General features: G+C 69.8%; 100 protein-coding genes, 1 tRNA gene and 4 pseudogenes (2 of these 105 cut by a window edge). 56 read left to right on the top strand and 49 right to left on the bottom strand.

The genetic code is table 11. From position 1 onward, the window contains the following. The 8 genes from OG811_RS00735 to OG811_RS00700 form a co-directional block, all read right to left on the bottom strand. Positions 1 to 988, bottom strand: the 5' portion of a protein-coding gene (locus OG811_RS00735) for an ABC transporter substrate-binding protein (protein ID WP_406071328.1). It extends 317 nt beyond the left edge of the window; the window shows 988 of its 1,305 coding nt (coding positions 1-988); the start codon lies at positions 986 to 988; the stop codon falls past the left edge of the window. A gap of 84 nt (positions 989 to 1,072) precedes the next feature. After that, the gene (locus OG811_RS00730; protein WP_406075431.1) at positions 1,073 to 2,122 is read right to left on the bottom strand and encodes a LacI family DNA-binding transcriptional regulator; all 1,050 of its coding nucleotides are present in this window, start codon (positions 2,120 to 2,122) and stop codon (positions 1,073 to 1,075) included. A gap of 603 nt (positions 2,123 to 2,725) precedes the next feature. Then, on the bottom strand, positions 2,726 to 3,634 hold the full coding sequence (locus OG811_RS00725) for an amidohydrolase family protein (protein WP_406071326.1): 909 nt from the start codon (positions 3,632 to 3,634) through the stop codon (positions 2,726 to 2,728). Beyond that, positions 3,631 to 4,440, bottom strand: a complete 810-nt coding sequence (locus OG811_RS00720; RefSeq protein ID WP_406071325.1) for a metal-dependent hydrolase — start codon at positions 4,438 to 4,440, stop codon at positions 3,631 to 3,633. Before OG811_RS00720 ends, OG811_RS00725 begins: the two co-directional genes overlap by 4 nt. A gap of 103 nt (positions 4,441 to 4,543) precedes the next feature. Continuing rightward, entirely contained in the window at positions 4,544 to 6,169 is a 1,626-nt protein-coding gene (locus OG811_RS00715) for a serine/threonine-protein kinase (protein WP_406071324.1), read from the bottom strand. Between the two features lie 119 nt (positions 6,170 to 6,288). Next, positions 6,289 to 7,926, bottom strand: a complete 1,638-nt coding sequence (locus OG811_RS00710) for a serine/threonine-protein kinase (RefSeq protein WP_406071322.1) — start codon at positions 7,924 to 7,926, stop codon at positions 6,289 to 6,291. An 83-nt stretch (positions 7,927 to 8,009) separates the two neighbouring features. Next, the gene (locus OG811_RS00705) at positions 8,010 to 9,344 is read right to left on the bottom strand and encodes a glycosyltransferase family 4 protein (protein WP_406071320.1); all 1,335 of its coding nucleotides are present in this window, start codon (positions 9,342 to 9,344) and stop codon (positions 8,010 to 8,012) included. A gap of 137 nt (positions 9,345 to 9,481) precedes the next feature. After that, positions 9,482 to 11,425, bottom strand: coding sequence for an amylo-alpha-1,6-glucosidase (locus OG811_RS00700; RefSeq protein WP_406071319.1), 1,944 nt, complete (start codon positions 11,423 to 11,425; stop codon positions 9,482 to 9,484). 41 nt (positions 11,426 to 11,466) lie between these two features. On the opposite strand from OG811_RS00700, the gene OG811_RS00695 reads away from it, so the two are divergent. The 5 genes from OG811_RS00695 (at position 11,467) to OG811_RS00675 (ending at position 17,418) form a co-directional block, all read left to right on the top strand. After that, complete coding sequence (locus OG811_RS00695) at positions 11,467 to 14,175, top strand: MGH1-like glycoside hydrolase domain-containing protein (protein ID WP_406071318.1); 2,709 nt, start codon at positions 11,467 to 11,469, stop codon at positions 14,173 to 14,175. Between the two features lie 94 nt (positions 14,176 to 14,269). Next, entirely contained in the window at positions 14,270 to 14,395 is a 126-nt protein-coding gene (locus OG811_RS00690) for a hypothetical protein (RefSeq protein WP_406071316.1), read from the top strand. Positions 14,396 to 14,600: 205 nt separating this feature from the next. Next, entirely contained in the window at positions 14,601 to 15,677 is a 1,077-nt protein-coding gene (locus OG811_RS00685) for a hypothetical protein (RefSeq protein ID WP_406071315.1), read from the top strand. Next, a complete protein-coding gene (locus tag OG811_RS00680) occupies positions 15,674 to 16,729 on the top strand; it encodes a PQQ-binding-like beta-propeller repeat protein (RefSeq protein ID WP_406071314.1) in 1,056 nt (351 codons plus the stop codon). Before OG811_RS00685 ends, OG811_RS00680 begins: the two co-directional genes overlap by 4 nt. A 110-nt stretch (positions 16,730 to 16,839) precedes the next feature. After that, positions 16,840 to 17,418: a TetR/AcrR family transcriptional regulator gene (locus OG811_RS00675; protein ID WP_406071312.1), complete on the top strand. Its 579-nt coding sequence runs from the start codon at positions 16,840 to 16,842 to the stop codon at positions 17,416 to 17,418. Positions 17,419 to 17,568: 150 nt separating this feature from the next. Here OG811_RS00675 and OG811_RS00670 read toward each other — a convergent pair whose 3' ends face one another. Together OG811_RS00670 and OG811_RS00665 are read right to left on the bottom strand one after the other, a co-directional pair. Next, entirely contained in the window at positions 17,569 to 17,886 is a 318-nt protein-coding gene (locus OG811_RS00670) for a transposase (RefSeq protein WP_406075429.1), read from the bottom strand. Between the two features lie 52 nt (positions 17,887 to 17,938). Then, positions 17,939 to 18,646, bottom strand: coding sequence for a transposase (locus OG811_RS00665; protein ID WP_406071311.1), 708 nt, complete (start codon positions 18,644 to 18,646; stop codon positions 17,939 to 17,941). A 529-nt stretch (positions 18,647 to 19,175) separates the two neighbouring features. Here OG811_RS00665 and OG811_RS00660 point away from each other — a divergent pair. Then, positions 19,176 to 19,874 carry an HAD family hydrolase gene (locus OG811_RS00660; protein ID WP_406071309.1) on the top strand — a complete coding sequence of 233 codons (699 nt, stop codon included), beginning with the start codon at positions 19,176 to 19,178 and terminating at the stop codon, positions 19,872 to 19,874. Positions 19,875 to 19,903: 29 nt separating this feature from the next. After that, complete coding sequence (locus OG811_RS00655) at positions 19,904 to 20,692, top strand: L,D-transpeptidase (protein ID WP_406071307.1); 789 nt, start codon at positions 19,904 to 19,906, stop codon at positions 20,690 to 20,692. A 16-nt stretch (positions 20,693 to 20,708) separates the two neighbouring features. On the opposite strand, the gene OG811_RS00650 is transcribed toward OG811_RS00655, so the two are convergent. From OG811_RS00650 to OG811_RS00630, 5 genes are all read right to left on the bottom strand, one after another. Continuing rightward, positions 20,709 to 20,984: a hypothetical protein gene (locus tag OG811_RS00650; RefSeq protein ID WP_406071305.1), complete on the bottom strand. Its 276-nt coding sequence runs from the start codon at positions 20,982 to 20,984 to the stop codon at positions 20,709 to 20,711. 47 nt (positions 20,985 to 21,031) lie between these two features. Next, on the bottom strand, positions 21,032 to 21,463 hold the full coding sequence (locus OG811_RS00645) for a hypothetical protein (RefSeq protein WP_406071304.1): 432 nt from the start codon (positions 21,461 to 21,463) through the stop codon (positions 21,032 to 21,034). Between the two features lie 184 nt (positions 21,464 to 21,647). Beyond that, entirely contained in the window at positions 21,648 to 22,352 is a 705-nt protein-coding gene (locus tag OG811_RS00640) for a VOC family protein (RefSeq protein WP_406071302.1), read from the bottom strand. A gap of 37 nt (positions 22,353 to 22,389) precedes the next feature. After that, on the bottom strand, positions 22,390 to 22,572 hold the full coding sequence (locus tag OG811_RS00635; RefSeq protein WP_406075427.1) for a DUF397 domain-containing protein: 183 nt from the start codon (positions 22,570 to 22,572) through the stop codon (positions 22,390 to 22,392). Next, positions 22,566 to 23,366, bottom strand: a complete 801-nt coding sequence (locus OG811_RS00630; protein WP_406075426.1) for a helix-turn-helix domain-containing protein — start codon at positions 23,364 to 23,366, stop codon at positions 22,566 to 22,568. Before OG811_RS00630 ends, OG811_RS00635 begins: the two co-directional genes overlap by 7 nt. 277 nt (positions 23,367 to 23,643) lie before the next feature. Between OG811_RS00630 and OG811_RS00625 the strand changes: the two genes are divergently transcribed. Beyond that, complete coding sequence (locus OG811_RS00625) at positions 23,644 to 23,898, top strand: flavin reductase (protein WP_406071301.1); 255 nt, start codon at positions 23,644 to 23,646, stop codon at positions 23,896 to 23,898. Between the two features lie 18 nt (positions 23,899 to 23,916). On the opposite strand, the gene OG811_RS00620 is transcribed toward OG811_RS00625, so the two are convergent. Continuing rightward, on the bottom strand, positions 23,917 to 24,315 hold the full coding sequence (locus tag OG811_RS00620) for a hypothetical protein (RefSeq protein WP_406071300.1): 399 nt from the start codon (positions 24,313 to 24,315) through the stop codon (positions 23,917 to 23,919). Then, complete coding sequence (locus OG811_RS00615) at positions 24,312 to 24,635, bottom strand: hypothetical protein (RefSeq protein WP_406071298.1); 324 nt, start codon at positions 24,633 to 24,635, stop codon at positions 24,312 to 24,314. Before OG811_RS00615 ends, OG811_RS00620 begins: the two co-directional genes overlap by 4 nt. Before the next feature lie 634 nt (positions 24,636 to 25,269). Here OG811_RS00615 and OG811_RS00610 point away from each other — a divergent pair. Genes OG811_RS00610 through OG811_RS00595 form a run of 4 tightly spaced genes read left to right on the top strand, consistent with a single transcriptional unit; the run spans position 25,270 to position 29,587 of the window. Beyond that, positions 25,270 to 26,559 carry an ABC transporter substrate-binding protein gene (locus OG811_RS00610; RefSeq protein WP_406071296.1) on the top strand — a complete coding sequence of 430 codons (1,290 nt, stop codon included), beginning with the start codon at positions 25,270 to 25,272 and terminating at the stop codon, positions 26,557 to 26,559. Then, on the top strand, positions 26,556 to 27,530 hold the full coding sequence (locus OG811_RS00605; protein ID WP_406071295.1) for a carbohydrate ABC transporter permease: 975 nt from the start codon (positions 26,556 to 26,558) through the stop codon (positions 27,528 to 27,530). The genes OG811_RS00610 and OG811_RS00605 overlap by 4 nt, the downstream gene beginning before the upstream one ends. Before the next feature lies 1 nt (position 27,531). Further along, positions 27,532 to 28,368: a carbohydrate ABC transporter permease gene (locus tag OG811_RS00600; protein ID WP_406071293.1), complete on the top strand. Its 837-nt coding sequence runs from the start codon at positions 27,532 to 27,534 to the stop codon at positions 28,366 to 28,368. Between the two features lie 10 nt (positions 28,369 to 28,378). After that, positions 28,379 to 29,587: an ABC transporter ATP-binding protein gene (locus tag OG811_RS00595; RefSeq protein WP_406071291.1), complete on the top strand. Its 1,209-nt coding sequence runs from the start codon at positions 28,379 to 28,381 to the stop codon at positions 29,585 to 29,587. A gap of 189 nt (positions 29,588 to 29,776) precedes the next feature. Here the strand turns inward: OG811_RS00595 and OG811_RS00590 are convergent, their stop codons facing one another. After that, positions 29,777 to 30,886: a winged helix DNA-binding domain-containing protein gene (locus OG811_RS00590; RefSeq protein WP_406071290.1), complete on the bottom strand. Its 1,110-nt coding sequence runs from the start codon at positions 30,884 to 30,886 to the stop codon at positions 29,777 to 29,779. A 95-nt stretch (positions 30,887 to 30,981) separates the two neighbouring features. Between OG811_RS00590 and OG811_RS00585 the strand changes: the two genes are divergently transcribed. From OG811_RS00585 to wrbA, 4 genes are all read left to right on the top strand, one after another. Then, positions 30,982 to 31,422, top strand: coding sequence for a hypothetical protein (locus tag OG811_RS00585; protein ID WP_406075425.1), 441 nt, complete (start codon positions 30,982 to 30,984; stop codon positions 31,420 to 31,422). A 42-nt stretch (positions 31,423 to 31,464) separates the two neighbouring features. Continuing rightward, complete coding sequence (locus OG811_RS00580; protein WP_406071288.1) at positions 31,465 to 32,223, top strand: HipA family kinase; 759 nt, start codon at positions 31,465 to 31,467, stop codon at positions 32,221 to 32,223. Next, the gene (locus OG811_RS00575; RefSeq protein WP_406071286.1) at positions 32,220 to 32,588 is read left to right on the top strand and encodes a DUF3037 domain-containing protein; all 369 of its coding nucleotides are present in this window, start codon (positions 32,220 to 32,222) and stop codon (positions 32,586 to 32,588) included. The genes OG811_RS00580 and OG811_RS00575 overlap by 4 nt, the downstream gene beginning before the upstream one ends. A gap of 295 nt (positions 32,589 to 32,883) precedes the next feature. Continuing rightward, on the top strand, positions 32,884 to 33,501 hold the full coding sequence (gene wrbA / locus OG811_RS00570; RefSeq protein ID WP_406071284.1) for an NAD(P)H:quinone oxidoreductase: 618 nt from the start codon (positions 32,884 to 32,886) through the stop codon (positions 33,499 to 33,501). Between the two features lie 88 nt (positions 33,502 to 33,589). On the opposite strand, the gene OG811_RS00565 is transcribed toward wrbA, so the two are convergent. Then, complete coding sequence (locus OG811_RS00565; RefSeq protein WP_406071282.1) at positions 33,590 to 35,509, bottom strand: anthranilate synthase family protein; 1,920 nt, start codon at positions 35,507 to 35,509, stop codon at positions 33,590 to 33,592. Between the two features lie 205 nt (positions 35,510 to 35,714). On the opposite strand from OG811_RS00565, the gene OG811_RS00560 reads away from it, so the two are divergent. From OG811_RS00560 to OG811_RS00550, 3 genes are all read left to right on the top strand, one after another. After that, positions 35,715 to 37,127 (top strand): FGGY family carbohydrate kinase, encoded by a 1,413-nt coding sequence (locus OG811_RS00560; RefSeq protein WP_406071281.1) that lies wholly within the window; start codon positions 35,715 to 35,717, stop codon positions 37,125 to 37,127. Positions 37,128 to 37,226: 99 nt separating this feature from the next. After that, positions 37,227 to 39,746, top strand: coding sequence for a nitrate- and nitrite sensing domain-containing protein (locus tag OG811_RS00555; RefSeq protein WP_406071279.1), 2,520 nt, complete (start codon positions 37,227 to 37,229; stop codon positions 39,744 to 39,746). Positions 39,747 to 39,751: 5 nt separating this feature from the next. Continuing rightward, a complete protein-coding gene (locus OG811_RS00550; protein WP_355030161.1) occupies positions 39,752 to 40,165 on the top strand; it encodes a roadblock/LC7 domain-containing protein in 414 nt (137 codons plus the stop codon). Between the two features lie 80 nt (positions 40,166 to 40,245). On the opposite strand, the gene OG811_RS00545 is transcribed toward OG811_RS00550, so the two are convergent. Then, a complete protein-coding gene (locus OG811_RS00545; protein WP_406071278.1) occupies positions 40,246 to 41,589 on the bottom strand; it encodes a GH1 family beta-glucosidase in 1,344 nt (447 codons plus the stop codon). A gap of 808 nt (positions 41,590 to 42,397) precedes the next feature. Here OG811_RS00545 and OG811_RS00540 point away from each other — a divergent pair. Further along, positions 42,398 to 45,304 (top strand): glycoside hydrolase family 48 protein, encoded by a 2,907-nt coding sequence (locus OG811_RS00540; RefSeq protein WP_406071277.1) that lies wholly within the window; start codon positions 42,398 to 42,400, stop codon positions 45,302 to 45,304. A 319-nt stretch (positions 45,305 to 45,623) separates the two neighbouring features. Here OG811_RS00540 and OG811_RS00535 read toward each other — a convergent pair whose 3' ends face one another. Then, positions 45,624 to 46,358 (bottom strand): DUF3159 domain-containing protein, encoded by a 735-nt coding sequence (locus tag OG811_RS00535; protein ID WP_406071275.1) that lies wholly within the window; start codon positions 46,356 to 46,358, stop codon positions 45,624 to 45,626. A gap of 83 nt (positions 46,359 to 46,441) precedes the next feature. On the opposite strand from OG811_RS00535, the gene OG811_RS00530 reads away from it, so the two are divergent. Both OG811_RS00530 and OG811_RS00525 read left to right on the top strand, forming a co-directional pair. Next, entirely contained in the window at positions 46,442 to 47,329 is an 888-nt protein-coding gene (locus OG811_RS00530; RefSeq protein WP_406071274.1) for a phosphatase PAP2 family protein, read from the top strand. A gap of 7 nt (positions 47,330 to 47,336) precedes the next feature. Beyond that, positions 47,337 to 48,005, top strand: a complete 669-nt coding sequence (locus OG811_RS00525; protein WP_406071273.1) for a maleylpyruvate isomerase N-terminal domain-containing protein — start codon at positions 47,337 to 47,339, stop codon at positions 48,003 to 48,005. Positions 48,006 to 48,011: 6 nt separating this feature from the next. Here OG811_RS00525 and OG811_RS00520 read toward each other — a convergent pair whose 3' ends face one another. Then, positions 48,012 to 48,875 carry a DUF1028 domain-containing protein gene (locus OG811_RS00520; RefSeq protein WP_406071271.1) on the bottom strand — a complete coding sequence of 288 codons (864 nt, stop codon included), beginning with the start codon at positions 48,873 to 48,875 and terminating at the stop codon, positions 48,012 to 48,014. A gap of 170 nt (positions 48,876 to 49,045) precedes the next feature. Here OG811_RS00520 and OG811_RS00515 point away from each other — a divergent pair, with 170 nt between their 5' ends. Both OG811_RS00515 and OG811_RS00510 read left to right on the top strand, forming a co-directional pair. Further along, the gene (locus OG811_RS00515; RefSeq protein ID WP_406075423.1) at positions 49,046 to 50,029 is read left to right on the top strand and encodes an LLM class F420-dependent oxidoreductase; all 984 of its coding nucleotides are present in this window, start codon (positions 49,046 to 49,048) and stop codon (positions 50,027 to 50,029) included. After that, positions 50,026 to 50,817 (top strand): SDR family oxidoreductase, encoded by a 792-nt coding sequence (locus OG811_RS00510; RefSeq protein ID WP_406071270.1) that lies wholly within the window; start codon positions 50,026 to 50,028, stop codon positions 50,815 to 50,817. Before OG811_RS00515 ends, OG811_RS00510 begins: the two co-directional genes overlap by 4 nt. Before the next feature lie 139 nt (positions 50,818 to 50,956). Here OG811_RS00510 and OG811_RS00505 read toward each other — a convergent pair whose 3' ends face one another. The 8 genes from OG811_RS00505 to OG811_RS00470 form a co-directional block, all read right to left on the bottom strand. Then, positions 50,957 to 51,730, bottom strand: a complete 774-nt coding sequence (locus tag OG811_RS00505) for a MerR family DNA-binding transcriptional regulator (RefSeq protein WP_406071268.1) — start codon at positions 51,728 to 51,730, stop codon at positions 50,957 to 50,959. 44 nt (positions 51,731 to 51,774) lie between these two features. Next, positions 51,775 to 52,536 (bottom strand): ABC transporter permease, encoded by a 762-nt coding sequence (locus tag OG811_RS00500; RefSeq protein ID WP_406071267.1) that lies wholly within the window; start codon positions 52,534 to 52,536, stop codon positions 51,775 to 51,777. Between the two features lie 12 nt (positions 52,537 to 52,548). Next, on the bottom strand, positions 52,549 to 53,394 hold the full coding sequence (locus OG811_RS00495) for an ABC transporter ATP-binding protein (protein WP_406071266.1): 846 nt from the start codon (positions 53,392 to 53,394) through the stop codon (positions 52,549 to 52,551). A 131-nt stretch (positions 53,395 to 53,525) separates the two neighbouring features. Beyond that, positions 53,526 to 55,943 carry a transglutaminaseTgpA domain-containing protein gene (locus OG811_RS00490; RefSeq protein ID WP_406071265.1) on the bottom strand — a complete coding sequence of 806 codons (2,418 nt, stop codon included), beginning with the start codon at positions 55,941 to 55,943 and terminating at the stop codon, positions 53,526 to 53,528. Further along, positions 55,940 to 57,127 carry a DUF58 domain-containing protein gene (locus OG811_RS00485; protein WP_406071264.1) on the bottom strand — a complete coding sequence of 396 codons (1,188 nt, stop codon included), beginning with the start codon at positions 57,125 to 57,127 and terminating at the stop codon, positions 55,940 to 55,942. Before OG811_RS00485 ends, OG811_RS00490 begins: the two co-directional genes overlap by 4 nt. Before the next feature lie 14 nt (positions 57,128 to 57,141). Then, a complete protein-coding gene (locus OG811_RS00480) occupies positions 57,142 to 58,137 on the bottom strand; it encodes an AAA family ATPase (protein WP_406071263.1) in 996 nt (331 codons plus the stop codon). A gap of 27 nt (positions 58,138 to 58,164) precedes the next feature. Then, positions 58,165 to 60,789: a fibronectin type III domain-containing protein gene (locus OG811_RS00475; protein ID WP_406071261.1), complete on the bottom strand. Its 2,625-nt coding sequence runs from the start codon at positions 60,787 to 60,789 to the stop codon at positions 58,165 to 58,167. A 161-nt stretch (positions 60,790 to 60,950) separates the two neighbouring features. Beyond that, positions 60,951 to 63,608, bottom strand: a complete 2,658-nt coding sequence (locus tag OG811_RS00470) for a hypothetical protein (RefSeq protein WP_406071259.1) — start codon at positions 63,606 to 63,608, stop codon at positions 60,951 to 60,953. 232 nt (positions 63,609 to 63,840) lie between these two features. Between OG811_RS00470 and OG811_RS00465 the strand changes: the two genes are divergently transcribed. From OG811_RS00465 to OG811_RS00455, 3 genes are all read left to right on the top strand, one after another. Beyond that, positions 63,841 to 63,927 (top strand) — tRNA-Leu (locus OG811_RS00465). 254 nt (positions 63,928 to 64,181) lie between these two features. After that, positions 64,182 to 64,520, top strand: a complete 339-nt coding sequence (locus tag OG811_RS00460; RefSeq protein WP_406071257.1) for an AbrB/MazE/SpoVT family DNA-binding domain-containing protein — start codon at positions 64,182 to 64,184, stop codon at positions 64,518 to 64,520. Next, positions 64,517 to 65,536 (top strand): tyrosine-type recombinase/integrase, encoded by a 1,020-nt coding sequence (locus tag OG811_RS00455; RefSeq protein WP_406071256.1) that lies wholly within the window; start codon positions 64,517 to 64,519, stop codon positions 65,534 to 65,536. The genes OG811_RS00460 and OG811_RS00455 overlap by 4 nt, the downstream gene beginning before the upstream one ends. Before the next feature lie 908 nt (positions 65,537 to 66,444). Here the strand turns inward: OG811_RS00455 and OG811_RS00450 are convergent. Together OG811_RS00450 and OG811_RS00445 are read right to left on the bottom strand one after the other, a co-directional pair. Then, positions 66,445 to 68,649, bottom strand: coding sequence for a hypothetical protein (locus OG811_RS00450; protein ID WP_406071255.1), 2,205 nt, complete (start codon positions 68,647 to 68,649; stop codon positions 66,445 to 66,447). 8 nt (positions 68,650 to 68,657) lie between these two features. Beyond that, on the bottom strand, positions 68,658 to 68,927 hold the full coding sequence (locus OG811_RS00445; RefSeq protein ID WP_406071254.1) for a hypothetical protein: 270 nt from the start codon (positions 68,925 to 68,927) through the stop codon (positions 68,658 to 68,660). Between the two features lie 407 nt (positions 68,928 to 69,334). Between OG811_RS00445 and OG811_RS00440 the strand changes: the two genes are divergently transcribed. Both OG811_RS00440 and OG811_RS00435 read left to right on the top strand, forming a co-directional pair. Continuing rightward, on the top strand, positions 69,335 to 70,390 hold the full coding sequence (locus tag OG811_RS00440) for a hypothetical protein (protein WP_406071253.1): 1,056 nt from the start codon (positions 69,335 to 69,337) through the stop codon (positions 70,388 to 70,390). Positions 70,391 to 70,430: 40 nt separating this feature from the next. Continuing rightward, positions 70,431 to 70,592 carry a hypothetical protein gene (locus OG811_RS00435; RefSeq protein ID WP_406071252.1) on the top strand — a complete coding sequence of 54 codons (162 nt, stop codon included), beginning with the start codon at positions 70,431 to 70,433 and terminating at the stop codon, positions 70,590 to 70,592. Between the two features lie 392 nt (positions 70,593 to 70,984). On the opposite strand, the gene OG811_RS00430 is transcribed toward OG811_RS00435, so the two are convergent. After that, the gene (locus OG811_RS00430; protein ID WP_406071250.1) at positions 70,985 to 71,461 is read right to left on the bottom strand and encodes a GNAT family N-acetyltransferase; all 477 of its coding nucleotides are present in this window, start codon (positions 71,459 to 71,461) and stop codon (positions 70,985 to 70,987) included. Positions 71,462 to 71,880: 419 nt separating this feature from the next. Between OG811_RS00430 and OG811_RS00425 the strand changes: the two are divergent. The 7 genes and pseudogenes from OG811_RS00425 to OG811_RS00395 all read left to right on the top strand — a co-directional run bounded on the left by OG811_RS00425 (position 71,881) and on the right by OG811_RS00395 (position 80,151). Next, a pseudogene (locus OG811_RS00425) lies at positions 71,881 to 73,312 on the top strand (IS1380 family transposase). Positions 73,313 to 74,059: 747 nt separating this feature from the next. Continuing rightward, on the top strand, positions 74,060 to 74,476 hold the full coding sequence (locus OG811_RS00420) for a hypothetical protein (RefSeq protein ID WP_406071248.1): 417 nt from the start codon (positions 74,060 to 74,062) through the stop codon (positions 74,474 to 74,476). After that, a complete protein-coding gene (locus OG811_RS00415) occupies positions 74,473 to 75,909 on the top strand; it encodes a relaxase (RefSeq protein ID WP_406071247.1) in 1,437 nt (478 codons plus the stop codon). The genes OG811_RS00420 and OG811_RS00415 overlap by 4 nt, the downstream gene beginning before the upstream one ends. A 19-nt stretch (positions 75,910 to 75,928) precedes the next feature. Next, positions 75,929 to 77,074, top strand: a complete 1,146-nt coding sequence (locus OG811_RS00410; RefSeq protein ID WP_406071245.1) for a hypothetical protein — start codon at positions 75,929 to 75,931, stop codon at positions 77,072 to 77,074. Further along, on the top strand, positions 77,071 to 77,577 hold the full coding sequence (locus OG811_RS00405) for a DUF4913 domain-containing protein (protein WP_406071243.1): 507 nt from the start codon (positions 77,071 to 77,073) through the stop codon (positions 77,575 to 77,577). Before OG811_RS00410 ends, OG811_RS00405 begins: the two co-directional genes overlap by 4 nt. A 127-nt stretch (positions 77,578 to 77,704) precedes the next feature. Next, a pseudogene (locus tag OG811_RS00400) lies at positions 77,705 to 78,448 on the top strand (transposase family protein); the annotation flags it as partial. Between the two features lie 812 nt (positions 78,449 to 79,260). After that, complete coding sequence (locus tag OG811_RS00395) at positions 79,261 to 80,151, top strand: hypothetical protein (protein ID WP_406071242.1); 891 nt, start codon at positions 79,261 to 79,263, stop codon at positions 80,149 to 80,151. Positions 80,152 to 80,280: 129 nt separating this feature from the next. On the opposite strand, the gene OG811_RS00390 is transcribed toward OG811_RS00395, so the two are convergent. From OG811_RS00390 to OG811_RS00360, 7 genes are all read right to left on the bottom strand, one after another. Beyond that, a complete protein-coding gene (locus OG811_RS00390; protein WP_406071240.1) occupies positions 80,281 to 81,447 on the bottom strand; it encodes a toprim domain-containing protein in 1,167 nt (388 codons plus the stop codon). Positions 81,448 to 81,474: 27 nt separating this feature from the next. Then, on the bottom strand, positions 81,475 to 83,310 hold the full coding sequence (locus OG811_RS00385; RefSeq protein WP_406071239.1) for a type IV secretory system conjugative DNA transfer family protein: 1,836 nt from the start codon (positions 83,308 to 83,310) through the stop codon (positions 81,475 to 81,477). Then, complete coding sequence (locus OG811_RS00380) at positions 83,307 to 84,749, bottom strand: hypothetical protein (RefSeq protein ID WP_406071238.1); 1,443 nt, start codon at positions 84,747 to 84,749, stop codon at positions 83,307 to 83,309. Before OG811_RS00380 ends, OG811_RS00385 begins: the two co-directional genes overlap by 4 nt. A 22-nt stretch (positions 84,750 to 84,771) precedes the next feature. Continuing rightward, positions 84,772 to 86,262, bottom strand: a complete 1,491-nt coding sequence (locus OG811_RS00375; protein ID WP_406071236.1) for an SCO6880 family protein — start codon at positions 86,260 to 86,262, stop codon at positions 84,772 to 84,774. Next, positions 86,259 to 87,812, bottom strand: coding sequence for a hypothetical protein (locus OG811_RS00370; RefSeq protein ID WP_406071235.1), 1,554 nt, complete (start codon positions 87,810 to 87,812; stop codon positions 86,259 to 86,261). Before OG811_RS00370 ends, OG811_RS00375 begins: the two co-directional genes overlap by 4 nt. A gap of 25 nt (positions 87,813 to 87,837) precedes the next feature. Beyond that, on the bottom strand, positions 87,838 to 88,347 hold the full coding sequence (locus OG811_RS00365) for a hypothetical protein (protein WP_406071233.1): 510 nt from the start codon (positions 88,345 to 88,347) through the stop codon (positions 87,838 to 87,840). Positions 88,348 to 88,587: 240 nt separating this feature from the next. Further along, entirely contained in the window at positions 88,588 to 88,884 is a 297-nt protein-coding gene (locus OG811_RS00360; RefSeq protein WP_406071231.1) for a hypothetical protein, read from the bottom strand. A gap of 349 nt (positions 88,885 to 89,233) precedes the next feature. Between OG811_RS00360 and OG811_RS00355 the strand changes: the two genes are divergently transcribed. The 4 genes from OG811_RS00355 to OG811_RS00340 all read left to right on the top strand — a co-directional run bounded on the left by OG811_RS00355 (position 89,234) and on the right by OG811_RS00340 (position 92,907). Then, the gene (locus tag OG811_RS00355; protein WP_406071230.1) at positions 89,234 to 89,626 is read left to right on the top strand and encodes a hypothetical protein; all 393 of its coding nucleotides are present in this window, start codon (positions 89,234 to 89,236) and stop codon (positions 89,624 to 89,626) included. After that, positions 89,623 to 90,699, top strand: a complete 1,077-nt coding sequence (locus OG811_RS00350) for a C40 family peptidase (RefSeq protein WP_406071228.1) — start codon at positions 89,623 to 89,625, stop codon at positions 90,697 to 90,699. The genes OG811_RS00355 and OG811_RS00350 overlap by 4 nt, the downstream gene beginning before the upstream one ends. 316 nt (positions 90,700 to 91,015) lie before the next feature. After that, entirely contained in the window at positions 91,016 to 91,942 is a 927-nt protein-coding gene (locus OG811_RS00345; protein ID WP_406071227.1) for a hypothetical protein, read from the top strand. A gap of 701 nt (positions 91,943 to 92,643) precedes the next feature. After that, positions 92,644 to 92,907, top strand: coding sequence for a DUF1883 domain-containing protein (locus OG811_RS00340; RefSeq protein ID WP_406071225.1), 264 nt, complete (start codon positions 92,644 to 92,646; stop codon positions 92,905 to 92,907). 25 nt (positions 92,908 to 92,932) lie between these two features. On the opposite strand, the gene OG811_RS00335 is transcribed toward OG811_RS00340, so the two are convergent. The 5 genes from OG811_RS00335 to OG811_RS00315 all read right to left on the bottom strand — a co-directional run bounded on the left by OG811_RS00335 (position 92,933) and on the right by OG811_RS00315 (position 96,899). Continuing rightward, positions 92,933 to 93,424, bottom strand: coding sequence for a prepilin peptidase (locus tag OG811_RS00335; protein WP_406071224.1), 492 nt, complete (start codon positions 93,422 to 93,424; stop codon positions 92,933 to 92,935). Positions 93,425 to 93,704: 280 nt separating this feature from the next. Next, positions 93,705 to 94,565 carry an oxygenase MpaB family protein gene (locus tag OG811_RS00330; RefSeq protein WP_406071222.1) on the bottom strand — a complete coding sequence of 287 codons (861 nt, stop codon included), beginning with the start codon at positions 94,563 to 94,565 and terminating at the stop codon, positions 93,705 to 93,707. Next, entirely contained in the window at positions 94,562 to 95,800 is a 1,239-nt protein-coding gene (locus OG811_RS00325) for an MAB_1171c family putative transporter (RefSeq protein ID WP_406071221.1), read from the bottom strand. The genes OG811_RS00330 and OG811_RS00325 overlap by 4 nt, the downstream gene beginning before the upstream one ends. An 8-nt stretch (positions 95,801 to 95,808) precedes the next feature. Continuing rightward, on the bottom strand, positions 95,809 to 96,333 hold the full coding sequence (locus tag OG811_RS00320; RefSeq protein ID WP_406071219.1) for a hypothetical protein: 525 nt from the start codon (positions 96,331 to 96,333) through the stop codon (positions 95,809 to 95,811). Positions 96,334 to 96,383: 50 nt separating this feature from the next. Beyond that, positions 96,384 to 96,899, bottom strand: a complete 516-nt coding sequence (locus tag OG811_RS00315; protein ID WP_406071218.1) for a hypothetical protein — start codon at positions 96,897 to 96,899, stop codon at positions 96,384 to 96,386. Between the two features lie 428 nt (positions 96,900 to 97,327). Here OG811_RS00315 and OG811_RS00310 point away from each other — a divergent pair, with 428 nt between their 5' ends. From OG811_RS00310 to OG811_RS00240, 15 genes and pseudogenes are all read left to right on the top strand, one after another. Further along, the gene (locus OG811_RS00310) at positions 97,328 to 97,906 is read left to right on the top strand and encodes a hypothetical protein (RefSeq protein ID WP_406071217.1); all 579 of its coding nucleotides are present in this window, start codon (positions 97,328 to 97,330) and stop codon (positions 97,904 to 97,906) included. Then, positions 97,900 to 98,793, top strand: a complete 894-nt coding sequence (locus OG811_RS00305) for a hypothetical protein (protein WP_406071215.1) — start codon at positions 97,900 to 97,902, stop codon at positions 98,791 to 98,793. Before OG811_RS00310 ends, OG811_RS00305 begins: the two co-directional genes overlap by 7 nt. Next, complete coding sequence (locus tag OG811_RS00300) at positions 98,790 to 99,470, top strand: SAF domain-containing protein (protein WP_406071214.1); 681 nt, start codon at positions 98,790 to 98,792, stop codon at positions 99,468 to 99,470. The genes OG811_RS00305 and OG811_RS00300 overlap by 4 nt, the downstream gene beginning before the upstream one ends. Position 99,471: 1 nt before the next feature. Beyond that, positions 99,472 to 100,278 (top strand): ParA family protein, encoded by an 807-nt coding sequence (locus tag OG811_RS00295; protein WP_406071212.1) that lies wholly within the window; start codon positions 99,472 to 99,474, stop codon positions 100,276 to 100,278. Further along, positions 100,278 to 101,800 (top strand): annotated as a pseudogene (locus OG811_RS00290) (CpaF family protein). The gene OG811_RS00295 and the pseudogene OG811_RS00290 overlap by 1 nt, the downstream one beginning before the upstream one ends. After that, positions 101,797 to 102,702, top strand: a complete 906-nt coding sequence (locus tag OG811_RS00285) for a type II secretion system F family protein (RefSeq protein ID WP_406071210.1) — start codon at positions 101,797 to 101,799, stop codon at positions 102,700 to 102,702. The pseudogene OG811_RS00290 and the gene OG811_RS00285 overlap by 4 nt, the downstream one beginning before the upstream one ends. Further along, positions 102,699 to 103,556: a type II secretion system F family protein gene (locus OG811_RS00280; RefSeq protein ID WP_406071209.1), complete on the top strand. Its 858-nt coding sequence runs from the start codon at positions 102,699 to 102,701 to the stop codon at positions 103,554 to 103,556. The genes OG811_RS00285 and OG811_RS00280 overlap by 4 nt, the downstream gene beginning before the upstream one ends. Before the next feature lie 33 nt (positions 103,557 to 103,589). After that, positions 103,590 to 103,790, top strand: coding sequence for a hypothetical protein (locus OG811_RS00275; RefSeq protein ID WP_406071208.1), 201 nt, complete (start codon positions 103,590 to 103,592; stop codon positions 103,788 to 103,790). Positions 103,791 to 103,873: 83 nt separating this feature from the next. Beyond that, positions 103,874 to 104,215 carry a TadE/TadG family type IV pilus assembly protein gene (locus OG811_RS00270; protein WP_406071207.1) on the top strand — a complete coding sequence of 114 codons (342 nt, stop codon included), beginning with the start codon at positions 103,874 to 103,876 and terminating at the stop codon, positions 104,213 to 104,215. Then, positions 104,212 to 104,646, top strand: coding sequence for a TadE family protein (locus tag OG811_RS00265; protein WP_406071206.1), 435 nt, complete (start codon positions 104,212 to 104,214; stop codon positions 104,644 to 104,646). Before OG811_RS00270 ends, OG811_RS00265 begins: the two co-directional genes overlap by 4 nt. Next, positions 104,643 to 105,065 (top strand): TadE/TadG family type IV pilus assembly protein, encoded by a 423-nt coding sequence (locus tag OG811_RS00260; protein ID WP_406071205.1) that lies wholly within the window; start codon positions 104,643 to 104,645, stop codon positions 105,063 to 105,065. The genes OG811_RS00265 and OG811_RS00260 overlap by 4 nt, the downstream gene beginning before the upstream one ends. Before the next feature lie 86 nt (positions 105,066 to 105,151). Beyond that, positions 105,152 to 108,517 (top strand): LysM peptidoglycan-binding domain-containing protein, encoded by a 3,366-nt coding sequence (locus OG811_RS00255; protein WP_406071204.1) that lies wholly within the window; start codon positions 105,152 to 105,154, stop codon positions 108,515 to 108,517. Between the two features lie 96 nt (positions 108,518 to 108,613). Further along, complete coding sequence (locus OG811_RS00250) at positions 108,614 to 108,994, top strand: hypothetical protein (RefSeq protein WP_406071202.1); 381 nt, start codon at positions 108,614 to 108,616, stop codon at positions 108,992 to 108,994. Between the two features lie 74 nt (positions 108,995 to 109,068). Then, complete coding sequence (locus OG811_RS00245; protein ID WP_406071200.1) at positions 109,069 to 110,361, top strand: hypothetical protein; 1,293 nt, start codon at positions 109,069 to 109,071, stop codon at positions 110,359 to 110,361. A gap of 272 nt (positions 110,362 to 110,633) precedes the next feature. Further along, a complete protein-coding gene (locus tag OG811_RS00240) occupies positions 110,634 to 110,897 on the top strand; it encodes a hypothetical protein (protein ID WP_406071199.1) in 264 nt (87 codons plus the stop codon). 109 nt (positions 110,898 to 111,006) lie between these two features. Here OG811_RS00240 and OG811_RS00235 read toward each other — a convergent pair whose 3' ends face one another. Together OG811_RS00235 and OG811_RS00230 are read right to left on the bottom strand one after the other, a co-directional pair. Then, on the bottom strand, positions 111,007 to 111,453 hold the full coding sequence (locus OG811_RS00235; RefSeq protein ID WP_406071198.1) for a single-stranded DNA-binding protein: 447 nt from the start codon (positions 111,451 to 111,453) through the stop codon (positions 111,007 to 111,009). Positions 111,454 to 111,532: 79 nt separating this feature from the next. Then, entirely contained in the window at positions 111,533 to 111,958 is a 426-nt protein-coding gene (locus OG811_RS00230; protein WP_406071197.1) for a single-stranded DNA-binding protein, read from the bottom strand. 636 nt (positions 111,959 to 112,594) lie between these two features. Here OG811_RS00230 and OG811_RS00225 point away from each other — a divergent pair. Next, a complete protein-coding gene (locus OG811_RS00225; protein ID WP_406071195.1) occupies positions 112,595 to 113,728 on the top strand; it encodes a hypothetical protein in 1,134 nt (377 codons plus the stop codon). Between the two features lie 142 nt (positions 113,729 to 113,870). Here the strand turns inward: OG811_RS00225 and OG811_RS00220 are convergent, their stop codons facing one another. After that, positions 113,871 to 114,458 (bottom strand): hypothetical protein, encoded by a 588-nt coding sequence (locus tag OG811_RS00220; protein WP_406071194.1) that lies wholly within the window; start codon positions 114,456 to 114,458, stop codon positions 113,871 to 113,873. 839 nt (positions 114,459 to 115,297) lie between these two features. After that, positions 115,298 to 115,343 (bottom strand): annotated as a pseudogene (locus tag OG811_RS00215) (bifunctional DNA primase/polymerase); its annotated part runs 704 nt beyond the window's last position; the annotation flags it as partial.

Here is a 115,343-nt window from a genome sequence, read left to right as displayed (position 1 = left end):
TCTTGGCCTTGCTGTTCTCCGGGACCACCCAGAGGTTGCCGGAGGAGCCGAGCTGCATGGTGTTGCCGGGGAAGAGGAAGGTGTCCCAGTTGGCCTTCATCTCGGTCTTGAACCGGCCGTACCACCAGCTGCCCGAGACGATCATCGGAACCTTGCCGCCGATGAACGCGGTGCCCATGTCCTCGGCCTTGAGGCTTGCCGAGTCCTTGGCGACGTAGCCCTTCCTCACCCACTCGGCGAAGGTGTCCGCGCCGTACTTCAGCGGGTCGGCCTTGAAGTCCACCGGGCTCTTGTAGAGCTGGTAGTTGTCCACGAACTGCCGGTCTGCCTTGGCCAGTGCCAGCTGGTAGAAGAGCTGGCCAGCCGGGTATTCGGCACCGGCCATGCCCAACGGGGTGACGCCCTTGCCGACGAAGGTGTCCATCGCGGCGGTCATCTCGGCCAGCGTGGTCGGAACCTTGACGCCGTTCTGCTGAAAGAGGTCCTTGTTGTAGTAGACCGTCACGTATTCGCCGTAGTTTGGCACGCCGAACCACTTGCCCGAGCCCATCACGCCCTTGTCACTGTAACGGGCGGTGGTCTGCAGGCTGGGGCTGAGCTTGCCGGCCCAGCCGCGCTTGTCGGCCTCGGTGCTCAGGTCGGCGAGCAGGCCCTGGGAGGAGAGCAGACCGGCGGTCGCGTTGCCCTTGTTGTACTCCATGATGTCCGGGCCCTCGGACGAGTTGATGATCATGCCGGCGTTCTGCTGGATCTGCTCGAACGCCTTGCGCTCGAAGCGCACCTCGACGCCCGGGTGCTCGGCCTTGAAGATCTCGATCGCCCGGTTCCAGCCGACCCCCATGGCACTGTTTTCGCTCTCGTAGTGCCAGAGCTTGAGGGTCTTGGCCCCGCTGTCGTCCCCACTGTCACCACCGCCGCAGGCGGCCATGGTGGTCGTCGCGGTCGCCGCCAGGGCGATCGCGGCGACGAGCCGGCGGAATCGCTGCATTAGAATCCTCCTCGTTGAGTATCTAGCCGGTACTTCACTGGCCCGTCGTCGCGTTGCCGCGCGGCGGCGGGCTGTTTTCGCTGGTCAGCCCCCGTCGGCCGACGGTGGACCGGAGGTGGCCCCTGCCGGCCGCCGGGGCGCGGCGGTTGATCCCCGGATCTCCAGCGCGCACGGCAGCAGTTGCTGGTGGCGGTGGTCGCCGGGGCCATCGAGGTGGCGCACCAGCGCCTCGATCGCGATCCGACCGAGCGCCGAGCCGGGTGACGTCATCGCGGTCAGCGCCGGGGTGGCCAGTTCGGCGACCTGCGGCGAGGTGACCATCGAGACGACGGAGACGTCGTCGGGCACCGACAAACCACGGCCGGTCAGCTCGCCGAGGATGCCGAAGATCGCGGACTCGTTCATGGCCAGCACGGCGGTCAGCTCCGGGGCCTGCACGAACGCGCTGGCCAGAGCGGCGCGCCCGCCAGCGGCGCTGTCCTCGGCCGCGATCATCACCGGGTCCAGGCCGTGCCCGGTCATCGCCGCGGCAAAGGCATCACGGGTACGCAGCGCTGGCCCGTAACCACTGGCCAGCGTGGCGGCCGAGTGGTTGACGTAGACGATCTGCCGGTGCCCGAGGCCGACCAGGTGCGCGACGGCCTCCCGGACGGTCTGGTCGAAGTCGATGTCGACGTAGGAGAGCGTGCTGGCGTCGCCGGTGCGGCCGATCAGCACCAGCGGCACGCCGGCCTCCTGGAGCACGGTGACCCGTTCGTCGGCCAGCTGCACCTCCATCAGCACGACGCCGTCGAGCATTCGCTGGCTGGCCAGCCGGCGCAGGTCGTCGAGGTCGCCGCCGCCGACCGGCGAGAGCACCAGGTGGTAGCCGGCGGCGCTGGCCGCGGCGGCGGCACCGGTGACGAAGGCGGTTTCGGTGGCGCCGAGGCCGCGCTCGTCCATCGGCATCAGCAGGCCGAGGATGCGGCTGCGCCGGCTGGCCAGGCCACGGGCCATCGCGTTGGGCTGGTAGTCGAGCTCGGCCATCGCGGCGAGCACCTTGTTCCGAGTGGCCTGCGAGATCGGCCGGGTGCCGGTGAGCACGTACGAGACGGTGCTGACCGAGACCTGCGCGAGGCGGGCGACGTCGTGCATGGTGGCCACCGCGCACCTCCTCCGGTCTGGCATGGGATCGCTCCCGCATGATCGTCGAAACGCTTCGACGAAGCGGTTCGACAGACGCTAGGCCGCCTGTTACGGCGACGTCAATAGCCGATGTCGAAAAAGGAGTCGATGCTCTGCGCGGGGTGACCGCGCCCGCCTCGCGTCGCGTCCCGCGTGCCCTCGGGCGGGACGACAGCATGATCGCGCTCGATCCCGGAAAGAGTCCCCTCGTGGTCGCGCGGAGACCACAACATCGAGGACAAGCCATTGCGTGAGGCGGCCCGGCCCCGTCAACCCGTACCGCCTCGACGGGGCCGGGCCGCCCCTTTCTCGCGATCTTGCACTTTCTGCCTCGACTTAGGGGGCATTCCACGCATCTCGGCGACCGAAACTGCAAGAAGATCGGCGGGGCGGGGCGCGGCGGGGCGGGGCGGGGCGCGCTCTGGAGTGGCGAACCTGGGTTTGGGAGTTCACCGTGCCCCCTGGCCCAGCAACCGAACGCTAACGCAACGGTGTTGACATTCAGGATCAAGCGCGATCTTGAGGGCGGGAGCGGGGGAGGGGGTGCGGCGTGGCTGCGCAGGGTCTGGCGCGTCAGGACAGGTCGAACAGGGCGGCGGCGCTGCCCCAGCAGACCGCGCGCAGCCAGTCGTCGCCCAGGTCCAGCCGGGCCAACCCGGTCAGTTGGTCGGCGTACGGGTAGGGGATGTTCGGGAAGTCGCTGCCCAGCAGCACCTTGCCGGCCAGCCCCAACTCGCGCAGCCGGGGCAACTCGTCAGCGGGGAAGGGAACGAACTGGTCGAAGAACGGCGTGAACGCCATGGTGGTGTCCAACCGAACCCGCTCGTACGCCTCGGCGAGGTCCAGGAACGCCCGGTAGTCCGGGGCGCCGAGGTGGGCCACCACCGCGGTCAGCCGAGGGTGGCGGGCGAGGAGAGCGGCGAACGGGTCGGGCCCGGTGTGCGTGGTCCCCACCGGGGCGTGCCCGGCGTGCACCACCACCGGCACACCCGCGTCGGACAGCATCCCCCAGACGGGGTCCAACGCCGGGTCGGTCGGCGCGAAGCCGCCGACCTGCACGTGCACCTTGAACAGTCGGGCGCCACCCGCGAGCGCCGCCTCGACGTACCCGGGGGCCTCGGGCTCGGGGAAGAAGGTGGCCGAGGCCAGGCAGCCCGGCGTGGTCCGGGCGAAGTCCAGCGTCCAGCGGTTGAGCTCGGCCGCCATGCCGGGCCGGTGGGCGTACGCCAACGCGCTGAACGCCCGCACCCCGAGCCGGCGCAGGTGCGCGACCCGGTCGGCATCGCTGCACCGGTACCGGATCGGCCACTCGGTGCCGACCAACGGCCCCGCCGCGTCGAAGTACGCCCACACCCGACGCAGCAGTCGCGGCGGTAGGAAATGCACGTGCACGTCGGCCAACCCGGGCAGCCCCAGCGCGTGCCAGAACGCCGGCACCTGAGCGTCCGCCACCGGAGGTGACCCAAGCGCCGGATCGCTCATACGTCGATGTCGAACCGGCTCAGCACCGAGGGCGCGATCAGGCCGACGGTGGCGAGCGCCGAGACGACGGTCAGCGCGATGCGCACCCCGACCACCTCGGCCTTGCTGCCGACGCGCAGGGCGATGCTGTTCGGCAGACCGACCATCATCCACATCCGCCGTTTGATCGGGATCGGCCAGAGGATCGGCACGCCGGCTCGGGTGACCATGTCGCCGAGGATGTGCACGAAGCAGCCCACCCCCAGGGCGGTGCCGATCAGCGGATAGCCGCGCCCGCCCGGGAGGTTGACGAAGGTGAACCAGGCCGCCCCGGCCGACGCGAGGGTCACGATGACCCAGCCGGCCCGCTCCGCCCACTTGTCGAACAGCCCGCGCAGGGCCAGGCCGAACATGAAGAACAGGATGGTGATGACCGCCCACTTGCCGTACGCGGCACAGAGCGCGGTGGTGCCCCAGCCGATCAGCACGGTGAACGGGAGCGTGTGTGTCAGCGTCCGGTGCCCGTTGTTGCGGCGCGGGTCCTTGCTGAGCTTCGTGGCGTAGTAGACCCCCAGGGAGATCTTTTCCATCACCTCGGCGGCGAAGAGCGAGAAGACCCCGAAGGTGCGGGCCACGGTGGCCCCACCCTGGTTCTTGGTCACCTTGCCCGACATGTCGAGGTCGGGAAAGAGCGCGCCACCGGCGCACACCGCGGTGCCCACCGCCAAGGCGAGTGGCGACTGGTGGTAGTCGGCGAACTGGTCCAGTGCCCAGGACCCCGTCAGCCACACCGCCGCGCCGGACAGCGCGTGCTGCGGTCCCATCATGTCGACTCACCCTCCCCAGGGATCTTGAGCGCCCAAAGCTACGCCACTGTAGTCAGCGCCGACGCCGCAGGGGCATCACCCGGAAGGTCTACATTGGACAAAGTCACGGGGCGGAGGTGAAGCTCTGCCGGATCATCGGCAAGTATGCCGCGTTGACCTGCCAGTCGAACTCTTCTGTCAACCACGAGACGGTGTAGGCACGCCCGGCCGAGGTGTTGGCCAGCAGCCGGAAGCTGTGCAGCAGCTCGCCGCGGGCGTTCTGCCAGCTGCACTCCCACACCGCGCCACCCTCGAAGATGTCCATCGCGGAGATGTCCACCCTGCGGTAGCCCGGTAGCGCCTCGCTCGCGGTCAGCCGAGCCTCCTCGGCCTTCCAGTACGCCACCGGGTCAGCGCGTGCCGGCCCCGCCTCGACGCTGAGCACCCGGGCCCCGCCGGGCTTGCGGAAGCAGGTCACCGCGCCCTCGGTCCAGCGCGACCAGGCCACCGGGGCGGCGATCCGAAACCCCGCCGGGTCGTCGTGCCAGGTCCAACCGTCACGCAGCCGGTACCGCACGTCAGCTGGCGGCGACACCGACGCTACCGGGGTCGCCGCCGGTGGCGGGGATGTCGCGCAGGCGAACGCGGCCGGCCGGGAGGTCGGCGCGCCGCCGCCGGAGCCGGACGGTGGTGTCCGCTCGTTGTCCCGGTTGACCAGCGCCAGCGTGACGCCTCCCGCGACGAGCAGGGCGGCGGCCGCACCACCCAGGGCGATCAGTCGCCGCCGCCTGCCGGGCCGCCTGGTCGGGCGCCTGGTCGGCGTCGCCTGGTCACCGAGCGGGATCCCCGGGCCGACCGGATCGGCCCCGGTGGCACGGCCCGCACTGCGGACCGCCGCGACCGCCGAGGACCGGGCCGGCCTGACGGGCTGGTCATCGTCGGACGCGGCGCTTCTCAACAGCGGCTCCGCCTCGACGGCGGTCAACCGCCGCCAGGGGTCGCGCTGCAACAGGCCGGTGAGGACGGGACCCAACGGACCGGCCCGACGCATCGGATCGGGTGGTTCGGTGGCCAGCGCACTGAGCGTCGCCATCGCACTCGACCGCGCGTACGGCGACTGCCCCTCGACCGTCGCGTAGAGCGTCGCGCCCAGCGACCACAGGTCGGTGCGCGGGTCCGACACCCCTTCGCGGGCCCGCTCAGGGGCGACGAACTGCGGTGAGCCGAGCACCGTGCCTGGCCCGGTCATCGCACCTTCGCCACCGTCGAAGGTGGCCAGGCCGAAGTCCGTGAGCACCACCCGCCCGTCGTCGGCCACCAGCACGTTGTGCGGCTTCACGTCGCGGTGCAGCACCCCGGCGGCGTGCGCGGCCCGCAACGCGGCGAGCACCGCAAGCCCGATCCGGGCGGTGCGTTGCGGGCTCAGCGGCCCCTCGGCGCTGATGATCTGCTGCACGGACCGGGACGGCACGTACTCCATCACGATCCAGGGGCTCTCCCGGTCGTGCACCACGTCGTAGATGCGGACCACGTTGGGGTGATTGAGCCGGGCAGCGGTGCGTGCCTCGCGCAGTGTCCGTAGCCGCAACTCCGCGCGCTCGGCCTCGGCCAGCCAGGACGGCGGCACGACCTCCTTCACCGCTACGTCACGATGCAGCATCTCGTCGCGAGCAAGCCACACCCGGCCCATCCCGCCGGTGCCGACCAGGTCGAGCAGCCGGTACCGACCCGCGATCAGCAACTGTCGCACGGTCGCTCCCCCTTGGTCACCCTGGGTTACACGATAGCCACCGTGGCTGGTCTTCTCATCCGCTGAGCGGCCTCGATCCACCTCGGACGAGGGGCCGGATCATGACAATACGGTGCAGGTCAGCGGGGTGGCCGGAAACTGTTTCGCACCGCCAACCAGTCCGCGTCGGCCCGGGTCCAGTCCTCGTCGTCGGTGATCCAGCCCAGCGTCCAGCGGTTGGCTCCAACGACCTGTTGCCGGGCGTGCAGCCAGGCCCCGTACGGTGCCTTCCAGCGGCACTCCCACTCCGCTCCGCCGTCGTTGGCGGCGAGTCGGATCTCGTCGTACTCCGGCAGGGCCCCGGCGGTGGCCGCCGCGTCGCGGGCCGTCCGCAGCCGGACCAGGGGATCGGCGGCGCCGCCCTCGGCGACGCTGAAGGCCCGGCCGGTCGCCGGGTCCTGGAAACACGCCACCGCGCCGTCGCGGGAGTAATACCACGTCGCCGGTAGGGAGACCCGGAAGCCGGAACTGTCGGCGTGCCAGACCCAGCCGGGCGGCGGCCTGAGCCGTTCGCCCGGGGTCGGCACACTGGCCAGCACCGGCGCACCGGCGACGTCCGGGCGGACACACGCGAACGGGGGCGGGGGAACATCTCGCCCACCCGGCGGTCGTCCGGGCCGGTCCGGACCGGGACCCTCGGGCGGCGGGCCGTACGGCGGCGGTGCGGTGGGTCCGCCGACGGTGCCGGAGGGTTCGTCATCGGTGACGGCCAAGGCCGTGCCCACCCCGGCGGCGGCGGCAACCAGGAGCGCCACGACGACCAGCGCCACCCGACGTGCCCTACGCCGCCCCTCGGGTCGGGTGAGCGCCGAAGCCGGAGAGGTCGAGGTCGAGTCACCCACCCCGGCGGCCGAACCCACATCGCCCGAGGCGGTGGGTGGGCTGGGCTCGGACACCGGGGGCGGGTCGGTGCGGCCGGTCGCGGCCGCCGTGAGCAACCGGCGGGCCGAATCGTGGTCGAGGCGGTCGCGCGGGTCGCGGCGCAGCAGCCCGGCGAGCACCGGCGCGAGCGACCCGGCGTGCGGGGCCGGGTCGGGTGGCCCGGCGGCCAGTGCGCTCAGGGTGGCCATCGCGGTGCTGCGGGCGTACGGGGAGCGGCCCTCCACGGCGGCGTACAGGGTTGCCCCGAGCGACCACAGGTCGGCGGCCACCGTGGACGCCCCCTCGGCGGCGCGCTCGGGGGCGACGTACTGCGGGGAGCCGAGGACCATGCCGGGGCGGGTCATCGCGCCGTCGCCGCCGTCGAAGGTGGCCAACCCGAAGTCGGTGAGCATCACCCGACCGTCGTGGGCCATGAGCACGTTCTGCGGCTTGATGTCGCGGTGCAGCACCCCGGCGGTGTGCGCGGCTTGCAGCGCGTCGAGCACGGCCAGGCCGATCCGGGCCGCCCGGGCCGGCTCCAGTGACGCCTCGGCGTCCACCAGGTCCTGGAGGGTGCGCGACGGGACGTACTCCATCACGATCCATGGGCTGCCCTCGACCGGAATGACGTCGTAGAGCCGGACCACGGCGGGATGGTTGAGCCGGGCGGCGGCGCGCGCCTCCCGCAGGGTGCGCGAGCGCAGCTCAGCCCGCTCGTGGTCGGCCAGCCAGCTCGGCGGCACGATCTCCTTGACGGCGACCTCACGGTGCAGCATCTCGTCGTGGGCCCGCCAGACCCGACCCATGCCCCCGCGACCCACCAGGTCGAGCAGCCGGTACCGACCGGCGATCAGCACCTGTGCACGCTCCTCCTCAGCCGCTGTCCGGGCTACACCCTAACCAGCGGATCGGAAGTCACCTATCGGTCGTCCGAATCAGCTCAGCAGGCGGCGTGGTCGGCGCGAGCCAGCAGGTTGCCCTCCGGGATGGCGATCCGGGTACGCCCGCCGGCCAGTCGGGCGGCGGCCCGCCGGGCCTGTAGCGGGCCGTGTTCCCGCCGGGATGCGGCGTAGCTGGCGGCGGTGCGCGCCGCGATGGCGGCCCACCCGTACCGCTTGCCGACCATCGTGCGGGCCCGGCGGGCCATCCGCCGTGCGGAGACCTCGTCGCCGAGCAGTTGACCGACCGCGCCGGCGAGCGCGTCCGGGTCGCTGTGCGGGAACGTCACCCCGGTCACGCCGGCCTCGACGATCTCGGCGAGGCCGCCGGTGCGGGCCACCGCCAGCGGTGCCCCGGCGGCCGCCGCCTCCAACGCCACCATGCCGAACGGCTCGTAGAGGCTCGGCACCACGGTCGCGTCGGTGGCGCCGAGCATCGCCGGCAGCTGGGTGGAGTCGAGGAAGCCGGTGAACCGGACGGTCGAGCAGAGCGCCAGCCGTCGGGCCTGCGCCTCCAACTCGGCCCGGTACGGGCCGTCGCCGGCGATCACCACGCGCAGGCCCGGGTGCCGCTCGCACAACCGGGGCACCGCGTGCACCAGGTGCTGGACGCCCTTCTCGTAGACCAGCCGCCCGGCGTACCCGACCAACGGGCCGTCCCCGGCGAACCGTGCGCGGGCCGACGCGACCGCTCGCGGCCGGGCCCGCCAGGCCCGGTCGTCAACCCCGTTGGGCACCACGTCGACCTGGGCGGCCGGTACGTCGAACAGCGTGGTCACCTGCTCGCGCATGTAACCGGAGCAGACGATCACCCGGCCGGACTCGCTGCTGAGCCACTGCTCGACGCCGTGGATGGTGCGGTTCATCTCCTCTGGCAGCCAGCCCTGGTGCCGCCCCGCCTCGGTGGCGTGCATGGTGGTGACCAGGGGCAGGTCCAGGTGCTCGGCCAGGGTGACGGCGGTGTGGGCGACGAGCCAGTCGTGGGCGTGGATGACGTCGTATGAGCTGGCTTCGGTGGCGCGTAGTGCGGTGCGGGTGAGGGTGTGGTTGAAGGCCATGGTCCAGGCCAGTAGGGAGCTGGTGGCGAGGGGGAAGGTGACGGGGTCTTCGGGGGCGCGCAGGATGCGGACGCCGTCGGCGTATTCCTCGAGGGGTGCGCCGTCGCTGTGGCGGGTGACGACGGTGACCTCGTGGCCGGCGGCGGCGAGGGCGACGGAGAGGGCGTGGACGTGTCGGCCGAGGCCGCCGACGAGCACCGGCGGGTACTCCCAGGAGAGCATCAGCACCCGCAGTTGCCGGGCGGGGTAGATGTCGATCACGTGGGCATCGGGTGACATGCGGCCCCCTTTGAATTGTCCCCGGGCGCGCGCCGACCGGCACCGGAGTCGATGTCGCCGTCGCGTCTGGATCGGGGCCAATCCTGCCGGGGTCGAGATAACCAGCGGCGACACCACCGTTGCGGTCGTGTAAAGCGCTACTGGCCCTTTCGACGCACCCGCAGCAACTCGGCCACCGACCACGCCTGGAACGGGCAGCCGGTCGCGTTGTGCGGTGCGAGGCCGTCGGCCGTTTCGCTTACCGAGCCTAACCCATATTCGGTCAGATGAGCCTCAATACCGACGAAAACGTTATCTACGGACATCTTCCCCCGGCGGCAGGCGTCCGCGTACGGGCCGAGCAGCCACGGCCAGACCGTGCCCTGGTGATAGCCCCCGTCCCGCTCGGCCGGGCCACCCCGGTGCCGGCCCACGAACTCCGCCGAATCCGGGGCGAGGCTGCGCGGCCCGAGCGGCGTGAGCAGCCCGCCCGCGATGCGGCGCAGCGTCGCCTCGTCCGGCTCCAGCGGCGCGTACGGCAGCGACCAGGCCAGCAGTTGGTTGGGGCGCAGCGCGTCGTCGTCGTGCAGGGCGGCCCCACCCAGCGGGTACGCCGGCGCGGGCGCGTCCAGCACGTCGTGCAGCCAGCCGGTTGGCGCCGGGAACCGCTCCCGGAACGAGGCGGTGGCCTGCCCGTGCCGTCGCCACAGCTCGTCCGCGTTCTGCCCGGCAAGCTCGGTCAGCTCCGCGAGCCCGGCCAGCCCGTTGATCCACAACGCGTTGACCTCGACCGGTTTGCCGGTGCGCGGGGTGACCGGTACGCCGTACACCCGGGCGTCCATCCAGGTCAGCGCGGTGCCCGGGGCGCCCTGGGTGAGCAACCCGTCGGCCGGGTCGATCAAGATCCCGTACCGGGTGCCGGCCACGTGGGCGTCGATCACCCCACGCAGCGCGGGCAGCAACTCGTCGCCGAGGTCGGTGTCACCGGTGACGGCGACGTGCCGGCTCACCGCGTGCAGGAACCACAGCGTGCCATCGACGGTGTTGTACTCCACCCGACCGGTGTCGGCCGTGTTGGCCAGCATCCCCTCGGACAGCGTCGCCGCGTACGCCCGCAGCAGCTCCCGCCCCTCGTCAACGCGGCCCGTGCAGAGGAACAACCCCTCGTACGAGATCATCGTGTCCCGCGACCAGGCCCCGAACCATGGGTATCCGGCCACCACGTCGACCGCTCCGCCGCCGGTACGCACCACGAACGCGTCCGCGGCCAGCGTGAGCGTCGCCTCGACCGGGTCCGCCGGTTTCGCCGCCGCCACCACCCGCCGGTTGCGCCGCCGGGCCGTCGCCACGATCTCCGCGGCCGGTGGCGGCTCCTCGTCGAGTCGGCCGGCCCAGGCCCGCACCGACACCGTGTCGCCGGGGCGTTCCAGCTCGCCGACGAAGCGTCCCGCGTACCAGAGATCCTCGTCCGGGTGCAGACCCCGGTTGGCCTCCTCGCGGTGGTACACGCCCAGCCACCACTGCCCCTCGGGCGTCCACCCCGGGCCGGCCAGCCGGTACGCGCCCTCGACCACCGCGCCGTCGGCCACCGGCTCGACCTGCGGGATCGGGCCGTCGGCCCGCCGTTCGCCGTGCGCGTCGCGCCAGGTGCAGGCGGCGGAAAGCTCCAGCCGGACGGGCCCGCCGGCGACCAGCCGGTGCACCACCGCCACGCAGGAACGGCCGGGCAGCATGGCCAGCTCCCGTTCGATCACCACCGCGCCGATCCGCCACCGCCACCGGGGTAGCCCGTCGACCAGGTCGAAGCGCTCCAACAGCTCGAACCCGCGCGGGTCCACGTCACCGGAGGACCACTCGTGCGCGCCGAGCCGCACCCGCGCGCCGGACGGCAGGGTGACCGCCGGGTCGAGACTGACCAGGCCCACTTGACGGGAGGCCGGGGTTTCGCCGGGGACCACCAACAGACCGTGGTAGCGGCGCGTCCGTAACCCGCCGACGGTGCCCATGGCATATCCGCCGAGGCCGTCAGGAACCAGCCACTCCCGGCTTGCCGCGCTGGTCAGATCGGTGCAGACCTGCGGGCCGAAATGAATGTCGATCAACTTTCCTCCACCGGCGGCGGGTGTAACACGCCACGACGAGAATGGCCGCTGTGGTCAAGTACTGCGGCGACGTCAAAGATGTGCACGTGATCACTGACCGATCGTCCTCCGACGCCTCGCCACCCGACGCTGAGCGGCTCCGGCTCGCCCAGGCCGACTCGGGGGAGCAGGACTGGCGCGCATGGGGTCCCTATCTGTCCGAACGGGCGTGGGGGACGGTACGGGAGGACTACAGCGAGCACGGTACGGCCTGGGACTACTTCCCGCACGACCATGCGCGGTCCAGAGCCTACCGGTGGAATGAAGACGGGATGGCCGGCGTCTGCGACGAACGACAGACCTTCGCCTTCGCTCTCGCGCTGTGGAACGGCAGGGACCCGATCCTCAAGGAGCGGATGTTCGGCCTCGGCGGCGACAGCGGCAACCACGGCGAGGATGTCAAGGAGTACTGGTGGTACGAGGACTCCACGCCCACCCACTCCTGGATGCGCTGGCGCTACCACTACCCGCAGGCCGCCTTCCCGTACGACGAACTCGTCGCGGTGAACGCGTTGCGCGGCCGTGACGACACCGAGTACGAGTTGGTGGACACCGGGATCTTCGACGACGACCGGTACTGGGCGGTGACCGTCGACTACGCCAAGGCGTCCCCGACCGACCTCTGCATGGTGGTGACCGTCGCCAACCGGGGCGACCGGGCCGCGACCCTGCACGTCCTGCCCACCCTGTGGTTCCGCAACACCTGGGCGTGGGGCCTGCCCGGCGGCGACCGGATCCCCCGGCTGACCGGCCAGGGCACCCGGCTCGTCGGCGAGCACCGGGTGCTCGGCCAACTGCTGCTGGAGGGCGACGGTGGCCCAGTGCCGCTGCTCTGTGACAACGACACCAACGCCGAACGGCTCTGGGGCCTGCACGGCCGTTCGCCGTACCCGAAGGACGGCATCAACGACCATGTGGTCGACGGTGCCGCCACGGTCAACCCCGCGCGGGAGGGCACCAAGGGCGCGCTGCACTACGTGCTCGACGTGCCGGCCGGCGGGCAGCGCCAGATCCGACTGCGACTGACCCGCACCGCGTCGCCCCCGGCCGCCGCGCCGCCGCCCCCGGCCGACCTCGGCGACGGCTTCGAGGCCGTGGTGTGGGCGCGGCGGGCCGAGGCGAACCGGTTCTTCGCCGGGGTGATCCCACCGGCCGCCACTCCAGACGAAGCGCTGGTGGCACGGCAGGCCATCGCCGGGCTGATGTGGGGCAAGCAGTTCTACCACTTCGACGTCAAACGCTGGCTCGAAGGCGACCCTGGCTCCACACCGCCGCCGGCCGGGCGCCGCCACGGGCGCAACAGCGCCTGGTGGCACATGACCAGCTTCGACGTCATCTCCATGCCCGACCCGTGGGAATACCCCTGGTACGCGGCCTGGGACCTGGCCTTCCACTGCGTGAGCATCGCCCGGGTCGACCCGGGCTTCGCCAAGGAGCAGCTACTGCTCCTGCTCCGCGAGTGGTACCTGCACCCCAACGGCCAGATCCCGGCGTACGAGTGGGCGTTCGGTGACGTGAACCCGCCGGTGCACGCGTGGGCGGCGCTGAAGGTGTTCGAGATCGACGGCGGCCGGGACTACGAGTTCCTGGCCCGGGTGATGCACAAGCTGCTGCTCAACTTCACCTGGTGGGTCAACCGCAAGGACACCGGCGGCAACAACGTCTTCGAGGGCGGCTTCCTCGGGCTGGACAACGTCGGGCCGTTCGACCGCTCCGCGGCGCTGCCGGTGGCCGGTGTGCTGGAGCAGTCCGACGGCACCGGCTGGATGGGCATGTACGCGCTGAACATGCTGGACATGGCGATCGTGCTGGCCGAACACGACCGGACCTGGGTGGACACCGCCACCAAGTTCTTCGAGCACTTCGCCTACATCGCCGCAGCCGCGTACGAGCAGGGGTTGTGGGACGACGAGGACGCCTTCTTCTACGACGTGCTGCGCCTCGCCGACGGCACGAAGGTGCCGCTGAAGGTCCGCTCCGTCGTCGGGCTGCTGCCGTTGGCCGCCACCACCCGGCTCACCGCGAAAACCCTGCACCACCTACCGGAGTTGGGTGCCCGGCTGCGCTGGTTCCTCACCAACCGCCCGGAGTACGCCGAGGTGATCGGCACCCGCCGGCTGGGCCCGGACGGCCGGCAGCAGCGACTGCTGTCCATGGTCGGCCCGGAGCAGGTGGTCCGACTGCTCGCCCGGATGCTCGACCCCGACGAGTTCCTCTCCGAGTACGGCCTGCGTACGCTGTCCCGCGCGCACCTGGACAAGCCGTTCTCCGTCACCCTCGGCGGGCAGGAGTTCTGCGTCGGCTACGAGCCGGCCGAGTCGACCAGCGGGCTGTTCGGCGGCAACTCCAACTGGCGGGGTCCGATCTGGATGCCCACGAACTTCCTGCTGATCAGCGCCTTGCGTGACTACGCGGCGTTCTTCGGCGACGACCTCCAGGTGGAGTACCCGACCCGCTCCGGGGTGAAGCGCACCCTGGACGAGATCGCCGACGACCTCTCCGCCCGGCTGATCTCGCTCTTCACCCAGGACGACTGGGGCCGACGGCCGATCTACGGCGCCGCGCAGTTGTTCCAGACCCACCCGGACTGGCGGGACCTGATCGCGTTCCCCGAGTATTTCCACGGCGACAACGGGGCCGGCCTGGGCGCCTGGCACCAGACCGGCTGGACAGCCCTGGTCGCCGACCTGATCCTCACGCTGCGCCGCTGACCGGCCCGTCCCAGCACTGGCTCGCTGTTTCGTCGGCAGGGTGCTCGCTTCGCATGTTTTCGACGATCGAAGAATCACGACGGCGTCGACGGCGATGCTGCTCGTTGGCCTGGCGACCCTGGGACTGGGGACGCCGGCGCGGGCAGCACCGGGTGACGCGAGCGAGCGCGGCGTCGTCGTCGACCTGTCCGCGGCGGTGCTCGGCACACCCGTGCCGTGATCTCGATCCGGTCTATGTCGGGCCACAGATCGAGCGGAAACGTTGACCTGGCCGGCTCCCTACGCTTCCCCCTGCGGGGGCGTCAGCGCCCGGAAACGGGGGCTCCGCGATGCATTCTCCGACGGCACCAACAGAAGCGGCTCCGCCGCCTCCGAAGCGGCGGTCGCGAACGGTCGTCGCGCTGGGTGCGGCGATCGTCGTGTTGGTGGCGGGCACGGTCGCGTGGCGAGTCACGGTCGCGCAGCGGCGAGAACCACTGCGGCCGGTGGCTGCCGGGGTTGGGGATTTGTTCACCGAGCTGCCGGCTCAACTGCGGCCGCCGGCCCAGGTGCCGGACCTGCCGACCGACCGTGCGGCGGGTCAGGGCGTGCTGATCTACCACCTGCGGGACGGCATCGACAGCTTTGACCCCGACAGCCGATCGTTCGACCAGAACGACGTCTACCTGGTGACCCGGTCAGGTGAGCACTTCCGGATCGGGCGTACCCCCGCCAAGGTCGAGCCTCTGAACCTGTCGCTGTCGCCGGATGGGCGCTGGCTGGGCGCCAAGCGCGACGGTCGATGGCGGGTGCGCGACCTGTCGGGCACGGCAGAGTACGAGGTCGCGGACGGATACGAGTTGTGGCACTGGTCCACGGACGCCCGCTCGCTGCTGCTCGCCGAGCCGGGGGTCAACGGCCGGGCGTTCGCGACCATGGCGCTGCCCGGCGGCGGCGTACGCCTGCTCGGCGTGCGTTCGTCTGGCATCGCCACCGAGGTGGCGTTCATCGGCGGCCGGGAGTTGGCGGTGTTCGACGCGATTCCGCTGGTGCGGCCGTTCACGACGCAGGAGCTGAAAGTCACCCTGAAGGACGTGCTGACGGGCACCTCCCGGACGGTGCCAGTGATCGGACCTGGTCAGATGGGGCCGGGCGAGACGGTGGGCCCGCTCATCGCGCTGTGGCACGTGGGCGGAAACCCGCCGACCATCTGGACCGAGGTCGGCCGACCTGATCTGGTCCCCACCGACCTTCCTGAAGGGCCACTGGTCCTGCCGTCAGTGGCGCTGCTGGGCGTGGACGTGACCTCGGGTGCCCCCACCACCAGGATCGAGTTGCCCAACACGGCGGTCGATGAGGGGCGGCAGCTCTGTCTGGGCGTGGTCGCCGACGGAGTCGTCCTGCAGCGGTGGACCGCGAAGAGCACGGAGTTGATCGTCGTCGACGCGCACCGCAACACCCGGCGCGTCGTGACGACGTTCCCCGAGACGGTGATCGTCCTCGTGCCCGGCGCCAGGGCATGACGGATCAATCGCTGCCAGTGCTGTGGTCACGCCCTCTGCACCTGCGATCGAGCGATATGACGTTGGCGGCGGCAGCCGGTGCCCTGGTCGTGGCGGAGCGACACTCGCGTCTGGCTCGACTGGACCCGCAGACCGGGACGCTGTTGTGGGAGCAGCGCGTCGAGGACTGCTGGGGAACGACCGTCATCACGGGGGAGCGGTGTCTCTATCTGAGCCAGGCCGGTGTCCTGCACTGCTTCGACATGTACAGCGGGCAGCAAACGTGGTCAGTGCCGGATCTGCGCCTGCGCGGCTACGTCAGCGTCAGTGGCTCCGTCGTACTCCTTGGTGGATGGCGAGGCTATCGTCCGCTGTTGCGGTTGGACCTGATGAACGGCGAACGTCTCCCGGCCCCGACTTCGGGCCTTCCCCCGGGCAGCGGACTGGCGTGGCCCCTGCCGGTGCGGATGTCCCCGGAGCAGGGCTTCGGGGCCGACGCGGTCCTCATCGCGAACGACACGCAGGCGAAGCTGTCTCTCGTGGATGCTCGCACCGGCTTCCCCAGGGGTGAGTGGTCGCTGCCGGCGCCGGTGCGATTCCCCGACCACGGCAGCGCCTACAGCGTGGCCGAAGACGGCCGCATCGTCTTCCTCAGCGGTACGCGCACCGTCATGGCCCTGCACCCCAGGGACGGTGTGGAGGTCCTGTGGCAGCACGACGGAGACCTGCCATCGGGGCCGCCGATCCTTGCAGGCCGCAGGCTGTGGCTGGTCACAGGCGTCGGCGTCACGATGATTGATCTCGACCGAGGTGGGCGCTCGGACGTGCAGCACCTCCCGCTCGGTAACACCCGCGGTGGTGTCCCCGTCTCCGGCGGTGCCCTGCTCGTCCGCGTTGATGCCTACCTGATCGCGGTCGACCAAGCTGGCGAGATCGTTGCCCGCCTGCGACTGCCGGGACGTGTCGACCGGCTCGTGAGCGACGGTCGGTCCCTGGTGCATGCCATCGGGAAGGGGCATCTCAGCACGATCGACATCTCGGCCATGAGTGCCGTGTCCGGGTGTATGCCCTAGACGACCCGTAATGTCAGCCAGGGTCGCTGGCCTCGAAACTCTGTCGAGCAGACAGTCACGAATCCGTCACCTGACAGTTACGGTCGGTGCTCGCCTTTACGCTCGTGTGCGTGTCCGGACCTGCTGAGAAGGCCAGAGAACAGGACCGGCGCGACCTCGTCGTCGCGGTCGCGCGAGAGTTGGCCGAGGTGGAGGGCTGGGCGGGGGTGAGCACCCGACGGCTGGCCGAGCGTGCCGAGATCGACATCGGCGACATCTACCGGCACTTCGCGGATCTGGAGGCGCTGCTCGCCGCCGTCGCGGTGTGCGCCTTCGCCGACCTGGCCGCTGACCTGGCGGAGGCGCAGGCAGACGCCACCGACGGCCCCGCGGACGCCTGGCCGGCGGTCGCGACCGCGTACCTCGACTTCGCGTACGCGAATCCGGAGGTTTATGACGCGATGCTCGCGCTGACCCCCGACCTGGCCCTCGGCGTCGATGGCGTGCCGGCCGCGCCGCGTGCCGTCTTCGCCGAGCTGCGGGCCGCCCTGACTCCGCTGGCCGAGGGGCGGGACCCGGACTCCCTGGCCGAGGTGGGGTGGAGCCTGCTGCACGGCGTGGTGATGCTCACCCGGGGTGGCCGCTTACGCCCCGAGGCGCAGGAGGAGCGGGAAGCCCTGATCGCGGATCGGTTGCTGCGGTGGCCGTGACGGCCAGAGCCTGCGGGGCGCGACCGAGCGCCGTCAGTTGAGGGGCCCGCGGTTGGCCGGGCCCTTGCCAACAAAGCGGAACGAGAGCGCCCCGCGCGCCGCGCCGCGCCGCGCGCCGCCCCGCGCCCCGCCGATCTGTGAGTGAGGTTGTCAAGGGGTGCGGTGGTGGGTGGTGATGGTGCGGTAGAGCTGTCGGGCGATGTAGCGCTTGAGGCAGCGGGTGATTTCTTTGGTGGTGCGGCCTTCGGCGCGGCGTCGGTTGATGTAGTCGCGGGTGTTGGGGTCGATGCGGCGGCGGGTCAGGGCGATGGTGTGTAGGGCGCTGTTGAGGGTTCTGTCGCCGCCGCGGTTGAGGCGGTGTCGGTCGGTGCGGCCGCTGGCCACGGGTATGGGGGCGGCGCCGGCGAGGGTGGCGTAGGCGGCTTCTGATCGGACGCGGCCGGGGTGGGACCAGGCGGTGAGGGCGATCGCGGCGGTGACGGGTCCGACTCCGGGTTGGTCGAGCAGGGGTGGGCACAGGTCAGCGACGAGGGCGCGTAGGTGCCGGTGGTTGTCGGCCAGTGTGGCGTCGAGGGTGTGGATGTGACGGGCGAGGGTGCCCCAGTTCGCGGCGGCGGGTGTGTTCCTCGATGGGCAGGTGGGTGCTCTCGGGTAGGTCGAGGGCGGCCAGGCGGGTGATCTGGCTGGCGGTACTTAGCCCGCGTAGGGCGTGGCGCAGGGTGTCGTCGGCGGTCAGGATCAACGCCTTGACCAGGTTGACCGTGGCGGTGCGCGCGTCGCTGTGGCGGCGGCAGACCAGCAGCATCCGCAGCGCCTCGCGTGGTCCGTCACTGCGGGGCACGGCGACGCGGTCGACGGGCAGTGCCAGCACCGCGTGGGCGGCGGCGACCGCGTCCAGCTGATCGGACTTGCCGCCCCGACGGCGGGCCGCCGCGGCGGGTTTGGGTGCCTCGCAGACCGGTTCACCGGCAGCGCCCAACAGCCGGCACAGTCCCTGACCGTGCGCCCGGGTGCCTTCCACCGCCCACAACCGGCGCCCGTGCGGCGGGGTGTGCGCGGCGGCGAACGCCAGCAGCTGACTCAACCCGTCCGGGTCGGTGGACACGGTGACCTGCGCCAACACCGCCCCGAGCCGGTCGAGCACCGCAGCGGTGTGCGTGTCCGTGTGGGTATCCACCCCCACCACCACGTCATAGCGATCCGTAACCCGCTCTACGATCTGTGCCATCTCGGGTTGTTGCTCCTTTGCCAGTGACGACCGGGACAGTCGGCGTCGGCTCGGGATGCAGTCACCTCAGCGGCAAATCTGTGATGGGCCACGTGTGCTCGCACGGGCAGGCTTCTGATCAGGCCAGCAAGGTGGGCCGGGCCGGCGCCGACGACCACCTGGGGACAGGTCTTGCACAAGGCACACCCGCACTCCGAGCGGCCGGATCGGCAAAGAGCCACCCAAATGATCATTAACGCCGAACCCTATCGGCAACCGACCGAACCGATCACCACAGACATAGAAGCGTCTTGCAGTTTCGGTCGCCGAGATGCGTGGAATGCCCCCTAAGTCGAGGCAGAAAGTGCAAGATCGCGAGAAAGGGGCGGCCCGGCCCCGTACTCCTCAAGAGCCTTCCTGGGACCTGCCGGCCGGGGAACCAGCACGGACGCCGTGTCTGCGAAGATCGCTGCTACCTGTTGCGAGACGATCGCCACCGCGAAACGGTTCTCGGATCGACGGGTGATTCTGGACGTTGAGGAGGACGCCGATGACAGCCAGTGGGACCGCGCAGGTGCTGATCTTCGACGCGGACGACACCCTGTGGGAGAACAATGTCGTCTTCGAGCGGGTGATCGATGACTTCCTGGCCTGGCTGGACCACCCCACCCTGGACCGGGGCGCGCTGCGGGCCATCCTCGACGACATCGAGCGGGCCAACACGGTGGCGCACGGCTACGGTAGCAAGGTTTTCCTGCGCAGCCTGCGGGAGTGCCTGGAGCGGCTGCGCGAGCGGCCGGCCACCGACGTCGAGCGTCAGGACATCGATCGGCTGGCCGTGGCACTGGTGGAACACCAGGTGGAGCTGATGCCCGGGGTGGCCGAGGCGCTCGACGAACTGGCCAGCCGGCACGAGCTGCTGCTGCTGACCAAGGGCGAGCGGGAGGATCAGCAGCGCAAGCTGGACGCCTGCGGCGTGCTGCACCACTTCCAGGCCGCGCACATCGTCGCGGAGAAGAACGTCGACACGTACCGGTGGCTGGTGCGGGAGCAGGGCTTCGAGCCGGCCCGCGCGTGGATGATCGGAAACTCCCCGAAGTCCGACATCCTGCCGGCGCGGGCGGCCGGGCTGAACGCGGTGTTCATTCCGAACGAGAACACCTGGGTGCTGGAGGAAGCCGAGCTGGACCCGACCGACCGGGGTGTGTTGCGGCTCGCCGCTTTCCCCGACCTGCTGCGGCACTTTTGATCGCCCGGCTCGACTGTCAGGATGGCGGCATGAAGCGCAGATCCCTCCTGCTCGGCGCGGCGGCAGGCTTGGCCGCTCCGGCGGTGCTCACCCCTGCGGTGCCCGCGCTCGGCGCGAGCGGACCGCCTGCGCCGGCCTGGGGCACGGCCCCGGTTCCCAGGTCCTGGCTGGCCATGCCGCGCCACAACCGGGCCAGTGAGTTGACCACCCTGCCGGCGCAGACGAAGCAGGTGATCATCGTCGGCGCCAGCAGCTACACCACCACGTACGCCACCCTTGAGGCGTACGTGCGGGTCGGGGATCGCCACTGGCAGCCGGCCTGGGCGTCGTTGCCCGCCCGGATCGGCTCGAAGGGATTCAGCGACAACCACGTGGAGGGGGTGCCGACGACACCGACCGGTGTCTACTCGATCGGCCCCACCATCTACGGCATCGCCGCCAACCCGGGCGTGCGATACCCCTACCACCGGCTGGTCAGCGGTGACTGGTGGAACGAGAACCCGTCGTCCTCGCGGTACAACACCTTCCAGCACAGCTCGACCAACCCGGGCGGGGCCAGCGAGGCACTGTGGCAGGAGACTCCCGCGTACACGCACTTCGCGGTGATCACCTACAACATGCCGCCGAACGTGCCGACGCCGGTGCCGAAGGCGGGCAGCGGCATCTTCCTGCACCAGTTCAGCACCAGCGGCGGCAACGCCACCGCCGGCTGTGTCTCCCTCGCCCGCAACCATCTGGTCGACGTGCTCAACTGGCTGGACCCGGCGCTCTCGCCGCGCATCGTGCTCAGCCCGTACGCCCAGCTCAGCCGATATTGAACGCCGCCGACGGACGTCAGCCGACCTCGCGTCGGACGATCGCCACCGCCACCCGGCAGAACTCGTCCATGTCCGGGTTGAACCCGGCTGCGATGTCGGGGTGCAGCCCGGAGCGGGTCTCCTCCAACAGCCGCTGGCAGACCTGCTCGACCGGCTCGCCCGCGTAACCGGCGCGGACCCGGTCGGTGGCCGCCTGAAGCGCCGAGGTCAGCTGCTCCTCCAGCGGGCCCTGCAGCTTCTGCTGCACCGGGTCCAGCCCGCGTGGGTCGAGCGTGACATGTGGCTCCGACATCGGTGCTCCCTTCGTCGGCGTCCGCGATACCCCACCGCGGACGTCGGTCAAACCCTGGTCGGTACGGCGGCGACCCGCACCTGGTATGAGAAGTCCTCCGCCGGCTCCTCGTGGTACGACAAGCGGCGGATTTGCCGGTCGTCGTCGTAGAGGGCGACGTCCACCAGGACGCCGAGGTGGGCCAGGCCGATGGTCGACACCCGCTTCTTGTCCTGCAGCACCGCGCAGACGCCGCCGAGCAGGGTGCTGGCGTCGGACGTACGGTGCCCGGGCGGGCAGCGCAGCACCAGGTCGACCTCGATCGGCCCGGGCAAGGGCGTCCAGCCGGTGCGCTGGGCCGCCGTGAGGGCGGCCTGGAGCAGGGCGCGGACCCTCGTCGCCTGCCGATGCCCGGCGGCGAAGATGGACAACGCTTCGGTCTTGACCGGTGGCAGGCCGCTCACCTCGAATGTCAGGGCGAGAGCGCGGGTGTCCTGCACGGGGCACCTCCTCGTTGGGACGATCCTGCCCAACCGGGGGAGCGGCGGTGGGACGTTCCCGCGATTACCAACCGATCGGGCAGGCTGGGGTCGGCCGGAGGCGTGTCGACGGCGGCGGCGAACGCGCCGGCTGCGGCGCTAGGAAAACGCTAGCCGACGCCGCCCGCGCTGGGTAGTCGGTCGTTCACCCGGTGGGACGCGGTGCGAAGGCGCAGAACTCGTTGCCCTCGGGGTCGGCCAGCACCCACCACCAGTGCGCATTGTCGAGCGGCTCCCGCAGCAGCGTCGCGCCCGCCGCGATCAGCGCCATCGGCTCCGGGTCGACCAGCTCGACGTCCCAGTGCATGCGGTTCTTGACCGTCTTGGGCTCGGGCACCCCGTCGAAGACCCAGTAGTCCCAGGGGAACCCGGACGCGCCGATCACCGACGCGGTGGTCGACCCGTGCTCGACGGTGCCGCCGAGCACGCCAGCCCACCAGGTTGCCTGGGCGGTCGGGTCGGCCGAGTCCACGACCAGCTCGAACGGGCCGGGCCGGGTGCCCTCGCGGGCCGGGAACGCGCAGAACGGGTTGCCCTCCGGGTCGTCGAGCACCCACCAGGTCGCCTCGCCGGCTGGTTCGCGGACCAGCCGGGCGCCGGCCGCGAGCAGCGCCGCCGGGTCCGCGTCGGCCAACCGCAGATCCAGGTGTACGCGGGTCTTGCCGACCCGCGGCTCGGGCACCTGGTTCACCCAGATCGACTCGGCGTTGGAGCGGGCCGAGCGGGGGTCCACCCGGGTGTCGTCGCCGCCGGCGTCGGCCACGTCACCGTCGAGCACCCGGGCCCAGAAGGCGCCCAGTGCGAGCGGGTCGGCGGCGTCCAGGCAGAGGTCCTTGAAGCGCGCGATCATGGTCCCAGCATGCCTGGTCGGGGGCGGACTGTGGGGCTCAGCGCTGCTTGGCGTAACCGACGAACGCCTTCCAGGCCGCCGGGTCGACGTGCAGGGTGCCGCCTTCCCGGTCCTTGCTGTCACGCACCAGCACCATGGTCGGCAGGTTGTCGGCGACCTCGACGCAGGCTCCGCCGTTGCCGCCGGACCTGGTCGACTTCCGCCATTGCGGGGTCAGCATGTCCATGACTTCGCCACTTCCTTGATCAACTCGATTGACTGCCGGCGGGGAAGCGCTTCGTTTCGCACGACCTCCCACGTCTTCGCCAGCTTAGCGATGTCCGCCGACGCATCGACGATCTGCGCGGTGAGTTGGTTGTCCGCATAGGCTACGCGCTCGCCGTCCGGCATCTCGGCGATGATGAACTGGCCGCCCATCCCCAGGTACATACCAGCATCCGCCGGCACGATGTGCACCTGGATATGCTCCGCCGTCGCCAGCTGGGCAAGGTGCTCGCACTGCTCCGCCATGAGCCCCGGCTGATCGAGCACCGGCCGGCGGAGCACGGCCTCGTCCAGGACGGCGATGAGCTGAGGCGGGCGGGGACGCTGCAGGATCGACTGCCTCTCCAGCCGGGAGGCGACGATGCGATCGATGTCTTCGACATCGAATCGGCCGCCGGCAAGCGTGGCGCGGGCGTACCGGTCGGTCTGTAGGAGGCCCGGCACGTACGCCAGCTCGAACCAGCGCAGCGTGGTCGCCTCCCGTTCGAACTCGATCCACTCGCGCAGCCAGGCCGGCTCGGCGTCGAGTTGGGCCAACCTTTCCAGCATCCGCTGGAAGCGCCCGTTGGTCTCGTGGTGGGCATCGACCGCCCGCATGTACTCCTTCGTGGGCGGTCGGCAGCCCGTCTCCACCGAGCTGACGTGCGAGCCGGAATAGCCGATGCCCCTGCCGAAGTCGTCCTGACTGAGCCCGAACCCCGCCCGGAACAGGCGCAGCTCCTCCAACACGTAGTCGGTAGCGGTCCCCATTGATTCCCCAACCTTCACTCACTGTGGATCGGCGTGTCCTTCAGGGCTGCTCACCTGGGCCGTTGAGCTGCACGGATGCCGCGAGCACGTATCGACGGTAGTCGTCTGGACCCAGACTGTCACCAGTGGCGGGTCCGCTGGTGGCCGCAGTGGCGGCAGCGGGCCCTGCCCCGGGGTCGCTCCCGTTTCCCCCTTGCGGGAGCGGCCCCTTTCCGGTCGCCGAGGAGGTCGATGTGTTGAGCCCGACAGACCAGCAGCCCGCGGTGCGGTGCCGGTGATGGTGGTCCGGCCGCCCGTCCCGCACGTCGCCATGCGCCCGCTGTGGCGGTGCCGCAGTTGCGGCAGGGAGTGGCCCTGCCAGCCGGCCAAGCTCGCCCTGCTGACCGAGTACCGGGGCAGCCGGACCGCCCTGCTCATCTACCTCGGCACCCTGATGCACGAGGCGACGAATCAGCTCACCCAACTCCACCCGGATCATCCGCCGGCCAGGATGACGGAACGCTTCCTTTCCTGGGCGAGGGCCCGGAGCTGATGCTCGGCCCGCCGTAGTTCATCCCGGGAAGTGGATCAGCGGCACCCCGTCGGAGTACCCGGGTCCCTCGCCGGTGAGCACCGCAGCGTCGTGGGTCAGACCCGCCACGGCGGCCGCGGCCAGGTCGAAGCGGCGGGTCCTGCGCTGCCAGAAGGTCAACTCCGGCAGGTCCTGCGCCCGCTCCGGTAGCAGTGCGCAGGCGGGCAGGGCCAGCAGCTTGTGCAGCAGGGCCAGGTCCTTGCCGGTCGCCATGTTCAGGGCTTCGGCGGCTGCCACCACCGGCACCCCAAATCGCACCCCGTCCTCGATGACCTCGTGGACGGGCTCGCCCACGTGCACCGTTCGAAGGACGGCGTATCCCAGCAGGGCCGACCGGTCCAGGATCAGCCGGACTGGTGGTGTCGTCTCCGAGGTCATGCGGCGTCGGCGCGGGGAGCGTCGTCGTCGCCGTTCATCTCGGCCTCCATGGCGGCGCGGATCTTGGCGCGCTCCGCCTCGAACCGCTCCGAGGGCCACTCGGCCTCCACGCCCAGTCGGCGGGCCCGAGCCTCGGCGACACCCTGCTCAGTGACGTGAATGCCGGCGGCGAGCAACAACTCCTTGTGCTGCTCCACCCGCCTGCGCCGACGCACCGACTCGGTCACGTAGGCACTGGCCATGCGGTTGCCCTGGCTCTCCAGGATCTGACTCACGTCTGGGGGCACGGAGATCGTGAAGCGGCGCTGAGGCTCTGTCATACGCATAGCTTACGCCTGTCATACTGTTGCGCCTTCGACCGTCAGGCAGGTTTGAAATTCGTGGCATCTGGGTGGGGGTGTCGGAAGCGACCGGGCCCTCGCGGAGCGACAGGCGACGGGCCAGAACCGTGGCACCAGCGAGTGCGGCCAGGACCATGGCGATCTCGGCGGCCACCACTGCCGGTGCCGTGCTGTAGTCGGTGGACCATGCGAATGCGATGGCGATTGGCGTGATGATGATGCCGGCCTCGGCTTCGCCCAGAAGACTGTCGATGGTGTCCATGGTCAACTCCTCCGACCCGATCCAGGCGGCAGGCCCGCCGTCTTCTGGGCCCGCCGTCCCAGCGCGTGATCGACTCGCCTTCCTGAAAGGCGGGGCTTTCCTGGCGTGGTGAAGGCGCGACTTCCAGGAAACCGAGTCGATCACGCACGTGGCGTCGGCGCAGGGCAAAGACGGCCGGTCGCTGCGCGGACTCTCGCGGTGACAGCCAGGTTTCGCGGCTTTGCGGGTGGGGCAGTTTAGCCGCACAGAGCATCTGGGCCGGAGTGTTTCCGCAGCTTGCCGGCTCGGAAACGTCTCGTCGTGCACCGGGGCACGGATGCCCTCCCCGGTTTCGCCGTAGAGAGGGGGAAGGTGATGACGGACCCCGCAACGGCTCCACACCGGCGTCGGTCGGCCATCCGGGTTGGGGCGGCGGCTGCCGCGTTGGCGCTGGTTGCGCCGCTGGCCGCGTGCGGCGCGGGTGACGATGGTGGCCCACCGACGATCAACCTGTACTACCCGCCCGAGCAGAACCTGCAGAAGGTCGTCGACGACTGCAACGCGCAGGCACAGGGGCGGTACAGGATCGCCTACCGGGTGCTGCCCCGGCAGGCCGACGACCAGCGGGTGCAGATGGTGCGCCGGCTGGCCGCCGAGGACAGCGGGATGGACCTGCTCGGCCTGGACGTGACCTGGACCCAGGAGTTCGCCAGCGCCGACTGGATCCGCGAGTGGACCGGCCAGGACAAGGCCGAGGTCGAGCAGGGCACCCTCGCCGGGCCGCTGGACACCGCCCGCTACGAGGACAAGCTGTACGCGGCGCCGAAGAACACAAACGTCCAGCTGCTCTGGTATCGCAAGGACCTGGTGCCCCAGCCGCCGACGACCTGGGACCAGATGATCAGTGCGGCCCAGCAGCTCAAGGAGCAGGGCAAGCCGTACCAGGTGCTCACCATGGGCGCCCAGTACGAGGGTCTGGTCGTCCTCTACAACACCCTGGCCGAGAGCGCCGGTGGAAAGATCCTCTCCGACGACGGCAAGCAGGCCGTGATGGACGGCGGCACGGTTCGCGCATTGGAGCAGTTGAAGCGCTTCGCCACGTCGGGCGTGACCTCGCCGTCGTTCAGCAACGCCACCGAGGACCCGGTCCGGCTGGAGTTCCAATCCGGCTCGGGTGCGTTCCAGGTGAACTGGCCGTTCGTCTACCCGGCGTTGCAGGAGGCCAACCCGGACCTCGCCAAGCAGGTCGGCTGGGCCCGGATTCCCGGCGTCGACGAGAACACCCCCAGCAAGGTCACGATCGGCGGGGTCAACCTGGCCGTCAGCTCCTACTCCAAGCACCCGGAGCTGTCCTTCGAGGCGGGCCGGTGCCTCCGCAGCGCCGAACACCAGAAGTTCTCCGCCATCAACGACGGCGTGCCGCCCACCATCGAGGCCGTCTACGACGAGCCGGAGATGACCGAGGCGTACCCGATGAAGGACACCATCCTGGAGGAGCTGAAGGATCCGGCGACCCGTCCGCTGACCCCCGCCTACCAGAGCATCTCCACCGTGATGTCGGCGATCCTGTCACCGCCGTCGGCGATCCGTGCGCAGCAGACCGCGGACGAGCTGCGCGGCGCCATCGCCGACGCCCTCGAGTCGAAGGGGGTCCTGCCGTGACCCGGCCCGCCGCCACTGCGACCCCGGAGAAGACCGACGGCCAGCACGCCACCGTGCCCACCCAACGGGGCGGCCGCCGTAAGCCGCCGCTGAGCGAGAACAAGAAGGCCGAACGCAAGCTCGGCCTGCTGCTCTGCGCGCCCGCCGCGCTGGTCATGGTCGCGGTGACCGCGTACCCGATCATCTATTCGGTCTGGCTGTCGTTGCAGCGCTTCGACCTGCGCTTCCCCGACGAGCGCAAGTTCATCGGGCTGGAGAACTACGTCACCGTGCTCACCAACGACTTCTGGTGGACCGCCTTCGGGGTGACCATGCTGATCACGGTGGTCACCGTGGCCGTCGAGCTGGTGCTCGGCATGGGCCTGGCGATCATCATGCACTGCACCCTGATCGGCCGCGGTCTGGTGCGGACGTCGGCGCTCATCCCGTACGGGATCGTCACGGTGGTCGCCGCGTTCTCCTGGCGGTACGCCTGGACGCCGGGCACCGGCTACCTGGCCAACCTGTTCAGCGACGGCGCACCGCTCACCGAGCGGGCCAGCTCCCTGGCGATCATCATGCTAGCGGAGATCTGGAAGACCACCCCGTTCATGGCGTTGCTGCTGATGGCCGGGCTGGCGCTGGTGCCGGAGGACCTGCTCAAGGCCGCCTCCACCGATGGTGCCACCGCCTGGCAACGGTTCACGAAGGTGATGCTGCCGGTGATGAAGCCGGCGATCCTCGTCGCGTTGCTGTTCCGCACCCTGGACGCGTTCCGGGTCTTCGACAACATCTTCGTGCTGACCGCAGGAGGCAACGAGACGTCCTCGGTGTCGATGCTCGCCTACAACAACCTCATCCGGGGCCTCAACCTCGGCATCGGCTCGACGATGTCGGTGCTGATCTTCATCACCGTGGCGATCATCGCCTTCGTCTTCGTGAAGCTGTTCGGCACCGCTGCCCCCGGTAGCGACGACTCCGAGAGGCGCTGACATGGCTGTCGAAACCACCACGCGGGCAAAGCTGCGCTGGGGCCTCCTGGACGTCCTCGTGGTCGTCTTCGCGCTGGTCCCGGTGCTGTGGATCGCGTCGCTGTCGTTCAAGACGCCGGCCACCCTCACCGACGGGAACTTCATCCCCCGGGAGTGGACGCTGGACAACTACAAGACGATCTTCGACACCGACCAGTTCGTCCGGGCGCTGATCAACTCGATCGGCATCGCGCTGATCGCCACACTGGTCGCGGTGGTGCTCGGCGCGATGGCCGCGTACGCGATCAGTCGGCTGGACTTCCCCGGAAAGCGACTGCTGGTCGGTGTCTCCCTGCTGATCGCCATGTTCCCGCAGGTGTCACTGGTGTCGCCACTGTTTGAGATCGAGCGTCAGCTCGGCCTCTTCGACACCTGGCCCGGGCTGGTCCTGCCGTACATCACCTTCGCGTTGCCGCTGGCGATCTACACGCTGTCGGCGTTCTTCAAGCAGATCCCGTGGGACCTGGAGAAGGCGGCGAAGATGGACGGCGCCACCCAGGGCCAGGCGTTCCGGCGGGTGATCGCCCCGCTGGCCGCGCCCGGGTTGTTCACCACGGCGATCCTGGTCTTCATCTTCTGCTGGAACGACTTCCTGTTCGCCATCACGCTGACCTCCACCGAACGCGCCCGTACGGTGCCGGTCGCCCTGTCGTTCTTCACCGGCGAGTCGCAGTTCGAGGATCCCACCGGGGCGATCTGCGCGGCCGCCGTGGTGATCACCGTTCCGATCATCCTGTTCGTCCTCTTCTTCCAGCGCCGCATCGTGTCCGGTCTGACCTCCGGCGCAGTCAAGGGATAGGTGAGTGGTCATGGCTGACATCGTGCTCGACAAGGTGAGCAAGAGTTTCCCGGACGGGACCGTCGCCGTGCAGGACGTCGACCTGGAGATCGCCGACGGCGAGTTCGTGATCCTGGTCGGGCCCTCGGGCTGCGGCAAGTCCACCACCCTCAACATGATCGCGGGCCTGGAGGACATCAGCTCCGGTGAGCTGCGCATCGCCGGCCAGCGGGTCAACGACAAGGCTCCCCGGGACCGGGACATCGCCATGGTGTTCCAGTCCTACGCGCTCTACCCGAACATGACCGTGCGGGAGAACATGGCGTTCCCGCTGCGGCTGGCGAAACTGGACAAGGAGACCATCAACCGAAAGGTCGACGAGGCCGCGAAGGTGCTGGAGCTGACCCCGCTGCTCGACCGTAAGCCGGCCAACCTCTCCGGCGGGCAGCGCCAGCGGGTGGCGATGGGTCGGGCGATCGTCCGCCAGCCGAAGGCGTTCCTGATGGACGAGCCGTTGTCCAACCTCGACGCCAAGCTGCGGGTGCAGATGCGGACGGTGGTGTCCCGGTTGCAGAAGCAGCTCGGCACCACCACCGTCTACGTCACCCACGACCAGACCGAGGCGATGACCCTCGGCGATCGTGTTGTGATCATGCGCGGGGGAGCGGTGCAGCAGGTCGGCCCTCCACAGGAGCTCTACGACCACCCGCGCAACCTCTTCGTGGCCGGCTTCATCGGTTCGCCGTCGATGAACTTCCTGCACGCCGCCGTACAGGACGGCGGGCTGCACACCGCGCTGGGTGACGTGCCGCTCGGCGACCGGGTACGCCGCGAGTTGGAGGCGGCCGACGCGCCCCGCGAGCTGATCCTGGGCATTCGCCCCGAGCACTTCGAGGACGCCGAGCTGGTCGACGAGGACACCCGCCGTCGGGGCATCGAGTTCGAGGCGCCCGTGGACATCGTCGAGTCGATGGGTTCGGACAAGTACGTCTACTTCACCGTTGCGGGGGAGCGGGCCAGCGCCGCCGAGCTGGAGGAGTTGGCCGCCGACGCCGGTTCCGCCGACTTCGCCGGCGCCGGAGGCAACCTGGTGACCCGGCTGTCGGCGGAGTCCCCGGTCGCCGAGGGGCAGTCGCGGCGGATCTGGTTCAACCTGGAGAAGATCCACCTGTTCGACCCGACCACCGGCCGCAACCTGACCCTGCACGAGGGCCGGTCGGCCGGCGCGCTCGCCGACTGACAGCGTCCACCGTGGTGGGGCCGGCGGGTTCGCCCACCGGCCCCGTCGTGGCGGTGGAGCGGGCCCGAGCCGGCGCTGCCTGCACCGACCCCGACAGCCGACGACGGCGAGGTGGTGGTGGCGATGCACGCCGCCCACGCCGGGTCGACCCCGTCCAAGCCGACCAGGCCGAGGAGTGACGCCGCTCAGTCAGGTCAGCCAGTCGATTCGCGGCGGCAGCCCGAGGAAGTCGGCGTACCGCTGCAGTGCCTGCTCGACGCGGGTTCGCTCGTCGGCGGCCATCGGCACCAGCGGGCGCACGGTCATGGTGACCCCGGTCCGGCCGACCTTGCGCCTCCACACACCCACCACCCGGCCGGCGCGGACCACGGTGGCCTGGAAGATGCCGTTGTTTCCCGGCACCACGGCCGCCTGGTGCGCGGGGTCGAGCATCAACGTCCGGTCCCGGTAGCCGAGCAGAAACTCGTCGAAGCCCGGCAACACCAACACCTCGTGCACCGGGATGCGTGCCGCGTCGGCCAGTGCCGCGTCGACGTGCATCGGTTCGCCGTCGACCCGCACCGTGGTGAGCGCGTCGCCGGCGGCGGCCAGCCCTCGCCGGGCGTCCGTCAGCGTGAGGCCGCTCCACCCGGCGAACTCGCGGTCGGTGACCGGCCCGTGCCCGCGTACGTAGCGGTGTGCGAGCAGGGCCAACGCCTCCTCCCGGCCCGGTCGGCGTGGACTGGGCGCCCACTCGTCCAGCAGGGCGAAGGTCTGCTCGGTGCCGACGTGCGGCGCCACGCAGGTCACCCCGCGCACACTCGCATACCAGAGCAGGTGGTAGCCGCGTTGGCCGTCGGTGCCCAGGCCGGCCGCGCGCAGGGTGGCCAGGCACTGCGCCCGGGTGAACCGGCCGCCGTCGGCCAACGCGGCGCCGAGGACGTCCAGCGCACGCTCGGCGTCGGCCTCGGTGAGCCCGAGTTGCGCCCGCCGGGTCGCCGCGCTGGCCAGCGATCGTACGCCGGTCAACTCCAGCATCCAGCGGGCGTCGGCGGGCGGGACGAGGTGCACAGTGCCCCGCATCGGCCAGGTGCGCAGCGCCTCGCGCCGCTCCAAGGCCGCCTGAACGTCAGCGACGGTCCGCCCCGGCAGCCGGGCGCCCAGCGACCACAGGCCGCTCGCGAGGTCCTGTGCCTGCATCGCGCCGAACCACTCGACCACCTCGGCGACGGTGCCGGGTCGGATGCTCGGATGCGCGCGCAGCAGCAGGCTGGTCATCCGCAGCGCCAACGCGTCGGTCGCGGTGAGGTCGACAGGCATCGGCAGCCAACCCCTTTCCGGTGGCCGGGCCGCCAGCCTAGGGCCGGTCACCGACACTCCTGCTGATGGGAGGCGTAACGGCGGTCGTCGTGGGAATGCGGCTCGCTGAAAGTGCGCGCGCCGCGCGTGCGGAAGGGAATTTCATGACTGCCGCAAGCGAGCCGGCCCGGGGTGCCGGCGCACCGGCCGGGTCCCGGACCCATCGGGGGGACGCCCCCGCGAAGACCAGCGCCGCCGCGACCTTTGCCCTCGTGTTCGGGGTGGCTGCTCTGTTCAGCGTGTTGACGGCGATCCTCGCCTGGCTGGGGCTGGTGCTCGGCATTATCGGGATCATCCTCGGCATCGTCGGCCTCAAGATGGCCCGCCGACCGGGGGTCACTGGCCGTGGCGTGTCGATCGGCGGCTTGGTGCTCAGCATCCTGGCCGTACTGATCGGTCTCGGTCTGGCCGCGGGCATCACCACGTTCGTCAACAACGAGAGCGCGGTGAACCGCCTCCAGACCCAGGTCGACAAGCTGCGTGGCAAGCTTTCCTGACCCACGGCGGGCGCGGGCGGAGATCACAGTAGGGTGGGCGACGTGCTCCGCCAGGTCACCGCGATCCGCTACGTCACCCCGCTGCGCGAGGGTGGGTCGCTGCCTGGCGTCGTGGAGGCCGACGACCTGGGCACGTACGTGGCGAAGTTCCGGAGTGCCGGCCAAGGGCCCAAGGCGCTGATCGCCGAGGTGATCTGCGGCGAGCTGGCCCGCCGTCTGGAGCTGCCGGTGCCCCCGCTGGTGGTGCTCGACATCGACCCGGTGATCGGGCGGGCCGAGCCCGACCAGGAGGTGCAGGAGCTGCTGCGCAACAGCGGCGGCGCCAACCTGGGGATGGACTTCCTGCCCGGGGCGCTGGGCTTCGACCCGGTGGCGCACCCCGTCGACCCGACGCTGGCCTCCCGCGTGCTCTGGTTCGACGCGTACGTGGAGAACGTCGACCGGAGCTGGCGCAACCCGAACCTGCTGGTGTGGCACCGGGAGCTGTGGCTGATCGACCACGGCGCCTCGCTGTACTTCCACCACAACTGGCCGCGCGCCGAGGCTGCGGTGCACCGGGCCTACCGAGCTGAGGACCACGTGCTGGCGCCGTACGCGACGCGGCTGGCCGCGGCCGATGCCGAGTTGGCCCCTCGGGTCACCCCGGAGCTGCTCACCGAGGTGCTGGCCCTGGTGCCGGCGGAGTGGCTGACGGCTGCCGACTTCGAGACGGCCGACGCCGCGCGTGCCGCGTACCTGGCGCACCTGTCCCGCCGGGTCGCCCGCACGGCCGACTGGCTGCCACAGGGGAGCGCCGCGTGAGGCAGCCCTTCGAGTATGCGCTGATCCGGCTGGTGCCCCGCATCGAGCGCGGCGAGCAGATCAACGTAGGGGTGTTGCTCTACTGCCAGCAGCGCGATTTCCTGGCCGCGCGGACCCACCTGGACGCCGACCGGGTCCGCGCACTCGCACCCGACGTCGATCTGCCGGCGGTGGCCGCGGTGCTCGACTCCTGGGACCGGACCTGCTCCGGTGACGGGCCAGCGACCCGGATGAGGCTCGGTGAGCGGTTCCACTGGCTGGCCGCGCCACGCAGCACGATGATCCAGACGGGGCCGGTGCACACCGGGCTCACCGCCGATCCGGCGGCCGAGCTGGACCGGCTGATGGCGGCCCTGGTCCACTGAGCGGCGGCAGCTGAGCGCGCAGGGCGTTCCCCTGATCGCGCTACGCCGGCGCCGTTGCTGGCGGAGCGCGATCCCCCGTTCAGGTGTCCGGCGCCCGGCGGTGGCTCAGTCCCGCCGGCACCGATGGCATCAGGATCGCCGTCCGCGCGGGGCACGGGGCGGGAACGACCGGAAAGTTGCGGAAAACTTGAGCCCGGCGGACCGGTACCTGGGACCGTGCGGGCGTCCCGTCGTTAGGGATCGCGCTCAACGGGTAGTCGCGGGCGCTGACCCGAGACGAAAAGGGGAACATCTGATGGCTGCCCAGACCAAGGTAGCGGTGATCTACTACAGCGCTACCGGCATCACGTACCAGATGGCGCAGGCCGTGTGCGAGGCCGCCGGAGACGCGGGCGCCGACGTGCGTCTGCGCAAGGTGCGCGAGTTGGCGCCGGACGAGGCCATCCGCTCCAACTCCGGCTGGGAGGCGCACCGCCTGGAGACCCAGGATGTGCCCGAGGCGATGGTCGACGACCTGGCCTGGGCCGACGTGGTGATCCTCGGCGCGCCGACCCGGTACGGCATGGTCGCGGCCCAGCTGAAGCAGTTCATCGACACCACTGGCCCGCTCTGGGCCCAGGGCGCGTTGGCCAACAAGGTCTACTCCGCCTTCACCTCGACGGCGACCTCGCACGGGGGGCAGGAGACCACGCTGACCTCGCTCTTCAGCGTCTTCTACCACTGGGGCGGTGTCGTGGTCACCCCCGGTTACACCGACACCAGCCAGTTCATCGCCGGCAACCCGTACGGCGCCTCGCACACGAGCAACAACGGGGAGATCGCCCCGGACGCCGTGGCGCTCGGCGCCTGCGCGCTCACCGCTCGGCGCGCGGTGCTGCTGGGGGCTGCGGTGAAGGCGGGCATGGCCGGCTGACGGGCGACGGTGACCGGTGGCGCGGGCGGGGGGCTCTCGGCCCGTCCGCGCCACCGGTCGATCCAGCCCTACCCCCGGGGCAGGGCGACTATGCGCGTCCGCCCGTTGCGGACAACCTGTCCGGGTGCGATGCCGGCAGCAGGTCGGTCACCAGTTCGGTCAGCACAGCGAGCCCGTCGGGGCTGAGCACCGACTCCGGGTGGAACTGCACCCCGGCGAAGCCCTGCCCCCGTAGGGCGTGCACGGCGCCGTCGCCCGCGTCCCGGGCCAGCTCCACCGGCCCGTACGCCGTGATCAGGTGGTCCGCCTCGGCGCGGGCGGTGAACGTCGAGTAGAACCCGACCCGGCGGGTCCGGCCGAACAGCGGCACCTCACGCTGCAACCCCTGGTAGGGCGCCTCCCGGCGGTGCAGTGGCAGCCCCAGCAGCCCGGCCAGCACCTGATGGCCGAGGCAGACCGCGAGGGTGGGTCGGCCGGTCGCCAGCAGCCTGGCCAGCAGGCTCCGCAGCGCCACCATCTTCGGCTCGTGCGGGCTGCCGGGGTCGCCCGGCCCGGGACCGACCACCACCAGGTCGTAGGCGTCGACAGGGCCGCTCGCGTGCCACGGCCGGATGGTCACCGCGAGACCCAGCGCGCCCAGTTGGTGAGCCAACATCCCGGTGAAGGTGTCCTCGGCGTCCACGATCAACACTCGGCGGCCGACCAGTCCGGGCAGCCCGGGTGCGTCCGGTGCCCGCTGGTCCAGCCAGAACCGCGCCAGCGGAGCGTTGCGCGCGGCCAGCGCGTCGCGTACCGCCGGGTCGTCGGCCAGTCGCGCGACCGGGCCGCCGCCGGCGGGCGCCGCCGGCCCGAGGCCGAGCGCGGCCAGCACACCGGCCGCCTTGGCGTGTGTCTCGGCCACCTCGCCGGCCGCCGTCGAGTGCCGGACCAGGGTGGCGCCCACCGGCACCCGCAGCCGGCCGGTGGGGGAGATCTCGGCGGTACGGATCAGGATCGGGGCGTCGAGCGTCTGCCGGCCGGCCTCGTCATGGCCGAGCAGCGCCAGCACGCCCGCGTAGTAGCCCCGGCCTCGGCGCTCGTGCCGGGCGATCACCCGGCAGGCGTTCTCCATCGGGCTGCCCGTCACGGTGGGAACGAACATGGTCTCGCGCAGCACCTCCCGCACGTCACGGGTGCCCTGCCCGGCGAGCAGGTACTCGGTGTGCGCCAGGTGCGACATCTCTTTCAGGTACGGACCGATCACCTGGCCGCCGTGCTCGGCGACGGCGGCCATCATCTTCAGCTCCTCGTCGAGCACCATGTACAGCTCCTCGACCTCCTTCTGGTCGGCGAGGAAGCGCAGCAGCGCCGCCCGGTCCGGGGTGCCACCGGCGCTCCGGAAGGTGCCGCTGATCGGGTTCATCATCACCAACCCGTCGTCGACGCTGACGTGCCGCTCCGGGCTGGCGCCGACAAGCGTCCGCGTGCCGGTGTGCACCACGAAGGTCCAGTACGCGCCGCGCTCGGCGACCAGCAGCCGACGCAGCGCGGCCAGCGCGGCCGTCAGCGGTGCGCCCTGCACGGTGGCGTTCAGCGTGCGGTGGATGACGAAGTTCGCGCCCTCACCGCTGCCGATCTCCTCGGCGAGCACCCGCTGCACCGTCCGCGCGTACTCCTCGTCGGTGACGTCGAAGGCGGCGTCGACGGTGCGGACCGGTTCGTCGGGCAGCGCGGCCAGGGCATCGGCCAGGGCGATCCGCCGATGCTCGCGGACCTGGAGGCACTCCAGCGGAGCGCCGTCGTCGACGCAGGCGAAGCCGCGCTCGATGATCTGCCGGAACGGCACCAGGGCCAGCGTCCGCGCCCCGGGTGTGCCCGGCGTCAGCGGGATGTCCGCGAGCCGTTCGACGGTGTCGACCGGGCCGGTGAACAGCTCCAGTTCGTCCGCGCCGTCGCGGCGCAGCAGCGCGAACGGACCAGGGTCGACACCGTGGGCCACGGCGGCGAGCAGGTCGGTCAGGTGGGTCATCGGAGTCTCCGTCGGGCCGGGCGCCGCCATTGGGGCGGCCATTCGGCCGGGAGATCCGGCGACCGCCTTCAGGGCGGCCGCGTGGATGGAGCTACGCGCGGGAGATGGCCGCCGGGTTGGCGGGCCACCAGCAGGACAGATGCGCGAGCATGCGATCCACCCTACGCGCCCGTCGCCCGCCTGGCACCGGGTAACTTGACCGTCGATGAACATTCTCGCGCTCGACCTGGGCACCTCCTCGGTACGTGGGCTGGTGCTGGACGAGGACACCCGACCGCTGCCCGGCGCCCTGGCCCGGCGCAAGGTCGACCTCGTCATCGGCGACGACGGCACCGGCACCCTGTCCGGCCCCGACTATCTCGCCTCCCTGGTCGGCTGTCTGGATGAGTTGGCCGACGCGGGGCACCTGCACGACGTCAACCTGGTGGCGGTCTCCGCCCAGTGGCACTCGGTGCTTCCGCTGGACCGCGACGGCGCCCCGATCGGCCCGGTGATCACCTGGCTGGACACCCGGCCCGTGCCGGTCGACGGTTCGGCGGGCCCGTCCGACCCGGACGGCTTCCACCAGCGCACCGGCTGCTGGTGGCACCGCTCGTACTGGTCGATGCGGCTGCCCTGGTTGCGCGAGCAGTCCGGCAGCCCGATCGCCCGGTTCGTCGGCCTGCCCGAGTACGTGCTGGGCGAGCTGCTCGACTCGGCGCCCATGTCGGTCTCCCAGGCCTCCGGGACCGGTCTGCTGGACCTGCGTGCCCTGCGCTGGGACGAGGAGGCGCTGACGTTGGCCGGGGCGCGTCCGCAGGATCTGCCGCCCATCGGGGAGCGGGACTGGTACGGCCGGCTCCGGGCCGACAAGGCCCGCCGCTGGCCGCAGCTGGCGCAGGTCCGGTGGTCACCGCCGGTGGGCGACGGTGGAGCGTCGAACGTCGGTTCGGGTTGCGTCGACCCGAGCCGGGCCGCCGTCACCGTGGGCACCTCCGCGGCCGTACGGCTGATGCAGCGGATCCCGGCCGGCGAACCGATGCCCCGGCTCCCCGAACGGCTGTGGCGTTACCGGGTCGACCACGACCACGTGGTGACCGGGGCGGCGTACTCCAGCGGTGGCAACCTGTTCGCCTGGGCGAACCGGGAGCTGCGGTTGCCGCAGGGCGCGGAACTGGACGCGGCGCTGGCGCTGGTGCCGGAGGGCGGTGGCCGACCGGCCAACCCCCGCTTCGGTGGCGACCGGCCGCCCGGTCTGGTGCCGGCGGGCTCCGGCGAGCTGCGCGGCCTCAGCTTCAGCACCACATCGGTGGACATCCTGGCCGGGCTGATGCGGGGGCTGTGTGAGCTGGTCGCCGAGGATCTCGTGGTGCTGGAGTCCACGATCGACGAACCGGTCGGTGTGGTGCTGGGCGGGGGTGCGGTAGCAGCTTCGGTGTGGTGGCGGCAGACCTTCGCCACCGTGCTCGCACCGCGACCGGTGTCGCACCAACGCAATCCGGAGATCGGCGCCACCGGTGCGGCACTGGTCGCGCTGGGTCGGTTTGGCGCCGCGATCGAGCTCGCCGACATCGGCCGGACGGACGAGCCGGTTCTGCCGACCACGGCAGGACGATCCCACCCGCAGTATCCTTCCTGAACCTCCGCATTGCCCGGGCCGTTGACAGCGCCCCCGAGCCTGGTTGGATGGACTCCGCTCCCCGGACCGCGGTGGACGCGGTTGGACGGAGGAGGCAGGGTGGCGGTAGGCCCCGACCCGGCGAACGGCGCGGTGTCGAACCATCGCCGGCGCCGCTTCGACGTCCGAGTTGTTCCACACCGGCGTCGGTCGCCGTTCCGGCTGCGGGACTGGCGGATGAGCACGAAGCTCGCGACCGTGCTGATGGTGCCGTCGATGGCCTTCCTGCTGCTCGCCGGTGTGCAGACCAGCGCGCTGGTGGGGCGGACGACGGCGTTGAACGACTTTTCCCGCCAGGTCGGCATCGGCCGGCAGATCACCACCGTGGTGCACGAGCTCCAGCAGGAGCGCGCCCGCTCGGCGGGAGAGCTGGGTGAGCTGCGCAAGGGCGGCGACCGGGACACCGCGGCGACCGACCTGAAGCCGTTGCAGGCGGCCTCCGACCGGGCCATCGTGGACCTGCGTCGGGCCGCCGAGCCGCTGGCGGACGCCGACGCGTCCTGGCGGGTCGCCTTCTCCGAGGCGTTGGAGGCGTACGAGCAGGTGGTCGACATCCGGCCGGCGATCCTGCCGGCGGTGCTGAGCAGCGACACCATTCTGAGCAACTACCACCGGGCCATCGGCGCGATGCTCGACCTGCTCGCCGAGCCGAATCCTGGTCAGGACCAGCCGGCCTTGAACGACGCGGTGCTGCGCTACGTCCAGCTGGCCCGGGTCAAGGAGCTTTCCTCCCGGGTGCGGGCCGAGCTCTATGCCGCCGCCCGCGCCGGTGGGTACAGCACCGACGACCGGGTGCTCCTCACCGATCTGCGCGCCCAGCAACTGACCGCGCTCGGCGCGTTCCGGGTTGCCGCGACCAACGACCAGATTCGCCGGTACGACGAGACCTCGTCGGTCCCGATCTTCCTGGCCGCCACCCGGCTGGAGGAACGCAGCCTGCCGGCCGGCGGCGTGCCGCCCGCCGTGCTGCCGTCAGAGCAGTGGTGGTCGGCCAGCGAGCAGCGCCACGAACTGCTGCGGCAGCTTGAGGCGGGCGTGTTGGACGACGCCGTGCGGCAGGCCGACGATGCCAGCGACGGTCAGCTCCGGGACACCCTGTTGGTCGTCGGCGGGATCGTCGCGGTCCTGCTGGTCGCCCTGCTGATCTCGTTGCTCGTCGGTCGGTCGGTCGCCCGGTCGATGCGCCTGCTGCGGAGCCAGGCGCTCCGGATCGCGCAGGTTGAGCTGCCGGACGCACTGGACCGCCTGAAGGCCGTCACCGGCAGGGTGCCCACTATCGAGGTCGCGCCCGCGGTGGTCCGTTCGCTCGACGAGATCGGCGAGCTGGCCGAGGCGTTCGTGGCGGTGCACCGCAGCGCGGTCACGGTCGCCGTCGAGCAGGCGCTCATGCGCCGCAACGTCAACGCGATGTTCGTCAACCTGGCCCGCCGTAGCCAGGTGCTGGTGGAGCGACAACTGGAGCTGCTGGACGACCTGGAGCGCGAGGAAAGCGACCCGGACCAACTGGAGAACCTGTTCAAGCTCGATCACCTGGCCGCCCGTATGCGCCGTAACGACGAGAGTCTGCTGGTGCTCGCCGGCACCGACTCCACCCGCCGGTGGAACCGGCCGGTCGGCCTCGGCGCGGTGCTGCTGGCCGCCGCCGCGGAGATCGAGCAGTACCAGCGGGTCCGCATCGAGTCGGTGGCCGACGTGTACGTGGTCGGGCACGCCGTCGGCGAACTGGTGCACCTGCTGGCCGAGCTGTTGGAGAACGCCACGGCTTTCTCCCGCCCGGACACCACCGTTGTGGTGACCGCCCGGGTCGAGGGCACGACCCCGCTGATCGAGATCGCCGACCGTGGCCTGGGTATGAGCCCGGCCGCGCTGGCTGAGGCGAACGCGGTGCTGGCCAGCCCTCCGGCCGCGGACGTCGCGGCGGTGGAACGGATGGGCCTCTTCGTGGTCAGTCACCTGGCCGCCCGACTGGGCCTGAAGGTGCGGCTGGATGGCGGCCAGGCTGGCTTGGTCGCCGGGCTCGCGATGCCCGCGGTGTTGCTGGCCCCGGCAGGTCCGGCGGAGCTGGATCTGCCCGCGCCGGCCCGGATGCTGGCGACGAGCGCGGCTCGGGGAGTGGCCCCGCAGCGCGGTGCCACCGGGCCGGGCCTTGGAGTGCGGGACCTACCAGTGGCCGGCCGTCCGCCGGGCGTCGCCGTGCCGCGTCAGGCCCGTCCGGTGCCGGTGCGCGCCGAGGACGTGCTGAAGCCGGCCGCCGCCCGCGAAGACGGCGGGGGTTGGTGGTCGCGGCAGGGCCCGTTCGCGCCGGCAGCGCCCGCGGCGGCGGCACCACCGGCCATCCCGGTGACCGCCGGCACGAATGAGCGGGGGTTGCCGGTGCGGGTGCCAATGGCGCAGTTGAGCGCGGTCACCCGGTCGGCACAGCCGGTGTCGGCGGCGACCCGCGCTGACCCGGACCCGGATGCGGTCGGCGGCATGCTCTCCCGGCTTTACAGCGGGGTGCGGCGCGCCGAGGCCGAGGACACCACCGAGATACCCGTGCCACCCTACGGGGGGCACGATGAAGGGGGACGACGACAGTGACGACGTTGAGCCAGGAGGCGCGTGACCTGAGCTGGCTGGTGAGCGCGTTCGCGGACCGGGTGCCGGGCGTGGCACACGCGGTGGTGGTCTCCTCCGACGGGCTGCTGGTGGCGATCTCCGATCACCTCCCCCGCGACAACGCGGACAAGCTGGCCGCGGTGACCTCCGGGCTGATGAGCATCACCGCGGGCGCGGCCCAACTGTTCGACGGCGATGTCGTCAAGCAGACGGTGGTCGAGATGGGCCGCGGCTATTTCCTGGTGATGCAGATACGCGACGGTTCGATTCTGGCCACGCTGGCCGCGGGTGACGCGGACATCGGTGTGGTGGGCTACGAGATGGCCCGGCTGGCCAAGCAGGCGGGGGAGATGCTCACCCCGGCATTGCGGGCGGAGTTGCAGCAGGCCCTGCCCCGCTGATCAACCCGGCCGAGTCCCGGACGGTCACCGGCTCACCGGAGCCGAACCGTCCGGGCCCGGTCGTCCGGGTGGCGGCGTGTTCAGAAGCCGCCGTCGGCGATGACTGAGCGGTACCAGGTGGCGCTGCTCTTGAGCACCCGCCGCTGGGTCGGGTAGTCCACGTAGACCAGTCCCCACCGCTGGTCGTACCCCTCGGCCCACTCGAAGTTGTCCAGCAGCGACCAGACGTGGAAGCTCTCCAGCGGCACCCCGGCGGCGATGGCCCGGTGCGCGGCGGCGAGGTGGTCGCGCAGGAAGCTGATCCGACCCGCGTCGTGGACGGTGCCGTCCGAGGCGAGGGTGTCCGGTGTGGGCAGCCCGTTCTCGGTAATGGTGAGTGGGATCGGGCCGTAGTCGCGGGTGACCCGGGTCAGGATGTCGTACATCCCATCGGGGTAGATCTGCTGCCACTCGGCCTCGGAGGTCGCCCAGCGGTGCTCGGTGTCGCCGTCGGCGGTGACGTAGATCGGCGTGTAGTACTGAACGGCCAGCAGGTCGACCGGCTCGGAGATGATCGCCAGGTCGCCGTCGCGGATGCCCTGGACCATCCGGCTCTGCGGGCCCAGGTCGACCAGCACGTCCTCCGGGTAGCTGCCCTTGAGCAGGGAGTCGAGGTAGAGGCGGTTCTCGTAGCCGTCGAAGAGGCGGGTGGCCGCGGCAGCCTGTGGGGAGTCGTCGGCGGGGTAGCAGGGGTGCAGGTTGAGCGCCGGGCCGATCCGGCTGTCGCTGCCGGTGGCCCGCAGCGCGCCGACCGCGAGCCCGTGCGCGAGTTGCAGGTGGTGGGCGACCAGGTAGGCGGCGTTCGGGTCCTGCCGGCCGGGGGCGTGGTGGCCGATGAGGTAGCCGTTCTGCACCACGGTCTTGGGCTCGTTGATGGTGAGCCAGGCCGGCACCCGGTCGCCGAGGGCGTGGAAGACCGCGTCGGCGTAGTCGGCGAAGCGGTGGGCGGTGTCGCGCGACTCCCAGCCGTCGGCGTCCTGCAGCGCCTGCGGGAGGTCCCAGTGGAACAGGGTGGCCATCGGGGTGATCCCGCGTTCGAGCAGGCCGTCGACGAGCCGGCGGTAGAAGTCGAGCCCGCGCTGGTTGGGCGCGCCGGTGCCGTCGGGCTGGATCCGTGGCCAGGAGATGGAGAAGCGGTAGCTGCGCAACCCGAGGTCGCGCATGAGGTCGAGGTCCTCGGCGTACCGGTGGTAGTGATCGGCGGCCACGTCGCCGGTGTCGCCGTTGCGGGTGCGCCCTGGGACGCGGCTGAAGGTGTCCCAGACCGACTCGCCGCGCCCGTCCTCCTTGGCGGCGCCCTCGATCTGGTACGCGGAGGTGGCCGCGCCCCAGCCGAAGTTGTCGGGGAAGCGCAGCGGGCCGGCGGGCCCGGTAGGTATCGACATGGATTCTCCTCATGGATACGGGGCCACCGCCGAAATTCGGGAGCGCTCCCATGATAGGGCAAACGCAGCCGACCCGGTGAGCCGGCCGTCATGGCGGTCGGCGTTGGCGGGTGGAGGCGGGTTGGGGCCCCGAGCAGCGAACGAGGCCGCCGGGCGGGCGCAGCGCGCCTGTCCCGTCGGCCTCTTTTCCTATCGTGTACGGGGGTTTAGTGTGGGGACGGGGGAGGGCAACCCCCGTCCCCACCGTAACTGCACACACACGGGCGGAATTTGGGTCCTGCCGTGCGTGTCGCGCGGGAGCCGGGCCACGCGAGTGGCTCTGGTTCCACCTCCCTCCATGTGGCGGGACGATGGCTGATGACGGCGTCCGGGCTGGCCCGTCGTCAGCCCTCGGGCTGGTTCCCCGGGTCCGTCAGAGACGGCCCCGGCGATCTTCTTGTTGGAACCTTGTCGATGGAAGCGCTCCCATCGACCGATGTTGCGACTGTAACGCCCGTCACGCCTTTGTGAAAGCCCCAAAACGAGATCGAAACAAGGACCTGATTCAGCGTCGCGCGCGCTTGTTGTGGGAGCGCTTCCATGGCAGACTGTCGATTCAACGCGACAGGAGCCACCTCGCGTGAGCGCGGGTCCACCGAGGGCAGCCGGCAGCAGCACTTCCGGTCACGGTTACCCGAACTGCCCCACCCCGGCCGGGCCCGGGGAGACCACCTTCCCGGCGCCTCGAATCCCCCGCGCACCACCACCCTCGCGGGCAAGGCGCCTCGCCGGGCACCATCCCGGCCTGGTCCGAGGAGACACCGCGCACATGAGACAACTGGCACGACGCCGTCGCGTGGCGATCATCGCCGCCATCGCGCTCGCCGTCGGCGGGGTGACCCTGCCCGCCGGCGCCGCACAGGCCGCACCCGCCTGCGATGTGGTCTATGCGACCAACGACTGGAACAACGGCTTCACCGCCAACGTCACCATCAAGAACCTGGGCGACCCGGTCAGCAGCTGGACGCTCAAGTGGACCTTCCCGAACAGCAGCCAGCGGGTCACCCAGGGCTGGTCGGCCAGATACAGCCAGTCCGGCAGCGAGGTCACCGCGACCAACGAGTCGTACAACGGCAACCTCGGCACCGGGGCCTCCACCACCATCGGCTTCAACGGCTCCTACTCGGGGAGCAACCCGAAGCCCACCTCGTTCACCCTCAACGGCACCCCCTGCAACGGCACCCCGGCCAACCAGCCGCCGACGGTCTCCCTCGACCTGCCGGCCGGGCCGTTCACCGCGCCGGCCGACGTGCCGCTGACCGCCACCGCCAGCGACCCGGACGGGACGATCAGCAAAGTCGAGTTCTACCGCAACGGCCTGCTGATCAACACCGACACCACCGCTCCGTACACCTACACCCAGGTGGGCCTCCCGGCCGGCAGCTACACCGTCCAGGCCAAGGCGTACGACAACGCCAACGGCGTCGGGGTCGCCGAAAAGGCGTTCACGGTCACCGCCCCCACCGGTCCGAGGCTGGTCGCCACCCCGTCCGCGGTGAGCGTCAACGAGGGTGGCACCACCACCTTCAACCTGAAGCTCAGCGCTGCGCCGACGGCCAACGTGCTGGTCACCCTCACCCGCACCGGCGACACCGATGTCACGGTCTCGCCGGCCACCGTCACGCTGACTCCGGCCAACTGGAACACCGGGGTCACCGTCACGGTCGCCGCGGCGGAGGACGCCGACACCGTCGGCGGCACCGCCACCATCACCGCCTCCGCCACTGGTCTCGCCCCGCTGGCGGTCACCGCCACCGAGATCGACAACGACACCCCCGGCGGCGACAACGCCTACATCGCGAAGTTCCTCGAGCAGTACGGCAAGATCAAGAACTCGGGCTACTTCAGCCCCGAGGGTGTGCCGTACCACTCGGTGGAGACGCTGATCGTCGAGGCACCCGACCACGGGCACGAGACCACCTCGGAAGCGTTCAGCTTCTGGCTCTGGCTGGAGGCGAACTACGGGCGGGTCACCCAGAACTGGTCCCCGTTCAACAACGCCTGGACGGTGATGGAAAAATACATAATCCCGTCGCACGCCGACCAGCCCACGGCGGGCTCCGCCGGCACCCCGCAGTACGCCGCGGAGTACAACCTGCCCAGCCAGTACCCCTCGGCGCTGAACCCGAACATCCCGGTCGGGCAGGACCCGCTCCGCTCGGAGCTGCAGTCCACCTACGGCACCGGTGACATCTACGGCATGCACTGGCTGCTCGACGTCGACAACACCTACGGCTTCGGCCGCTGCGGTGACGGCACCACCAAGCCGGCGTACATCAACACCTTCCAGCGGGGCACCCAGGAGTCGGTGTGGGAGACCGTCCCGCAGCCGTCCTGCGACACCTTCAAGCACGGCGGTCAGTACGGCTACCTCGACCTGTTCGTCAAGGACACCGGCGCCCCCGCCAAGCAGTGGAAGTACACCAACGCGCCGGACGCCGACGCCCGCGCCGTGCAGGCCGCGTACTGGGCGCTGACCTGGGCCAAGGCGCAGAACAAGCAGGCCGACGTCGCAGCCACCGTGGCCAAGGCCGCCAAGATGGGTGACTACCTGCGGTACGCGATGTTCGACAAGTACTTCAAGAAGATCGGCAACTGCGTCGGGGCCAGCACCTGCCCCGCCGGCAGCGGCAAGGACTCGGCGCACTACCTCCTGTCCTGGTACTACGCCTGGGGTGGCGCGTACGACACCAGCCAGAACTGGTCCTGGCGGATCGGCTCCAGCCACAACCACTTCGGCTACCAGAACCCGTTCGCGGCCTGGGCGCTGACCAACACGCCGGAGCTGAAGCCGCAGTCGGCGACCGCGGTCGCCGACTGGACCAAGAGCTTTGAACGGCAGCTGGAGTTCTACACCTGGCTGCAGTCCGCCGAGGGCGGCATCGCCGGCGGCGCCACCAACAGCTGGGACGGCAGCTACGCCCAACCGCCAGCGGGCACCAGCACCTTCTACGGCATGTTCTACGACGTCGACCCGGTCTACAACGACCCGCCGTCCAACCAGTGGTTCGGGATGCAGGCCTGGTCGATGCAGCGGATCGCCGAGCTGTACCTGCAGACCGGCAACGCCAAGGCCAAGGCACTGCTGGACAAGTGGGTGCCGTGGGCGATCGCCAACACCACCGTCGGCACCAACTGGTCGATCCCGTCGGACATGGCGTGGACCGGCCAGCCGACCACCTGGAACCCGAGCAGCCCGCAGCCCAACACCAACCTGCACGTCGAGGTCACCGTCAAGGGCCAGGACGTCGGCGTCGCCGCCGCCTACGCCCGGACCCTGACCGCGTACGCGGCCAAGTCGGGCAACGTGGCGGCCAAGAACACCGCCAAGGGGCTGCTTGACGCGCTGTACTCCGTCAGCGACACCAAGGGCGTCTCCACCACCGAGAAGCGTGGCGACTACCGGCGCTTCGACGACATCTACGACGCGTCCACCGGGCAGGGCACCTACATCCCGCCGGGCTGGACCGGGAAGATGCCGAACGGCGACAGCATCGTCGCCGGCAAGAGCTTCCTCGACATCCGGTCCTTCTACAAGAAGGACCCGGACTGGCCCAAGGTGCAGGCGTACCTGAACGGTGGTGCGGAGCCCAGCTTCAACTACCACCGGTTCTGGGCGCAGGCGGACGTCGCCATGGCGTACGCCGACTACGGCAGCCTGTTCCCGAACGGCTGAGGCGACCCGGGGGTGGGTGGCCTGGACCGCCCACCCCCGGGGTCCGGTCAGGGTCCGGGGAACGCCGGACCCTGGCCGGCTGACGGCCTGACTCCCACGGTCAGGCCGGGGTGGGTCAGCCATCTGGCCAACGCAGCGGATCGGCTGGCCCACCCCACCGCCCGGACTGGAGCTAGCCGCGAAAAAGCCCAGAAATTCTGGCCGTCACGGGATCACGCCGAAGTCCATGACGGAGTAACGTACGTCACCGGAGAGGCCGCTCCCCCCGTGGCGGCCTCTCCACTTATTTGCCCGCAAACCGTCCCCGGATTCGCCTGGGTCAGCGCGGCGGTGCGGCCGGATCCCCGGTGACCGGATGACGCAGACCCGGGTGCCCGGCCGGCAACGACCGCCGCAGCACCACCCAGCTCAGTGCCAGCGCCGCAGCGACCAGCGGCCAGGTCAGGGCCACTCGGGCCACCACCAGCGCGAGCACCTGCCCACCGGCGTACAGCGGCACGAACACCGCGAGCCGCACCAGGTAGGTCGCCGTCCACACCCAACTGGCCCGGCCGTACCCGCGCAGCAGCGCCGGGTCGCGCCGCCACCGGGCGCGTTGGCCCAGGACCGCGCCGACCAACACACCGAGCAGCGGCCAACGCACCACGATGCTGACCGTCCACGCGAGGGCGCTGGCGGCATTGGAGAGCACCTGGATCAGAAAGAAGTTCTCAGCCCGGCCGGTGCGCACCGCGATGATCGCCGCGACGCAGACGGCCAGCAACCCGATCAGCACCGAGCGCGGCCGGTCACCCCGACGCAGCCGTACGCCGGCCACCACCGCGCCCACGGCCAGCGCCGCGCCGACCCCACCCCACAACGACTCGCCGCCCAGCAACCAGCCTGCCGCGAACGCCAACGGCGGCAGGGTGGCGTCGACGGCACCGCGTCGCCCGCCCAGAAGATCCGCCAGCGATTCGACCCGCGCCGGCCCTCCGAGGCCCGGGTCGGCGCCCGTCCGCTGGGCCGGGCCGGGTTCGGCCTGGCCGCTGTCGCGCTCCGGCGTTCCGCCCATCACCGCCTCCTCGCCTCCGGCACAACCTAACCGGCGATCGGCGGCGGGCCACCGGCCGGCTGGCCGACAACGCCCGCTACGGTGTGCGGATGCGCGCGACGGCACGGGGTTGGACCGCGGTCTGGTTGGTCGTACTGGCCCTCGTCCAGGCGGCCGCCTTCCTCGCCGTGTGGCAGGTGGCCGTGCACTCCGAGATCGGCCAGTGGGTGGACACAGTCGCCCTGACCGGCAACCGGATCGGGCAGGACACCATCGACGGCCCGGTCGACCGGATCCTCAACGCGATGTCGGTGGTCTCCCTGCTGGCCGCCACCGCGACGATCGGGTTCATCGCGCTGATCCGGGGACGGATCGCCCTGGCCATCACCGCGACGCTGCTGATCGCCGGAGCGAACGTCACGACCCAGCTGCTGAAGTACGGGCTGAATCGGCCCGACTTCGGTCTCGACCCGGAGCGCGACGGGGTGGGCAACAGCCTGCCCAGCGGGCACGCCACGGTGGCCGCGTCGGTGGCCGTCGCGCTGATGCTCGTGCTGCCCCGGAAGGTACGAGCGGTCGGTGCCTTCATCGGTGCCGGCTACGCCGCCGTCGCCGGAGTCGCCACCCTCTCCGCCGGCTGGCACCGGCCCAGCGACGCGGTCGCCGCGTACCTGGTGGTGGGCGTCTGGGCGGCGTTGGCCGGGCTGGTCCTGCTGATCACCCAACGGGAGCAGGCCGAGGTCGCCCCCGGCGACGCGCACCGGATCGCCGCGTTGGTGCTGGGGGTGGGCGGTGTGCTCGCCCTGGTCGCCTGCGGGCTGTCCCTGGCCTGGCTGATCGAGCTGCGCGACACCGGGCCGGACGAGTTGGCCCGCCGGCCACTGTTCGTCGGGTACGCGGGCAGCGCCGCCGGGATCGCCGGCACGATGGCGGTGGTGATGGCGCTGGTGCTCAGCGTCGTGCACCGGCTGGTGCCCCGGGTCAAGGGCTGAACCGGCCGTGGATCCGGTCCGCGCGGCGTTCTCCGCCGAGTGCGCGCAGCTCACCGAGGTCCTGGCCGAACTGGTCGACGCCGACCTCGACCGGCCCACCGACTGCCCGCCGTGGACCGTCCGGGAGTTGATCGCGCACGTACGCACCGGAGTTGGGCGGCTGACCGACATGCTCGCCGCGTCGGCCCCGCCACAAGCGGAGGTGGACGCCGCCGGCTATTTCGGCAGGGCGAAGTTCACCCCGCAGGTCGACGCCGACCGGATCGCCAACGGCCAGCGCGACGCGCTGAAGGTCAACCGGGCGGCGCTGGCGACCGAGTTGGACCGGGCCTGGCGGGCCACCGACGCGGCGGTCGCCGCCGCACCGCCCGATCGGGTGGTGCGGACCCGGCACGGCGACGCGATGCGCCTCACCGATTTCCTGCGGACCCGGGTCGTCGAGGTGGGTGTGCACGGTCTGGACCTGGCCGCCGCGCTGGGCCGGCCGCCGTGGCTCACCCCACCGGCGGCCACGGTGATCGCCGACCTGCTCACCGGCGGGCGACCGGCACCGGCCGGACTGGGCTGGGACCGGCTCACGCTGATCCGCAAGACCACCGGCCGGATGGCGCTGACCGGCCCGGAACGGGCCGCGATCGACTCCGCCGGGTTCCGCTGGCTCGCCTTCGGCAGCTGACCCGGGTCAGCTCGCGGAGCGGGGTACGGGGACGTGCGGGGCGACGCCGCGCAGGTGCGTCAGCACCACCGGGTCGATCCGCCCCGGCACCAGCCGCTCCTCCAGGTTCTCCAGCCCGGCCCAGGAGACCAACGCGGCCTCCGTCCCGTCTTCGGCCACCGGATGGCCCAGCGCCCTGAGCAACGCCGTCACCTCCTCGGCGACCGCGCCGCTCAGGTCGAGCAGAGTCGCCGGGTCGGGCCGGCTGAACAGCATGGTGTGCACGGCGAGCAAGCGACCCAGTTCGGCCACCGGGTCGGGGTGGTCGTCGACCCGCAGGTCGACCACCACGTCGCTGGTGCCGCCGTACCCGCCGCCGCGCTCGACCACCAGCAGGCCGGCGCTCTGCCGGCCCCGTCGGTCGCCGCCGGCCTCGTCGCCGGCCCGCAGCGCGGCGACCAGCCGCTCGGCGAACGGCAGCGCCGACCCCGCCAGCCAGGCATCACCGAGTGCGTCGACGACCTCCGGGCCGGTGAGCACGTTGCCCTGCGCGGCCCAGCCGTCGCCGATCCGTCCGCCGGCCCACGGGTGGCAGGCCGGCCCGGTCCAACTGGCGCCCGGACCGTCGGCTCCCACAACGCCGAGCTGGCGGTGCTCCCGCTCAGGGTCGGCGGCGATCAGCCCCGCCACCACGTTGGCGGCGGTAACCCCGGTGCGCAGCAGGGTGAGGCCCTGCGGACGGTAGGCGAGATTGACGTGCGCCTGGGTGGCCAGTGCGCCGACCTCGGCGGCGGCGGCTGGCACCAGCGCACCGGCGGCGAGGAACTTGCTGGCCACCGCGACGCCGTGCAGGCGGCCGTCGGCGGAGCGGGCGACGAGCGAGAAGGTCACCCACCGAGACTAGGGCCTCGAACGCGCGTGCCGAGATCCGGGTGAGCGCGAAGACGCAGGCACCCTCCGCTGGCACGCACGCCCGGAAACCGGCGATTCTGCCTGGTGCGGGGATCTTGCTCGCGCGCCCTGTCAACCGGCACGATCGATCGGTGACGAATCGATGGGGCATGACTGTGCCGTTGGGCGGGATCGCACTGGCCCACCATGATGCGGCCTACGCGGCCCTCGACCGGGCCGGGTTCACCGACGTCTGGTCGTCCGAGGTCGCCGGGACCGACGCGTTCACCCCGCTGGCGCTCGCCGCGGCCTGGCAGCCCCGGCTGAGGTTGGGCACCGCGATCACGCCGGTCTTCACCAGGGGCCCCGGGCTGCTGGCGATGAGCGCGGCAGCGCTGGCCGAGGCCGCGCCGGGCCGGTTCTCGCTCGGCATCGGCGCGTCCTCGCCGGTGCTCGTACGGGACTGGAACGCCGTACGGTTCGACGAGCCGTTCCGGCGCACCCGCGACGTCCTGCGTTTCCTGCGCGCCGCGTTGCGTGGCGAGACGGTCGACGAGGTCTACGACACGTTCACGGTGCGCCGGTTCACGCTGGAGCGACCGCCGCAGGTGCCGCCACCGATCCTGCTCGCCGCGCTGCGCCCGGGGATGCTCCGGCTGGCCGGCGCGGAGGCCGACGGGGTCATCCTCAACTGGCTCAGCGCTGACGACGTGCCGCGCGCCCTCGGCGAGTTGGGCGAACGGCGCGCTGGCTTCGAGGTCGCCGCCCGGATCTTCGTCTGCCCCACCGAGGACGCCGCCTACGCCCGCGCGTTGGGCCGCCGGCTCATCACCAGCTACCTCACCGTCCCCGCGTACGCCGAGTTTCACCGCTGGCTCGGCCGCGACGAGACGCTCGGGCCCATGTGGCAGGCCTGGGCCGCCGGTGACCGGCGCGGCGCCAGCGCGGCGGTGCCGGACGAGGTGGTCGACGCCCTGGTGTTGCACGGCACGCCGGAGCGGTGCCGCGCCCAGGTGCGCCGCTACGCCGACGCTGGCGTGGATGTGCCGATCTTCGCGCTGCTGCCGACCCCGGAGGTGACCGCCGGCGGCGCTGCCGCGCTGCTCACCCTCATCGCCCAGTTGGGCGCCAACCCCGTAGGAGCGTCCGCGTGAACCTCACCGACCGGATCGTGGTGGTCACCGGTGGTGGCGGCGGCATCGGTGCCGCGCTGTCGCGCAGGTTCGCCACCGAGGGGGCCGCCGCCGTGGTGGTCGCCGACCTGGACGCCGACGCGGCTCGCGCGGTGGCCGAGGACATCGGCCCGATCGCGTACGCCACCGCCCTCGACGTCACCGACGAGGAGCAGGTCCGCGCACTGGTCGCCGACACCGAGCAGCGGTACGGCCGCATCGACCTGTTCTGCGCCAACGCGGGCGTGACCACCGGCGGGGGAGTGGAGGTCGACGACGCCGGCTGGGACCGGGCGTGGCGGGTCAACGTGCTCGCCCACGTCTACTCGGCCCGGGCGGTGCTGCCCGGAATGCTCGCCCGGGGCGGCGGCCACCTGCTGCACACCTGCTCGGCGGCGGGTGTGCTGACCGCGGTGGGCGACGCCGCGTACACCGCGACGAAGCACGCCTCGGTGGGGTTCGCGGAGTGGCTGTCCATCACCTACCGGGACCGGGGCATCCGGGTCAGCGCGCTCTGCCCGCAGGGCGTGGACACCCCGATGCTCGCCGGCGGGATCCGCGAGGGCCACCTCGGCGCCCGGGTGATCGCCGCGTCCGGTGCGGTGCTCACCCCGGACCAGGTCGCCGACGCGGCCATCGCCGGCCTGGCCGAGGAACGCTTCCTGATCCTGCCGCACCCGGAGGTCGCCGACTACGCGCGCCGCCGTGCCGAGGACCCGGACGGCTGGCAGGCCGGCATGCGCAAGCTCGTCCGCCGCCTGACCGCCTGACCAGGCTCGACCTGGCCTGGTCCGGCTCGGCCTGGCTCGGCCTGGCCCGGCCTGGCCTGGTCCGGCCCGGCCTGGCGCGGCCTGGCTCGGTCAGGACCGGTCGAGTCGGACCAGGCACCCGAAGGTCGCCGATGGCGCCCTAGCCGGGCGGCTTCGCCAGCCGCTCCACCCGGGTCCAACCGGACCAGCCACGCTCGCGCATCAGGTTCCGGAGTCGCTCCGCTCGCGGGTCGGTTTCGACGGCGAGCGCGTCCAGAAGGTCAGGCAGATCGTCCTGCGCCTCGTCGACGAGGACGTCACCGGAACTGTAGGCCTGCTCGACCAGGGCGGCCATGATGTCGGCGGCCTCCTCCAGCAGCGCGTCCTCGCCCGCGTCGCTGTCGAAGATCTCCGACAGGACCCGATAGAGCCGAACGACCTGCGGGTCGTCGAGCTGCGCGAGTTTCGCCGGCATCCACTCGATGATGCGATCGGGCCAGCGAGCCGCGACCAGGATCCACCCGTCCCGTTCAGCCTCCACCATCCGCTTCGACGCCCCGATGGCCCGAAGTCGATCGAGGTAGGAGACCACCTGCGGGGAGAGCGTCAGACTGTCCCCGGCAGTGAGCTGCGCGATCTGCTTGCGGCTGGACTCAAGCCGTTCGATCTCGTCCCGCAGGTGGCTGTCGATCCTCTGGACCGCTTCGGCGAAGGTCGACGCGTCGGCTTCGAGCATCTGACCGATCTGGGACAGCGGCACGCCTGCGTTGGCGAGGGTGCGGATCTTGATGAGGGACACGACTGCCGTTGCGCCATACCGCCGGTAACGCGAAGCATCCCGTTCCGGCTCGGGCAGTAGCCCGATCTGGTGATAGTGCCGCACCGCCCGCACGGTGACGCCGGCGTACGCCGCCAGTTGACCGATCGTCAGCATGCTCTGATCCTGCCCCCACCTCGCCCAGACCCGGTCGACACGGCTCAGGAGATCTTGCGACGGTAGGACATGGTGGCGAAGAAGTAGGCGACGATGAGGATGCCGACGCACCAGCCGAGGGCGATCCAGATGCCGGTGCCGACCGCTTGCTGTGTGAGCAGGTCGCGGATCGTGTTGACGATGGAGGTCACCGGTTGGTGTTCGGCGAAGGCGCGCACCGGGCCGGGCATGGTGTCGGTGGGCACGAAGGCCGAGCTGATGAACGGCAGGAAGATGAGCGGGTAGGAGAATGCGCTCGCGCCTTCCACCGACTGTGCGGTGAGGCCAGGGATCACGGCGATCCAGGTCAGCGCCAGAGTCAACAGGATGAGGATGCCGGCGACCGCGAGCCAGGCCAGCACTCCAGCTCCCGAGCGGAAGCCCATGACGAGGGCGACGAGGACGACGACCACGAGCGAGATCACATTGGCGACCAGCGAGGTCAGGACGTGCGCCCACAGCACGCCTGATCGGGCGATCGGCATGGACTGGAATCGCTCGAAGATTCCGCCCTGCATGTCGTTGAAGAGCCGGAACGCGGTGTAGGAGATTCCCGACGCGATAGTGATGAGCAGGATGCCGGGCAGCATGTAGTTCACATACGAGACGGCTCCGGTGTCGATCGCACCGCCGAACACGTAGACGAACAGCAGCATGATGGCGATCGGCGTGATCGCGGTCGTGATGATGGTGTCCAGGCTGCGGGTGACGTGGCGCATGGTCCGTCCCGTGAGGACGGCGGTGTCGGCGAAGAAGTGCGTGGCCATTGTTGTTGTTCCTTACTTCTTGTTCGACTCGGTCATGCGGCCTTGGCTGCCCTCAGCGGCGTCGCCGTCGACGTCCTCGCTGGCGTCGCCGACGACCGCGAAGAAGACGTCTTCGAGGGAGGGCTGCTTCTCGACGTATTCGACCTTGGCGGGCGGCAGCAGCTGCTTGAGCTCGGCCAGGGTGCCGTCGACGATGATCCGACCCTGGTGGAGGATCGCGATCCGGTCGGCGAGTTGTTCGGCCTCCTCCAGATACTGAGTGGTGAGCAGCACGGTCGTGCCGCCCGCCGCGAGCTCCTTGACGGCCTGCCACACCTCGATGCGCGCCTCCGGGTCCAGCCCGGTCGTCGGCTCGTCGAGGAAGATGACCGGCGGGTTCCCGATGAGACTCATCGCGATGTCCAGCCGGCGGCGCATGCCACCGGAGTACGTCGCCACCCTCCGGCGGCCCGCCTCGGTCAGTGAGAAGCGCCCCAGTAGGTCATCCGCGATCGCGCCCGGGTCCTTGAGGTGCCTCAGCCTGGCAACCAGGACGAGGTTCTCCCGCCCGCTGAGGATCGCGTCGACCGCCGCGAACTGCCCGGTGAGGCTGATGGACTCGCGTACCTCGGCGGCCTGTGTAACGACATCGAAGCCGCTGACCCGGGCAGTCCCTGCGTCGGCCTTGAGCAGCGTGGACAGGATCTTCACCACCGTGGTCTTGCCCGCCCCGTTCGAGCCGAGCAGGGCGAAGATGCTGCCCCGCGCCACATCGAGGTCCACGCCGCGCAGCACACGCAGCTCCTTGTACGACTTCTCCAGTCCCTGCACGTGGATCGCAGGCCCCTGGACCTGATTGGTTGTTGCCGGGATGCTCATGGCAGCCAGCATGGAGGGTTGACGCAGCGTCAAGGTCAAGCTGTCACGGAATTGAGGAACAGCCGTCGGAGGGTGCTGTCGTGGAGGATGAATCGCCAGCCGTTGAAAAGGTCGGTGGCGCGCGGCGTTGTTCAGCGGCGGCGTAGCGGGCCGGGGTGGATCGACCAGAGCAGCCGTCGCCACCACGGGCGGGCGGCGCGCAGCCCCTCCACGTAGGTGGTGGCCACCGCACCGGCGCGGTCGGCCTGGGCCGCGGTGGCGGTGCCGGGCGCAAAGGCCACCTGGTTGAGCAGAGCGGCCAGGTCGTCGACCCCGACCCCGCCCGGCGCCTGGCCCGTGCCGCCGGGCACGAGGGCCACTCCGCCCGGCACCTCGCGGTGGTCGCCGCTGGCGGCGGCGTCCGGGTCGCCCGGCCTGCCGCCGGACCGTTTGATGCGAGCGTCGAGCAGAGCCTGCCGAGCCTGGCCGGCCACCTCGGTGGCCGCCAGGTCGTCGCCAACCAGCCTTCCCGCCAGGCGCAGCGCGTCGGTGACCTCCCGCCAGGCGCCGATGATGCGCTGACCGGGGTCGCCCCGGACGAGTCGGGCGCGGGTGAGCGAGCGGCGCATCGCCACCAGCGTGAGCAGCAGCGCCCCCACCAGCAGCAACAGGCCGCCACTGCCGCCAGCGACCAGCACCGGCGTGGAAACCCCGCCACCGCCGGGCGGCCCGTCGGCGGCGGCGACCGGCTCGGGCGACGCGGTCGGCTCCGCGGTGGGCTGCGGCGCCTCCGAGGGCGGCGGGTCCTCCGGCGTCGGGCGGAAGTCCTCCTCAACCGGCCTCGGCTCGTCGTTCGGGCGGGGCAGCGGGTCGAACGACACCCAACCCAGCCCGTCGAAGAGCACCTCCGGCCAGGCGTACGCGTCGCCGGCCAGCACCGGCCCCTGCCCGGCTCGGAAACCCACCACCACCCGGGTCGGCAGCCCGGAGAGCCGGCCCAGCACCGCGAACGCCGCCGCGAACTGCTCCGAGGTGCCCTCCTGCCCGCCGCCGCTGCGCGGCCCGAAGAGAAAGAAACCCAGATTCGGGTACGCGTGCCCGCTCGGCGCGTCCGTCACCACCCGGTAGTGCTCGGCCAGGAACTGCTCGATCGCCGAAGCCCGCGCGAACGGGGCGCCGTTCTCCTCCGCGAGCTGCGCGGCCAGCCGGCGCATCGGGTCGGGCACCCCGTCGGCGACCCGCAGCACCCGGGCCACCTCATCGCCGGCGGGCACGTTCGCGCTGGCCAGCAGATTGTTGTCCGGGCGCTCCCGGGCCGACGTCACCGTGTACCGCAGCCCCGGCGTCAGCCCCTCCGGCCGGATCAGTGTCCCCGTCGCCGGGTCGTACGCCACCCGCGCGCCGCTGACCTCCCGAGGCGTTGCCACGGCGGGCAGCAGCCGACCGGTCAGCTCGGCCACGGTGATCTCCTGCTGGACGGTCTCTACCGTGCTGTCCCGGGCCGGTGCCGTGGCCGGCAGGATCCGACCGGCGTTGCGGTACGTCGCGCCGACCCGCCAGGTCACGCCGTCGTAGTCACTGAGCACCGCCAACCGGATCCGCACACTGCCACCGGCGTCGTTCGCCTGGCCCGGACCGTCGGTCCCGTCATCGGAACCGCCGTCCGGCTCGGTGCCGCCCGCGTTCGGCGAACTGCCGCCGGTCGGCGCATCGGAGCGCTCCGTGCTCACGTCGAGGAGTTTCTGCTCCGGGTGCAGCGCCCAGCCGGAGATCCGGATCAACGGGTTCTCGTCGAGGGTCTGCACCTGCGGCGGCTCCACGTACCGGCGCGGGTCCACCGGCCGGCCGTCGACCTGATCGGCGACGACCGGGCCGAGCAGCGCGACCAGCCCGACCACCAGAACCACGCCGAGCGCCGCCGTGCCGGCCAGCCGGAGCCGCACCGCCGCGCGTACCCCCGGGGCGAGATTGGCCGTCGGATCGCCGCTGGCCGGCGCCGCGCTGGTCGGGGTCGCCAGGCCGACCGCCGCGACCGCGACGAACGCCAGCGTCGCCCCGACCGCCGGTTCGGCGTTCGGGCCGACCACGTAGAGGGCGGCGGCGTAGAGCCCCGCCGCCGGCAGGTAGCCCAGCAACACCCGGCCGGCGCGCAGCGCCACCTCCGCACCCGCCAGCCCGGCCAGCCAGGCGGCGACGACGGGCACCAGCACCGTGTCCGGTGTGGGCTCCACCGGGATCATCGCGGTGAGCAGCCGGGGGATGCCGTTGCGGGCGGCGTCCGCGGTGACCTCCAGCAGGCCGCCCGGTAACTCGGCGTGAGTGGCGGCCAGCCGCAGCGACCAGAGCGTCCAACCGGCCATCGCGGCGACCGACACCGGCGCCACCAGCCAGGACGGCAGCCGCCGGATGGCCACGCTGACCAGCACCGAACCCGCCGCGGCGCCGATGACCAGCCAGGTCAGCAGGTCACCCGCGTACACCCGGCCGAGCACCACCCCGGCGAGCGCGGTCAGCCCGATCAGCGCCAGCGGGACGACGGTCGCCCGCAGCACCCACACGGCGCGCGTCACCACCGGCGTACCCCGTCCCACTCGGCGGCGAACTGCGCGCCGTCCGCCGCGTCGACGACCACCAGGCCGGCCGCGCCCGGCGGCGTCGGCTCGGCCGCGCCAAACACCCCGACCAGCACCGACGGGTACGCCCCGCGCAGCCCCCCTAGGTGGCCCAGCTCGTCCCGGCCGCCCGGCCCGGTCAGGAAGATCAGCGTGTCGCCGAGCCGGTCCTGCCGCAGCCGGGTGGTCGCCGCGCGGACCGCGTCAGCGTCGCCGGAGAGTTCGGCGGCGGCGAGCCGGTCCAGCGGCCCGAGCGCGGGCCCAAGGTCCGCCTTCCCGTCGGGCGTCCCCGTCTCGGCCGGCGCGTCCGCCTCCGCGGCGGCGAACAGCAACACCATCGGCAGGTCCGCGCGGTGCGCGGCGGTGACGATCGACGCTGCCGCCTCGCAGGCCGACTCGAACGACTCGGCCACCCCACCCACCCGCTGCGAATGCGCGGCGGCGCGGTTGTCCAGCAGGACGACGAGGCGCGGCAGGCTGGTGTCCACGTTCTCCCGCACCATCAGCTCACCCACCCGGGCGCTGGTCCGCCAGTGCACCCGGCGCAGCTCGTCGCCGACCACGTACTCCCGCAGCGAGTTGAACGTGATCGACCCGTGCGGCACCCCGTCCACCCGACCGTCGAGGCTGCGCCCCGCGCCGGTGGGCACCGCTGTCAGCGGGTGGACCCGGGGGTACACCCAGACCGGCACCGCCGCACCGTACGGGCGGGCCACCGCCACCAACCCCAGCGGGTCGCGACGGGTCACCCGCAGCGGCCCGACCGGCACCACCCCGCGACGATGGGTCGGCACGTCGTAGCGGACCTCAGTGTCCCGGCCGGGCCGCAGGCGCAGCACCGGCACCGGCACGCTGCGCTGCCCGCACCGGTCCTCGGCCAGCAGGTTCGCCGACCGCAGCCGGCCGGTATTGCGCACCGTCAACGTCATGCTCGCCGGCTCGCCGCGCGCCACCCGGTCCGGGTCGGCGCGGCGGGTCACCGTCAGCCGGGGCCGCCAGGCCGCGACAAGTGCGGCGTAGCCGACGGCCGCTCCGGCCGCAGCGCCGAGCAGCGTCAACTCGGGGTACGCGAACCGGAAACCCGTCCCCAGCAGGACGACGGCGGCGACGAGCAGCCCGACCCCACGGGCGGTGATCCCCACACCGCTGCTGCCGGTCAGCCCTGCACCGGAGCGGGCTGCCCCGACGGCAGGGGCACCGGCACCGAGGAGATGGCCTGACGCAGCACCTCTCCGGCGGTCATCCCGCGGACCTGGGCGTCCGGGGTGAGCAGTAACCGATGCGCGAACACCGCCTCGGCGAGAGCCTTCAGATCCTCCGGCATGATCCAACCTCGACCGTCGATCAGCGCGTACGCGCACGCCGCACGGGTCAACGCGATCACACCTCGGGGGCTGACCCCGACGCGCACCTGCGGGTGGGTGCGGGTGGCGGCGGCGAGCCGGACCGCGTACGCGTAGAGCGGCTCGGCGATGTGCACCCGGCGGGCCATCCGGACCATCTCCCCGACGGTGGCGGTGTCGGTGACCGGGGCGAGCGCCTCCGGGGAGCGTACTGTCGCGCCGCGCAGCACCTCCACCTCGACCGCCTCGTCCGGGTAGCCGACGGACAGCTTCACCAGGAAGCGGTCCAACTGCGCCTCGGGCAGCCGGTAGGTGCCGTCCATCTCCACCGGGTTCTGGGTGGCCACCACCAGGAACGGCGACGGCACCGGGTGCCGGACCCCATCCACGGTGACCGTGCGTTCCTCCATCACCTCCAGCAGCGCCGACTGGGTCTTCGGCGACGCACGGTTGATCTCGTCGGCGATGACGATGTTGGCGAAGACCGGCCCCGGATGGAACTCGAAGTCCCGGGTCGCCTGGTTGAAGATCGTCACACCGGACACGTCCGAGGGGAGCAGGTCCGGTGTGAACTGGATGCGCCGCCACTCACCCTTCACCGTGGCGGCGATGGCCCGCGCCAGGGTCGTCTTACCGACCCCGGGCACGTCCTCCAAAAGCACATGACCCTGCGCGAAGAGCGCGGTCAGCGCCAGCCGCACCACCTGCGGCTTGCCGAGCACCACCGCGTTGACGTTCTCGGCCAGCCGGGCGGCCAGAGCGGCGAAGCCCTGGACCTCCGGCTGGGTGAGCGGCTCGTGGGTGTTCACGATCGGTGGTGCTCCTTGCCTGGTGGCTCAGCAGGTGGGCAGGACGTTGATGTTGTCGCCGCCCTCCAGGTTGAGCCAGGCCCACGGGATGTAGTTCTTCCCGCTGTACTCGACCTGCACCCACCAGGTGCTGCGCTTGTCGTTGTTATAGATGTAGGCGTAGACCTCTTCGCCCGACTTCTTGCAGTACGCCTGCAGCCGGGTGCCCGGCTTCGCCCAACCCACCTGCTTGTCGTTGTCCTGTCGCGGAACCGAGAAAATCTCGTTGCCGTTTCGGCCATCACGGTCGCGGTCGCAGTAGGTCGACTCGGGCCCGGACGCCCCGTTACGGCAGGTCGCGATCCCGTGCAGCGGCTGCGTGTCCTGTGCTCTCGTCGCGGTGCCCTTACCGGCGGCGTTGCTCGCCGTCACCGTGAACGTGTACGCCGTCCCCGGCGTCAGCCCCGTCATCGTGATGCTGGAACACGCCCCGGCCTTCGCCGGCTCACCCGACGTGCTCAGCGAGCAGGTGGCCTTGCCGCCGCCCGCGTCCACGGTGAACGTGACAGTCGCCGACGTGGCGGTCGCCGACGAGCCGGTGACCGTGACCCGGGGCGCGGCGACCGTACGCGCCGTGGCGGTGGCCTCCGGGCCGGGCCCGGCCTCGTTGACCGCCTTCACCTTCACGGTGACGTTCTGGCCGTTGCCCAGCCCGGTGACGGTCGTGCGGGTCTCGGTCACCTCGCTCGTCTTGCCACCGACGTCCACCAGGTACTTCGTCACCGGCCGGCCGTTCGTCTCCGCCGGCGACCACTGCACCGTGACCGCGCCCGGCTGGTCGGCGACCGTCCCGGCCTGCAGGTCGAGCGGCCGGCCGGGCGCCGCGAACGGCACCACCGTGTTGCTCACCGGCGACGCCGCCGACCCGGCGCCCTTGTCGTTGACCGCCACGACGGTGAACGCGTACTGGGTGCCGAACTCCAACTCACCGGCCGGCACCACCAGTTCCGTCTTCGTCGACTCGCCGGCCGGCGCGTTCGTCCCCGCCGAACTGGCCGTCACCGCGTACCTCGCGATGGTGTTGCCCTGCCCGTTCGCGGCCGGCCACTTCACCACCACCGTGCCGTCCGGCCGCTCCTGGGCGGTGACGCTCGCCGGCGGGTCGGGCACCGCGGCGGTCGGGGTCACCGGGTTGCTGGTGCGCGACGGACCGTCGCCCTTGGCGTTGACCGCGTGCACTGCGAACCGGTACGTCTCGCCGTTGGTCAGACCCTTGACCTCGACCGCACGCTGGTTGGCGCCCACCTCCAGGCGTTGGTCGGCGCCCTCCACCACGTACTTGATGATCTCGGCGCCGTTGGCGGCGGCTGGCCGCCAGCTCACCCGCGCCTGCGCGTTGCCGGCGGCGGCGGTGACGCTTCGCGGCGCGCTGGGCTTGCCCACCCGAGGCTTCTTCGGCGGGGGCGGCGGCGGGGGAACCGGTGGCGGGTCGCCGCCGAGCACGTCGTTGGCGTACTTGTTGACCTCGCGCACCTGGTGTTTGTCGTCGACCACCCGGGCCGTCGCCGAGTCGGGCGAGTTGATGAAGAGGTGGTTCTCCCGGACCTCCAGTTCCAGCGGGCCGTTCGCCCGTCCACCGATGGTCTCGACCAGCTGACCGCCCGCGTCGAAGGAGTAAATGGTGCCGGTGGCCTCGTCAGCGCAGTAGAAGCGGTCGGCCCAGGCCACCGCCGGGCTGAGCCGGTCGCCCTCGCCCGGCACGGTGAACGCTCTCTCCTCACCACCGTCACCCACCACCAGCACCCGCCGATCGGCCGTCACGGTGACCGGGACCCGCGACCCGCTGGTGCGCGCGGGCAGTGCCGCCGGACCGGACAGCGTCAACGGCGTCGGATGCACCTCGCCGCGCTGCACGCGCACCAGCTTCCCGGCCGTCCGGTCGAGCACCGCCACACCATCATCCAGGGTGGAAACCACCAGCTCGTGGCTGGCCTCGGCGACGTCGTACGACTCGACGCGCTCCGGGCTCAGCCCGGCACCGGCGTTCGCTGCCGAGGCCGGCGCGGACGGCAGCTTCGCGGCGGTGATCGCCGAGACGGTGCCCTCGCTGGGCACCGCGATCCAGAGCCGGCCCGCACCGTCGAAGGTGCCGCCGGTGATGCCCGGGGGGTAGCGCACCGGCTCGCCGACCGGAGACAGCGACCGCGGGTCGAGTTGCCGCACGATGCCCTGCACGGCGTCGACGACGAACGCCGCGTCCTCGTGCAGGGCGACGCTCACGCCCAGGCCAGGAGTGGTCCGGGTGGTCGCGGTGAGCTGCAGGGTCGCCAGGTCCAGTGAGCTGACCTGCCCGGTCTGCAGGTCACGCAGGATCAGCAGTCGGTCGGTCTGGGTGACCTGCATCGGGTGCCGACTGGCGCCGGGGATCTCGGTCCGGGTGTCCACCCGGGCGGTGACCCCGTTGACCCGGGCCAGCTCGCTGCGCGCCGCGCTCCACAGCCAGGAACTCGCGTCGTAGTTGGCCACCGCGTTGTCGGCTGCGCCCAGCCCGAGGACGGTCAGCCCCATGGCGGCCAGCAGCGCGGTCACCGTGCCGACGGTCACCAGCCCGCCGCGAAGCCGGGACCGGGAGCGGGGGGCATCGGTCGGTAAGGCGTCCTCGATGATGGCCACAGCCGGCTGCCTCCCCTGAGTCGTGGCAGGTGGCACGCCTCGCGGCGACCCTCCCCTGAGCCGGGTGCCATCATATGGCGCTGCTGATGACGGGGGGAACCCGCACGGTCACCCCTGTGGATACCCAGCGTGTGCGTTGTGGACGCCCGGCTCAGCTCGGTTCAGCGTGGCGACGGCCGACCCGAGGGCTCTCGGGTCGACGGGGTGGTGCGCTCCCGCGCGGTGCAGACCTGTCCCGAGGTCGCGAAGCTGTCGGTGGAGTAGACCGCCAACACGGTGAAGCAGTGATCCACTCGTGAGTTCAACCCGTTGACCGTGTAGCTGGTCCTGCCCGGGTCCACGGTGGCCATCACCCCCAGAGCCTGCCCGGCCCGACCGGCAGCGACCATGAACGGCACCGCACCGCCGGACGGATCCGTCCAGGTCAGCGTGATCGTGGCCGAGTCGTCCCGCAGCTTCACATCCCCGGGCGGCGGACCGGCCGCCGTCGGCGCCGCCGACGTCGGTGCCGCAACCGTCGGCGCGGTCCCGGTCGACGGCGGCGGGTCGTCGCGGGTGAGCACCACCGCACCCAGACCGGCCACCGCCACGACGGCCACCCCGGCCGCCACCACCGCGCCGATCAGCGTCGCACGGCCTCGGCCCGTCGACCCGGTGTCATCGGCGTACGCCGACCGGAAGGCGTCCTGCAACGGGCGGGACTGCTGGTCCGGGTACGGCGCCTGGATCGGGTGGTGCTCCGGTGTCGGGTACTGGTCCTGTGTCGGGTAGTGGCCCTGGTGGTACTGCTGGGCCGGTCGTGGCGCGGTTGGTGGCGGCATCGTCGGGTCGGTGCCGGCGGCCGGTGACCAGACTGCCGGCGGCGGCTCGACCGATGTCGCGACGGGGCTCGACTGCGCGACGATCGGGCCTGGTGGGGAGGCCACGGGCTGGCTCGATCTGGCGTCACCCCCGGTCGGGCCACTGCTCGCCGGAACGGACGGGAACACCTCGGTCTGATCGGACGGCGCGACCCGGGCCGGCTGCGTCGGCACCATCAGGGCATCGACGGTGGCCGACCAGAGCTCACTGTCCGCGGCCACCGGGGACGGGTCGGCAGAGCCGACGGCGGACGTCGGCAGTGGTTGCGGTGGCGCGCTGCTGCTCCACGGGGGTGCGGTCAAGCCCCACGGCGGCACGGGTGGCCCGCTCACCGGTGGCCCGGAGACGGGTTGTCCGTAGGGTGGCCCGGAGACGGGTTGCTGGACACCGGGCGGAGCGGACACCGGGTAGGTGTGCCCAGGTGGTGCGGACACGGGTTGCCCGTAGCCGGGTGGTCCGGAGACCGGGTACGGGTGCGCTGGTGGTCCCGAGACTGGGTACGGGTGGCCAGGTGGTCCGGAGACCGGGTACGGGTGCGCTGGTGGTCCCGAGACCGGGTACGGGTGGCCAGGTGGCGCGGAGATTGGTTGCGGGGGAGCGGGCGGCGCGCTGACGGGGTGGGCTGGTGGTCCGCTCACCGGGTGCGCCGGCCCTGGATGGTCACGGGTCGGGGATGGACTGCCCGGCGATGTCACCTCGGTGCCGGACACGTTGTGCGATTCGCTCGGCCCGGTTGACCTGGCTGCGGCGCGGGCAGCCTCCTCAGCGAGCAGTGGTTCGATCTGCCGTACCTGGATCGTGGGGTCGTCCCAGCGGGGTGCCGGCAGCGCCGGTGCTGCCGGGCTGGCGGCCGACGCCGGGGCGGGGGCCGAGGGTCGGGGTGGCACGTCGACCGTCGGGTGGGCCGCCTGGTCGCTCACCCGCTGACGCGGTGCTACACCTGGCCCGGACGGCGGTCGGTGCGGTGCCCGCTGATCGGACGACGACGCCGGCCGGCCTTCAGCCCTCGGCCGAGGCAGCGGGCCGACCGCTGGCTGGGAAGGCCCGGGCGGCTGCTGATCGGCACGTTGACGCGGCGGCGCCGTGGGCCCGGTCGGTTGCTCAGCGCGTCGACGCGTTGGCGCCGCAGGCCCGGGCGGTTGCTGGTCGGCGCGTTGACGCGGCGGCGTTGCAAACGTGGATGCAGCCGTTGGCGGGCCGGGCGGCACCGGTGCGATCGAGGAGGACGCCGGCGGGACGGACGCCACCCGAGGGACCGGCGCTGGCGCCACGGTGGCGTCGCTGGGCGGGGTGGATGCGCCGGGTGCGCGTACCCCCGGAGAGGCTTGCTGGGGCGTGGCCGCCGGTTGCGGCGGAGCCCAGGGTGAGGTGGCGGCCGACGGGCCGCCAGCAGAGGGTCGCATCGCGGCCAGGGTCGCCAGGGACAGAGTCGGGCCAGACAGTGCCGACCGGGCGCCCGACTCGGTCGCCGCAGCGACCGGGGCCGGGCTGGACGTCGACGGTGAGCCGTGCTGCTCGCTCGGCGTCGACGTGGACAGGGCGAGGTAGGCGCGGGCGGCGCGGACGACCGGGTGGCCCTCCCCGAGCGCGGCGGGCCCGGCAGTGGCGACGCGCGTGTAGTTGCGGCGGGCCTCGTGCCGGTTGCCCAGCTCCTCCGCCACCTCGGCGAGCTCGAAGGCGAGCGCCAGCATCATCGGGTCAGAGTGCTCCCAACGCCGCTCGCCCGCCGCGAAAGCCTCCTCCAGCACGCGGCGGGCGGCAAGTGGGTCGTCCGCCTCCCGGTGCAGCCGGGCCAGCAGGTGCGCGGTGTGCAGCACCTCGGGGTGGTCGACGCCGTACGGCGGGGGAGCGGATCCGACGGCCTCCGCAAGCAGCTGCCGGGCGGCGCTGAGGTCGCCCGCGACGCGCAGGGCGAGAGCCCGGTGTTGGGCGGCTGCCAAGGGGGAGGGATGGGACACGTGGCAATGCTGCCGTCAGAGGGTGGCCGGACGCTACCCGGACACGCGTTGGTGGTGTGTCGCTGTGGTCGTTCGAGGCGGCTTGAGTAGCGGCGGGAGCGCCAGGAGACCGGCGCCGGAAGGCGATGTGCATGATCCACGAGCGGCGTGTACAGTAACTCCCCGTGCGGCCCGCCGTGCCGACATCGGATGGAAAGATCATCTGGGTCGGCGAGGTAGGCTGAATGTGTAGGTCCGGGTGGCGGAATGGCAGACGCGCTAGCTTGAGGTGCTAGTGCCCGTATAGGGCGTGGGGGTTCAAGTCCCCCCTCGGACACCAAATTGCAGCATCCATGCTGTGTTTCGCGTACTCGTGGTCAAGCGCGCTTGACCACGCAGATCTCATCTCAACGACGCCTTCGACCGAGCCTGTCTCGATCGGGGGCGGTTGTCGTGGCTGAGCGTTCTGTGGCTCCCGTCATTCCGCCCGTGCTGCTGTCGGACCGACAGCCGGGGCAGCGTCAGCCGCGCGGTGGAGCTCCTCGCCGCCCACCGTTGCCGCTGCCGGTCCTGCCGACACCGCGCACAGGCACGATGCTGTACGGCCTAGCGGCCATCGACGTCAGTGGCCGAATCGCGGACCGCACGATCATCCGTGCTCTCGGATGGGCACCGGGCACCCGCCTGCACATCCGCGAGGGCTCCGGAGTCATCGTCGTCCGGCTGGATCGGCAGGGCGTCTTCACCGTCACCGGCCAAGGTCATCTCCATCTGCCGTCGGCGGTGCGGCATTGGTGCGGTCTCACCGCCGGGGATCGGGTGCTGCTGGCCGCCAATCCTCCCGAGGGTCTACTCGTGGTGCATCCTCCGGCCGCGCTGGATGCGATGGTCGTGGCGGTTCACGCAGGTGTGCTGGGTGGTGGTCAGGAATGAGTGACACCACCGTGGGCCGGGCAGAGCTGGACGCTGCCCGGTTGCTGCTGGCCCGGATGGGGATCTCGCCGGCTGATCTTGTCGAGGCGGTGTCGGACCGTGCGCCCGCGCCAACGTTCGCCGAGTACGTGCCGGTGGTAGCGGCGGCGGTCAGTGACGGTACCCGGCGGGCGTACGGCTCGTACTGGAAACGGGTCCTGGAGCACTGGGGACAGCGGCGGCTCGACGAGCCGACGCCTTCGGAGATCGAGCAGCTCGCGGAGTACGCCAAGACGCACGTGGTGGCGCGGCGCAATGCCCGAGGTGGGCGAAGTGCGGCGGAGCATCTGATCGCCGCGTTGCGGTGCCTGTACAAGCGGGCTGTCGCCGACGGGATCATTGCTGCGGGGGACAACCCCGCACTGAAGGTGGCCAAGCCGAGGCGGCTGCCGAGTACCAGACGCGCAGTGGCCGATGCCAGACTTGCGGAGATCAACGCCGTCGCCGCCAGCACGGGTGACGATCCTGCGCTGGACAGCCTGCTGCTGCGGCTGCACACCGAGACGGCGTGCCGCCGGGGCGGTGCGCTAGCTCTGCGGCCGGTCGATCTGGACCCGGACCAGTGCCTCATCCTGCTGCGGGAGAAGGGTGACACGGTGCGGTGGCAGCCGGTGTCACCGACGCTGATGAGGCATCTGCAGCAGCATGCCGAGGAGCGTCAGGCGACGGGGACGGGGCAGCTGTTGCGTTACCGCAACGGGCAGCCGATCACCTACCGGCGGTACGACCACCTGTGGGTGCGCATCGGTGAGCACCTGCCGTGGGTGTACGTGCAGCAGATCAGCACGCACTGGCTGCGGCACACGACGTTGACGTGGGTCGAGCGGAACTTCGGCTACGCCGTTGCCCGCGCGTACGCCGGGCACTCCGACAGCGGCAGCGAGGTCGGCACCACCAGTACGTACGTCCGGGCGAGTCTTCAGGAGGTGGCCGCGGCTCTGGCGGCGCTGACCAACGAGCCTCATCCCCTCGCTTGAGCTGGAACCGATCGCGGGTGGGCCTGGCGGTCACGTCCAGGTCCACCCGCGGGAGCTACTTCGTAACAGCGCCGATGTCTTGCAGGGGGGGCCGGCGCTTCCTGCCGGCTGTCGGCGGCGCAGCTGCTCCAGGCGGCCGCGGTATTGGCAACCTGCCCGGGCGGGCGCGCCGGCGCCGCCCCGGTTGCCCTTTCTCGGGCCGAGCGAGGGTGCGCACGGCAGAGGATGCTTCATCCGATGAAACCCGCGGTAGGGACTGGTGTGAGCGGGCATTCGTTGAACGCGAGTTCTTCCTCCTCGGCCACCCGCTGTCGGGGCGCGTCACGCACAGTACCAAAGAGGGCTAGCGTCGGCATCCGGGTCTGGCTCCCCTTTGTGTCAAGACACCGCCGGGAGGAGAGTTCTATTCTGGGTCTCGGCGGGTCCGGGAAGTGACTTCCCCGAAGAGTCAGCTGGGGGATGAGAGTCGGTCACGCTGGACTCAGTTGCCGTCTTCCCGTTGTCCTACCGGGCCCGCTGCCGCAGCGGCTGTGGCGTCGTCGATCATGCACCGGTACACGATGTCGGACAGGCGTCGTTTCAGCGCACGCATCGCTTCCACCGATGTCTTGCCGGAGGCCTTCTTCCTGTCGAGTAGGCGCGTCCTTCGGTGGGGTCACGCAGCTGGACCGTGGCCATGATGTGCAGCACCCGGTTGATCTGCCGGTTCCGGCACGGGAGAGCCGGTGTCTATCGCCCCGCGGCAGCCATGAACGCCATGCTAATGGGTCGCCGGTGACGACGCCTACGGCGCGACCCACAACTGTCCGGCCGGCCTGCCCTTCGCCCAGTGGCCTGTGCTTGCCGCTCGCGCTGTCGTCGATCAAGGATCGATTATGTCTCAGGGATCGCCGGCGGGCGGCCGGGGCTCAGCTGCCCGGCCGCTCGACGAGCCCGACATGCTCGAAGGCGTCCCACAGTTGCGGATCCTGAATGGTGTGGCCGCGTTCCAGACTCTTGATCTGGACGGTGGCAACGTGCGGCACGCTATCGATGTGGAGTGTCTCCCAGCCGCGGCACTTCGCGCATCGCTGGCGGATAAGGAACGGGCGAAGCAGATGCAGACGGCCGTCTTCGGTCGCCAGGTAGAGGCTTCCGGCCTCCAGGTCACTAGACCCGTAGGTCCGCTCCCGCACCGGGACCAGCACGTTGTCTCCGGTCAGTTCCTCGAACTCCACCCGTGCGACCTTGCGGAGAGAGTCCCAGCGAACGCGATTGACATGGACGAGGGGAAGATCGGCAAGGAACGACGCCCGTTGCAAAAGGGTGGTCAGGTCGGCCTGGGCTTCGGCGATGGCGTCGGGCAGATCCTCGACCTCGACCCCGCGCAGGTGCGCCTCATCGTTACGGCGAAGCGCCAGGGCTTGGCGTGCCGCGATCACCTCGGTGCCCGTGAAGGCGTCACGGAACTCCGTCAGGTGATCGCCGCCGTCCAGATTTCTGAACGCCTTCCCTGTCGCGACTTCCTGGAGGATCGCCGTCCAGTCCCCGAAACCGGGACCGTTCGTGCCTCCGCGGGACAGGCGCTTGCGGAGGTCGGCGAGGGCGCCGATCCGCAGGCCGGCTTCCTGAGCGAGTGCCAGGGCGACGAGCGCGCAATAGCAGAGCAGGACCTCAGCCGCTTCCAGGATGGCGTCGTACGCCGACCCGTCGGCGCCGTTTGAGAGCAGGACCTGTGCCCTGCTCCAGCGGTAGGCAACGGGGTGCGGGTAGCGGGTTCGTACCTGGTGGCTGAAGTCGTCCAGGAGGCCGGCGGCGTCGGCGCGCATTCGCAGCAGCCGGCCGGACTGCATGATACGCCGTCTGGCGTCGGCAGCGTTCTCGTCGTGGAAGACCGAGCTCAGCAGCCCTTCAGACTCGTTGTGCCATTGCTGCAATCGGTCTCGCGCGGCTTCGAGGCCTTCGAGGGTGGCTGTCAGCGTCTCATCCGGCTGTGGGACAGGAACGCGACGGAAGGTCGGCGTGCGGATTTGAACATTGCCCCCCAAGCGATCGAGGTATGTGCGCACCAACGGCGAGGCTCGCAGGAAGAGCAGGGCCATCAGTCGCTGGGGTCCGCTCAAAGGCGTCGCTTCCCGGAGGATCACGACGCTGGCGCTCGCCGCTAGGGGCAGATCATCCTCGGTCACCTCGGCTACTGCGATGTTGCGGCCAACCATCTCCGAGAATATCCGGGGCAAAACGATGTCCCCGGCCTTCAACTGTTTCTCCGGCGGCACCTCGGCATAACGCGACGAGTCATCCGGCACTGCCAGCGTGCCGTCACGTCTCACGTCACGGCCTGATAGGACACGCACGGTTTGCGGCTGTGGCTCGTTATAGGTCGGAGGGCTGTCTCGGCCCGGTATCACCCCGGGAAGCGGAGTCTTGAAGAGGTCGCCCAGCGGCACTGGTGTTCCCCACACACCCAGCTCTTTCCACCGCTTGGTGGTGTCGGGGTGGTTGAGGTCGAAGGAGAGCCTTCTGCCCGCACCGGGTTGCTCGGCCAGCACATAGCCGAAGGCGCCGGTGCCGCCTCTGCGCCTGAGTAGGGCGGTGAAGTCTTTGGACACCGCTTGCTCGTCCTCCTGCGGTGGGATCCGGAAGAACCTCAGCGGCTTCGGGCCTGAGGAGCGCACCGCCAGGAAGACCGTCGCCAGCGAAAGTCCTGCGCGCGAGCCGTCAGGAACGACATCCGCATAGAGCACGAGCACCGGTTGCCAGAACCGGCCGATCTGTTCCCGGAACGCTTCGCCCCGATCGGTTGCCAGCGCACCGCCGGGCAGGACCACGGCCACGATGGATTCGGAGCTTGTGGGCTGAATGTCGAGCACCGTGGCTTCGTACGCATTCTGCGATCTTTCTGGCGTGATGTGGCGCGCCCATGACGGGATCAGCAGCACCGGGCCATCCGGAAGCAGACTTGTTACGAGGCTCGCCAGATCTGCAGGAGAGGTTCCCGAACGCGATTGCCATCCGTGCGATAGCTGAGGACCCGAGTCCGCGGCCACGACGACCGGCTCACCGCCGGCGATCTCTTCGAATGCCAGCCGCAGCAGTCGCAGGAGGACGGTCTCGCCGGTGCCCTGATTCACGGGAATCATCATAGGTGCTGATCAAGGTCAGTCGGTCTCCGCGAAGAGCGCCAGCCGTCGCTGCTGGCCGCGCTCTTCACTCGGCGGTACTTCGCGACATCCGTGTCGGTCCGCCGCGAGTGGGAGCGGACGAGTAGGTCGCGGTCACACTCGTAGGACACCGGCATGTCAACCGGCCCGACCTCGGAGAAATCCACGTTAGTGTAGATGGTCCGCCGATGCTCCGTCTCGTTCAGCGCAACGTCGCCGAAGTACATCCCCGTGATGACTTGAAGCACGCTCGAAGGATCGCACGACATCGGCTCCGGAGCGTCACACGGACGGATGACGGTGTTGACCCCGGACGAAAACAGCCTCCCTGTGCAACCGGTCGACCCACCCGTCGGTTTGACCCAGAAAGGACAGTCACCGGGCACCAGCCATTATGGTCGACGCGGCTGGTCTGGGCTGGCCACGAGGCAACCCCGAAACGCGGATGATGCCGTAAGCGAACTCTTCTGCCGCGAAGTGCGCGTTGGCGGCAAGTTGAGACATCGCGGTCATCCCGAACGATGTTGGTGCGTTTAGGCGAAGTTCCAGCAGTCGAGCAGCAAAGCCTGTCCCACGTCATGCCACCAGTTGCCCTCAGAAAACCCGAAGTTCAGGGCGAGAAGACCTGCGATGATTCCGGACCGTGAGAGCCGCCTTGTTCACGCTCGCCCGAATCGTCCTTCGTGGTGTGCTGCCCTACCCCGACCTGCCCCGGCGCGTACAGGTCCGACGCCGCGCCCGCGCCCTCGCCACCCGCGAGCCGTGGCCGCGTGACGAAGCGGCAGTCACCGGCGAAGGCTACGCCCGGTTGGCGTTGCTGAGGCTGCTGGCGTTGCAGCGCGCGACGCGCCGGGCGGTGCAGACACATCAGCGGGAGTCGGCGCCGCTGCTGGCGCGCACCGCGATGGAGACCTGCATCGTCGGGCTGTGGTGCCTGCACGACCCCAACGCCGCCCGCAAGCTCCGCGAATCCGAGATCAAGGTCGCGCCGACGTTGCTGACCTTCATGTCGAGCACTGGGATCATCCCCGACTCGGTGATCCGAGAGGCGGTGCGTGCTCTCGGCGAACCGCGCAAACTTCCCGACGTACGGTCGATGACCGAGCAGATCGACTCCCGGACCGGCGCCACGCTCGCGATCCACCTGTACGACACGGCGTATCGGCCGGCGTCGCAGTACTTCACCCACGCGAGCGGTTCGGCACTGCTGCGGCATGTCACTGCCAAGTACCGCTACTCGGCCAAGCCCGCGAACTCGTGGGCTCGCCGGGCGCCGGTCCGGCTGACCGACGCCTGCGTCGGCCTGCTGGCTGGGGCTCTCGCGAACCAGATCGCGGAGCCGGCGGAGTTGTTCGTCCGGTACAGCGGAGAACACGCCCAGCGGGTACTTCCGCCGCTGTTGGTCACCATCAGCAAGGGGATGGCACGAAGACTGCGCCTTGCTGACCTCGTGACCACCTTGAAGCAGGCCGAGGAGACGCGCGCATACCTGTCTCGTGTCGGACCCGACGATGCGCCGGATGACCGGGAAGAACATTTACGGGCGATGTACAAGGCCTTGATCGCCCGGCTCGACATCGATGACCTCCCGGACGATGCGATCCGGCCTGTCCTCGACCATCTCGTCACGAAAGTCCTCGCCGAGTGGGATGCCGAGCACACGGGCCAGCTACCCCGGCAGATTCAGACTCAAGAGCCAGGCGAGGCATAGTCCGGGTGGGCCTGCCCCGATTCATCGATAGAATCCGTTCGTGTGGCTCGACGACGAGACCACCGACGCCGACCAGGAATGGGTCGACGCCCACCACCCGCGCCCGGCGCTGCTGCACCGCGTCGATCCGTACCTGGGACTCACTGGCACCGACCTCGCGGCGGTGTCCCAATGGCTCAGGCAGCATGACGGATCTGATTGATCGCCGCGCTCATGCCGCGTTCCGTCTGCGTCGCCGCCGCATCCTGTGGTGACCGAGCGCTGACGAGACTCCGCCAATGTTACGTGACGCGTCGTGGCGGTACTCCGCGAGCGGTCCTGCCGATGAGCGTTCACTCAGCACCGATTTTCGGGGAGACGCATCGGTGAAGGCCGCGGTCCACGTCTTCTGGAGTTGGCCAGCCACAAAGTCGTGGGCAGCGGCTGCCGATGAGTACCGGCCCGACATGGCGGTGATCACGGATGTGAGGATGCCGCCAGCTGGAATGACGAGGGGCGTCCGCGCGGCCGAGCGGCTCGCCGAGACCTATCCAATAGTAGGGAGTCGTGGTGCGGCCGCAGTACCTGGAGTGGACCTGGGGCAAGTGACTGTTCTCAGCGGTTCGCGATGGTCACAAGAACGTCGGTTGGGTGAGCGCCGAAGTTTTCCAATCCGCTGACAGCGAACCCGAGCCCTTCGAAGAAGGCCTTCCTTGCTGTCGGCTCCGACGAAAGGTCAATCGATCCGCCAATGAACGAGCATCCACGCGCTGAAGCCTCGTTCGCGTACATCTCGATCAAGGCTCGTCCAACACCCATAGCCCTTGCAGATTCGCGCACGTGAACTCTTTCAAGGAATGCGTGAGGCGCCGGCGGAAGCTCGAATGAATCGAAAGCCCCGCCTTCGGCGAAGTCTGAGTCAAATGATCCGGTCAGCACGCCGTCGACCTTGTCGCCACGCCAGGCAATGAAGGTCCAGTAGTGATTGCTCCTCCTGCGTCGGTAGAGATACAACAGGCGCTGAGGAAAGTCGTCTGACTCCTCCAGCATCCGGCACAGAGCCGGCCGGTCGGTCTCTTGAAGAGGTTCCACGCGAGTTGCGCACACCCTTTAAGTGGACCACGCGCGGCCGAGCCGGTGCAACCGGTCGGTGGCACCACCGGAGGCCGCACCGACAGCACGGGTCACCGCCCAGAGAGTGGCGGTCCGGGCTGGAGGATCTGCTTGCGTGTTTCGCGGGTCGGTTCTCTCGTGTGGAGCCGTGTCGGTACGCCCAAGCGTCAGTCCGGGGGTTGTTGACGCCGTTGGAGCGGAGAAACGGCTGGACGTGAACCGAGGCGTCCGGGCTCCGCTCGCTGCATTGGTTGCAGGACTTCCTGCAGAGCTCGGCCCGGGATCCGAACCTGGTCCGCGACGACTCACCTCGGCCCTTCGTTAAGGGCTGTCCAAGGAGTGGGCTGAAACGAAGAAGTGCCTTCTGATCAGGGAAAATAGGGCTTGTCGAGAGTCCTATGCAACCCGTCACGGGAGGCACTTGCTGGGTGAAGATTACCCGAACACGTCCGAAGATCATGGTGACCGGGGACGGGCGGGGCGTGGTCGGTCACGCCGGTGCCCGACTACTCGCCGATCTCGCCGATGTGACTGGTCTGACCAGCGCATTCAGCCGAGCTCTCGCAGGGCTGCGGCAGCGGCAGAGCGGGCACGACCCGGGCCGGATCGCGGTCGACCTTGCCGTGATGATCGCCGACGGCGGTGACGCCATCGCTGACCTGGCGGTACTGCGAAACCAGCAGGCCCTGTTCGGGGCGGTCGCGTCTGACCCGACCGCGTGGCGGCTGTTATCGCAGCTCGACGAAGCGGTGCTGGCCGAGCTGCGTGGTGCACGGGCACACGCCCGTGAGGTCGCCTGGGCCCAGCATGCCGAGGTCCGCGGCGACCTGCCGCAACCGATGGTGGCCGGCCAGCCGGTCGACGGCCTGGTCCTGGACATCGACGCGACCATCGTGATCTGCCACTCCGAGAAGGAGTCAGCGACCCGTACCTGGAAGAAGACGTTCGGGTTCCACCCGCTGCTGTGCTTCCTGGACAACACCGGCGAAGCCCTCGCCGGCCTGCTGCGCGAAGGCCGGGCCGGATCCAACAACACCACCACCGACCACATCACCGTCCTCGACCAAGCCCTCGCCCAGATTCCCGAAGCCCACCGGCACGGGACCCCGATCCTGCTCCGCGCCGATTCGGCCGGATCCAGCCACGGCTTCCTCGCCCACATCCGGTCCTTGTGCGACCGGCACCTCGACATCCGATTCAGTGTCGGCGCCGCGATCACCGAACCAGTACGGGAAGCGATCCGGGCCGCGACCGGCTGGGTCCCCGCCCTCGACACCGACGGTGAACTCCGGGAACACGCCGAGGTTTGCGAGATCACCGGCCTGTTCGACGCCGCCGGCTGGCCGGAGGGCACCCGGTTCCTGGTCCGCAGGGAACGCCCGCACCCCGGCGCCCAACTGAGCTTGTTCGACACCATCGAAGGCTGGCGGCACCAAGTCGTGGCCACCGACACCCCGGCCGGCAACGGCAGCATCCAACACCTGGAGGCCCGGCACCGGGCACACGCCCCGCGTCGAAGACCGCATCCGCACCGGCAAGACCACCGGCTTCGGCCGATTCCCGTCCCGGGTCTTCGCGATCAACCAGGCCTGGCTCCAACTCGCGCTGACCGGCATCGACCTACTCGTCTAGACCCAGGCCCTGCTCCTGGACGGCGACCTCGCCAAAGCCGAACCGAAGAAGCTGCGTTACCGGCTGCTGCACGTCCCGGCCCGGATCACCCGCACCGCCCGACGGACCCGCCTCGCCATCGCCGCCGACTGGCCCTGGACCGATGCCCTGACCAGCGCATTCAGCAACCTCACGGCACTACCCCGCCCCACCGGCTGACCCTGACAACTCACACCTCGACCAGCAGCACGGAGGAACCCGGCCCCGCGCCGGGCCCTCAACATGCCAACAAAACACCATCAACCACGCGAATCGTATTCATCGAATAGCAGCTATGGGCTGACGTTCAAGTGAAAGACCGAGGCTAACGGGAATACGTGGCGGCCCGTCTCGGGACGGCGGACGGTGTCCTGATCGCCGACGAGACCAGCCTCTTGAAGAAGGGCGTCCGTCGGCCGGAGTGCAGCGGCAGTACCCCGGGCACGGCCGGGAGGACGGAGAGCTGCCAGATCGGCACGTTCCTGTGCTAAGCCCCGGGCAAGCCGGGTGTTGATCCGCGCGCTTTGACCAGGGAGATCAACAGTTCTAAGCTGCCGCTGCCGAGCGCGGTACAGGCGCGTCCGTAGCTCTCGGCGGCAGGTCACCCGATCGGCTATTGCGCTGCCAGGCCATGCCGGCTGTGGTGGCGAGCAGCATGCGGGATGCGGACTTCGCGGCGACCCCCGCGGACACCCGCAGCTCGGAACCTCTATCAAGCGCCCACGCAGGCTGGCGCCGCTCGGCGCTGACATCAGATGCCCAACGCGGCGGCAGCAAGATATGGCCATTGCTTATCGATCTGCGACCGGGCGCGGTCGCAAATCGGCAATGGTGGGACCGGCTATGCCCCGCGGCGTCGGCCTGGCCGACGCTGGTAGCTGCTGGCGCTGACGTCGGCGGCAACGCCGGGGGCGCACAGTGGCGTCAATGGACAGTGAGCAGCCCGCCCCGCCCCGCCCCGCCCGGCACCGTGCGCACAATCGGCCGGGCCGGCCGCATGCGGTGTTGCTGAGGTTGTCCGACGAGGAGAAGGCCGCCATCGACGCAGCGGCGGCGATCGCGCAGCTGACCGCGACCGGTTACGCGGCGAAGGCCGCAGTCGCCGCCGCGTCTGCGGCGCAGGCACCCGGTGCCGCGACCGGGGATTTACGCGATCTGCAGCACGAGTTGTTCGCTGCTCGCCGTGCCGTGGTGATGTTCGGTAACAACGTCAATCAGGCTGCTGCGGCGTTTAACGCCACCGGCCAATTGCCCGACTGGGCCGCCGAGGCCGTCCGGCTATGCGTGGCGGCGGTGGCCCGGCTTGATGAGGTGATTTCCCGGATCGACAGGAAGCTGCGGTGATCACGCGGGTGCACCGGCGGGGCTCGCGGGTTGGCGGGCTGCTGCGTTACCTGTGGGGCCCCGGCAAGGCCGAGGAGCACGTCAACCCGCGCTTGGTGGCTGCCTGGGACGGCGCAGGCCCCCTTACTCATCTGGAACCGAAGGTCACCGCCAGCGGTAAGCGGGACCTCCGGGCGCTGACGGCGATGCTGGAGCAGCCAGTCCGCGCCGGCTACCGCCCGCCGACCAAGTTCGTCTGGCACGCCAGCATGCGGCTTGCCCCCGAGGATCGGCATCGCAGTATCAGTGACACGACCTGGGCGAACATGGCGGTGCAGATGCTCACCGAGGTCGGCGTCGCCACCACCGCCACCGACCCGGGCCTGCGGTGGATCGCCATGCGCCACGCCGACGACCACGTACACATCGTCGCCACGCTGGTGCGCGAGGACGGCCGTACCAACTGGCTGCGCAACGACTACCCGCGCTGCGTCAAGGCCACCTACAACGTCGCCCGCCGCTACAACCTGCACCGCCGGGTCCCACCAACTGACCGCACCGCCCACCGCCGCCCCCACCCCGCCGAGCTCAGCAAAGCCCGCCGCACCGGCCGCGCCCAGACGCCCCGGGACGAGCTGCGCCGGCTGGTACGCACGGCCGTGGCTGCGGCCGGGTCGCAGGATGAGTTCTTCGCCCGGCTACGCGAAGCAGGGATCCTGGTCCGGCTGCGGCGCAGCAGCACCGATCCCCGGCAGATCACCGGGTACGCGGTGGCGCTCCCCGGCGCACGCACCGCCGGCGGGCAACCGGTGTACTTCAGCGGGGGCCGATTGGCGCCCGACATGACCCTGCCGAAGCTGCGGCAGCGGTGGGGCACCCCCACGCCGCTGGTGTCAATGACGGCTGGCCAGGCCGAACGGGTCGACGCGATGCGTCAGGCCGCCAAGGCGGTCACCGTGGCCGCCGACGACATCCGCCGCGACGCTCACGCCGCACCCGGACGGGCTCAGGCCACCGCGGTCGCCGCAGCGGACCTGCTCACCAGCCTGGCCCAAACGGTGGAAGGTGACCGGCGCGGGCCGCTGCACCGGGCAGCCGAGGTGTTCGACCGGGCCGCACGGGACCTATACGGCCGGGTCCAGAAATCCACCAGCCGCTCCCAGGAGATGCGCGCCATGTCGCGCCTGGTAGCGCTCATGGGTCGCATCTCCGGCGACGACGACACGATCGCAGCCCTCGCGCTGGTCATGGACCTGGCCCGGCTCGCCGACACCCTCGAGCAGTTGCGGAACGCACAGCAACGCCTGCATCAGGCCGAGGCGGCCCGGGTCGCAGCCGACGCACTGCGGTTGGTAGCGGGTGGCCGGCAACGGGCGGTAACGCTGCCGCTAACTCCGACGTCAACACCCGCACTGACAGTGGGAGTCGGCCGGCGTACCGCGCGCGGCCGCTGAACAGGCAAGGGAGGTGCACGTGGCGCACCCGCAGCAACACGAGGACCCGATGGCCGAGACCCGCCAACAGTTCCTGCAAGGGCTGGCGACGACGGCGACCGTCGGCGAGGCCGGCGCCCGGTGGGCCGCCGTCGGCATCCAGAACAAGGCCGCCGAACGGGAACGTGAGGCCCACCGCGAACAGGCCGCCGCGACAGCCCGGCGCGAAGCCGACCGGCTGGCAGCGAAGGTACGGGCGGACCGGGAGCGGATGGCGGCGTCGCTGGACGGTGGTTGGCTGGTCAACAAGGCCACTTTCGCTGAGGCCGCCGCTGTCTGGCGTACTGCGACGATCCACGCCAGCAGCGACCCGGTAGCCCAGCGGGCGGCCGAGTTCGCCGAGCAACGGCTGCGGCAGATCCGCCCGGACCTGATGGCCGCCTACGAACGCCACCGGCAGGCGGGAGCACCGATCCCTGAGGCCATGCGTACCGCCGCTCGGGAGGTGTGGGAGCGCGACGCCCGCGCAGCGGACCGCCAGCACGGCGGAGCTCGCGCGCACGGCGGCACACCAGACCGGCGGGGGATCGCCCCTGACGGTCCAGCTGCGCTGCCACCCGGTGGTCGTGCGGTGGTCGACGACTTCGACGCCGTGGTTAGGCAGGAGGCGATGAAGCTGGCTGAGTACGTCCGGCCGGAGGCTCTCGACGAGTTGCAGCGCCAGTGGCGCGCCACTGGGAAACTCCCCGCCGGCGAACCGGTGCAGCTGCTCCGCGACCTCGCCGCAGAGATGAACCAGGCCATCAGGGCCGACCACGCCGACCGACAGCCGGTCGAGGCGATCCGCCTCGCGCGGAGCCACGTGGAGGAGGCCCTGGCCCGCGACCTGCAGAGCAAAGCGGCTACCGAGCGCGGCGAAGGAGTCCGCGCCGGCGGGACCGTTGACAATCCCCGTACCCCGGCCGACGAGCACGCAGCCGGGCAGCCGGCGAGCGTGCTCCACGACGACAATGCCGATCACACCGCCAGCACCGCTGGTGCCGTCTACCGCGCTGACGCGCTCGCGACGCCGGCTTGGGTGCAGGCCTTCCCGAAGCTTCGCGTAGCCCAGGTCAACCCCGCGGTCGCCGGGAAGCAACCCGCGGCAACGGTCACCGCGGTGCCGATGCGGGGCAGGACACGATGACAGCCACCACGTCGCAACGAACCCGCACTGACGCTATTCAACTCGACGAGCTCGCTGCTGAGCTGGCGAGTCTGGCGGCGCAGGTTGCGGACCTGCAGCAGGCCCGAGCGGAACGCGCCCACGGTGGCGACGGGGACGATCAGGCGCCGCTGTACTCGACGGTCGAGCAGTGGGTGACCACCTACCTGCTGCCGACCTTCCCGCGCCCGGTCGGCGAGGTAGGCATGACCCGCTGGCACTGGTGCGAGCAATGGTGGCGCCACGACGAAGCGGTCACCCGGCTGACGGCCCTGTGGTACGGCTGGGAACAAGCCCGCCTACAGATGACCGGCATGCTGCCCTGGCTAAGAGAACTCGACCACCAACTACCCATCCTGTACGGCGACGACGGACCATTCCGCGACTGTGCGGTCGGCGGCGATCTCGGCGAGCACCGGCACCGTTCGTTGCCTGAGATGCCGACGCAGCCCGCGCCAGAAAGCTGGTGGAGCTGGTGGGACTGACATTGAGCCATTTTCATCGTGACGGTGCGGGTCACGGGCGGTGCGGGAGGCCGGTGTCCATGTAGGACGAGGCTCCCGGTAAGACAGCAATCGACCAAGATCAGATGCCCCAACCGGGAGCCTCGCTGTGCTGTCTTACCCTGCCGCGATTCCGTTGTCCACCCGCAGCCTGAACCACCTCGCCGCCCTCATCCGAACCCGCCGCCAGCAGCGACGGTCCCGGTGGCGACGCCTCGACCCCGGCCGGCAAGCCCTGCTCGCCCTGGCCCACCTGCGCAACGGCGACACCCTGACCTGCCTGGCCGCCGGATTCGAGATCGGCGTCACGACGGCCTGGCGTTATGTCCGCGAGGCCATCGACCTGCTCGCCGCGACCGCCGACGACCTAGCCACGGCCATGACCAGGATCCGGCTGCTCGCCTACGCAATCCTCGACGGCACTCTGATCCCGATCGACCGGGTCGCCAACCAGAAGCCGTACTACTCCGGAAAGCACAAGCGTCACGGAGTGAACGTGCAGGTCATCGCCGACGCGGCCGGGCGTCTCGTCTGGGCCTCGGCCGCGCTGCCCGGCTCGACGCACGACCTGACCGCCGCCCGCACCCACGGCATCATCGACGCCCTGACCAGCGCCGACGTGATGACCTTCGCGGACAAGGGCTATCAAGGTGCCCCCGGCAGCGTGCGCACCCCGTTCAAGCGGCACCGCTTCCGGCCGAAGCTGTCACGCCGGCAGAAGGCCGTCAACCGGGCCCACGCGAAGATCCGCGCCCGCGGCGAGCGCGCGATCGCCACACTCAAGACCTGGAAGATCCTGGTCAAGCTGCGCTGCTGCCCACGCCGAGCGACCGCGATCATGCAGGCCATCTTGTTCCGGCAGATCGGATGGACGCGCGCGGATCGCGGCTATGAGCGGATGTGGGTTTGGCATGCGGGAGTGGAGCGGGCACCTGTCGGAAGCATGAGCGGTCACGTAGATCGATCATGGTGGTGGCCAGACCGACGCCGCTGGCCGAGCGAGGGCTATTCTGCAGTGCCTGTGCGTTCGTGGGTGGCTCGACGACACCTGGACATCCTACGAAACGGTGGCGGTCAGTCAGGCCGACCTGCTGCGAGACGCGCTCGCGAGTGAGCCGTTCCAGCCGGGCATCCTTGCGCTCCTCGCCGAACTGGTCCACGCCCCGCGAAATGGGCTGGCCTCCGACGTCGGACGCCGGTCCCGGCCGGATCACCCGCCCACCTGCACGGCCTCGGCTTGGACGCGTTTGGCGTCGATCTGTTCCCCGCGATGATCCACGTTGCCCGACGGGACCATCCGGGTCTTCGCTTCGAGGTTGGCTCCATGACGCGCACTGGCCGATACTGCCTGACCGGACTGCTCGCCTGGTTCTCCCTCATCCACGTCCCCGGCCACGGTCCTCGCTGAGTTCCCCCGCGTGCTGCGGTCCGGCGGGTCCTGCTGCTCGGGTTCTATGCCGGCTACGACAGTCGTCTCCAGTCCGCGCTCAGCCGCACGACCCACGCTGGCCGTAGCCGCACCTCAACTCTTTCCATGACGCCGACCGGCGGAAGATGAGTGCCCACGAAGCGAGCAGACAATGGGCCGACCGGGCATTTTCAGCGAAGGATCGATGCGGGGGTGATCCGCTAGGAACCTTGGTTCGCGTGGTGTAAAAGTTAGGCATGGTCTTTGCCGCAAACATCGTCTCCGTCCTCATAGCGTCCCCGAGCGACGTCGTTGCCGAGCGTGAAGCACTACGTCGGGCTCTATGGGAGTTCAACGACGAGCACGCCGCCGCCCTGCAGGTGATTCTCCTGCCTGTGCTTTGGGAGACGCATAGCCGCGCAGATTTGGGTTCGCATCCGCAGGAGCTGCTCGATGCCCAGATCGTAGATAGCGCCGATATGGTCATTGGCATCTTCTGGACTCGGATCGGCTCGCTGCTGCCCGACGGAACTGCGGCAACGGTTCACGAACTCGAACGCATAGTTAGCGATGGAAAGCCCGGGGTTCTATGTTTTTCAAACCAGCCAGTTGTTCCCTCTTCCATCGACCCAGCACAGTACTCGGCCGTACAAGAATTCAAATCCAAGGCACGAACATGGGGAATCTATCGCGAGTACAACTCGGTTGAGCAGCTCACCGACCTGATCAAAAGAGATTTACTGCGTACGGTTCGTGAACGACTTCACCTTCCTACGCCCGAAAGTCCGCAGAAAACGGCAGTTCCAGTCGCCGATGTGATTGCCAAGACCAGGAAAGAGCAGCGGCAAAAGGTTGATAGCAAGGGCCGCTTAAAAATTCAGAATTACGAGTATCTCGTCTTTGATAACATCGGCACCGCAGTGGCCGAAAACGTAGAGTTCGAGTGGGTGGCGCCAGACCCGAAGCCGGAAGGTTGGCAGCCGGTGTCGATGCCCGACCAAAAGTCGATCGAGTACCTCGCTCCCGGCGCTCCGATTGAAATGCCAGTTTGGGCCAGCCTTGGATCAACGTCTCAGCATTTGATCCGGATCACCTGGGAACGGGCCGACGGCGGAAAAGGCGAAAAGTTGCAGACCATCCGCTTTTGATCTGCGACTTCTCCGTCGTCGGTAGAACGCTATCGACCTTTCGCCAGCTCGGGCGAGGAACGTCCCGCCGCTCGGCCGGCACGGATCACTCGCACGCGGCCGTGCTCGCACGCGATCAAGGGGACCGAATCATCGTGCGTTCGGTGCTCGCAGCGTCTTTGGCTTTGCAGCAGCCTCGACAGTAAGGCGGAATTCGTGTAGCCCGTCTTCCAGGTGCGCGATCGCGGCGAACGCGACGGTGTCGACCCCGGTCCGGGTGTGGGTGACGATGCGTCGGGCGACCCGGATCGCGTCGTCCGGGCTGGCGGCCTGAAACAGCAGCGGTACCAGAGCGCGTACTGCGGCGCATCTGCCATCGATGTCCTCCAACAGCCGGGGATGCCGCTCGACGAGTTGGGCGACGCGGTGGTCGACCACCGCGTCGAGCATGGGCCGTGCCCGCCGCTGCAGGGCGGCCCGCAGCTCCGCCCTGCCGTTCGTCCGGCGCAGCAGGTCGGCCGGGTCAGCGCCGGCACTGAACTCAGCTACCAGCAGCGGGCCGGGCGAGCGTTGCTGCCGGAGCAGTTGCCAGGCCCGGTCCACTGCGTCGCGGCCGGCCGGGTCCGCATCGAATGCCGCCACGATGCCCCGTGCGGCGCCAGGCAGCTCCCGCAGGATTGCGGCCTGGTCGTGGGTCAGCATGGTGCCGCACGGCGCGAGGGCCACCGCTCCTGCCCGGCGCGACCGGGAGTAGGACAGCCAGACCGCGAGGACATCAGCCGGCCCCTCGACCAGTACCGGCGTCCACCGTTCGTTGAGGCGATCCTGCTGCTCCGCAACGCCGAACAGCAGCCGCCCCTTGTTGTAGATCGCAGTCTCGGGGCTGTTGATGTATTTCGGCACACCATCCGCGGCACCGGGGTCGGCGCGGCCGAGGAACGCCACGGCATGCCCGGCCGGGTCGCGCACCGGGAACATGATCCGGTCCCGAAAGATGTCGATGAGTCGGTCCTGGTTGCGTCGACTGTGGGTCGACAAGCCCGCGCCGACCAACTCCTCCGCCGTGAAGCCGGCGGCAATCAGGTGGCGCGTCAAGGAGCTCCATCTAGGTGGGGCGTATCCGAGTCGCCACGGCCACTCCCGCTTCACGAGGACACCAAGACCGCGTTCGGCGAGATAGGCGCGAGGGCCGTCGGCGTGTTCGAGCTGGGCACGGTAGTACGTCACCGCGGCCTCGACGGCCGCCAGTAGCCGCGTGGGCTTAAGCCCGGTGCCGCGTACCGGGGACGTCGGTCGGTTGAGTCGAGGTGCGCCCATGGCCTACCTCCGATATCCAAGCTAGCTTCAGCCGGCTCGTTCCCGCCAGAAGCGCTGCGCCATCCGGTCCCGCCGCGCGGCCCGGGTACGTTGCGCCTGGAGGGTCATTTCGGCGGTGGAGGTGGCGACGGCTGCGGTGAGCCGGTCGGCGTTCGGCTCGTCGTACCAGGGCAGCAGGTTGAGCATGGCCACCTTGACGCCGGTGGCGAACAGCAGCGCCGAGCCCTTCGGCAGTGCCCGCATGTGCGCCGGGTCGAGGATGCGCTGCCGGCGCACCGACGTCTGGTACGAGGTATGCCCCTTCCCGTCTCGGGTGCGGGAGGCGACGGTGACGTCGTGCTCGCCGACAAGCCGGGACAGGTCCTCGGCGAACCGGGCGTCGTCGATGCCAGCACCGACCAACTTGACCGTCGCGGCCGACCAGAGTGCGTCCATGCCCTGCTCGCCCCAGACTCGTGTCCCTTGCCGGTAGGACTGCAGGATGGTGAGCGGGATGATGCCTCGGCTGCCGAAGTGGCTGTACAGCTCGGGTAGGTCTCCGATCTTGCAGATGTTCGCGGCCTCGTCCAGGCAGGCGATCAGCGGCGGATCGAGTCGGCCGCCGTGCGCCTCGGCGAGCGTCACTGCGGCACGCAGCACCTGGTCGGTGAGTCCGGCGACGAGCGGTGCGGCCGCTCCGGCGCCGTCTTTGGACAGCAGGTACAGCGTGTCGGCGCTTTCGACGAACGCCTCGACATTCAACGTCGTCAGCGGTAGGTCCGGTGGGGTAACCCAGGCCATGATGGTCGGGTTGGCCAGGCACGCCGCAGCCGTCCGAGCGGTCTCGTAGAGCCCTTCGCGGGTCTCCGGTGCGCCGGCCTGGCGGCCGGACATGGCCCGGGCGGAAGCGCCGAACCCGTGGCTCTTGAGGATCGTCGCCGGCTCGCGGGACGTGGAGTCGGACAGCCACGCCTGGACCGAGGTCAGCGTGCGGCCCTCCAGTGCGGCGGCCAGGATGAGCGAGGTGAGCAGGTCCAGTGCGCCTTGGATCCAGAAGTCGTCGCTGCCTTGGGAGTTTCGGACCTGTTGGACGAAGTGGTTGGCCAGGCGGTGTGCGTCCTCGACGTCCTCCACGGCGGCGAGCGGGTTCCACCACCAGGCCTGCGGCACGTGGGCGATGGCCTGCGGGTCGAACACCCAGACGGTGCCGTGCTCGGCGCGAACGGCTGCCGTCGTGGCCCACAGATCGGGCTTGTTGCTGGTGGCGAGGGCCGCCCCCGGCGCGCCGAGGACGGACTGCACAGCCATTGCGGTTGTCTTGCCGGCGCGGGGCGCCATCACCGCAAGGATGACGTCCTCCCAGGACGAGTAGAGCCGAGGACCTGAGCCGCTCCGCCGGCGATGCGCGCCGAGCACGACCCCAGCGGACTCTGCCGAGATCTCCTTCACCGCCGCATCCGCCAGGCCGCGCCGCAGGCGTCGAGCCTTGGCGGCCACCGCGGGCAGCGTCATCGCCCGCACCTCAGCCGGGCCGGCCAGCGACGGCAGCGGGTCCTCGGCGTCGGGCTTGCGCCCCTGCCACCACGCCGCCGCGAGAGTGACCAGGCCGACCAGCACCAGCAGCAGCACCGCGTAGACCAGACCGACGACGGTGGGGGACACCCCGGGCCACAGTACGGCCCATTCGGTACGCAGCAGGTGTTCGAGGTACGTCGATCCAAAGGCAGGTCCCGTGCCGCGCTGCCCGGTCACGGCGGCGGCGATTCGCCCCGCGAGCCAGGACAACCACGTCAGGGCGATTGCTGCCCACACCAGCCCGAGCATCAGAAACGGGGTGAGCGGGCCGCCGGTCGTGCCGCGCGGCTCGACCGGCCGGGTGTTCATGGCTGTACCTGCCGGATCGCGGCGTCGGTGTTGTAGAGCTCCCACTCGTCGCCGACCAGGGTCAGCGAGACCGGCAGCCCGTTGCGTTCACCGGTCTTGATCAGGTACTTGCCCCGGCCGGGATGTACCGAGCCGGCGAACCATGCTTCCGGTGCGGCCCAGGACGCGACCAGTTCCCGTTCTGGTCCCGACAGCTTGATGACCTCGTTGACCCGGTTGAGCTCGCGTGGTGGCAGCCCGGCGAGGATTTTGATGGCTGAGCGTTCGATGAAGCCCTGCGCCTTGGCCCGGTCTTCGGGGGTGGGTAGGGCGTCGAGGTCGGCGAGGGAGTGGGTGACCATCACGCTGGCCATGCCCCGCTGCCGGTTAAGCCGGGTGAGCGCGTCGGCGTGCTCGACCAGGCCGGATGCGCCGCGCAGGGCCCGCCACAGCTCGTCCATCACGCCGAGGTACTGCCGCCGCGGTGCGAGACCCTGGTCGGCCAGCACGGACGCGGCGTCGACCATGCCGAAGCCGTACGCCCAGGTGCACAGCATCGCGGCGGCCACCAGCTGGTCACCGGCGGCGGCGACCTGGGAGATGTCGACGCTGACGGCCGGCGCGTCCAGGTCCAGGGGCTTGGTCGTCGGGCCGTCGAACACCCCGCGCAGGCTGCCCTCGCACAGCAGCGCCAGGGTGGGTACGAGCTGGTCGACGCGGCGGCGGTACTCGCCGTCGGTGCGGGCCCGGGCGGCGGTGAGTAGCTCGTCGGCGCCGGCTTCGACCAGGCTCAGCACGTCGGGCACCGTGGGGTCGTGGTCGAGGCGTTCGGCGAGTACGTCGATCGCCCGCCCGAGGATGATCTCCTCGGTGTTGTTGAGTGCCTGGCCGCGTACCAGGGCGCAGAGTGCCAGCAGCAGCGACATGCGCCGGCCCCGGATTTCGAGGCGCAGTTGTCTGGCGTCGGCGGTGCCCATTCGGGCGAGTGCGCTGCCGAGGGGGCCGGAGTCGAGTGGGTTGAGTCGGTCGAGGCCGCGGCCGACGCGGATGACCTGCCCGTCGAGGTGTTCGACGAGTCGGGTGTAGTCGGGTTTGGTGTCGCCGAGGATCAGGGCGCTGGTGCCGAATCCGGTCATGCCGGTGATGAGGCGTTTGACGACGGTGGATTTGCCGACGCCGGGTTGGCCGAGGACGAACACGCCGGGGTTGGTGATGAGGCCTTCGCGGAGCCACTCGAGAGGGTCAAGACAGACGACCTCGCCCCACAGCATGTGCCGCCCGATCGGTACGCCGATGGTGGGTGCGCCGGATCCGGCGACGAAGGGGAACAGTCCGCAGAGCTGGACGGTGGTGCCCTGGTATTCCATGCCGGGGGAGATGTGGCTGGCTCGGCCGGCGCCGGGTGTCCGTACACCCCATGCTGGCGCCGGCGTGGCCGCGTCTACGGCGGTGCTCTTCATCGGATCCTCCTGAACTCTGGTTTCAGCGGGGCCAGTGGCGGGCCAGCTGCGGCGGGCATACGCCGCAGGGCAGGGTGGTGGCGAAGCCGGCGGCCTGGCTGGCGCGCAGCTGGCGTAGTCGGATCTTGGCTACGTTGGCGCGGGACTCGACGTCGGCGATGGCCCGGCCGAGGTCGTCGGCGGAGACGACGGTGGTGGTGACGAACAGCGACATCAGGCCCACCCCGGAGCCGGTCGCTTCTTCCCGTGCGGTCTGTAGGGCCTGTTCCCGGTCGGCGTGGTCGCGGGCGGACTCGTCGCGTTTCTGCGCCCGGTTGTAGGCCGCCCGGAACGCCGCGGCGTTGACCTCGCTCTCCACGATCCGCGCGGCCTCCCCAGCAGGGAAGGGCCGGTACAGCAGCGAAACCCGCTTCGGGTACGGGCCAGGAGCCAACAGCCGGGCGAGGACGTCGGCATGCACGTGCTGGCGCGGCGCCTCATGCCACGCCCACGACACCGATGTGCCGGAGTCGTGCACGTACCGGTCGAGGTGCTCCTCAGCCATCACCGGGCCGGCGGTGTCCCAGTCCAGCCACCGGGTCAGATCCAGGCCCGGAGTCGCTGCCAGCCGGGCCACGTCACCTCGGCTGGCCGGGTCGAACGCTGTCCGCACGATGGCCGAGATGGTCTGCGCGCTGGCCCGGCCGAGAACGGTGAGCCCGCAGCTGCCCAGGGAGTCCTGCAGACCCGGCAAGGTCCGGCTGATCTCCTCCAGAGCCTCGTCGTCGTTCTTCGGTTTGCTGGGAGAGGCACCGGGCTTGAAGGTCACTGACACCCGGGTCTCCACGTCCGCAGCGGCCGCCGGGGACACCTCTACCAGTCGTTGCAGCACCCGTCGGGCTGATGCCGGTCCGTGCGGGACGATCCGTCGGGTGACGTGGTCGGCCAGCCGGGATCCGGGGTCCGGGGCGGTGTCCACGGTGACGGTGACGTGGTCGACGATCGGCAGGTAGCCCAGGTTCGCTAACCAGCCACCCCAGTTGGCCACCCACGCCGCGCTGGCGTCGGGGTCGGCCAGCCAGGTTGATGTGGCCGCGCAGCGCAGCGTCACCGTCATAGTGCCCAGCCGACGGTTGTAGACCACCCCGTACCCGCCGCCGCCCTCGTCCTCGACGGTCAGCAGGGTGGTCGGTGCGAGCACGCCCGGCAGTTGCCAGGCGTGCTCGCCGGCCACCATTACCCCGGATCGGTACGAGGTGTAGCCGCGGCTGGTACCGATCAGCCATCGCACTCGCTGTGCGATTCCGACTGACAGCGGCACCCCGTCCCACCGCAGGACCAACAGCACCACGAGCAGCGCACAGGGACCGGCGGCAACGGCCAGCGCCCGCAGCCCCATCGATCCGGAGACGATCAGCACGGTGATCGCCGCGAGGACGACGAACGTCTGCATCGGTCCGAGGCCGAACAGCCCCATGCCCCGAGCCCGCCGCCAACCCCCGTACGTACGGATCTGCGCCTGGTCGCTGCTCACGACGGCGTAATCCCGTCCCGCATCGCGGAGCTGGCCGTGTTCGCGCCCGCCTTCGCTGCCGCGGACCCGGCCTGCGCGGCCATGACGGCGCCTATGACAACGGGTGCTGCCGGCCCGGTTGCGGCTCCCGCCGCCCCGGCCGCTGCCGTGCCACCCGAGGCCGCCGCGCCACCCGAGGCCGCCGCGCCACCCGAGGCCGCCGCGCCACCCGAGGCCGCCGCGCCACCCGAGGCCGCCGCGCCACCCGAGGCCGCCGCGCCACCCGAGGCCGCCGCGCCACCCGAGGCCGCCGCGCCACCCGAGGCCGCCGCGCTACCAGCGGCGGACGCGGTAGCGCCAGACCCGGCGGGCACGGTGGTCGTGGGTGTTACCGGACCCGGGGTGCCGCCAGAGGTGGCGTTACCGCTGATCACTGTCGGTGCGTTACCGGTCGTACCCCCACCGGGCCCGCCCGTCGGCGACGGTGCTGAGGGGGTCGGCATGGCGCCGGTCGGGCCGTTACCGCCGCCGTTACCAGGTCCCCGCGACTCCATGTAGCGGGCGTGGTCGCCGGCACTGTGACCGCCGACCGCTCCGCGTATGGACGATGCGGCGTGCAGGCCCGCGGCCGCGCTGGCGCCGGCCATGCCGAGGCCTCCGCCGCCGGAGGCGACGCCGCCGGTGAAGATCGTGAAGAACTTCATCAGCGCGGGTAGGGCGATCACGGACAGGGCCAGCATGCCGAGGCCCATCAGCCAGTCCCGTCCGTTGCCGCGCATCATCACGAACGAGGTGGCGTACACCGACACCGCCGCAGGCTTGTACAGCGCGAGCGCGAGCGACCAGCCGAGGGTCTTGTGCAGCCACTGGCTGGTGCCTCGGGTGATGGAGCCGGCCGCTGCCAGCTGCAGCAGTCCGGCCAGGATGACCACGGCGCCTTCGCGGAAGACCATCAGAATCGTCTGCACTACGGCGGCGAGGATGACGACGACACCGACCAGGATCATCACGAACGGGGCCACCTCGGCGCCGGGAAGCAGTAGCGCGCCGAGCGCGGCGCTCATCGCCTCGTTGGGTGGCTTGTTGGATTCCTTGAAGATCGCCTCGTTGAGCAGCCACATCGAGTAGCTGTCCCCGGCCTTGAGGACCAGGTGGGTGCCGGCGACGCCGACGCTGCCCCAGAGGGCGGTGTTCCAGACTCCCCGGATCGCCTGCAGAAGCGGCGCTCCCTTGCGGCTGATGACGATGGTGATGCCCTGCCACACCAATCCACCGACCAGGACGAGGATCGTGATCGGCAGCATGAACCCGCGCAGCTGCTGCGCTGGCCCGACGGCCCCATTGCATTGGGCCACCCAGTCGGTGGCCCACTGACCCGGGTCGGATCCGCTGGTCGGGCACAAGCTGTTCGACGGGATGAGCGTCCAGCTGGTCAGCAAACCGGCGACCCACTGAATGGCGTCTTTCACCGCGCTGGCCAGCCCGTCGAGAAGTGTGCTGACCATCGAGTCGCGGGCTTCGATGCCGGTGTTGATTCCACCGACGATGACGCCGCTGCAGGTCGCGGGCATGAAGGGATTACAGAAAGCCATGAGGTCACCCGCCTGCGCTGAAGGGAAGGAACATGGCGACGTAGGGATCCAAGACGACGGACAAGGCCGGGTCGAACGTCCCGCCAGCGGGCGCCAGCAGCGCCCAGTCCGAACCCGTCCAGCGCACCCGTACCTCGGTGCTGACCATCAGCGAGCTACCCGAGCCGTCCGGAGCCTCGGTCAGCAGACGCAAAGCGACCTCGTCGTCGGTGTAGCTGACGATCCGGTAACCGAGCAGGGTGGCGTCCAGGCGTCCGACGGGCTGCCCGTCCGCCACACCCGCCTGGCCGCGCAGCTCGTCGTACGCCTGCGCGACCTGGACCCGCATCGCGGCCGCGTCGGCTCCAACGACCTGAGTAAGCAGCGCGGGGTCGAAAACAGCCGGACCAACCTGCGGGTTGACGCGCACGACAATGTGTACGGCGGCCAGCACCGCGCCGCCACGGTCGTGTTTGAACCCGCGAGCCTGCCCCTCGCTGGTGATGCGAGGACCGGACTGTTTCGACACGGGCACCGAGACTCCCGCGACGTCAACCCAGTCCAAGTCATCAGGCAGGGCCGCCCGTCCACCGGAGGTGGTCTCGGGACGGACCAGTACCGGACCCAAGGGTGAGGTCGCAGAACGATCCGAACCTGCCCCGATCATCACCGCCGCGGCTACGGCGCCGACCACCGCCGCAGCGGCGAACAAGATTGCGGTGACCCGGCGGCGCGTGGTGCGGCGGGCGCGAGTGATGACGTCGTAGGTCATGACTCAGCCCGGCAGGACTGCGCCGACGACCACGGCTGCGACCGCGCCGCACGTTAGTCCGGCCAGCACCCATGGGATGCCAGCCGCGCCGTCGGCTGCGAACGCCGACCGGTTCCGGCGCCCGACGGCCATCATGATCCCGCAGACGAGCAGGCCGCCGACGCCGGCGACGATGAGGATCCACTTCATCCAGCCGATGAACAGGTTCCCGGTGGCCTCGAGGCCGGGTGGGGCGGCGGGCGGGGGAGTAGGGGCTGCCAGGGCGTCGAGCGCAGCCCCAGCGAGGTAGTGAGCAAACACAGCAGTCTCCCGAAGGTCACGATGCCCTCGGTTGGGCATCTGCCCTGGACCTTCGCCGGGTAGGGCTGACGGCAGCGTTGACGCTGGTATTGCTGCCACCGTTACCGCCGTTACCCGGGGAGTCTGGCAGCGGTAACGGCCTTCACAACTCGGCACCGTCGTGGTTATGAACGCGCGAACTCGAGCAGCAGCGGCACTCACCCTGACGTTGGCCGTTACCGGTTGCACCGCCTGCGGAAAGCCGCCGTCGAGCACAACCAGGACCTCGGCCGCCTCCAGTTCGGCTGACGGCGCCGCTCCAGTACCACCGCCTACACAGCCGGGCTTCGAGTACGCCGAGCCGGGCGAGGTGTGCACACGGTTCACTGCGGCCCTCTACAGCGCGGACACCCGGCGGGACGCCGGACCGGGCGACGCCTACCAGCGCGCCATTCGCTACGCCAGCGGCACGCTGGCCGGACAGAGTCCGGCCGCGAGTCGAGACGGCCGTTGGGCGACCTGGGCCGAACATCGGGCCCACATCGACGCCGCCGTAGAGCCCTTCGTCGACGCACAACAATTGCCAGACACCGCGATCACCGCACGGCGCGCTGTCCGGGTGACCGTGACTCCCCTCGGCGAAGACGGCTGGCGTGGCTGGACCGAGCGCAGCCTGGTCGACTGCACGCTGCGTCGCGGCGGCCCAGACGGATCCGGCTGGCGGGTCGCCGGGTACGAGATCCGCCAGGCAGGTCTGCGATGACCCGGCGGTGGCCGATCCTCGCCGGCGGACTCGCCGCCGTAGTCCTGGCACCGCTTGCGCTGATCGTGTTCGTTGCCCTCGCGGTGATTGGAGCGAGCCCGGCGATGGGCTGCACCATCAGCCCGCCCAGTGTCTCGCCCGGCGCTACTGCCGCACCCAAGGACTGGCCCGGTCAGGGCTCCTGGACCTCCGAGCAGGTCAGCAACGCGGCCGTCATCGTCTCCGTCGGGGCCGAGCTGCAAGTACCGCGCTTCGGCTGGGAGATTGCCGTGGCCACCGCGATGCAGGAGTCCACCCTCCGCAACCTCGCCCACCTCGGGACGAACAACGACCATGACTCGCTCGGGCTGTTCCAGCAGCGACCCAGTCAGGGCTGGGGCACTCCCGAGCAGATTCTCGACCCCCGCTACGCCGCTCGGAAGTTCTATGAGCGTCTGGTCAAAGTCGACGGCTGGCAGACCATGCCCCTCACCCAGGCCGCCCAGGCCGTGCAGCGATCGGCGTTCCCCGAGGCGTACGCGAAGTGGCAGCCCGAGGCGCAGCAGTTGGTCGGTCTGATCAGCGATGGCATGAACATCGTCTGTACTAGCGACGGCGGGGATGGGCTGCCACCCCTGGACGACGCTGGCCTGCCCGATGGCTTCCTCCTGCCGGCTGACCCGCAGCTGCGAGCAGTCGTCTCCTTCGCCCTTGCCCAGCGGGGCAAACCCTACGTCTGGGGCGCCAAAGGGCCGGACAGCTACGACTGCTCCGGCCTGATGATGACCGCCTGGGCCAAAGGCGGCGTTCAGATTCCCCGGGTCACCGCCGACCAGGTGCACACCGGCATCGCCATCCCCTCCCTGGCGGCGATGACACCTGGTGATCTGATCTTCATCCCCGGCTCTGACGGCACGATGTCCCGGCCAGGCCACGTCGGCCTCTATATCGGTACCGACCACGGCGGCCGCCAGTACCTCGTCCAGGCACCGAAGACCGGCGATGTCGTCAAGGTCGTTGCTGTCAGCAACTGGAGCCACCAGGTGGCCGGCATTCGTAGGCCGCTTCTCCGACGAAGGCAGCCTTCTACTTGACGAAGCGCCGCTGGTGCAGACCCGTCCTCAACAAATAGCCGTTGGTAGTGAGGCAGGAATGCGAGAACGTCTCACTGCCTTGTCTCATGACCGGCCCTGGACGTCAAGCCGGCATCGATCCTAGAGTTGAAAGATGCAGTCCGCATCCGTCCTGGACATAACCCTTCCCGGTGAGGCGCAAGACGTCTTGCGAACAATTCGAAGCCTCCTCGATGAAGAAACTCTACCGATTACCCTTGCTTGCCTTGCCGTTTTCATCTCCGTTTGGGCGGCGCTAATATCTCGCCGAAGTATGAGAGCTAGCGAAAGAAGTGCCATGGCTGCGGAGATCCAAGCACGTCATGCGGCGAGTCAGGCCGACGCTGCCGAACGCCAAGCTGCCGCGGCCTCAGAGCAGGCATACTCGGCGAGCTCAGAGGCTTCCATAGCCATGGAAGCATCACAAATATCGGCGTTGGAGGGCGCAAGAGTGAGGATCGACGCGTCCTCGCCCCGCATCTCAGTGGCAATTTTTAAGAAGAACGATGCCGCTGGATTGGCAGACGACAGTTATGCATTACCGACCCCCTTGCTTTCCATGCCGAAGACTGGGCCAGTGAAGCTCGACCATTGGTCGACCGAGGGATCGGATAGCTCAATCCCGCATTGGGCTTGGGACGCCTTCTTCATCTCGCACGGGTTGCTGTTCAATTTTGGAAGCGAGCCGGCTCGGGTGATTTCAGACGGCGTGCGGTTTTATGCTGGCACGCACCCCTTCACGGGAGAAGAAATCAAAGAGCCGCCTACTACTATCCACGGCGAGAGGATTATCTACTCAGGTGACTTCGCACTTTTTCAGGTCACCGCAAGGAAGCAGGTGGATGACTGGGTTCAAATAATTCGGAACAAAGAGAACCAAAAAGAATTTTGCGAGGCCTATTTGACATTCTTCCCAGCGGACTTCGATGAATTTGAGTGTAGAGTTAGAATTCGCACTACGGGAATGCCGTTGAGATACGGCGTGCCGGAGGAGGTTTACGCCATTTTCGAACCGGATAGCTACTTCGATGTTCAACTCGAATTCCTGCGGAACTATCCGGACTCGCCGGAGGAGATTGCGGCAAGATTGAAGGGCGATAATGAAGAACTTTTTGCTCTCCTTATGAGAAAGCAGAGAATAAAATCGATCCGCGAAGCAATTTCCAATAATGAGTCGGGCGCTGCGGGTGCCGATGCCGACGAAAATGCGTCGGTGATTGACTAACTGAGGATCGTGACGGACGAACAAGTGCGCACCAGGTGTGGCCTTGCCGGTCGATGACCTCGCCGGCTGGACCGGGGGCGAGCCACTCGTCTGGCCCACCAGGCACCAACAAGCCGCCGCTGGTGCGGCGCCGCCCACGGGGGCAGCGCAATCGTCGCTGTGCCAGGTCCGTAGGAATCCAACGCCGATACGGGATGATCAGGCGCGACGGTGCCACAAGGTGTGCGCGAGGACGAACTCCGGAGCCCGTCGGTCACCGGTTCTCGGCCGACCGCCGCTGATGGAAGTGACCGCCCGGCGCGGCGGCGCGGTCGTCACATCCCGATGGCCGCGGTGCTCTGGTCCAAGCCCTTCTGCGCCAGCTCGCGCGCCTCCTCGGTCGCCGCTAGAGCCGCGCTGCTACCGCCAATCCGCGTCGACAGGCGCCATAAACCGACGGGCTCAATCCAATGCAAAGCGAAGTACGGCAGTCGAGTCTGCTGTGGAAGGTGCGCCCTCGGCTCTGCGGATCTCCTCCTCGCATCGACGGAGAGTAAGATCGGTGGTGGTGACGTCGGCGCGGCGGCAGTGAAGCCGGGAGCTTGGCACGAGTTGAGATTGGGTATTCTTGGCTCAGCCCTGTGAAACGGGTCCGTGTCCAGCGAGACACGACCCCACAGCCTTCCTGCCTACTAAGCGATCCGCTACTACAATGATGGCTTGTGGAGCACCTCTACTGGAATCTCGGCTCTTACGCAGGCGGCGCGCGCTTCGAGGTGGAGTTACGCGGTTCGACCGCCAGGGTCTGTCTCATGGGCATCGACAACTATCAGGCTTATCTTGACGGCGACGAGTACGAGTATCACGGCGACTTCTGCGATGTCAGTCCCGTCGTTCTGGAGGTGCCCTACGACGACCATTGGTACCTCGTCGTCGACAGCAATAACCGTACGATCAAGGTCCAGGTCACCCAGATCTTCGACTGACTGGGTCGGTCTACTTGTTTGGCACTCAAGCCATAAGCGCAAGCATCACGAGTGCGCCAGCAACGAAGAACGGCCCCATCGCCACATGGGCTCCACGACGCACCCGCCCGCTGGCTAAAAGCACGACGCCCACTAGCCCCGCACCCAGGAAGCCCAAGAACACCGCGCCGAACGCGGCGCCCCAGCCCCACCATCCCAACAGCGCAGTCACCGACAGAATCAGCTTGGCGTCGCCCAGGCCCATGCCGCGACTGCCCAAGACCAGCCCCATGCTCACGAACACCGTGGTGGTGGCGGCCGCGCAGACCGCCGCGCCGAACAGGCGATCCCATCGATCGGTGACGACTGCGTCGACGGTGAGCAGGGCGAAGACACCGGCCGCCGCAAGCATGGTGAGTACGTCGGGTAGGCGGTGCACCTGAGCGTCGATGAACACAAGCGGGACCGCGCACCCGGCCCACCACAGGCCGGCCAGCAACACCGGAATACTGGGAGCGGCGAGAACCACGACGGCCACCGCGGCCGCAGTAAAGAACTCCAGCAGGTACGGGCGGGGACCGGCTCGATGCCGGCACTCGCCACATCGGCCGCTAGGCAGCAGCGCGGCCCAACCAGGCCCGGTCGGACTCACCTCCATCTCGCATTGCTCGCAGGATCTCCGCCTGTTCCGACCTGTCGGAACGGCCAGGCGAACGACCACCCAACGCAGCAGCGGCGTCACCGCGAGGGCGAGTAGCGCCGCACGAAGCCTCGCTGGCGAGCGAGGCTGAGCCGACGGCGCCAGCAGCCCCGGCGTGCTATTCATGCACGCGGTCGTGCTGCGGACCGAGCTGGCTGACCTCGTATCCGTCGGGGTAGCTCTTGGCCTTGATCCCGTCGGCGAACAGCGCAGTCGTCCGTGGCGTCCCGAACCACCGTTGAAGCCGCGAACGAGTCTTCAACGCGACGTGCAAGCCAGCCCGAACCGGCCACGCCGGCGCGTCGACCCGCATGGCGCGCCGGAGCGGCGCGTCGTACATGGCGCTGACCAGCGCGTTGCCCAGCGGGGCAAGGGCCTTGGGGATCCGTGTGAGCATCAGCATTCGGGTGGCCCGCTCGATGGCAGCCGCGTCGTCGTTGGGCTGCAGGTGAGCGGCGTCGTGGGCGTTGAACCAGGTCTCGAACTCTTCGTACGACCCGGGGATGTTCGTGATGCCCATCCGCCGGCCGAGCTCTCGGTAGAATAGGTACGTCGCTTGCCGCTCGTGGCAGCAGGGCGGGCGCCAGCCGTACTCCTGCAACCACCTTGTGGGGATCACGACCAGGCAGCCGAGGACGTAGAGGAAGTCGTCGTTGCTGATGTCGTACGGGCGGTGAATCTGGTTGACGCGCCGCAGCGCGTCCCGGCCGCGAGGCTGCTCGAAGCCGTTGAGCACCATCTCGTACATCAGCAGGCCGGTGTCGTCGATCCGCTTCTGGGTGCGATCGGTCAGCTCACCGGTGGCGGTGTGCACCTTGGCGATGCCGGGGATCGAGAAGGACCGGTTGAAGGCGAGGTTGAGCCCGAGCTTCATGTCCCACGGGAACTCGTAGCGCAGCATGGTCTGGTAGATGTCCAGGTAGTCGCGCTCCGGGTCCAGAGCACGGGCGCGGATCAGGTTCGCATAGCGGCCTCTCATCGGCGGGCGTCTCCTGCCGTGGGATGCGGGGCACCCTCAGCGGTGATCTCTTGGGTCGCGGCGAGCGTCTGAGCCACCACCGGCGATCGGGCGTAGGCGTCGGTGACGAGCGTCAGCCACGCGACCTCGCCGGCATAGCCACCGTCCGGGCGGTGCAGCTCGTCCGCGGGCTGCGGCACCGCGGCCACAAGGCCGGCGCCATGTCGACGCAGAGCGCAGGCCAGGTGTGCGGCCTCGACGGATGCCTGCCGCTCCTCGGTGGTCAGCGCGGCCTGCTCGGCGAATTGCTCGGCCAACGCCGTCACACTGGCATCCGTGTACGGGCGTAGCGCCAGCCGGCCGTCGCGGATCTCGGCTACCCGGCGGGTTAGCGCGTAGTCGATGTCGCGGGCGGCCGTAGAGGATCGGCGCAGGGTGGGGTCGAGTTCGAGCTCGGGCAGGGCCGCGATGAGGTCCCGCCAGAGGGGTTCGAGTCGTCGGTAGGAGTGGAAGTCGTCCCACCGCCGGGTGATCTTGAGGGTGGGTCCCCACGCCGGCATGGTGAGGCCGATCGTGATGAGCAACGCGCCGATGGTCACCAGAACCGCCGCGATCTGTCGCTCGCCAGTCGGTTGGTACCCGGCCCAGTAGGCGATGAGATACGCGATCTTGTTGGTGCTGTAGAGCAGTGCGAACGCGGCGCCCACTGCCGTGATTCGGAGGCCGCGGCGGAGCCAGGGGCGCCCGCAGATCTTTGCAAAGCTCCAGCACAGCCGTGTGATGTCGAAGCAGTAGGCGAAAAAGCCGAGCAATAGGAAGATCAGCAGGTAGGCGGTCACGACGGGGTCGGTCGCGTATTCGACCGTCAGGAGCACTGGGTCGTCGTACGTGAGGGTGTAGGCGAACAGGCCGACCATGACGAGAAACGCGCATGCAGTGACCCAGATCCAACGACGGGCACGGGCGGCCGCCCTTGCCGGTGGAAGTGCAAAGTTGAGGAGCATGATCTCGGCATTCGCCGAGATGGTCAACGCGCCGGCGTGGGACATGACCTTGGCCAGGTTGGGCAGGCCCGACACCTGGTCGATCGCAGTCGCGACTGCCGGGATGGCGACCGAGATCCCCGCGGCGAACGCCCCGAGGCCCACACAGATCGCGCGTCGGGCCTGGCTGGGATGCCGGCGCTGGAGTCGCACCATATAGCCGCACGCGATCCAGCCGGCCACCGCGCACAGGGTGTAGAGGGCTGTATCCATCGCCGCGATTACCTGTGGGGGTGTTCGAGTGAGTGCCGCAGACGGCCATAGAGCTCAGCGTCCTGGCCGTTCAGCGGTTCGTCGTCTACGTCGCTGTGCCCGCCACGGACCCGCCGGAGGAGCAGCGAGCCGATCATTTCGGCTTCGCGTTCCTCTGCTGCGGCGTAGTTGCTGCGGCCGAGGCTGCGCTGGACCAACTGAGGGTCGAGGTCCGGCAGCAACAGCCGGGAGGCGTCCGCGTCCAGCACTTCGGTCGCCCGATGGCCGGCGAGCAGGTGACCCAGCTCGTGACCGATGATCAGCTGTTGGTGCAGCGGTGAGGTGTCCTGCTCGAAGAAGATGGCGTCGAAGTCGCCGGTTGGCACGCACATCCCGCACACTGTGTGCGCCGGCAGCTTGATCGGCACCAGGTGGATGGGCCGGCCACGCCGTTCGCCGAGGATGTCGCACAGCTTCTGGATGTCGAATGGCTCAGGCACCTCAAGCTCGGCAACAATCTGCTCGCAGCGCTTGCGTAATCGGTGCAACTTCACGTCAGCGTTCCCCCGCTCGTCGGCGTACTGCCACCGAAGGACTTGCACGGCTATCTGCGATCGTCGGGCGCGGAGCTGCCAGTGCCAGCGCCCTCGGCCACGGCCCGCAATCGGGCCACCATCTGCTCAATGAGCTGCGTATCTATCGCGGAGAGTCCGTTGTCGGCGAGCACCTGCCGTAGTGCCACCTGCTTGACGTCCATCCGGCGCAGCTCGCTGAGCAGCGTGATCTGGTCCTGTATCCGTCGTGCCGCCGCGTCGTCCACGAAGTAGCCCGAGTTCACACCGAAGGCGGCGGCCAGGGCACGCACGTGTGAGGTGCGGGGATCGCTGGCCACGCCGCGGCGCAACTCTCCGATGTAGGCGGCGCTGATCGTGACGCCCGTCTCGGTTGCCGCTTCGTTGATCTTGTCGGCGATCTCCTTGTTGGTGTACTTGCGCCCAGGCTCGTCGGAGTCGCTGAGCTCGTCGGGTGTGGGGCGAATCTTGTCGAACAAGTACTCCACCCTTGCTGCCAGCGTGTCGAGGGGCGGCAACTCCTGCTCTGCGTGCCGATCGTCAGCCATGATTCTTCATCCTCCAGCGACCTAAACGACAGTGTCGCAGATGTATGCCGCAACAAAACAGATGTTGACACATGCACGGAACGTGAGCGTATGCTCGCTCCTGTTTGGAGCAACGTGCGTTGAGCGAGACTCTAATCTGCTCAACACCCGTTGCGTGGCGGACGAGATTGAGGTCCGACCACCCGAACCGGGGGGAGCCGTCAGTGGGAGAGATCAGCTCCGGAAGGAGCACAACGGGGGGATTCCTCCACAGCACTGGCTGGCGCGCTGGGTCGCTGGCGGAGGAAAACACCTCTGCCCGGCCGCCGCTGATCGGAGGGGGTCGCTGGGCCGCTCAGGCAGGGAACGGCTATCTGCCAGCGGCCCAGCGACAGTGGCACCTGGCTGCAACCGTCCCGTCAGCCAGAGGAGACATCACCTTGATCGCAATGGCTAGCAAGGCCCGAAGGGTAGGAGTGAGTCGCCGCGTCGCGCTTACCGCGGCCCTCATCGCCGGGCTGACGGCCTGCGGGAACGACAAGCCTGCCGTCGTGCCCAGCCCCACGTCGACGCCGTCATCGGCGGAAACGTCCTCGCTGGAGAACGGCGAGGATGCCGAAGCCAACGCGGCTGCACTCGCGGCCTACCAGAACTATGTACGGAGCTATGTCGCCGCCTCGAACAAGGGTGACTACAACGCCAAGCTCGACAAGTTTGTGGCAGACCCGGCGTTGCTGACGGTGCGCCAGGACCTGCTGATCAAGTTTCAGCAGGGACTCGTCACCAAAGGGCAGCCGGTCTCCGCGCCGGCCGTGAGCAAGGTCGAAACCAGTCAGCGTCCCTTCACCGCTGAGGTCGAGGACTGCTTCGACACCGGCAAGTGGGACGTGATCTCCAAGAAGACGGGCAAGTCGGTGCGGACCACGGGCCAGGCAACGAGGTATGTGGTGATGGCGAAGGTGGAGCTGTTCGACGACGGCCAGTGGCGTATCCGAGAGGTCAGCGCCCAACGGGAGAGGCCATGTTGATTCGACGGGCGCTCGTGGCTGCCGTCCTGATCCTGGCAGCCGGCGGCGGCAGCCTCATCGCGCCGGGGGCGGCGTACGCCGACTACGAGCACTGCGACGCGTTGGGCAACTGCTACTGGGTTGTCGAGAACCCCGGCACCGGGGGTGGCGGAAATGGCGGCGGGGGCAACAACGGCGGCGGTGGTGGTGCCGGCCAGGGCTGCAGCTACGAGGGCCAGACCGTGCCGTGCGTCGTCGATGGACTCGGCGTGTGGGACGGCTCGTGCTACGTCAGCCGAGTCCCCCCGCCGCCGGGCGGCCGGACCGATGGCTACTGGAGCATCCGTACGTGCGGCGTCTACGGGGGCGTCGCCTCGCAGACGCCGGCGACCTGGTCGGCGGATCCACCCGCTGGAATTCTGCCGTCGTACCAGGAGCTCGCTCAGCGAGCCATTGCTGAGATGAACCTCGACGGGCCGAGCATCGGAATCGCTCCGCAGACCAACGGCGCTGGTCTGGTCGGTCTGCCGATCTGGCTCTGGAACAGGGTGAACCCCAGCACGTGGGGACCCATCACGCGGACCGCCGCTGTGCCGGGCCGGTCGGTCACTGCCACCGCCAGGGCGCAAAAGATCGTCTGGAGCATGGGCGACGGCAACTCCCTGACCTGCACCGAGCCCGGCACCGCCTACCAGCCCTCATACGGCAACAAGATGTCGCCGGACTGCGGCTACAGCGGCTACGCCCGCCCGAGCAGCACGCAGCCGGGAGGCCGGTACACCGTCACGGCCACCACGTCGTGGCTGGTCGCGTGGAGCGGCGGGGACGGGAACACCGGCTCCCAGTCCATCGACCTGTCTTCCACGACCACGATCGACATCGACGAACTGCAGGTGATCACCTCATGACCAGCGCGCCGATCAAGTCCTCCCGTGCTGCCTCGCCGGTTGCTGCTCCGTACGCCGTTCCCCGGATCGCACCGCAACGTCGCTGGCGGCCGGCACTCGTCTGGTTGGCGGTAGCGCTTGTCGCTGCTGGTGGGCTGATCGCCGCTGCGGTACTGCGCAACGTCGGCACCACCGCCGAGTACCTGGCAGTGAGCAGCACGATCGAGGTTGGCTCCACCATCGATGAGTCGGATCTCAGCACGGTACGCATCACCGTCGACCCGGCGCTCAAGCCGATCAGGGCCGGCGCCGCTGACGAGGTCATCGGCAAATTCGCGGCGGTCGGGCTGGTACCCGGCACTCTGCTCACCAGGGCACAGCTCACCGACACCGCCGTTCCAGGCCAGGGCGAGCAGCTGGTGGGGCTCAGCCTGCCGCAGGAACGCCTGCCCGCCGAGAGGGTCAAGCCCGGCGCACAGGTGCTGCTCATCGTGACCACCGACGGTGGGCCGGGCGGGGACCAGCAGCAGGCCACGGCCGCGCCGATCAGCATCAAGGCCACTGCGGTGGACGTGCGTGCCGGAGCGAAGGAGGGCATAACGCTCCTCAACGTCGCTGTCGCCGACCGCGATGGACCGCTCGTCGCCTCCCGGGCGGCCGCCGGCCGTATCGTCGTCGCATTGACCACGGGGAGCTGACGTGGCCATCATCGCGATGGTTTCGGCCAAGGGCTCGCCCGGCGTCACCACGACCGCGTTGGCGTGCGCCTTGTCCTGGCAGGGGCGCACCGTGTTGGCCGAGTGCGACCCTGCTGGCGGCAGCGTCCTGAGCGGCTACCTGTCCAGACTTGAGATCCCACCCATCGGCCTCCTGCCGCTGGCCGCGGCGGCCCTCCGCGACCAGCTCGCCGACACCTTCGCCCACCAGCTCGTCGACCTCGACGCCAAGAACCCGGGTCAGCGTCTCGTCCTGCCGGGCATCAACGACACAGTCCAGGCGGGCACCATCCGACCGACCTGGGAGCCACTGACCGCATTCTTCGGCCAGTTGGAGCGCCGCGACCCCGGCTACAACGTCATCGCCGACTGCGGTCGAATCGCCACCAGCGCGCCGCCCTGGCCGCTGCTGATCCGTGCCGACCTGCTGCTGCTCGTGGTCCGTGCGACGACACTGCGGACCATCGCGCCGGCTGCGGGCACGGCAGAGATGCTCCGGCGGGAATTGACCCAGTACGGCCAAGGGTCCGGAGCGCTCGCCCTGGCCTTGATCGGCGATGGCCCCTACAGCCGACGGGACATCGAACAGCGGCTGCAGCTACCCACCGCGATTGAACTACCCGACGACCGGCGTACCGCCGAGGTGTTGAGCGACGGCGGTGGTCGACTGCGAGGCAGCGAGCGATTGCTCCGGGCCGCCGCCAGTGCGGAGCCGGCAGTACGCGATGCGATCGCACGGCGGCGCGCCCACCTGGCGCCCACGTCAACGAGGGGGAGTAGCCGTGCCTGATGAGCGCCCACCCAGCGGCCCGACGTGGCCGGCAGCGGCCGACCGCGCCGCCACGAACGGCCACCGCTGGCCCACGAACGGCACTGCGGCCGCCTTCAGGTCAAAGCCCGAGTCGCCCGCCGCGGCTGGGCAACAGTCTGCGCCGATGAGCATCGACTACGCCGCGGTACGACTGCTGCGCGCCCGGGTCAGCGCGGAACTGACCGTGGCGCTTCGAGAGACGCCGAACGTCTCGACTGCCCATCGCCACGCCGAAGCGGAGCGCATCGCCGCTCGGCTGGTCCGCGATCACGTCGACGCTCTGCACCAGGCTGGGCAGCCGATCGCACAGGCGGAAGAAGACGCCCTGCTCGACGCGGTCGCGGCCGACATGTTCGGTCTCGGCCGCCTACAGCAGCTGCTCGATCGTCCGGACATCGTCAACGTCCACATCCTTGGCTGCGACAACGTGCGGATCGAGCACACCGACGGCCGAATCACTGTCGGCGATCCGGTCGCCGAGACCGATAAAGAGCTCATCGACATGTTCCAGGTCCTCGCGATGCGCGCCGGCGCCACCGAGCGCTCACTGTCGTCGACCAAGCCATGGCTGGACATGCAGCTACCCGACGGTAGCCGCCTCACCGTACTCATGCAGGTATCGGTGCGCCCCTACGCGGCCATCCGCCGGCACACCCTGATGGACGTCAGCCTGGAGGACCTCCGCGACAAGTACGCCGCCATCGATGACCTGATCTGCCAGTTCCTCAAGGCGTCCATGGCTGCCGGTCTCAACATCATGGTGGCCGGACTGGCCGATGCCGGCAAGACGACCCTGCTACGCGGACTGGCTCGCGAGATCCCGGACCGGGAGCAGTTCGTCACTCTGGAGGAGTCCCGCGAACTCGGTCTGCACACCACCGGACGACACCGATGGGCGATGAGTCTCGAGTCGCGCGAGGGCCACGGCTCACGCGGCGCCGACGGGCGACCTGCAGGCGAGGTCACGATCATGGACATGATCCCGCTGACCCTCCGGATGTCCGTGCAGCGAATCATCGTCGGTGAGGTCCGATCCCGGGAGATCGTGCCGATGCTGCAGGCCATGGCTACCAGCAAGGGCTCGCTCTGCACCATCCACGCCCGGCACCCCCGAGCCGTGATGGACCGTGTCATCGAGCTGGCGCTGCAGCACGGACCTGAGATGACCGCCGAACTGGCACGGCGGATGGCCGGTGGAGCCATCGACCTCATTGTGTACGTCAACGTCGAGGACGAGACCAAGCTCGGTGGTCGGAAACACCGCTACGTCTCAGAAGTCCTCGAGGTGGGCGGGATGACCGGTGATCAGCTCGTCACCACCCAGATCTTCGGGCCGGGAACGGACGGGCGAGCCGTACCCCGGCACCTGCCGGAGCGTCTGCTCGAACCCCTGCTGCGTGTCGGCTACGACCCGCGCCAACTGACCGCCCACATCCAGCAGGGGGAGCACAACCACGGCGCATGGACGGCCGGGCTCGACACCCTGAAGAGGCGGCCATGAGCCTGCTCGACCTCGCCGCTGTGCTGGCGGGCATGCTCGCTGTCTCCGGTGCGGGCGTCGGTGTTCTCGGCGTCGTGGGGACCACCCGTCCGCCCAGGCCTCCGTCGGCACTGCAACGGCAGGCCCGCCGCTGGTGGACCGGGCCCGGACGCACGCGCCGGGAGCACCGCGCCCACCAGATCATGGTGGGTACGGCGACCGGCGCGGCCGCTCTGACCTGGCTGCTGACCGGCTGGCCGGCCGCCGGGGTGATCATCGGCATTGCCGTTCCCGGCATACCGTGGCTCTTCGCCGCCGGTCGCGCGGAGAAACTGGCCATCGCTCGGCTCGAGGCCGTGGAAGCCTGGACTCGCCGCTTGGCCGACATCGTCGCTCGGGGAATCGGCCTGCAGCAGGCCGTAGTCGCCACCGCCGCGACGGCACCGCAACTCATCGAGCAGGAGGTCCGCGACCTGGCGGCGCGTCTGCAGGGCAGCGCTGACCCGATCGCCGCCCTGCAGCAGATGGCCGACGACCTCAACGACTACACCGCCGACCAGGTCATCGCCCCGCTCATGCTTCACGTCACCGATCGTGGCGAGGGTCTGCACGAGGTGCTGACTGGAATCAGCCGGTCCATCGCCGCGGAGATTGAGATGCGCTCGACGGTGGATGCGAAACGCGAGGGTCCGCGCTTCGCCGTTCGATTCCTGACCGGCATGACCATCCTGTTGCTGGCGTACGGGGTGATCAACCCGCACTATCTGCAGCCGTACGGCAGCGTGCTCGGGCAGCTCGTGCTGCTGTTCCTCGCTGGCCTGTACGTCGTGCTCATGACCTCGGTACGCAAGCTCAGCATGCCGCCCAAGCGGGAACGGCTTCTACCACCGGTCGAGGTGCAGACCTTGGCGGCGACAGCATGAACAACGGCTACCTCACCGCGATGGTCCTCGCCGGCGCGATGGCTGGGTTCGGAGTGTTCCTGCTGGTCGTACAGCTGATTCCGGCCCCGCCGGCGCTTGGTCCTGCGCTCCGGCGGCTTCACCCGCTGAGCGCTGCGAGCAACACCCCGGCCGGCATCAGTTGGCTCCGGCGCCGGTTCACGGTGCCTCACGCCGACCTGCGGCTGCTGGACCGCAGCACCGACCAGTACTTCCTCACCCTGGGGCTGTCGGCGCTGTTCTGCCTGGTCCTGCCCGCCCTGATCACCGTCGCCGTTGCGGTGCTGTCGCTGCCAATCCCGGTGTTCATCCCCGTGGGCGTGACCATCGCTGCCGCCCTGGCCGGAGCGGTACTTGCCCACCGGGAAGTCGTGTCGAAGGCCGCTGTCGCTCGGGCCGAGTTCACCCGGGCCATGTGCACCTACCTCGACCTGGCCGCCCATCAGGTTCTTGGTGGGCATGGCCCGGTGGAGTCGCTGGACCGTGCGGCCAGCGTCTGCCACGGCTGGGTCTTCGCCCGCATCCGAGAAGCTCTGCTCAGCGCCCAGCTGCAACTGCGACCGCCGTGGGACGAACTGAAGGTCCTCGCCCTCGACATTGAGGTCGTCGAGCTGGGTGACCTGGCGGACATCATGCGCACCGCTGGCAGCGAAGGTGCCAACGTCCACCAGACGCTCCGCGCCCGCGCCGACTCGATGCGAGACCGGATCCGCACCGAGGCTCTCGCCCAGGCCGAGCTGCGTACCAACAAGCTCGACATCCCCGCTGCGGCGCTGATCCTCGTCCTCCTCGTCCTCATCGGCTACCCGTTCATGGCCCGCCTGTTCGTCCGCTGATCCCGGCACAACCTCCAACGGAAGGAACCCGCCATGCTCACCATCCACGGCGTCGTCGCCTACCTGACGACTCGCTGGCAGGACATGACCGATCCGACCCAAGCCGACCGCGGCGACAGCCCAGTCGGCACCGCCGTCATTACCGCGATCCTCGTCGCCGGCGCCGTGGTCGTCGCCGGTGCGATCGTCGCCGTCGCCAACGGCTGGGTCGCCCTCATCCCGACCCAGCCGTGACCCGGAGGCAGCCCACCGTCTGCCCGTGCCCGACAGAATGCGGACAGACGGGTACCTGGCTCAGCGATCGTGGCAGCTCGCCGGTGGAGTTCGCCATCATCGCGCTGCCGATGATCCTGCTGACCTTCGCTGTCATTCAGACCGGGCTGATCTTCTTTGCCCAGTCCATTGCGCTGGGTGCGGCGACACAGGGGGTCAACGCCGCCCGGGGCTACCAGTCCTCAGCCGCAGCGGGAGAGGCACGTGCCACCAACTTCCTGTCGGCGGCGGGAGCGGGCCTGGAGAACCAGCAGGTCACCGTTACCCGCACCGCTACCGAGGTGCGAGTCACCGTTACCGGCCGGGCGATCACGGTGTTACCAGGGCTGACCTGGACCATCAGCAAGTCCGCCCATGGGCCTGTCGAGCGGCCTACCACGTCATGAGCACCCGGTGGATCCGCTATCAGCGCGGCTCGGCGAGCATCGAGATGGCGGTGGTGGCGCCGGCCATCCTGGCGTTGTTCGCCGGCGCCGTCATCGGTGGTCGGGTAAACCTCGCCCGCCAGGCGCTCGAAGCGGCGGCCTACGACGCCGCCCGCACGGCGTCCCTGGCCCGTACCGGCAGTGAGGCGAACGCGCAGGCGTTGGCCGCCGCCAACTCCACCCTCGACGCCCAAGGGCTGAGCTGCACCGACCTGGACGTCACCGTTTCCACCGCAGGCTTCGGAGTTCCTGTCGGCCAACCCGCCACCGTTACCGCCACAGTTAGCTGCACCGCTACCTTCTCCGACGTCGCACTGCCCGGGATGCCCGGCACCGTGCCGCTGGCCGCTTCCTTCACCAGCCCGCTGGACACCTACCGGAGCCGGCAGTGACCACGTTCAGGCGCCGGTTGGGCGACGACGACGGTCGGATCACGATCTGGTTCGCCGTCCTCGCGCCGGCCTTCCTCGCCTTGATCGGCCTTGTCGTCGACGGCGGTGCCAAGGTGCGCGCATACCAACGGGCGGACAACATCGCCGCCGAGGCGGCCCGGGCTGGCGGACAGGCGATCAAGGCGGGGCAGGCCATCGACGGCGGTGCCAAGGACATCGACGCCCCGATGGCCTCAACCGCCGTCCAGGCGTACCTCGATGATCTCGACGGCGTTACGGGCGCCGTCACCGTGGACGGCACCCAACAGCTCACCGTCACCGTCACGGTCACCTACAACCCGATCCTGCTCGACCTGTTCGGTGGGGGAGCAGGCACGACGGTAACCGGCCGGGCCACCGCGAATCTCGTCGCTCAATAACAGACTGGGAAGGAGCAACCGTGGCGCGGACCGTACCGACGATCGGTCGGGGTAGGCAGGCCCTCGACGGCCTCGGCGCCCTCGCCGTGGTCGCGCTGATCGTCAGCCTGCCGGTTCTTCTCGTCTGGGCCGCAGGCAACCCGCTGCCCGGCTTGGGAGCATGGTTCACCGACCTGGTCGAGGATCCGAGCGCAGCCGCCTCCCAGGTCTGGCGCGCCATGAGTAGCCGGGACGATGGAGACCTCTTCCTGCAGACGTTGGCGCTGATCGGTTGGGTCGCCGTCGTGCTGGCCGCGTGGACCTGGGTCACCTTTCTGGTCGCCCTGGTCGTGGAGACCATCGCCCAACTGCAAGGGCGTCGGCGCGGTCGGGTCCCGCGCAACACGGCTCGCATCCCCGGCATGCGACTGCAGCAGCGTGCCGCGGCCGCGCTGGTTGCCGCGATTCTCGGTGCGCTCGCCGCTCCGGCTTTGGCATCGGCATCAGTGCCTGCCGCCATCGCCAGCCCGCCCTCGGTCACATCCGAGCATGCGAGCCCTGCGCAGGTCGCACCGAGCAGAGCCGTACCGGCAAATGGTCCAGACGCCACCGGTTACCTCGAGCATCCGGTGGAGCGCGGCGAGAGCCTGCTCGACATCGCGGAGCGGTACAACGTCCCCTGGCAGCGCCTAGCCGAGACCAACCACGGCCTTGTGCAACCCGACGGGCGGATCCTCCAGCCAGGCAACACTCGGGTGTACGCCGGCTGGAAACTGCGGATCCCGGTAGACGTCTCCCTTTCAGCAACTAGCACGACGCAGACGACATCAGCTGCGACGGCCGGGCCACTGGTCTATGAGGTGGCGCGCGGCGACTGGCTAGCCGGTGTCGCTCAACGCTTTCTCGGTGACGCCGACCGTTACGCCGAGATCGCAGCCATAAACCCGGATCTCGAACGACGCGACCACCGCTTTCCGAACCACATCGAGCGCGGCTGGCGCGTCACCCTGCCGGGCGACGCCCGCGATCGTGGCCCTGCCGACCACGCCCAGGGCCAGCTCGTGGCCGACCGAACCCAACCGGCGCCGAGCGCACCGGAAGTCGACGATCAACCAATCGCGCCCCACCCGCCGGGCACCGGCGGGAATCAGCCCGGCGCAACAGCTTCGCCGTCGCCGGAGTCCTCCCCATCCCCTGCCGATGCGCCAAGCGCCTCGGTTAGCCCGTCCATGACGCCCGCACCGTCGACCACAGCGGGAGTGACTGCAGACCCTTCCGCACTGAACGAGCCCACAGACTCGGCCGACGACGGCGACGTCGACGTCGCGGTCGTCCTGGGTTCGTTGGCCGGCGCAGGGTTGCTTTCCGCACTGCTGCTAACCACCGTGTTACGTCGCCGACGCCGCCAACGCCAGCACCGTCGGCCCGGCCGTCGGCTGCCGCACCCTCAAGGTGGCGCCACGGAGCGAGCCCTGCGGGTGGCCGAGCAACCTGCAGACGTCGACCGGCTCGACCTCGCCCTACGCAGCCTCGCCGCAGCGCTGGCGGAGCGGGAACAGCCGTTGCCGGATATCACCGCCGCCTGGATTGTCGACCGCGACGTCACGGTGGTGCTCAGCGAGTCCGGCCCACAACCGCCCGCACCGTGGATCGTCGATCGCAGGGACTGGACCCTGCCTGGCGACGCAATCATCCCGCCCGTCAACGAGCAGCTCGCCCCGTTGCCCACTCTCGTCGCCATCGGATCGCAGCCCGGTCGACACCTACTGATCGACCTCGAACGTCTCGGCAGCCTCACCATCGCCGGCAACAGTGAACGCGCCCTCGCCCTGCTGCGCTACCTCGCTTGCGAGTTGGCCTGCAACGCCTGGTCCGACGAGGTCGAGGTCATCGTCACCGGCTTCCCGGTGCTGGAGACGGAATTGCTCATCGCCCTCAACCCGGACCGGGTGCGCGCGGTCTCCTCGGTAGGCGAGGCTGCCACGCGAATTCGGCGCCGTGCCGCCGCCGTGGTAGCCGCCCTCAGTGTAAGCGGAGCAGCCGATACGTTCGCCGGTCGCATATTCGACGTCGGCGAAGCCTGGGCGCCTCAGGTGCTGCTCGTCGCCGATCCGGACGCGAACGACATCGGCGTGCTCGATGAGCTGGGGAAGGAGTTGCGGAGGGCCGGACGCTCCGCTGTCGCAGTGGCGAGCACCACCAGGGTCCCCGCCGCCGCTGGCCCGAACACCGCCACGATCGATGAGGACGGCCTGCTGCGCCTCGCCCTGCCGTTCCTCGTTGTCGAGGGAGCCGCAGCCGGACTACCTGTCCAAGAGCTGGAACCGCTCGTCGAGATCATGACGCAGGCGCGGGCTGCCACGGACGAGCCGACCCCGCCGGCTGTGGAGCTGGAGTCGTGGGCGGAGAACAGCGACGCAGCCGGCTCAGTGCTCGACCTCTTCAGTACGAGCGAGCCGGCCGCATCGACGGCACCAACATCCGACGATGCAACGATCGCCGCCGGTGACTTGTCGACTCCGCCGAACCCGATCGTCGCGGTGCCCCGCATTGAACACGCTCGCACCGTCGCCACGGCCCCTCCACGCGAGGTCACCGCCGCAATTCGCCAGCGCCGCCGCCAAGCCGACCCGCAGCTCGATGCGGACTTGCGAGCCTGGCGCGAGCACGACAGGGACCGTCCCCGGATCAGCGTCCTCGGCGCGGTCGCGGTCGAAGCGCCCGGCCCGGTGCCCGATCAGCGCCGTCGCTTCCACGCGGAACTCATTGTCTACCTCGCTCAACGCGGCGCCCGCGGAGCATCGGCCGAGCAGCTCACTGACGCGCTGTGGCCCGATCAGCAGGTCAAGGACGCCAGCCGTCGGGTGGCCATCACCCGCGCCCGCCGGTGGCTGGGAGAAACTACCGACGGCACCTCCTGGCTGCCAGAGATGGGTTCCGACCGGCTGTATCGGTTGGCGCCCGGCTACTTGCTGGACTGGCACCTTTTCCGCCGGCTGCGCAGCCGCGGCGAGAGCCGTGGTCCTGCCGGCGTAAAGGACCTACGAGCCGCGTTGGAGCTCGTTCAGGGTGTCCCTCTCGACGGAGCTGACCGTGCCTATGCCACCGGCACCCGCAACCCCTTCACCTGGCTTCCTGAGTCCGACATCTATCCGGGGCACATCACCTCCGCTGTCGTCGACACCGCCCACGAACTTGCTGAGCTCTACCTCGACGCGGGCGATCCCACGGGTGCGCGCTGGGCCGTGCAGCGGGCCTGGCTGGCCGATCCGGAGCGCGGTGACGACGGGCCCTGGCACGACATCATGCGAGCCGCGCATGTGGAGGGACATACCGCCGAGCTGCGCAACCTTTTGGGTGAGCTGATGCGCACCCGAGAAGCCGAGGTGCCCGAAGACCTGGCACCGGTCACCTATGCCCTGCTGCGCGAACTCCTGCCAGATTTGCTGTCAGCGAGCAGCGGGACCGGATAGACCGACCAGTGCGAAGCGGGCGGATTCCGTCTGACCGCGATACGTCAAATCACGAGGGGAACGAACCTGATGCTGACATCGAACCAAGCTCACGGCATGACCTATGCCGAGGCAGCCCGAGAGATCACAGCTCGACTTGCACAGGGTGTCGATGACACCGCCGCGGCGGGAGCCATTCAGCTGGCGATCGAGGCGTGGAAGTGCCTGGCCGGCACCGACCTTGCTTGGGACCGTTACGGCCTGGAGCTGCTTGACGTCCGAGCGAGGCTTTACTCGGATCACGACGACGTGGTTGTTGATGCTGGGGCGCCGGTCCGAGATGACGCTGAGACCCGCCTTGCCGTGACGACGCTGCTGGAGCAACTCGCGCTTTACCACGATCGGCTGGCCGCCGACGATCGCGATGACCTGGCTCGACGGCTCAGCCATGACGCCGGGGCCCAACAGCTACGACGCGCGGTCGCGGCCCTGGTATGACCGTCGGTCAGTGGTACAACGAGGCGCACCGAGCCCTACGTACCGCGTCTACCACGATGGGTCGAAGCCGTGCCATGGCTGCGGCCGATATCAATGCCGCCGTGATTGCCAGGTCTGCCATCTACACGCAGTTGGCTCGAGTGACGGCGCTGCTGGTTGGCGGCCGCCCGGCAGCGGAGGTGCCAGACCGAGCCCGTGCCACGGCCATTCTGGCTAGACACGGGCAGAGCCTGACCCAGCTCTACGTTGGGCTTCAAACCGCTGCGGTCGTGGATCGGCAGTTCCCGGCCTCTTCCGCCACCGTGGTCGCCGGACCGGCGCGTTCGCTGCGTCGGGCTGTCGACGCCATTGGCGTGATCGGTGACATCCTCGCCAGTCACGTTCCGCCGGGGCAGACACCTCGCACTCCGGAAGGGCTCGCGGTTCGAGCTGGCGGTGGCGTCCAATCTGGCCTCGCCGACATCGCCCGGCTCACCTCGGCCGCGATAATGATCGATATTGCGCTACCGGGCTGGCTCGACCAAAGGCGGGGCCATCTCACCGAGATCTACCGGCCGGCGGCGGAAGCCGCTAGGTGGACCGCCAGCAGCCGATTGAGCGCTGTCGCCCGTGAGTTGATTGCCTTGGGCCGTGGGCAACCCCGGCTACACGGCCTCGATGTTGCCCGGCCTCCGTTGAATCCCGCACCGGCCGTCAGCAACGCAGGTGACGCGGTCGCAGCCGTCAGCGCAGCGCGAACCTGGATGTGGCAGAACCCAAGCGAATTGACGAGCGTGCACCTGCAGCTCGGGACTCAACTCGGCCTGGCGGTGCATGTCCTATCCAGCACCGGCGACCCGACGATGATAGGCGGCTGGCGTCAGGCAGCCATTGCGGCTGCTGACCTGCGTGCCACCCCTCCGGTTGGCCCAGCCCGCGATACCGCTGCCGAACTGACAGAGGTCCTACGCTGGCTGCGACAGTTCGGCAAGGGCGACCATGGCCAGCCGGGTGAGCGGCACCTTCAACAGATCTCGCGCCTTAACTCGGAGCTTCCGATCATGGCGGCCACGCTTCACAAAGGGCTCTCCGCCGCCCTGCAACGCCGTGAACTGTTCGTCAAGGACGAAGGAGTCCTGCAACGTCCTGCCGGGTCACTCGTCTTCCGCGCCGCCGAGCGCTGGCGTCCCGCGAGGAGAGGCGACGACGTTGTGCAGGATCTCACCCGTGCGCTGGTGCAGGGGCAGGACGCCGACAGTAAAAGCGAACACGTGGGCCCGTCGGCCCGCGCGTTCCCGAGCCCGCCACGGCCCAGGACGTCGGTGCCTGGGTCGTCCCGCCCGGGGTTCGATCCGTCGTCCGGACAGACTGTCCGTCGGTCACGGTGATCGTGCGCGAGCTATCCGTCCGTCTCTTGCTGCTCTCCGGCCGGGGTCAGGGCGGAGTGGCGATGCGCGACCTCTCCTACGGGAGGGCGCGTCGTCCGGTGAGCCGGAGGCGCAGATGCCTGACCGGTGGGGTGGGGTAGGCGCGGAGGTATGTCACCAGCGTGTAGGCGAGGTTGGCAGTGCGCTTTTCGACATCGCCGAGACCGGGCTGACCCTGCATGCGGGCGTTGAGTGCGCCGAGGAGTTGGTACCAGCCGTAGTAGAGCTCCTTGATGGCGATGACGTTGTCTGCCGTGGGTGCAGGTTTGGGTGGCGGTGAGCCACTGCTGGTTCACAGCTTGGGCGTGCCCGTCGAAGAGGTTGCCAGCGAGCATGTCGAGTTGGCGGCGCACCTCGTCGGCGTCCTGCGGGAGGCTGATCGCGGGCAGGGGCAGGCAGGCTCCTGGCTGGGGGTGGGCGGCGTGGACGACTTGGGTGATCGTTGCGCAGCCGCGGACCAGGTCTCGGTATGCGTCGGCAAGGTGGTGGCCGGCTGAGGGGCTCATGACGGGTTCTCCGGGGCGTCGGGCGGGTGCTCGGTGTTCGAACGGGCGGATGGACTGATCCCCGGGCGGGCCGTGGGCAGCGGCCCGCCCGATGTGGTGGTCAGCGGTGCAGGAGCTGTGGGTCGGTGGTGACCTCGGGATAGAGGTGCGCGACGTACTGCTCGCCGTCGGGGGTGGTGACGATGTCGCCGCAGCGGGCCTTGACCGCAGGGCCAGCGTGGGCGTCGGTGAACCGCATGGAGACCGACAGGTTGCGGACCTGGACTTTGAGACTGGGCATGTCGGAGTCGTTGAGGTAGGGCAGGAGTTGGCCGGCTTCGACGAGGACCTGGTCGCCGCGGGTGAGGTTGCGGGCCCGGGCGGCAAGGTCACCCCAGCACATGACCTCAAAGAACATGGCGCGGGTGTCGACCCACTTGCCGCTGTGGTCGCGGTAGCGGTCGCGATGCACGATCGGGAACTGGACGTACTCGCGGCCGTCGCGGGTGTGGCCGGTCTGCGGGGAGGCGGTGAGCCGGCCCTCGACGATGCAGGTGAACAGGGACATGACGCTCCAGACAGTCAGGTTGGGTGAGGGGGTGATGGGCGGGGCCGGCCGGCGCGGCAGGCCCCGCCAGCGGTCAGGGCTAGAAGGCCGGCTCAAGCTCGCGGTCGTCGGCGGCCCAAGGGTCCTCGACCTGCTCGGCCTTGGCGGTGCGGGCGGACTGAGCGCCGGCGAACCTCATCGAGACCGCGATGTTGCCGGCGGTGACCTGCAACTGCCCGGCCGGCTTGTCGCTGTTGGGTGACTGGTAGGCCCAGACGGAGAGGTCGTCGCGGGCCTCGACGATGACCGTGTCGCCCTTGCGTAGGTGCTCGGCGCACCGTTCGGCGAGGCTCCCCCAGCAGGTGACGGTGACCCACATCGTCGGCCCGTTGGTCCACTCACCGCCGTTGCTGCGACGGCGAGTGTTGTGGCCGACCCGCAGCTTGCAGACAGCCTTGCCAGAGGGGGTGAGGCCCAGCTCGGGCTCGTCGGCGAGGTTGCCTTCGAAGGTGAGGTTGAACAGCATGACCGTGCTCCCTGTCGCTTGGTGTGCGGCGGGCGGGCCGGTCGGGTGACCGGGGCGCCGGGTGCCGCGCTGACGGGCCGGTCAGAGCCCGCCCAGGGGCCGGGGCTGCAAGCAACCGGCCAAAAGATCTTGGCGCCGAGCGGAGCGAGACAAGGGGCCAAGATGTTTTCGAAGGGGGCTTAGCGGCCCCGGCCCGGGTGGGCTGACCTTCGGGTCCCTCAGCAGCGGACACCCGGCCGCCACCCGGGACACCAGCACCGCCCGTGCGCGTCATCCGCGACAGCCGGACCCGACATCGCGTTCAACTCCCGAGGTACCGCCGCTCCGGTGCGTTGCCCGATGCGGGAGAGCCACCGGCACGAAACCAGGCTTGGCGGTGAGGGCGGCAGAAGGGCGATACGGCCAGCGCGAGGACCGTCAAGTGGTCGCGTTGATGGGGCCAACCTTCGACGTGTCACGTTGACCCATCGGCGAATTGCAACTAGCGTTCGAGTCGGCTACCACGCTAGCCCGTCTCCGAGCGATCGCCTGGCACCCACGTTGCCTCTGGATCGCGACCGAGGACAAGCCGTCATCGACGCGCGTGTAACCGCCGTGATCTCGCGGAGGACGTGGGGCTCCGCTGGAGGAATCACGATGGGCAATTCCAGTAACCGTCGTGCTCGCACCCGTGCGATTCGTGCCCGGATGGAGACGACCGGCGAGCCGTACTCGGTCGCCTCGCGCCACGTCGCGGCTGAGCAGACCGCTCCGGCCGCGGAGGTATCCTCGGCCGCCGCCTCACCATCAGGGACCACCATGAACGACACTGCGGGTATGCGGGATGTGCTGCTGGACTGGGTCTACGACCAGGCCGGCAGCGACACTATGAACATTGTCGAGATTATGCCGTTTGCCGAGGAGTATCAGCTCGACCTCAACGCGGCCTTCACGCTGGTACACATCTGCCGGGATGCCGGCATGGCCCGGGACGACTCCACATTCGGGAACCCGGGCATGCGGCTGACCCCGGCCGGGTTGACACATGTTCAGGAACGTCGGCGGCGGCGGGACGACCCCGCGCTGCGCGCCGTCGCGGCCCGCAGCGGGCTGCTGCGGTGGATGTACCGCCAGCACATCGCCGGGGTGCACATGCCGCTTCCCGACCAGTTCGCTTCCGCCCCCGAAGCGAACTTCGAGGGCAGCCCGTTTACCGAGGTAGAGATTGGGCTCGCCGCCGAGTACCTCGTCAAGCGGGCACTGATCAAGGGCCCGGGAGCGTTTGGCCACACCGGCCCGGTGCGGGCTGACATCACCCCGGACGGAATGGACTGCGTGGTCGATTGGAGCGCGAACGTGTCGGCCTACCTACGCCGTCAGGAGGCCGCCAGTTCGGCCTTGACGTACAACGGCCCCGTGTTCCATGGCGACGTCGAAGGGGTGCAGCTGGCCTGGAACAACCAGTCGGTGACCCAAAACCACAACCCGGGCCAGCAGGTAGCCCCTGGGTACGAGGAACTCGCCTGGGCGATGGCCGATGTGCTGCGCCTGGTGCCGGCGATGGACCTGTCTTTTGAAGCCCAGGAAGACGTGGACGCGGCCAGCAAGGAGATCCTCGCCGAAATCGTTCGGGACGAACCGCGGCCCGGGCCGATCCGCCGGGCTCTGACGGTCCTTCGTACCTGGTTCACTCCGATCGCCGAGGCGGGTATGGCCGGCGCCGGCGTCGGGGTGAGCGAGGGCGCCAAGGAAGCTGCCCGCAACGCCGTCGCGCTGATGATGCCTTTCTGACTGCGGTCCGCCTGACCACCACGCTCCGTTGTGAACGTGGTGGTCAGGCAAGCCGCCTCGGCCGTTAGCGTTCGGCTACGCGACTTTCGGTCCGGTACGCCAGGCAGCCTGGGTCAGCACACGGACGGCCGATGATCGGCGGTTAGGCCGCGTGGTGGCGGCGGTACAGGAACGCCAGACTCGCAGCCTCGGACTCCAGCCAACTCGAGAACCCCGGCCGGCTTTGCGTCCGCGAGTGAACCTTCCGGCGGCGCACATCGAGCACCATCGGCCGCGCCTCCGGGTGAGTCTGGTCGAGGGTCTGCTGCATCAGCCACAGCATGACATCGGCGCCCTGGGTCGAGAGCGGATCGGTGTACATGTGCAGCTTCAGAGCCTCGGTGATGCCGTCCGGGTGCGCGAGAACCAGATCCGGCGTGACCTTGACGGTCAGATCGGCAGTGTGCCACCGAGCGGTGCCCGGCGAGATGAGCGTCGCGCTCTTGCGCTGCTCGACGAACGCCAACCAGCCGTTCGCGATCTCCGTGTAGTGGCCGCGCAACTGCTGCCGGCAATTCTGGATGGCGCTGGTCATGGCCTCCTCGTCACGGCCGGTCCGCCGCCCGGCCTGGACAGCCAGGCGCATCTGGCGGTAGGGGTCCTTGACCGGCTCGTACTTGTCGTCAAGGCTCTGGACAAGCCCGACCCGTCGAGTCCCCGGGCTAAGGACGTACTTGACGAACCGGGTCATGCTGAGGTCGTACTTGGACGTCGGGTTAGTCAACCTGGTGTTTCCTCTTCCGGCCCCGATCCAGGCGCAGGCCCGACGCGGTTCACTGCGGTGCTGAATCCAACTTCACAACCTCAAACGGTCGCGTCATCCAGCGCTAGCAGCTAGGGTCGACAACTGCGACGTGATCGAGCCCCAACGTCCTGCCTGCCCCTCGTGCAGACGGTCTGCGTTGGGGCCGACTACTCAGACTGTTGATCGGGCGTCAGGTATTCCCGATCCTGCCGTATGCACTCGCCTGTTTGCGCAGCTCAGCAGGGGAGAAAGCGTCCTCTTCAGACGTCACCGCTGGGGTCCTTCGGCAGGTGCCGGTGCAGCTTGGTCAGGTGTTCAGCAAGCCGACGTCGCCACGCTCGCGTTCGACAGCGGGTCGAGCAGTACTCCTTGGTGGGTGGGCAGTCGTCGAAGTTCCAACTCTCACCGCACATCCCGCATGAGGCCAGGAAGACGTCCTGCGATTGTGTAGAAGGCCGGGAGCGCTTAGTTGCTCGGGACGAGGCCTTGCGGCAGCCCTGGGAGCAGAACTGGGCATGGCTTCGCTTGATCAACGGCATCGGCCCGGAGCATCGTTTGCATGCCGCGTTCGCCACATCGCTGAACGTAGTACAGCGGTCCTGCGGTACCGGAGCCGGACTACGGCTCGTTGGTGGCGCGGGGACCGAAGCTCTGGCCTGTGCACACTCGCTGTATCCACGCGTGAGGCACGGTGACTTTGGAGAAGGCTCCGCTGCCCGAGCTGGCTGGAACCGGCCTGTCCGCCGTTGGCGGCCGATTGTGACCCTGCCGCGCCGGGCTACGGCCTACGAACTAATCGACGAGCCGGCGCGACGCCGATACCGCAAGACC

The sequence above is a fragment of the Micromonospora sp. NBC_01638 genome, from assembly GCF_045209745.1.
Classification (GTDB): domain Bacteria; phylum Actinomycetota; class Actinomycetes; order Mycobacteriales; family Micromonosporaceae; genus Micromonospora.
Note: the sequence above shows the minus strand (reverse complement) of the source record. Positions and strands in the feature narration are given on the sequence as shown.

Coding starts and splice junctions, on each gene's coding strand:
- OG811_RS00625 (WP_406071301.1), top strand. CDS start 23,644: ATGGTGGTCCGGCCGCCCGTCCCGCACGTCGCCATGCGCCCGCTGTGG.
- OG811_RS00385 (WP_406071239.1), bottom strand. CDS start 83,310: ATGAACACCCGGCCGGTCGAGCCGCGCGGCACGACCGGCGGCCCGCTC.
- OG811_RS00225 (WP_406071195.1), top strand. CDS start 112,595: ATGGGCAATTCCAGTAACCGTCGTGCTCGCACCCGTGCGATTCGTGCC.
- OG811_RS00505 (WP_406071268.1), bottom strand. CDS start 51,730: ATGCTGACGATCGGTCAACTGGCGGCGTACGCCGGCGTCACCGTGCGG.
- OG811_RS00460 (WP_406071257.1), top strand. CDS start 64,182: ATGCTGTACGGCCTAGCGGCCATCGACGTCAGTGGCCGAATCGCGGAC.
- OG811_RS00345 (WP_406071227.1), top strand. CDS start 91,016: ATGGCTGCGGAGATCCAAGCACGTCATGCGGCGAGTCAGGCCGACGCT.
- OG811_RS00695 (WP_406071318.1), top strand. CDS start 11,467: ATGGCCGCTGTGGTCAAGTACTGCGGCGACGTCAAAGATGTGCACGTG.
- OG811_RS00235 (WP_406071198.1), bottom strand. CDS start 111,453: ATGTCCCTGTTCACCTGCATCGTCGAGGGCCGGCTCACCGCCTCCCCG.
- OG811_RS00595 (WP_406071291.1), top strand. CDS start 28,379: ATGGCTGACATCGTGCTCGACAAGGTGAGCAAGAGTTTCCCGGACGGG.
- OG811_RS00405 (WP_406071243.1), top strand. CDS start 77,071: ATGACAGCCACCACGTCGCAACGAACCCGCACTGACGCTATTCAACTC.
- OG811_RS00725 (WP_406071326.1), bottom strand. CDS start 3,634: ATGAGCGATCCGGCGCTTGGGTCACCTCCGGTGGCGGACGCTCAGGTG.
- OG811_RS00655 (WP_406071307.1), top strand. CDS start 19,904: ATGAAGCGCAGATCCCTCCTGCTCGGCGCGGCGGCAGGCTTGGCCGCT.
- OG811_RS00230 (WP_406071197.1), bottom strand. CDS start 111,958: ATGCTGTTCAACCTCACCTTCGAAGGCAACCTCGCCGACGAGCCCGAG.
- OG811_RS00455 (WP_406071256.1), top strand. CDS start 64,517: ATGAGTGACACCACCGTGGGCCGGGCAGAGCTGGACGCTGCCCGGTTG.
- OG811_RS00370 (WP_406071235.1), bottom strand. CDS start 87,812: ATGCCCGCGACCTGCAGCGGCGTCATCGTCGGTGGAATCAACACCGGC.
- OG811_RS00545 (WP_406071278.1), bottom strand. CDS start 41,589: ATGTCGATACCTACCGGGCCCGCCGGCCCGCTGCGCTTCCCCGACAAC.
- OG811_RS00540 (WP_406071277.1), top strand. CDS start 42,398: ATGAGACAACTGGCACGACGCCGTCGCGTGGCGATCATCGCCGCCATC.
- OG811_RS00660 (WP_406071309.1), top strand. CDS start 19,176: ATGACAGCCAGTGGGACCGCGCAGGTGCTGATCTTCGACGCGGACGAC.
- OG811_RS00390 (WP_406071240.1), bottom strand. CDS start 81,447: ATGGGCGCACCTCGACTCAACCGACCGACGTCCCCGGTACGCGGCACC.
- OG811_RS00310 (WP_406071217.1), top strand. CDS start 97,328: ATGGCTAGCAAGGCCCGAAGGGTAGGAGTGAGTCGCCGCGTCGCGCTT.
- OG811_RS00630 (WP_406075426.1), bottom strand. CDS start 23,366: ATGGGGACCGCTACCGACTACGTGTTGGAGGAGCTGCGCCTGTTCCGG.
- OG811_RS00245 (WP_406071200.1), top strand. CDS start 109,069: ATGGCTGCGGCCGATATCAATGCCGCCGTGATTGCCAGGTCTGCCATC.
- OG811_RS00220 (WP_406071194.1), bottom strand. CDS start 114,458: ATGACCCGGTTCGTCAAGTACGTCCTTAGCCCGGGGACTCGACGGGTC.
- OG811_RS00285 (WP_406071210.1), top strand. CDS start 101,797: ATGAGCCTGCTCGACCTCGCCGCTGTGCTGGCGGGCATGCTCGCTGTC.
- OG811_RS00690 (WP_406071316.1), top strand. CDS start 14,270: ATGCTGCTCGTTGGCCTGGCGACCCTGGGACTGGGGACGCCGGCGCGG.
- OG811_RS00560 (WP_406071281.1), top strand. CDS start 35,715: ATGAACATTCTCGCGCTCGACCTGGGCACCTCCTCGGTACGTGGGCTG.
- OG811_RS00730 (WP_406075431.1), bottom strand. CDS start 2,122: ATGCACGACGTCGCCCGCCTCGCGCAGGTCTCGGTCAGCACCGTCTCG.
- OG811_RS00615 (WP_406071298.1), bottom strand. CDS start 24,635: ATGACAGAGCCTCAGCGCCGCTTCACGATCTCCGTGCCCCCAGACGTG.
- OG811_RS00585 (WP_406075425.1), top strand. CDS start 30,982: ATGCGGCTCGCTGAAAGTGCGCGCGCCGCGCGTGCGGAAGGGAATTTC.
- OG811_RS00590 (WP_406071290.1), bottom strand. CDS start 30,886: ATGCCTGTCGACCTCACCGCGACCGACGCGTTGGCGCTGCGGATGACC.
- OG811_RS00495 (WP_406071266.1), bottom strand. CDS start 53,394: ATGAGCATCCCGGCAACAACCAATCAGGTCCAGGGGCCTGCGATCCAC.
- OG811_RS00620 (WP_406071300.1), bottom strand. CDS start 24,315: ATGACCTCGGAGACGACACCACCAGTCCGGCTGATCCTGGACCGGTCG.
- OG811_RS00305 (WP_406071215.1), top strand. CDS start 97,900: ATGTTGATTCGACGGGCGCTCGTGGCTGCCGTCCTGATCCTGGCAGCC.
- OG811_RS00315 (WP_406071218.1), bottom strand. CDS start 96,899: ATGGCTGACGATCGGCACGCAGAGCAGGAGTTGCCGCCCCTCGACACG.
- OG811_RS00420 (WP_406071248.1), top strand. CDS start 74,060: ATGGACAGTGAGCAGCCCGCCCCGCCCCGCCCCGCCCGGCACCGTGCG.
- OG811_RS00535 (WP_406071275.1), bottom strand. CDS start 46,358: ATGGGCGGAACGCCGGAGCGCGACAGCGGCCAGGCCGAACCCGGCCCG.
- OG811_RS00265 (WP_406071206.1), top strand. CDS start 104,212: ATGAGCACCCGGTGGATCCGCTATCAGCGCGGCTCGGCGAGCATCGAG.
- OG811_RS00250 (WP_406071202.1), top strand. CDS start 108,614: ATGACCTATGCCGAGGCAGCCCGAGAGATCACAGCTCGACTTGCACAG.
- OG811_RS00635 (WP_406075427.1), bottom strand. CDS start 22,572: ATGCTGACCCCGCAATGGCGGAAGTCGACCAGGTCCGGCGGCAACGGC.
- OG811_RS00565 (WP_406071282.1), bottom strand. CDS start 35,509: ATGACCCACCTGACCGACCTGCTCGCCGCCGTGGCCCACGGTGTCGAC.
- OG811_RS00650 (WP_406071305.1), bottom strand. CDS start 20,984: ATGTCGGAGCCACATGTCACGCTCGACCCACGCGGGCTGGACCCGGTG.
- OG811_RS00350 (WP_406071228.1), top strand. CDS start 89,623: ATGACCCGGCGGTGGCCGATCCTCGCCGGCGGACTCGCCGCCGTAGTC.
- OG811_RS00705 (WP_406071320.1), bottom strand. CDS start 9,344: ATGTCACCCGATGCCCACGTGATCGACATCTACCCCGCCCGGCAACTG.
- OG811_RS00380 (WP_406071238.1), bottom strand. CDS start 84,749: ATGAAGAGCACCGCCGTAGACGCGGCCACGCCGGCGCCAGCATGGGGT.
- OG811_RS00325 (WP_406071221.1), bottom strand. CDS start 95,800: ATGGATACAGCCCTCTACACCCTGTGCGCGGTGGCCGGCTGGATCGCG.
- OG811_RS00500 (WP_406071267.1), bottom strand. CDS start 52,536: ATGGCCACGCACTTCTTCGCCGACACCGCCGTCCTCACGGGACGGACC.
- OG811_RS00640 (WP_406071302.1), bottom strand. CDS start 22,352: ATGATCGCGCGCTTCAAGGACCTCTGCCTGGACGCCGCCGACCCGCTC.
- OG811_RS00280 (WP_406071209.1), top strand. CDS start 102,699: ATGAACAACGGCTACCTCACCGCGATGGTCCTCGCCGGCGCGATGGCT.
- OG811_RS00600 (WP_406071293.1), top strand. CDS start 27,532: ATGGCTGTCGAAACCACCACGCGGGCAAAGCTGCGCTGGGGCCTCCTG.
- OG811_RS00330 (WP_406071222.1), bottom strand. CDS start 94,565: ATGAGAGGCCGCTATGCGAACCTGATCCGCGCCCGTGCTCTGGACCCG.
- OG811_RS00720 (WP_406071325.1), bottom strand. CDS start 4,440: ATGATGGGACCGCAGCACGCGCTGTCCGGCGCGGCGGTGTGGCTGACG.
- OG811_RS00240 (WP_406071199.1), top strand. CDS start 110,634: ATGGCGATGACGTTGTCTGCCGTGGGTGCAGGTTTGGGTGGCGGTGAG.
- OG811_RS00665 (WP_406071311.1), bottom strand. CDS start 18,646: ATGGCACAGATCGTAGAGCGGGTTACGGATCGCTATGACGTGGTGGTG.
- OG811_RS00275 (WP_406071208.1), top strand. CDS start 103,590: ATGCTCACCATCCACGGCGTCGTCGCCTACCTGACGACTCGCTGGCAG.
- wrbA (WP_406071284.1), top strand. CDS start 32,884: ATGGCTGCCCAGACCAAGGTAGCGGTGATCTACTACAGCGCTACCGGC.
- OG811_RS00680 (WP_406071314.1), top strand. CDS start 15,674: ATGACGGATCAATCGCTGCCAGTGCTGTGGTCACGCCCTCTGCACCTG.
- OG811_RS00395 (WP_406071242.1), top strand. CDS start 79,261: ATGGTCTTTGCCGCAAACATCGTCTCCGTCCTCATAGCGTCCCCGAGC.
- OG811_RS00300 (WP_406071214.1), top strand. CDS start 98,790: ATGACCAGCGCGCCGATCAAGTCCTCCCGTGCTGCCTCGCCGGTTGCT.
- OG811_RS00515 (WP_406075423.1), top strand. CDS start 49,046: ATGACTGTGCCGTTGGGCGGGATCGCACTGGCCCACCATGATGCGGCC.